This window comes from Aeribacillus sp. SP014 (assembly GCF_054055575.1).
Genome location: NZ_JBSRXI010000001.1, coordinates 874,043 through 989,385 on the forward strand (window position 1 = coordinate 874,043; position 115,343 = coordinate 989,385).

The window sequence follows — 115,343 nt, forward strand, 5'->3', positions numbered from 1 at the left end:
TATCGGATCGGTTCATGGAATATGATTTTTGCATTAGGGTACATTGGGTTCGGCATTGTGGTAGCATGTTTTGTTGAAATGTTTTTTATGTATTGACACCGTTTACAATAAAACTTATAATCTTCTTAAAAAGAGATTATTTTCAAATTTCTCAACAATAAATATTTTTTAGATCGATCTAATAGAATTTTTAGATCGATCTAAAAAGCTCGGATATTGGATCGATCTAATGGAAGAGTAAACAGAGCCAAATCGATGTGATAAGCAGGTGATTAGATGAGAAAAGCTCAGCCATTTATTAACGGATGTTGGATCAATTCGGGGCGGCCAGTAGTACAGGTGCGGAGCCCTTATTCTGGCGAAATAATCGGTGAGCAGCTGCTGTCAACAAAGGAAGATGTTGAAAATGCTTTATCCTCAGCATTTCAAGCAAAAAAAGAGATTGCAGGAATTCCAGTTTACGAGAGAGCCAATATTTTAAAAAAAGCATCTTCCTTGCTAGACAGCAGAAAAGAGACATTCGCAAAATTTATTTCCGAGGAACTCGGCAAGCCATTGAAAAACACATTGGATGAAGTATCCCGCTCGGTTGAAACATTGGAACAATCAGCGGAAGAAGCAAAACGGCTGATCGGAGAAACGATACCGGGAAGCGCTTCGCAGCGCGGAACGAAAGCATTGGCCATGACGTTTCGTGTTCCGGTTGGGGTTGTTGCAGCTATCACCCCATTTAATGCGCCGTTAAATCTCATTTGTCATAAGATCGGACCTGCATTTGCAGCCGGAAACAGTGTTGTGTTAAAGCCTGCTCCTCAGACGCCTTTAATTGCAGCGGAACTGCTGAAGCTTCTGCTTGAAGCAGGCTTTCCAAAACACGGTATTAATATGGTGCTAGGAGGAGCAGAAGTCGGTCAGCAAATTGTTCAGGATGACCGGGTCAATGTTATTTCGTTTACAGGTGGAGTTGCTGCCAGCCGTAATATATGTGACTTGGCTGGAATGAAAAAAGTGCTGTTAGAGCTAGGAGGAAATGCCGCAACCATTGTACACGAAGATGCTGATTTAAAGAGAGCGGCAGCTTTATGTGCCTTAACAGGCTACAGCAATTCCGGTCAAAGCTGCATTTCCGTTCAAAGAATTTATGTACACGAGACTGTCGTTGAGCCGTTTACAAAACTTTTCAAAGAGAAAGTGGAGCAATTAAAGGTTGGAGATCCATTATCGCCGGATACAGATATTGGCTGTTTGGTGGATGAACGAGCGGCGGAACGCGTTATGAATTGGATCAAGGAAGCAGTCCAATCCGGAGCCGAGTTGATTACCGGAGGAAAACAGCATGGGGCGACAGTTGAGCCGACTGTTCTTCTGAATCCGCCGAAGCAAAGCAAAGTTGTATGTGAAGAAGTGTTCGGCCCGATTGTCAGCATTATTCCGTATTGTACGATTGAAGAGGCAATAGCGGAAACAAATAATTCGTCCTTTGGACTTCAAGCGGGATTATTTACAAACCGCATGGATGTCATTTATCAAGCAGCTAAGGAGCTGGAAGTAGGAGGCGTTGTAATCAACGGCACTTCAAATTTCCGGCTTGACCATTGGCCTTACGGCGGTGTGAAAAATAGCGGGATTGGCCGGGAGGGGCCGCGTTATGCAATTCAGGAAATGACAGAAATGAAGATGATTGTTTTTCAAGATCCTTATTGAATGAAACAAACATGGTGGTGTACAGATTGATTGAGCTATATGTAAAAAAACCGAACGAACTAGAGCTGCGGCATAACAACTCAGTTCCAGCTCCAAAAGGCGATGAGGTAAAAATTCAATTAGTATATGGAGGGATTTGCGGTTCTGATTTAAGTGTTTATAAAGGAAAGCTCCCTTATGCAAAATATCCCGTTCGCGCCGGCCACGAACTTGTTGGGGTGATTGTGGAAAAAGGGGAACAAGCTTCATTTAAAATTGGAACAAGGTGCGTTGTTTTACCGAATACATTTTGTGGAGTATGCGATCAATGCCAAAAAGGTTTGACAAATATATGCCGGAACAAGAAATCGTTAGGCGTAAATATTGATGGAGGGTTTGCCCAAGAGTTTAACATTTCTTCCAAATATGTTTTAGCAGTGCCTGATGACTTGCCGAATAAAAAAGCAGTTCTCGTAGAGCCGCTCGCAGTTATCGTCCATGCCTTTAAAAAGGTCAATGTGGAAAAAAATATGAAGGTAGCTGTCGTCGGCTGCGGGAATGAAGGAATGCTGGCAGCGGCGCTCGCCCATTATTTAGGTGCAAAAGTGACAGCGATTGACATCAATCAGCACAAGCTTGATTTAGTTAGAGAAATCGGTGATATTTCAGTTTTCTTGCCGCATGAGATTGAATCGCTTGAAACGTTTGACGTTGTATTTGAAGCAGCCGGTACAAAGGTTTCAGTTGAAAGCGCTGTAAAATTGGCGAAGCCAGGAGGAGCTGTCGTTTTGATTGGGCTGGCGCAGGAGGCGAATTTTCCGATTGTTCATATTGTGCGCAGTGAAATCACAATATATGGTTCAATAATTTATCAATTTCCAGATGACTATTTGCAAGCGATTGAATATCTACGGGATCCTGAGTTTTCCGTCGAACAAATTGTTTCTAAAATTTTTTCCATTACCGACTACAAGGAAGCTTATGAAACGGCCGCTTCCGGAAATGCTGGAAAAGTTATTTTAAGCTTTAAGGAGGCAGAAAAATTATGAAAAAGCTGGTTTCCGATCAACTCGTTCAATATTTGGAAAACCGCGGGGTTGAACATATTTTTGGTCTTTGCGGCCACACAAACATTGCTGTTTTAGCCGCTTTAGAAAAAAGCTCCATCAAGTTTGTAAATGTAAGGCATGAGCAAATTGCTGCACATATGGCAGACGGGTATGCGAGGGCAAAAAAGGAAGCGGCAGTTGTCTTAAGCCATCTTGGACCAGGATTGACGAACGCTGCAACAGGTGTTGCAAATGCCGCTTTAGATTCCATTCCGATGGTTGTCATTGCAGGGGATGTACCGAGTCATTTCTATGGAAAGCACCCACATCAAGAAATTAACCTGCATGCAGATGCATCCCAATACGAAATATACCGCCCGTTTGTTAAACGTGCATGGCGGGTTGACCGGCCGGATCTGTTTCCGGAAATTTTAGAAAAAGCATTTCAATTAGCTGAAAGCGGAAGACCAGGACCTGTTTTAGTATCTGTGCCAATGGATATTTTCTCGAAGGAGGTCGATATTGCTTTATTTGAAAAATTGAATCATCATACGAAAAAGTTGCATAAGCCTTCTATCGATAACGAGACTGCAAAAGAAATTGTCGAGAAACTAATCAAGGCGGAAAATCCATTGATTTATGCTGGAGGAGGCATTATGCTAGCCGATGCTTCCAAAGAATTGAAGGAATTAGCTGAACATTTTGACATTCCTGTTGCCTACACATTAATGGGCAAGGGAGCCATTTCCGACGATCATCCATTAGCCTTGGGCATGACAGGCTTCTGGGGAACAAAATTTGTAAATGATATGTGTTTGCATGCAGATTTGATTTTAGCACTCGGCACAAGATTTTCAGAGGCGGATTGCAGCTCCTGGGAGCCGGAATACACCTTTAACATTCCGAAAACGAAATTGATTCATATTGATATTGATCCGAACGAGATTGGAAGAAATTATCCGACTGAAATCGGAATTGTGGCAGATTTAAAACAAGCGCTTTCCGTAATAAACCGGGTGGCGAAAGAGCTCGTTCCAAAGGGAAAAGAAAATAAAGAGCTGAAACAGAAAATTTCTCAATATAAACAAGAATTTCGTAAACAGAATGAGGAACATATTCGTAATGACTGCTATCCGATGCGTCCGGAGCGGATTTTACAAGAAGTTCGTGAAGTGCTGCCAAGAAATGCTTTTATAACAACGGATGTCGGCTGGAATAAAAATGGGGTTGGACAGCAATTTCCGGTATATGAAGCGGGCACTATTTTCACGCCTGGGGGCTATTGCACGATGGGCTTTGGTGCGCCCGCAGCATTAGGAGTAAAAATAGCACATCCAGATAAAGTGGTCGTTTCATTAGTCGGTGATGGAGGCTTCGGACAAAATCCGGCGCTTCTTGCCACCGCTGTTGAAGAAAATATTCCGGTTGTCTGGGTGATCATGAACAATCATGCTTTTGGAACCATAGCCGGACTGGAAAAAGCCCACTTCGACACAACCTACGGAACGGTATTTCGAAAAGATGGAAAGCCGTATTCACCTGATTATGCAGCCATTGCGAAGGCTTACGGTGTGGAAGGTGTAAAAGTTCAAGCTGCAGCGGAATTCAAGCCAGCATTGCAGCGGGCCATTGAAGCAAATAAACCGTTTGTGATTGATGTGGAGATGATCAATGTACCAACGCCGACAGCAGGACATTGGAATATTATGGACATCTATTCCCCGGATAGGAAAGTTCACCATGTTTCAGTGGATTAAAACATTTCCAATTAAATTATGAAGGAGGAATTGATTATGCCGAAAACGAGCGCAGGCATGAAAATTAAAGTTCTTGATCCTTTTCAAGACGCTAAAACATTATGGTTAGGGCTGGATAAGCCGGAGTTGAACCAGATTCGCAAGGTTTTCCAGCTGATTACCCCGCAAACTGTAGGATCTAAACATATTATGGCTGGAATTACGATTTTTTCCCCCGGGGAAGCAAGCTCCCTTCACAACCATCCAGAATCTGAAGAAATGGACGTAGTTATAAAAGGTTCAGGAGAAGTGGTTGATGGAAATGGAAACCGCCGTCCATTTAAAGAAGGAGACTATATGTTCATACCCGAGGGCGAATATCACCAGCATGTTAATACAGGAAATGAACCGCTTTGGTTGTTGTGGTGCTATAGCCCGCAAGGAAGCCTGCCAGAAGATTAAAGAAGCAATTTTTTGCAGGAAAACAAAAACGATCATTTTCAAAAAGATGGACTAAGAAAGGGGTTATTGACAGGGTAGAAATGAGGATAATCCATGCCATGTCAGCCCTTTTCTGCTCCCCCAAACGCCTAGTTATTAATAAAATCAAAACTATAAACCTTTCGAAAATCAAATTGATTGTAAGATAGGAGTGTGAAAAAATGAAAAAAATTTCTTTCATCTTAATATCTTGTTTGTTGCTGTTAGTCGGATGTTCAAGCGGTTCGAGTTCGGGAGAAAATAATGAATCAGGCTCAAAATCTTCAGAAACTAAAATTATGAAATTAGCAGTGGCGACTACAAAAGAACGCTCTCTCTCAAAAGGACTTTATAAATTTGGTGAAATCGTCGAAAAAGAAACAAATGGATCTATTAAAGTTGAAGTATATCCCGATGGACAGCTCGGAGGGGATTTAGAAGTATTTGAAGGATTAAAAATGGGATCTATTCAAGGATCAACCATGTCGACTGGGCCGCTCGCATCTTTCGCTCCAAGATTTAACGTATTGGACTTACCTTTTTTATTTAAAGACAGAGAAACCGCTTACAAAGTTTTGGATGGCGAAATTGGGCAAGAATTAATGAAAGATCTGGAAGGAACAGGTGTTATTGGTATAAACTACTGGGAAAACGGGTTTCGCCATTTAACGAACAACGTCAAAGAGGTTAAAAGTGTCGATGATATTAAAGGATTAAAAATTCGTACGCTTGAAAACAAGCTTCATATTGATCTGTGGAAAGAATTAGGGGCGAATCCTGTTCCAATGGCTTTTACAGAGCTGTTTACTGCACTTGAACAAGGGGTTGTCGATGGACAGGAGAATCCTGTTGGAAACGTTGCAGCTAATAAAATGTATGAGGTTCAAAAGTACATTACAAAAACCGGTCACGTGTATAATGCAAGCCCGTTTTTAATAAGCGAAAAGTTTTGGAAAACACTTTCCAGCGAAGAACAAGAGATCATAAAAAAAGCAGCTGAAGAAGCGAAAGAATATCAGCGTCAGTTAAATGCAGAAGAAGATGAAGAATTATTTAAAGAGATTGAAAAAGAGGGGATGGTTGTTACAGAGTTAACAGATGAACAAAAGCAAGCGTTTATTGACAAAGTACAGCCAATTTATAAAAAATACGGAAAAGAATTTGGTGAAGATCTAGTTGCTAAATTATTGGAGGCAGGCAAATAAATGATGACACTATTTAACTCTTAGGAGTGTGCTCACTCTTAAGAGTTATTTTCCAATTATTTGAAAGTGAGGAGGGAGTACGGTTGAAAAAGGTTGCATTTATGCTAGATAAGCTGTTGCAGATATTAATGGCGTTATGTTTAGCATCCATGGCAATTCTCGTCTTTGGCAATGTCGTATTGCGTTATGCTTTTCATTCCGGCATTACATGGTCGGAAGAAATGTCGCGTTATCTATTTGTTTGGATGGTGTTTTTAGGAGCCATCGGTGCTTTGAAAGATAACGACCATTTAGGGGTGGATGTACTCTTAAAAAAGCTGCCGCTTGGGGCAAAGCGAATTGTATTTATTTTAAGTAATGCGATTGTTCTTTATGTACTGTGCCTGCTTCTGGATGGAAGCTGGAAGATCACTATGAGCAGCTTGGAAAGCAGAGCTCCTGCCACGAATTTGCCACTCGCTTATGTTTATGGAATGGGTATTGTGGTGAGTATCGGAATGGGAATAATAGTAATATTTAATATTTATCAGGCTCTCTTTCGGCCAAATACGCTTGAAAAACTTATCCGAATGAAAGAATCGGAAGATGAAATTATGGAAGCGGTTCATGAAGAAATCGTGGAATTACATCATGGGAAAAAACAAGGGATGGCAGGAGGTGAGAGGTAGATGGCTTTTGTTGTTTTTGTCAGCTCATTAATTGGTGTCATGGCGTTGGGGATGCCTATTGCGTTTGCGCTTTTGGTGAGCGGTGTTGCTCTCATGTTTTTTCTGAATATTTTTGACACTCAAATTATGGCACAGAACCTCATTAATGGGGCGAACAGTTTTCCGATGATGGCTATTCCTTTCTTTATTCTTGCGGGAGAATTGATGAACGCAGGAGGCATTTCTAATCGAATTATTAACTTTGCCATGTCTCTTGTCGGTCATATTCGTGGAGGATTAGGATATGTAGCGATCATGGCAAGCGTCCTTTTCGCCGGTTTATCCGGTTCAGCGGTAGCGGATACGGCGGCTCTTGGCGCTATTCTGATTCCGATGATGGTCAAGGCTGGATATGACCGAAATCGGTCTGCTGGGCTCATTGCAGCCGGCGGTATTATTGCCCCGATCATCCCTCCGAGCATACCGATGATTATTTTTGGGGTAACAAGCGGCGTGTCGATTACAAAATTATTTATGGGAGGGATCATTCCAGGGCTTCTTATTGGTTTATGCTTGGTTGTCTGTTGGTGGTTAATGGTAAGAAAAGAGCAGGTAGAAGTCTTCCCCCGAAAATCTGCAAAAGAAGTATTGTCTGCTACCCGTCAGGCTATTTGGGCGCTTTTACTTCCAGCTATTATCGTTGGAGGACTTCGGGGCGGGATTTTTACTCCGACAGAGGCTGCTGTTGTAGCTGCATTTTATGCGTTATTTGTCGGGTTGTTTGTTTATCGAGAACTTAAAATACAAGATTTGTTTAAGGTGTTAGTAGCTGCTGCAAAAACAACAAGCGTTGTAATGTTTCTTGTAGCAGCAGCAATGTTGTCAGCTTGGTTGATAACAGTAGCCAATATTCCATCAATAGCTGCGGATATGCTTGGACCGTTAATCGAGAACAAATTGCTGCTTCTGCTAGCAATTAATGCGTTAGTTCTTTTAGTTGGTACGGTAATGGATTTGACGCCTACTGTTCTGATTTTAACTCCTGTTTTAATGCCTATTATTGAAAAGGCGGGAATCGATCCGGTGTACTTCGGGGTGCTGTTTATACTGACCAACTGCATTGGATTGCTCACTCCTCCAGTTGGTACTGTGTTAAATGTCGCTTGTGGGGTTGGAAAGATAGGAATGGAGGACATTATGAAAGGAATATGGCCTTTTTTACTTGCAGAAACACTTGTTCTTTTACTGCTTATTCTGTTTCCGTCCATTGTTACCGTTCCGCTTCAATGGTTTACAGATATGTAGATTTTTAAAGTGTTTACTATCTGATTTAAAGATACTTTGATTGGACTGAAGGTATTGTTAATTTGCACATTATTTCAGGAAGGATGGAGCAAATGATTGGCTCCTTTTCTGAAATAATGTGCAGTTTTTTATGATTAAATCTTTTATTTTGCGATTTTCTTCAGATACTCGTACTTGAATGAATTTTTCCCTATTCAAAAAAGCTGTCTTTCGCACATCGAGCTTCACTATCTTGGTGATATTCCACTGCCTCCAATCGCTCGATTTCTTTTTCGAACGGGGCTTTTTTCATTTGGTATCCATACAACAGGCAAAGGTGAATCACTTGGAGCCATCTATGAAACGGTTATATGGCGGCTTCCTCCCGCCAGAAGTACATATTTGATCTATGCTCTTGTCTATATATAAACCGACTTCAGCCCATTTTTTCAGGTGATTTGTGGTGCTCCCGCAGCCTGAAGGGAGGTGATTATTTATAACATTTTCAAAGCCGTAAAGCATGGAAATAAACAAATTGACAACGTTTTAAATGTAAAGGTATACTTTTCTCAACTGAATTCGTTGATTAATTGCGTTAGCAGGTGATTAGACAGATGGGACAAAAAAAACAGTCCCGCGTGACGCTGCAGGAGGTTGCAAAACACGCGGGTGTGTCGAGGGCTACAGCTTCCCTTGTTGTTCGGGGCAGCCCAAATATTTCAAAAGAAACAAGAGAAAAAGTGTTAAAATCGATAAAAGAGTTGGGGTATATATATGATCGTGTTGCAGCGAATTTACGATCCCACCAATCTTCAACAGTTGGTTTGATTATAACAGAGATCGGCAACCCCTTTTTCTCGGAATTATTGGTGGGTGTTCACGAAGCTTTAGATAAAGAAGGATATACCGTAATATTAGGAACGACGTTTGATTCCCCTGATAAACAAGATGCGCTGCTTGCGACAATGCTTGAATATCGTGTCGGCGGGGTAATTATGAGCCCTGTCCCAGGCAGTTCACCAGATATGGTAGAACGGTTAAAGCAATGGGGGATTCCTGTTATTTTAGTAGCGAGAAAAATGCTGTCAGAAGAGCCGTTTGATTATGTCGGAATCGATAATGTTGCAGGCGGACGGATAGCGGCTGAACATTTAATCGAACAAGGCCACCGCCGCATCGCTTTTTTGGGCGGTTTTTCTAATTCATCAGTATGGACAGACAGAAAAAAAGGATTTTGTGAAGCGATTGAACAAGCCGGGCTGGAAATGGATGAATCGCTGTTTGTCCAATCTCCCGCAACTAGGCAAGGGGGAATAGAGGCGATTAAGCGAGTTATGCAGCATCCTCAGCCTCCAACCGGGGTTTTTTGCTATAATGATGTTGTTGCATCTGGTGTTATGCTCGGATTAAAAGAACAAGGCATTGTTCCAGGCAAAGATGTGGCTGTGGTTGGTTTTGATAATATTCCGGAGTCAGCGGTATTCAGCCCTTCTTTAACAACCATTGCAGCTTTTCCTGATCGGCTCGGTGCAAAAGCTGCTGATCTCTTGCATCGGAGAATGAAAGGTGATGAAGAAAAGGCAAAAAAACTGATTTTACAGCCTGAGCTTGTAGTGCGGGAGTCAAGCTGACACACCATGATGAAGAAATCTAGGGAAGTGGATGCGTTATGAAGGAACATGTAGAAATCCCTCTTCGGGAAAAAAATATTGTTTTAATTGGATTTATGGGAGTCGGCAAAACGACTATTGGCCAGTTGGTCGCGAAAAAGCTGTACCGAGATTTCATTGATGTGGATCAGGAGATTGAAAAAAAGCAAAATATGCCCATCTCGTTAATATTTCAAAAATTTGGCGAAGATTATTTCCGAAAAATCGAAAAGGAGTATATTGTTGATATTTGCACGAACACACGCTTGAAGGTTGTATCTTTAGGAGGGGGAGCCTATTTACAAGAAGAGGTCCGCAATGCTTGTTTATCAAACTGCATCGTCTTTTTGCTGGATTTATCTTGGGACAGCTGGAAGGATCGAATGCCGCTTTTAGTCGAGAACCGCCCTCTTTTAAAGGAAAAATCAATGGAGGAAATTGAAAAATTGTTTATAAAACGGCAAAATGCATACTCTCTCCATAACTCAAAAGTATCGACCAATAATCTTGATCCTGAAACAGTAGCAGATGAAATTGTAAATTCGGTGAAATTAACGTGGAGCATCTATGAACCGAACCAATAATATGAGATTATCCCTTTAAATGAATAGTTTGCAAGATGAGATTTGGGAAAGGGATTTAAAAACATGAATGTAGAAAACTTATTGTCTCCTTATCTTCAACTGGCTGATGCTGTCATTGTGACAGATAAAGATCATGTTGTCGTCGCTGTTAACGATGCGTATGAACAAATAACGGGATATAAAAAGGATTTCATTGTCGGCAGAAGAGCAGGTGTCATTAAATCTCATTTGACCCCGGAGCAAACTTATGCTTCGATGAAAAAAGCATTATCGGAAAAAAAGCCTTGGTCCGGTGTTTTTGTGAATCGTAAGAAATCAGGAGAATTATGGCACTCATCTATAACGATAACTCCTATTCTAATAGAAGATGAACTGTTTTTTGTAGGAATTTTTCGGGAATTGGAGCAGCTGGACAGCGGAGCATACGTTCCGCAGGAGCAAATAGAAGAAACAAAAAAATCAATATTGGAAGTGCTGGCGATTTCTTGTGAAATTCAAGATCCAAGCATTGAGGATCATTTGATCAACGTTCGAAAACTAACTGAAAAGCTCATTTATGCTCACAACAGCTATCATAATCTTAATTTATCAGAAGAATATATGAGAAATGTTGCTTATTCCAGCATTTTGCATGATATAGGAAAAGCTGGCATACCTGAAGGAATTTTATATAAACCAGGACCACTAACAAAATATGAACGCTTAATTATGGAGACGCATCCGTTAATAGGCTTTGACATTTTGAAAAAAATAACAAGCAAACTGAAAGATAACTTTTTAAGGCAAAGCTATAAAGTGGCCGAAAATATTATTCTCTTTCACCATGAAAAATGGAATGGAACGGGATATCCGAAAAACTTGAAAGGAGCAGAAATTCCTTTAGAAGCTAGAATTGTTGCGGTTGTCGATGTGTTTGAGGCTTTAACGAGCAGCCGTCCATATAAAGTTGCATGGCCGATTGAAAAAGCGTTGAATTTTTTAGTGGAGCATCAAAATACGCATTTTGATCCAGATGTAGTGGCCTCATTTCTGACAATTAAGGATTTTTAAACAGAAGGAAATTTTAGTTGAAGATCAACTAAAGTTTCCTTCTTTTTTTGAAAATTTTTTATTGTGTTTTTTGTGTAATTGTGTATAATAAATCGTCGTGAAATAAACAATTTTCGATAAATATATTAATTTTTTTTGACAAAAAGTTTACTAGTATTAAACAAATGAGGTTGTTATGATGAAAATTGGGAGGAAAATTCGAAATTTGCGGATAAAAAAAGGTCTGACGCAAGAAGAGCTAAGCGAACGAACCGATTTGTCTAAAGGATACATTTCCCAATTGGAAAGAGATTTAAGCTCTCCCTCATTGGAAACGTTTCTGAATATATTGGATGTGCTGGGATGCAATCCAAAAGATTTTTTCGATGATGAGGATGCCGAGCAAAAAGTAGTTTACGGCAAAGAAGAACGAAAAGTATTTATTGACCAAGAGAGAGGATATAAGGTTGAATGGATTGTTCCTGAATCAAATGAAAAAGAAATGGAGCCGATTCTTTTAACGTTGTTTGAAAAAGGAGAGTTTAAAGTTTTTGAACCATCCTTATCTGAAACGTTTGCCTATGTTCTGAAAGGAACAATAAAAGTTCGGATCGGAACAAAAAAGTATGTGGCAAAGGAAGGAGAATCCATTTATTATCATGCATCCGATGAGCATCAAATTGTCAATGAGGCAGAAAGCATGTCGCAAGTAATTTTAGTGGCAACTGAATCTTATTTATAATTCTTGATGCGGTTGGAGGAAACGTCATGAACAATAAAACAATTATTCGTTTTGAACAAGTGACAAAAAAATATGATGATGATTTGCCAGTATTGGATAATGTAAGTTTTGAAATCGAACGCGGAAAATTTTACACGTTGCTTGGACCTTCAGGATGCGGAAAAACAACCATTCTCCGTCTAATTGCGGGATTTACGGAACCGACCAGCGGCACGATTTATTTTAACGGAAAAAATATTAACCATGTAACGCCGAACAAACGTCAAGTCAATACAGTGTTTCAAGATTATGCCCTTTTTCCGCATCTGAATGTGTTTGAAAATGTTGCCTTTGGCCTTAGAATTAAAAAAATGAAAAAGGATATCATCGAACAAAAAGTAAAAGATGCCCTTCGTTTTGTAAACTTATCTGGCTATGAACAACGGAACATTCAGGAGATGTCAGGAGGACAGCGGCAGCGGGTCGCCATTGCGAGAGCGATAGTCAATGAACCGGAAGTGCTTCTGTTAGACGAACCGTTGTCAGCTCTTGATTTAAAGCTGCGCACGGAAATGCAGTACGAGCTGCGGGAGCTACAGCGCCGGCTCGGCATTACATTTATTTTTGTCACACACGACCAAGAGGAAGCTCTTGCAATGTCTGATGAAATCTTTGTTTTAAATAAGGGGAAAATTCAGCAAAGTGGAACGCCGAAAGATATTTATGATGAACCTGTTAACCGCTTTGTGGCAGACTTTATCGGAGAATCGAATATTGTCGCAGGAAAAATGATTCAAGATTATCTTGTTGAATTTGTCGGAAAGCAGTTTGAATGTGTTGATAAAGGCTTTGCTCCGAACGAGGACGTAGAAGTGGTAATTCGACCGGAGGACTTGGAAATAACAACTCCTGAAAAAGGAAAGCTGAAGGTTTATGTGGATTCCCAGCTGTTTAGAGGAGTTCATTATGAAATTTGCTGTTATGATAAGGATGGCAACGAGTGGCTTGTTCATTCTACAAAAAAGGCAGAAGTCGGCGAGGAAATTGGTCTTTATTTTGAACCGGAAGCAATACACGTTATGCGTTTAGAAGAAAATTCTCGTATTGGTGTTGCCGATGAAAAGTAATATTCGCGCTTTATACTTCTTACCATATGTGTTATGGATCTTACTATTTGTTGTCGTTCCGATTCTGCTTATCATTTATTATTCGTTTTTTAACATTGAAGGAACATTTTCTTTTGAAAACTACGAGAAATTTTTCACGCCGGTCTATTTGAAAATGGCGTTAAGCTCATTTTGGTATGCGTTTTTAATTACAGCCTTTTCGCTATTGATCGCTTATCCGACAGCTCTTTTATTAACGAAAACAAAACATAAGCAGCTTTGGCTTTTGTTAATCATTTTGCCGATGTGGATCAATTTGCTGTTAAAAGCATACGCCTTTCTCGGCATTTTTGGAACCTATGGAATAGCCAATCATTTTTTGGAATTAATTGGTGTCGGTGCTAAACAAATATTGTTTACAGATTTTAGCTTTGTGTTTGTTTCTGTCTATATTTTCGTTCCATTTATGATTTTGCCGATTTTTAATGCTTTAGAAAAATTAAATCCAACGCTTGTAGATGCAGCTAAGGATCTCGGAGCATCCCCTTGGATTACGTTCCGCCGGGTCATTTTTCCGCTGACGCTGGACGGTGTTAAATCCGGATGCCAAGCAGTGTTTATTCCTGCATTATCGTTATTTATGATTACCCGCTTGATTGCAGGAAACCGGGTAATTACGCTTGGCACAGCAATAGAGCAGCATTTCCTAGTTACTCAAAACTGGGGAATGGGAGCAACCATTGCGGTCTTTTTAATTCTTGCAATGGTGATCATCATGTTTTTAACAGGAAATCGGAAGTGAGGGATGAAAAATGAACAGAAAATGGAAGGTTTCAAATATATATTTAATCATCGTATTTTTCATCTTATACGCTCCGATTTTCTACCTTATTTATTACTCGTTTAACAGCGGCGGAAAAATGCATCATTTTGAAAATTTTACGTTGGACTGGTATAAAGAAGTCCTGCAGGATGTGCGTCTGTTGATTATTGTACTGAATACGATTGTAATTGCTTTGCTTTCTGCGGCGATTTCAACGATCATCGGCGTTTTCGGTGCGCTCGCCATTTACTCCGTCAAAACAAGACGGGTGAAAAATACATTGCTTTCGTTAAATAATGTTCTATTAGTCAGTCCTGATGTCATCATCGGAGCTTCCTTTTTAATTTTGTTTACCATTGTCGGCATTCAGCTTGGTTTTATTTCTGTTTTGCTGTCTCATATCGCCTTTAGTGTGCCGATTGTCGTATTGATGGTATTGCCAAAGCTTCAGGAAATGAGCCCGACATTAATCGATGCGGCAAGAGATTTAGGGGCGAGCCAGTGGAATGTCATAACAAAAGTAGTAATTCCCTACATTACCCCTGGGATTTTTGCTGGATTTTTTATGGCTTTAACCTATTCTTTGGACGATTTCGCCGTTACATTCTTTGTTACTGGAAATGGTTTTTCCACTTTATCTGTTGAAATATATTCAATGGCTCGACAAGGCATTTCCCTTACCATTAATGCTTTGTCAACACTCATTTTCCTTTTAACGATTTTGCTTGTGATCGGCTATTATTTCATCACGCTGCGCTATAATCGTCCGGGAAGATTGGGGGGACGGAAATGAAAAAAATTGTGCAGATGTTTGCGATAGTATTTATCGCTTCGTTTGCCATCCTGTTTTTTATTGCGAGACTGAATGCATCTGAAGGCTACTCCGGTGATAATACCCTTACGATTTACAACTGGGGAGAATATATTGATCCGGAATTGATCGACCGTTTTGAAAAAGAAACAGGTATAAAAGTGATTTACCAAACATTTGATTCAAATGAAGCGATGATGACAAAAATTTCCCAAGGAGGAACAACATTTGATATTGCCGTCCCTTCTGAGTATGCCATTAGCAAAATGAAGGAAGAAGGTCTTCTTATTCCGATTGATCATTCGAAAATTCCTAATTTAAAATATATCAACCCCCGTTTTCTAAATTTATCGTTTGATCCGGGGAATAAATATTCCATTCCATATTTTTGGGGAACGGTCGGCATTTTGTATAATCCGGAAGCTCTCGGGGGAAAAAAGATCGACAGCTGGAATGATTTATGGGATAAAGATATGAAAAATCAAATACTTCTTGTCGACGGCGCCCGAGAGGTAATCGGAATGGGGTTGAACAGTCTTGGCTACTCGTTAAATGATACGAACAAAGACCATTTGCTAGAAGCGAAAAAGAAACTGGATAAACTGACTCCAAACGTGAAGGCGATCGTTGGAGATGAAATCAAAATGCTGATGGCAAACGAAGAAGCAGGCGCCGCTCTCGTCTGGTCGGGAGATGCTGCAGATATCATGTGGGAAAATGAGAAGCTAGATTACGTGGTGCCGAAAGAAGGCTCTAATCTTTGGTTTGATAATATGGTTATTCCGAAAACGGCCAAAAACATAGAAGGCGCTCATAAATTTATCAACTTTATGCTAGACCCGAAAGTGGCTGCGCAAAATGCTGAATATGTCGGCTACTCTACTCCAAATGAAAAGGCGCTTGAATACTTGCCGAAAGAGATTTCTGAAGATGAGCGGTTTTACCCGTCCCCTGAATTAACGGATAAATTGGAAGTGTATGAAAACCTAGGGAAACGAATGCTTTCCTATTATAATGATTTATTTTTAGAATTTAAAATGCACTCGAAATAAAAGGAAACCATCGCCATCCTCAATTTGGGAGGCGATGGTTTTTTAATGATTTTTGCGAAATCTGATCTTTGAAGCAAGAACGAGCTGTTGTTGGAACATATACGGCATAAGCTACCCTTATGTACTGTAAAAATGGATGCATAGTAGATCTAATGGTATTTTGAAGGGCAGCTGTTTGCAGCATAGAAAAAATGCGCATATGGGCTTTTAAAATCGAAAACAAGAATCGGCACTTTGCCGGTTTCTGCTCATCGCGCTCACCTTTAAAAGAGTGTGGTTATGAACATTTCCTTAGCTGCTGCCGCATCCTCCGCCGCAGCTGCTTCCGCAATTTGAACTGGAGCATCCTGAAGAAGAGCATCCGGAACCCCCTGAATGATCATTGGAATCGCTGAGTGCAGCCCCGCATGCATAAACAGAACCTCCGCTTGTCCCTGCATCCTTATTCAAAAGCTGCGACATTTTTTCTGTATAACTGTCCTGCTCGTACAGCGATAAAAATACCATAGCCGGCAGCAGCATCGAGTACGTATCGTCTGTTTTTATTTCCTTGCGGAGCGATTTGTTTTGTCGTTTCATTTCTTCTGCTTTTTCAATATCGTTTTTCAGCTGTTCAAGCAGCTTTGTTTGTAATGGCTTGATCGGGTCAAACGAACGAAAATATTTATCAAACAGTTTTTCGTCACTAGCTGAGCGAACTTCTTCCAAAAGTGTTTTGCTTAGCGGATTTTTTAAAAAGCCTCCCCACAGCTTCGTGCTGTTTGGATAGATTTCAAATAAGTGCAAATACATCCAATCAAAAAGGGCTCTTTCGTGAGGAATCGGTGTCCGTTCCACATTAGGGCTGTGATGCAGAAATGATCCAAAAAATTTTTTTGAAAAATTTTCGTATTCTTTCGTAAACATAATCATTTCATGCCATATTTCATCCACTTCATCGCTGAACATTGGAACTGATTTTAAAATTCCTGCCAACAAAAAATATCTTTTTAATTCAAATAGGCGCCAGTTAAAGTCCGTTTCGGTCCAACTAGGATGATTTGCTAACACTCTTTTCTTTACTTTTTCCATATATTCTGAGTTTAGAGAGTCTTCCAAACGAGAGATAATTGGCAGCCCTTCTGGAATGCGGCAGGCTAATTCTGCCGGGACAGCCTCTTGAACAAGCTTTAATGATCTTTTTTTCTTCGTTTTATTGATATTGACAACGATGAACATAATGAAAATACCAATGATCAATCCTACTAAAAGCTCAGTCATAATATCCCTCCACAACACTATATATATCTTAATTATACTATTGGAATAGGAAATTTATAGAAACGATTTTCGTGAAACTCGAATATTGTATAATTTCAAAAATATCGTAAAATGGAAAGAGCAAAAAATTCCTATTTAATCATATAGAAAGGTTTTGGCGATGAACGTTCAAAAAATAAATATAGCAGGGAAAAAAGATCATATTATTTTTTTAACAGTTATCTTTTGCTTTTGGTTTTCCATTTATATTTATGTTCCAATCTTTGGGGTTTATTTAGAACATTTGCAGTTTGACTATTCACTTGTTGGCATTATTTTTGGCAGTTACGGCATCACCCAGATTTTGATTCGTTTGCCTCTTGGAGTTTTATCAGACTATTTAGGGCAAATGAGAAAAGGAATGCTTATAGCTGGTTTTTTTATGGCGTTTGCCAGCGGAATCCTGTTTCTTTTCTTTCAATCATTTATCCCGATTTTTATTGCAAGACTTCTTTCAGGAATTACCGCGTCGATGTGGGTAATGGCTACTACATTATACGCTCAATATTTTACGGAAAGTCAATCTTCCAAAGCGATGGGAATTCTCCAGTTTATGACGGTCGTTTCCCAATTTATTAGCATGGCTATCAGCGGGAAAATTGTAGAGTGGTTCGGCTGGGAAATGCCGTTTCTCATTGGGACCGTCATGGCTTTGATTGGTCTTATTCTTTCATTTCGCATTAAAGAAATCGGCGATAAGGTGAATCTTATTGATTTCAAATATATGAGTCAATTAAAATATGTTCTCGGCATCAAGCCGCTTTGGGGCATCTCAGCTTTATCGCTTGCCGGACACGGAATTTTGTTTATGACGATTTTTGGATTTACACCGGTTTATGTCTCGAAAATCGGATTTAGTGAGTCCGTGTTTTTTTGGGTCGTCACTTCCTTTTTTATTCCGCATGCAGCTGCATCATTGCTGCTTGCCTATTTTCCTGTTCGAAAGCAAAAACAACTGCTTTTGCTTTCATTTATTTTAAGCGGATTATTTCATCTTCTGTTGCCGTTGTCAAATTCGATTCTATGGATTTGCTTCATGCATATTTTCATAGGGTTTTGGCTTGGTTTTATTTTTCCGCTGCTGCTTGCGATGGTTATTCAAAGCTGTCAAGAAGCATATCGGACGACCGCAATGGGCTTTTATCAATCATTTTATGCAATCGGCATTTTCACTGGTCCGATGTTAGCGGGCTTTATTGCAGATCACATCGGTTTTTATGAAGTGTTTCTTGCAACAGGCTTGCTTGCCTTTGCAGCTGCTTTTCTGTCTTTATTCATTCCAAGCTCCCGCATGGAAAGGAAAGCGGAGCGAATCTCTTCGTAAAGAGATAAAGTGGAATACGAACATTTTTTCATATTAGCGTTGAATCCTATATTGCTTGGGAATATGAAATGACATCTTGGCATAAATGAAAATGGCTGGCTGTTTTTGCACGGAGAGATCAACGGTCTTTTTCAACTATGTATGTAGTTTTTTCAGTTTCCATTCGATAGCTTCCATAAGAACCTCTCAATTTGTAGCGGCTGAGCTATATTTGCTCAGCCGTTTTTTTCTGCCAATTTTTTAAACAACTTGTCAAAGAAAATAAACAGAACAACATGAAAAAAATAGTGGCTAATTGATAATAAACGAGGATCATTGATTGATAGATCAGCGGTTTCAAACTCCTTTATTAAAATTATTATAATTTACTATTGATTTTTAATTAAAATATGTTATCATATAGTTGTAATGATTAGAGAAATATTATTTTAAATTATGAGGTGATCGGTAAATGGGAGATAATAAAAAGCTTACGACGAGCTGGGGTGCTCCTGTAGGGGACAATCAAAATTCGATGACAGCAGGCCATCGAGGTCCGACATTAATTCAAGACGTACATCTTCTGGAAAAACTAGCCCATTTTAATAGAGAAAGAGTTCCTGAACGAGTTGTTCACGCAAAAGGTGCCGGTGCTCACGGATACTTTGAAGTGACAAATGATATGTCAAAATATACGAAAGCGAAAGTTTTCAACGGAGTAGGCAAGCGAACACCAGTATTTGTAAGATTCTCAACTGTTGCAGGTGAGCTTGGCTCCGCTGATACGGTCCGCGATCCGCGCGGTTTTGCCGTTAAGTTTTACACAGAAGAAGGAAACTATGACATCGTAGGAAACAACACGCCGATTTTCTTCATTCGCGATGCGATTAAATTCCCTGATTTTATCCACACACAAAAACGCGATCCAAAAACACATTTGAAAAATCCTACTGCCGTATGGGATTTTTGGTCTCTATCGCCTGAATCATTGCACCAAGTAACTTATTTGATGGGAGATCGCGGAATTCCGGCAACATACCGTCATATGAATGGTTATGGAAGCCATACATTTAAATGGACAAACGAAGACGGGGAAAGCGTCTGGATCAAATATCATTTCAAAACTGACCAAGGTATAAAAAACCTTGATACGAAAACAGCTGTAAAAATTGCCGGAGAAAATCCGGATTATCATACAGAGGATTTATTCAATGCGATTGAAAACGGAGACTATCCTTCTTGGACGCTTTATGTGCAAATCATGCCGCTTGAAGATGCCAACACATACAGATGGGATCCATTTGACGTGACAAAAGTATGGTCTCACAAAGATTATCCATTAATTGAAGTAGGAAAATTAGTATTAAATAAAAACCCTGAAAACTATTTTGCAGAAGTTGAGCAAGCTGCATTCTCACCGGGAAACCTAGTTCCAGGAGTCGATGTATCGCCGGACAAAATGCTGCAAGGTCGTCTCTTTGCATATCATGATGCACATCGCTACCGCATCGGGGCAAACTATAACTCACTTCCAATCAACCGTCCGCGAGTTGAAGTGAACAACTATCAACGCGATGGATTTATGCGCTTTGACTCAAATGGCGGAGGCTCTGTATATTATGAACCAAACAGCTTCGGCGGTCCAAAAGAAACACCTGAAGCAAAACAAGCATCATACCCAGTATCAGGTGTTGCGGAAAACGTTCCTTATGACCATGATGACCATTATACTCAAGCGGGCGACTTATACCGTCTCATGAGTGAAGATGAAAGAGTACGTCTTATTGAAAATATTGTAAATTCAATGAAGCCAGTTAAGCTGGAAGAAATAAAACTCCGCCAAATCGGCCACTTCTACAAAGCAGATCCTGAATATGGAACCCGCGTTGCAGAAGGTCTTGGTTTGCAAGTGCCTGAAGAAGTAAAAAAAGGTTAATAAATATTTCATAGCTGGACGATCTCGGAAGGTTCAAACGAACTTTTCGGGGTCGTCTTAATTTTTGTCACTTTCGAAAAAATATTTGGAATTACAACCTGCTTGCTTGTGAATGCGTCAGCTTTCAAACAATAGTTGGAATTACCACATGTCCCATAAAAACATATAATTGCCTTCTTTAATAGGGAAAAGTAAAAATAGTTAAAAAATTTTATATAAAGTTGTATGATGGAAAATATAAATAGTTTCGTTCATACTTTTTGGAGGCTATGCTTATGAAAGAAGTGGCGTCTTTCTTAAAACCGTACCGCCTGGCGGTTGTTATTGCTCTTGCTCTCATGTTAACCGAGCTGACAGTGGAGCTTGTCCAGCCTTTGTTTATGGCAAAAATTGTAGATGATGGAATTTTGAAAAGGGATTTATCAGCTGTCGTCCATTGGGGGCTGGTGATGGTTGGTGTATCGGCTCTTGCCTTTGCAGCAGGCATCATTAATTCATTTTTTGCGACGCATGTCAGCCAGAGCTTTGGATTTGATATTAGAAAAGTTCTTTTTGGGAAAATTCAATCCTTTTCATTTGCGAACTATAATCAATTTTCCAATTCATCTTTCATTACAAGGATGACAAATGATGTCTCCCAAGTGCAAAACACAATTTTTATGGGACTTCGGATTATGCTGCGTGCTCCATTGTTGGTGATCGGCGGCGCGGTTATGGCTCTAGCAGTAAATTTTACCTTATCCTTCATTCTCATCGTCATTCTTCCGTGCCTGATCTTTTTTCTTTTATGGGTGATGAAAAGAGCAGGATCGATGTTTCGAATCGTGCAAGAAAAGCTGGATACGGTGAATAAAGTCATACAGGAAAACTTGACGAATATGCGCTTAATCAAAGCTTTTTTGCGAAATGACTATGAAGTTAATCGTTTTCAGAAGGCGAACAAAGATTTAAAAGACCAAACAATTTTCGTGCTCCGCTTTATGGAAATCATGCAGCCTGTCTTGCTTTTTGTAATGAATGTAAGCATTTTAATTATTTTATGGGTGGCTCATGCTGGACCAAGTGAGGTAAAAGTAGGTGAAGTCGTTGCGATCGTCAATTATTCAACGAGGATCATTTCTGTTTTATCTATGCTGTCTTTTATTGTCTCTGGTTTTTCAAGGGCAAAAGCCTCCAGCTTAAGGATTTCGGAGGTGCTTCAAACAGAAGTAAAATTGACTGATGAGCTTGCCGAATCAAGTCATCAAATAAAAGAGGGAAAAATTGAATTTCGATCGGTGTCCTTTGCATACCCGGATTCAGCCGTTAAGGTGCTTGATGATGTATCGTTTACGGTAAATGCTGGAGAAACTATGGCGGTGATGGGGGCTACCGGCTCCGGCAAATCGACTCTTTTCAATTTAATTCCGCGATTATATGACTTAGAAAAAGGAGCCGTTTATATTGACGGTTTCGATATACGTACGATCAAGCTTGAGCATTTAAGAAGGTCAATTGGGATGGTTCCGCAAGAATCGCTGTTATTCACTGGAACGGTAAAAGATAATATTTTATGGGGAAAAGAAGATGCTACTATGGAAGAAATCATTGCTGCTGCAAAGGATGCCCAAATACATGATACGATTTTAAAGCTCCCTCATGGATATGATACCCTTATCAGCCAAAAAGGCGTGAATCTTTCCGGAGGGCAAAAGCAGCGAATTTCGATTGCCAGAGCGCTTGTCCGAAAGCCAAAAATATTGCTGCTTGATGACAGCACGAGTGCTTTAGACTTAAAGACGGAAAGAAAACTGCTTCAAGCATTGATGAAATATCCATGTACGACCTTGATCATTACGCAAAAAATTGCAACAGCGATGGCGGCTGATCAAATTTTACTACTAGAAAACGGAAAGGTGCTTGCGAAAGGAAGGCATGATGAATTAATACGCAGCGTTCCACTTTACCAAAAAATCTATGAATCACAATATGGAAAGGATGGCATCCGTCATGCTCAAAAGTCTTATTGAACCTTTCCGATATGAAAAACTAAAGCTGACAAATGAGTCAAAAGTGAAGAAAAGCTCTTCAAAAGTTAAAGACTGGAAAGGAACATTAAAAAGAATTTGGGGATATATGTCAGATCAAAAGGTTTTGTTTTTTTTCGTTTTGCTCATGGTTTTTATTAGCACAGTTTTAACAATCCTTGGGCCTTTTTTAGTAGGGAAAGGGATCGACATTTATATTGTAGAAAAAAGCGGAAATCACTTTTTCTTTTTTTTCGTCGTTCTTGTTTTGATCTATGCATTGCATTCCCTTTCCATTTGGCTGCAAAACACATGGATGATCAAAGTAGCGCAAAATACTGTGTATAAAATGAGATCCGATCTATTTCGCCAGTTTCACCTTCTTCCCATTTCTTTTTTTGATCAGAAAAAAACGGGAGAGCTGATGAGCCGAATGACCAATGATGTTGAAAACGTCAGCTCGACATTAAACAGCTCAGTGATTCAAATCTCATCCAGTGTTCTTACATTAATTGGTGTTATTTCTGTTATGTTATGGATGAGCCCTTTTTTAACAATCATCACCTTAATAGTTGTTCCTTTATTGGTTGTAGGTATGAAATGGATTACCCGGCGGACTGGACAATTGTTTAAAGAGCAGCAGCGAAGTTTAGGAGAACTGAATGGATACATTGAAGAAACCATCACTGGTCAGCGAATTGTCAAAACTTTTTCACAAGAGAACCGGGTTATGCATGAGTTTTTAGAAAAAAATGAAAGGCTGCGGAGATCTTCATTTTGGGCTCAGACGATTTCCGGTTTTATCCCAAAGCTTATGCACGTATTAAACAATTTAAGTTTTACATTGATTGCAGGGTTCGGTGGAATCTTTGCTCTAAAAGGGTGGATAACCATCGGAACGATTGTTGTTTTTGCGGAGTACGCCAGGCAGTTTACACGGCCTTTAAATGATCTTGCCAATCAATTTAATACATTATTATCTGCGGTTGCCGGTGCAGAGCGGGTATTTGATTTGCTCGATGAGCAGGCAGAGGAAGCTGATTTTGGAGAATATGTACAATCCGCAAATATAAAAGGAGACATTGTGTTTGATCGAGTATCTTTTTCATACGGGGAAGAGAGCCAAACGATAAAAAATATTAGCTTTCATGTTTCTCCGGGAGAAACAGTTGCCCTTGTCGGTGCCACCGGCGCCGGAAAAACAACGATCATCAATTTACTGGCACGCTTTTATGAAGTAAATGAAGGGAGAATTTTGATAGATGGAAAGGATATTTCCAAATTAAGACGGAGTGAACTTCGTCAAGCAATGGGGTTTGTATTGCAGGATCCTTTTTTGTTTCACACGACAATTCGTGAAAATATCCGATATGGAAGATTGGATGCAACAGATGAGGAAGTGGAGGAAGCGGCAAAGCTAGCAAATGCTCATTCATTTATTAAAAACCTGCCTGATCAATATGATACAATCATTAACGAAGGTGGAACGAGCATCAGTCAAGGTCAAAAACAACTTCTTTCAATTGCGAGGGCGATTTTAAAAAATCCGTCCATTTTATTGCTGGATGAAGCGACAAGCAGCATTGACACTGTAACAGAATTAAGGATTCAAGAAGCGCTGGAGAGGCTGATGAAGGGGAGAACAAGCTTTGTGATCGCTCATCGGCTGAATACGATTAAAAAAGCAGATCAAATATTTGTTATCCAGGATGGCCGCATTGTGGAAAAAGGATCTCATGATGAATTGCTGGAAAAAGAAGGATTTTATTTTGATTTAGTCACAAACCAGCTAAAACCGCAATTAAAAACGAAAGACATGTTGTCAGAAATAAAGGATCATATATAATGAATATAATCACTTTACTTTGTTAAAAGGGGAAACAGTATGAAATTAGTAGCGATTGATTTAGACGGGACATTGCTATCTTCCAATTTATCCATATCAGAAGAAAATCTTGCAGCTATTCGGGAAGCACAAAATGAGGGAAATATCATCATGATTTGCTCCGGCAGGGCGCCTGAGAGTATTCGTGAACTGCTGGACGAATATGATTTTGCATGTCCATTTGCAGCAAGCAATGGAACAGTTGTCGTAATCGAAGGAGAAAAGCCGAAATACATTTCAATGAACAAACAAAACATGTTGGAAGCAGCCGAAATTTTGGAGAGTTATGGTGTGCCGTATAAACTTTATACAAATGATGGTATTTGGATGCCGGAAGACTGGAGCGCCAAAGTTCGCTCTGCTCTGCAGTCGAATCCGGAGCTGGCAAAATGTTTGCTTGAATCTGAGTACAAACAGTTTATTGAGCAGCCAAAAAGGACCGACAATAATCGATACTTTCGTCATATACAAGATGTTATAAACCGCGGTGATTTATCGGTCCAAAAGTTTTTTATTTTGCAATTTAATCAACATACTAGAAAAGAAATCATGGAACAATTAGAAAACATTGCTGGGATTGCGGTTACGACATCAGGTGACTACAACATTGAAATAATGGATGAAAAGGGAAATAAAGGATACGGATTAAAAGCTGTTGCCAAGCACTACAATATCCCATTGGAACAAACGATTGCGATTGGTGATAATTTCAATGACGTTCCAATGCTGGAAGCTGCAGGGCTTTCCGTTGCAATGGGGAATGCCGAGCCTGAGGTGAAAGAAATGTGCGATATCGTGACGAGGACAAACGATGAACACGGTGTCGCCTATGCTATTCGACAATTTGTGCTGTAAATGGTTTATGGATGTGAAGGGGTGTCTAATAAGTCGTTTTTACGGCTTATTGACGCCCCCTTTAATGTTTTATAAACGTTGATATATCGACGTTTATAATTTTTTGTTTACGATAGGGATTTGACTTTCTGGATAGCTCCTTTCATTTTATTTACTATTGAAAACTGCGGCGGTGCGGCTTCTTTGAGGCGGGCAATAAAAAAGTGTGATGAATTATTTTTATTGTTTCGCTAGTTCTGTCTGCCATACTTTTTTTAACATAGCTGTTTCGTCACACGATGGAAGTTTCGGACAATTGATGCAATCCTTCCACATTTTTTGCGGGAGAGATTGCTTGTCAACGATATCGAATCCTAATTTGGTAAAAAACTCGATTTGATACGTTAAGGCAATCAAATTTTCAATTTCCAACCTGTTTGTTTCATAAATGATTTGTTTTACGAGCTCTTTTCCGATGCCTTTGCCGGTATGGTCAGGGTCAACGGCCAGCGAGCGGATTTCAGCCAAATCTTTGTCTAAAATATGCAAGCTGGCAACGCCAGCCACTGCTCCGCCTTCATCTGCAACATAAAAATTTTGTAAATTCTCATAAATAGATGCGTACGTTCTGCTGAGCAGCTTTCCTTCCAATGCATAATGTTTAATTAATTGATAGATGGCATCTGTATCGCTCATAGTCGCTCTTCGAATGTGCATGTATACTCCCTCATTTAATCGAATGAATAATTATAAATAAAACAAAATATTTATTCATATATATTATCGGTATGAACATTATTTTGTCAATAAAAAACCAAACAATTTATAATTATGCAAGTTCATCAAATATTTAAACATTTTCTGTAAGTAAAATTTTGGAGGGAGAAAATATTTGATAAGAGGATTTTACTACATGGAAGCTAGCATTCAATGAAACTTATGGTAAAAAATAGATGTTTGCAAGAGAGGTTTAATCTTCTTCATCCATCAAATTGTGGACAAATTCAGACATTTTTTCTTAATTTATTGAAAATGAGTCTTATTCTTATTATAATTGATAACGAATCTCATTATTAATTTATTACGGAAAGAGTTAAAAAATGAAAAAACGATATTTGATCATTGCTCTCATTATCCTTTCAATTGCATCGATTTTTATCGGAGTAAACGATATTAAACCAACTGATATATTCAATTTGACAGATGAACAAATACAAATTTTGATCATCAGCAGAATTCCGCGCGTTATTAGCATTATTATTGCAGGAACGAGTATAAGCATTGCCGGTCTTATTATGCAGCAGCTGAGCAGAAACAAGTTCGTTTCCCCAACTACGGCAGGAACAATGGATTCCGCCAGATTGGGGATTTTAGTTGCGATCATGGTTTTTGCAGACGCTAGTCCGATTCAAAAAATGATTGTCGCTTTTGCTTTTGCACTTTTAGGAACATTTATCTTTATGAAAATATTAGAAAAAATTAAATATAAAGATACTATTTTTGTTCCTCTAGTCGGGCTGATGTTCGGCAACATCATTGGATCTATCACTACTTTTTTTGCATACAAAAATAATTTGATTCAAAATGTTTCCTCATGGCTGGAAGGAGATTTTTCGTTAATTTTAAAAGGTCAATATGAATTATTGTACGTCAGCATTCCTTTTGTATTAATTGCATACTTGTATGCGAATCAATTCACTGTCGCTGGAATGGGAGAGGAATTTTCGAAAAATTTAGGCTTGAATTATAAACAAGTTGTCAATATCGGACTTGTTATCGTAGCTTTGATCACTTCATCTGTTGTATTGACGGTTGGAACCATTCCGTTTCTAGGTCTTGTCGTTCCGAATATTGTCGCCATATACAATGGAGACCATTTGAAAAAGAATTTGATTCATACCGCTTTGCTCGGTGCTGTTTTCGTTATGTTTTGCGATATTTTAGGGCGAATCATTATATATCCGTACGAAATCTCGATCAGCTTAACCGTCGGTGTCATCGGCAGTGCCATTTTTGTTTACTTACTTATGAGGAGAAAAGCATATGGGTTATAGAGCGAAAATAACATCTCTTCTAGTGGTCGCAGTCCTTTTAATTATCACCTTTTTGTTCATCGACCTCGGCAAAAATTGGGATTATGCATTGCCGCGCCGTTCGGTGAAGATGCTGGCGGTTATTATTACAAGTGTAGCAATCGGTTTTTCAACGTTAGTATTTCAAACGATTACAAACAACAGAATTTTAACTCCGAGCATTTTAGGTTTAGATTCTTTATATATGCTTTTGCAAACCATGCTTGTCTTTTTATTTGGTTCAACACATGTTGCGATGATCGATAAAAATATTAACTTTGCGCTTTCCTTGTTCTTTATGATGCTGTTTGCACTGATCTTTTACAAATTCCTTCTTCGAGGCGAGGGTCAAGACATTTATTTTCTTCTTCTAATTGGACTGATATTCGGAACATTATTTAACAGCTTGACTTCTTTTATGCAAGTGCTGATAGATCCTAACGAATTTCTAATTGTACAGGACAGAATGTTTGCCAGCATCAATAACGTGAATACGGATTTGCTGTACTTGTCGATTGCCGTTATGCTGCTGGCGGGTCTTTATTCACTGAAATATGCCAAATATTTAGATGTGCTGGCACTTGGAAGGGAGCATGCGATTAATCTCGGCATTGATTACGATCATGTTGTCAAAAGGCTTTTAATCATTGTGGCTGTTTTCGTTTCGATTTCGACAGCTTTAACCGGTCCGATGACGTTTTTGGGTCTTCTCGTGATTAACGTGGCAAGGGAATTTTTTAAACACATATAAACATAGTGTTTTAACGATCGGGACCGTTCTTTTTTCCATCATTGCGTTGGTTGGCGGTCAGCTATTGGTCGAAAGAGTGTTTACATTTTCAACTACGTTAAGTGTTGTCATTAATTTTGTTGGAGGGGTTTATTTTATTTATCTTCTATTAAAGGAGAATCGATCATGGTAGAAGTAAAAAATGTTTCAAAACAGTACGGAAACAAATTTGTAGTAAAAGGTGTCTCGCTGAAAATTCCGAAACAAAAAATCACAGCCTTCATCGGCCCAAACGGAGCTGGAAAAAGCACACTGCTATCAATGATCAGCCGATTAATAAAAAAAGATGAAGGAGAAATATTGATTGACGGAAAAGAAATTGGCGCATGCAAAAGCAACGATTTGGCGAAAAAAATTTCGATCTTAAAGCAATCAAACCACATTAATCTTCGCTTAACAGTCAGGGAACTTGTCTCTTTCGGCAGATTTCCGTATTCAAGCGGAAGATTAACAAAAGAAGATCAAAGGCATGTGGATGAAGCGATCCGTTACATGGGGCTTGAAGAGATCGAACATAAATTTCTTGATCAGTTGAGCGGAGGCCAAAAGCAGCGGGCTTTTATCGCTATGGTGATCGCGCAGGATACCGAATATATTTTGCTTGATGAGCCATTGAACAATTTAGATATGAAGCACTCTGTGCAAATTATGAAAATGTTAAGAAAACTTGTCGATGAACTTGGAAAAACAATTGTCATTGTACTGCACGATATCAATTTTGCATCGGTGTATGCCGATTATGTAGTTGCAATGAAAGATGGAGAGCTCGTACACGTCGGGCCAACTGATCAAGTCATAGATCATTCTGTCTTAAAAGACGTATATGATATGGATATAAACATTCAGCAAATAAACAATTGCAAAATATGTGTGTACTTTTCTTAAGAAGGGTAGTATGGATGGAGGCATTTTGATAAACATCTCAGCAGAAGGAAGAGCTGTCAGCTCTTCCTTACAAAGAATTCGAAATGATAATGATTTTCTTATTCAATTGAGAGATGTTTAAAGAATTGCCGACATCATTAAAAAAATATACAGGGGGTAATTTTTATGAAAAAGTTTTTAGTTTTTCTCATTGCTTCTTTGATGGTTTTTGTTGTTGCAGCTTGCGGCTCGAACGGGTCAACTAGCGGCGAAGGTGAAAAAAATGACACGAAACAGGAGTCAGAAGAACTGACGATTAAGCATCAGCTTGGCGAAACAAAAGTGAAGAAAAATCCAGAAAAAGTCGTCGTTTTTGATTTTGGTGCTCTTGACACATTGGATAAGCTTGGCGTTGAAGTGGCAGGTGTACCGAAGGATAACCTTCCATCCTATTTAAAAGACAAATACAGTGACGATAAATATGAAAATGTCGGCGGTTTAAAAGAACCGGATTTTGAAAAAATCAGTTCGATTGAGCCTGATTTGATCATTATTTCCGGAAGACAATCAGAGGTTTATGAAGAGTTTGAGAAAATTGCACCAACCATCTTTATGGGTGTTGATACAACGAAATATTTAGAGTCATTCCATGAAAATGTGAAAACACTTGGAGAAATTTTCGGTAAAGAAGAGGAAGCTGAAAAAGAACTGGCAGCAATCGATGAATCGATTAAAAAGCTAAAAGAAAAAGCAGAAGCGTCTGGAAAAAATGCATTAGTTATTTTAGCCAATGAAGGGAAAGTCAGCGCATATGGACCGAAATCTAGATTTGGACTCATCCATGATGAATTTGGAATTAAAGCTGTAGATGAAAACATTGAGGTTTCTACACACGGACAAAGCATTTCATTTGAATATATTGTTGAAAAAAATCCTGATTACTTATTTGTGGTAGACCGCGGTGCTGTTGTAGGCGGCCAATCATCTGCAAAACAAACAGTAGAAAATGAATTAGTGAAAAAGACAAATGCCTACAAAAACGGCAATATTGTGTACTTAGATCCTAACTACTGGTATTTATCCGGCGGCGGATTGATTTCGGTTGCTGAAATGGTGAAAGAAGTGGATAATGCGATCCAATAATTTTTCAAAAGGGAGCTGAAAACAGCTCTCTTTTTTCATATGCACCCGGGCATGGGTGTAATCTCTAGGGAGAAAGTCCAGAGCTGCGAAGGCAAAAGTAGCAGTTAGCTTAACGCAAGGGTGTCCGTGGTGATGTGGAATCTGAAGGAAGCGGGCAGCAAACTTAAGGTGTCTCTCGAAACACGAACTTCATATGAGGCTAGTTGCCATTGGATGAAACAAAGTCCTTTCTGTCGAAGATGGTACAGAGTAAATGAAGCAGACAGGTGGAAGGAAAGACTGCATCCTTACCCAGAGAGGTATTGTAATGCACCCCTTTGTCAAGACACAAATTGATAATATTTAAGTTATCCATTCTCTCCTTTCGCTATGAATGTGGTGCGTGTGCGATAAAGGCTTGACATGGAGCCTCTACGGGCACGATTTTTTGCGCTGGAGCGATGGACAGATAACATCGCATGGCTAAAACAGCCTATCATGCCCGTCTCTCCATATAAAGCCTCTCATCACGTTCGATGGTTAGGATGCTTGAGCCATCTTAGGTTGCTTGTACACTGTTGCTGGCGTCAAATAGTCCAAGGATTGGTGAGGTCGGTCTGTATTATAGAACGTAACATAGCGTCGAATGCCTTTTCGCAACTCTTTAGGATTCTCGAATTCATTGAGATAGATACATTCATACTTTAAAGCTCTAAAGAATCGTTCCGTACGACTATTGTCTGTTGCTCGTCCTTTGCCATCCATTGATACCTGGATGCCATACTCTTTCAACAGCCCGAGATAGTCAGCGTTTGTAAAATGGCTGCCCTGGTCACTATTGATGATGGCCGGCTTACCATGACGCAATGCCCGCTTCAGACAGTCGATGACAAATCCTTTCTCCAGCGTACTAGATAACTCGTAATCGATCACTTTGCGGCTGAACCAGTCGATGATGGTAAACAGGTACATAAAGCCCCGTCCCATACGAAGGTAGGTGATATCCACTCCCCATACATGGTTCGGACGGGTGATCTCCCATCCACGGAGCAGGTAAGGCCGGCAGTACTTGGCATGTAGCCTCTTACTAAGGTTGGGTTTTGGGTAAATAGCTTGTATACCCATAAGGCGCATGAGACGGCGTACGCGTTTATGATTCACATCAAATCCTTTCTCACGAAGTTTCGCAGTCATGCGCCTGTAGCCAAAGTAGGGATGAGCTGTATAAAGCATATCCATTTCGTGCATGAGCATGATGTTTTCTGAGCTTTCTGTTTGCCCCTTTGATTGGCGATACACGCTAGTACGATGAATACCTAATAACTGTGCCTGACGCTTGATGCTGATCGATGGGTGATTGAATTCGACCATAGCCTTTCGTTCGTCAACAGACTTATTTGAGCCCAGATTTTTTTTTCAGCCAGTCAACTTCAACCGTTAACTGACCTACCAATTTCTCTAAATTTTCTTGTTTGGCCTCATATTCTTTACGGATTTTATCCACTTCGCTTGAGCCTTTTTCAAAGACCATCGAGGATCGTTCTAGAAATTCTGCTTTCCAACGACTGACCATGACTGGGCTTAATTCATATTTGGCGGCTATTTCATTGACGGTTTGCTCTTCACGCAACACCTCAAGAACCACCTTAGCTTTAAATTCTGCGGTATATCGGTTTCTTTTTTTCATGGTATCATTATAACTTATTTATCACGCTCATGTGTCTCACCTTATGGGAGCATTATATATGACCGACATGTCGAATTGATTAGTATGAACGTCTTAACCTTTTCGATAAAAGAAACAGACGCAAGAAACACATCCATATGCCGAAAGTCATAGACAAGGTCAACATTTGATTATGAAACTCGCAAGTTAGACACCGTGAGAAGGCATTACAAAAAGCCAATACTTTTCTACATAGTATTGGCTTTTAATCATTGATGAAAAATGAAGTGAATAGACTCTCATCTCCTTTTAACTTAAATTCTTTTTCTTTTTTGAAGTTATCAAGATTATAAATTTGTATCTTTGTGCCGTCTGATGTAATAAATTGATCTTCATGAATATATGATACATAGTTTTCAATTTCTGTAGTAAATACATCAATTTTAGAAGAATTTAAATGAAGTTTCGCAATTTTCTTTTCCGTGGGTTCTCGTTGTATATCTCCTTGTGTGATAAAGATATGATCTTTGTGTACATGCATATCACTCAAGGATTTGAACGGAAGGGTAATCTTTTCAATTTTCTTGTTCATCAAGTTTATTTTTATTAATTCATTTGACTGATTGTCTTTTCCATCTGATGTTTTTACTAGGAAAAGATCGTTGTCAACGAGCTCCATATCTGATGAATACATCATATCGTCTATTTTTATTGTTTCAATTAAAGATAAATCTTTTTTATTGATTACATTGATAATACCGTAAATATCATCTGGATTGGAGTGTATAAAGGTTAATACATATAATTTGTCTGAATGTTCAATCATATAGTTCGCCTCCCCCTTGAGCTTAGTGGATGCGACCTGTTTTCCTGTTGCTATATTTGTTTTGGCAAGCTTAGAGGAAGTAAGATCTCCTTCAGACATATAAGCAAACTCCTTATCAACAGTCCAAACTGTGGGAGCAATTTTTTCTTCGTTAGGAATTTCTTTAATCTGCAAATTACTTTTATTTAACTCTAATATAAATTCATTGGTGTTGTATTTAGATTGTGGATTAGCGTAATATACTTTATTATTCATATGAATAGGTCTTTCCATAAAAGCTCCAAGAGGCATTCCTCTGTATTTCGTTTTATGTTTTGAAAGAAACTTTCCTTTTTCATTGTACAGGTGTATAACTGCTTTCTCAAACATATCTGTATAAATCACTGCATATTTGTAATCTTCGATGTTTTTTGTTTCCGTTGAGAAGCATCCTTGTAAAAAGATCATGGAGGATAACAAACAGATAAAGATCATTTTGTATCTGTTTGTTATCGTATTAAAAAGGTTCATTTGTTAAACTCCTTTAGTATAAATGATATACGTGTGAGAAGAGTTAACTAAATCAATTGGAAATACGATTCCTCCGCCATGATTTAAGTTTAAACCTGTAGAATACTTATATGCTTCATATACTAATTGCGAACAATAAAATTTTTTTGTAGTGTTGATATTCGTAAATTCCCAATTATAAGGTTTTCCTTTGTGTGAATACGCTCTGTCTGCAGCTTTTGCATCTTGAGCGACAGTTGTTCCCTTTGTCGTTACCGCATAAACAGTTTTATATTTTTTATTCCAAGTTTTTACTCCTTTTTCTGGGAAAGATTCAACTGTTTTTGTTTGTGAGTATATGATTCCTGCATGACCTACTAGAGAACCAAATTTTCCATCTTTAGTTACTAATATAACTCCTTTTCTTTTTGGATATGATGGTGCTGCTAACGCTTGAAAATTATTAGCTTTAAAATTATAAGATGATGAATTTTTATCAGGTTGAACTAGTTCTGGGTCAGATTCGATCTCTTTCTCCACTCTTTCAAAAGTTTCTAACTGTTGTTGGACTATGTCCTCAGAAGAAGTAGAATTTGCATGAGATACAGCTGGCAAAATTACCGATAACATGCATAAGGACAAGACTGTACTCAATACTTTTCCAATTTTCCCTTTATTAAGAATTCTCCTCCTCTGTTAATAAAGTATTAGGAAAAAATTCCTTTTCATTTTCATTATATATTAAACTCAACTTTTTTCAACTTAAATTTGGTAAATTAGTAAAATATTTCTGGTAAATAGAATAATAGATGAACATAGAAAATGGTGATCCTTTTTGCAGATAAAGTTAGCCAAAAACAACACCGGCACTTATTAAGACAGAAAGCCAGGTGTGCTTTTCCTATAATCCCGTCTACCGCTAACATACAAAAGCATTGAAATTCCATAACGGCTCTAACGCTACTTCCATAAAAAAGTTGCCCACAAATACTTGACTCAAACTTTTTCATTTGAAAATAAAGGATGAACGGAGTATTTATAGTATGATAGAGAAAAAGGGGGAAGAAAGGCATGGGAAATTTACATGGGAAACGGATCGCTATCACAGGCTCTCGAAAGAGCGAGGAAATTTCCACGTTAATTCGTAAAAAAGGAGGGGAGCCTGTTATTCGAGCTATTCAAGAAACAATAAAATGCTCTCCTTCGGATTTGGAGGCTGATCTTCGAAGCATTGTTGAAAAAGGGACTGACTGGGCTGTGTTTACGACAGGAATAGGGACGAACGCTCTGTTGGAAGCGGCAGAAAAGATCGGCATTTTGGATTCATTAATAAACGTTTTAAAAGAAGCAAAAATAGCTGCCCGCGGCTATAAAACGAAAGCGGCTCTTAAACAAATCGGCATTCAGCCGGATGCTGCCGATGATGACGGAACGAATGACGGGCTGCTTCGGGCTATTGAAGGATTTTCTTTTAAAGACAAGCATGTTTTTTTACAATTGCATGGAGAACCGGTGCCAAAGCTTTCAGAATGGTTTGAAAAGCACGGAGCGATTTTGCATGAAATTTTGCCATACCGCTCCATTGTACCTAATCCTGAGACCGTTGAGCAGCTGCTGGATGAAATAATCGAGAATAAGCTGAATGCTGTTGCGTTTACAGCTGCCCCGCAAGTAAGAGTGCTTTTTAAATTGGCTGAAAAAAAAGGAGCAACATCCGACCTTATAGAGGCATTTCAACAAAATGTTTTGGCAGCAGCCGTCGGCAAAGTAACTGCTGGAGAATTGAAGGAATATGGGGTGCAGCGCATCGTGGCTCCAGAACTGGAGCGGATGGGGGCGATGATTGTCGCTTTGGATGAGTATTTTCAATGATGTTGTCGTCAAAAAATTTAATGGCTGATTGTGTGTATAAAAAACAGGTGGAGCGTGACAGCTTCGAGGATGAATCACGTCCACCTGGGTTTGAACTTTTTACCTAAAAATCAGTATGTATGAAAGCATCGATTTATTTCATGAAAAACAAATACTGTAAATTTTGTGCAATATAATTCGGGTAAATTTTGTTTTTTTCAATATCTTCTTTTCTAGAGGCTCCAGTTAATACAAGGCATGTGCGGCAATTATTTGTTTTTCCAAGCAAAATATCGGTTTCTAAACGATCGCCAATGATTAAGCACCTGTTGCTGTTTATGTTTAATTTTTCAAGAATTTTTTTGCCGTAAAAAGAGGAAGGCTTCCCGATCACCTGATCGATCGGCCGTCCTGATGCAGCTTCTATTGCTTTCGCTATTGCCAGTGTATCTGAAATATACCCTTCAGGAACTGGACAAAGCGAATCCGGATTGGCTGCAATTAATTTGGCTCCATTACGAACCGCGTTCATTGCCAAATTGAGTTTTTCGTAAGTGAAGCAGCGATCAAGCCCGACAAGTACGTGGGTCGCGTCCATAGGATTGTCGGTCATTTTTAGTGAAAATTTGTGGAATTCTTCCGAAATCGCTTTTTCGCCTACAATATAGACTAAAGAGTCCGGAGATTTCTCTAAAAAATATACAGCTGACAAATAAGAAGCTGTTATGATTTCGTCCAGTTTCGCTTGAATTCCTAAATGATGAAGCCGCTTTCTGCATTCTTCTCTTGTTTGTGTCGATGTATTTGTGATAAAAAGAATTTTTTTGTTATGGCGCCTTAATCGGTCGATCGTTTCTTTTACACCGGGCAAAAGTTTATTGCCAATATATATAGTTCCATCTAAATCAAAACAATATGCATCAAAATCGTCAATGTGTAACAATACAATACTCCACCTTTATTCTGTTGAAAGTTCTTTTAGTAGAATTTCTTTGCCTTCGCGTAACTTTTCTAACGGTGTTCCGGGGGCATATTCTAGGATGAGCTGACAATCGATTGATTGTTCATGAATCGTTTTAAAGATTTCTTGCCATGGGACGGTTCCTTCACCGATTGGCAAGTGATCGTCTCCTGTTCCGTTATTATCATGAACATGGAGGGCAATCAGTCGATCCTTTGTCTGTTTCATTATTTGCGGAATATCCCAACCGTTTAAATTTGCGTGGCCAATATCAAGTAAATATCCTGCCGTGTCATGAATATTTTCTAAAAAGCTTATAAACTCATCTTGCGTAAAAATCGAACTGCCGTTGTATCCGACGTTTTCGATTGCCAGCTTGACGTTCAAAGGTTTAGCAAATTCACATAATTGATGGATATAATCTTCAGCTCGCTGCTTTGCTAAACGTTTGTCAAAAACCGGAGAAAAACAGAACCCAGGATGGATCACAACATGCGAAGCCTGAATCATGCCGGCAAACTCAATCGCTTTTTTGTATTCAAAAAATGAAGCTTCCCGAATCGCTTTATTTTCACTTGTTAAGTTAATATCCCATGCTGGCGGATGAATGGTGTAGCCGATGGGCAATTCTTTTAGTTTGGAAGACAATTTTTTGAATGATTTTTCCATGTCATCCCATTTTTCGCCATCCATTAATAGTTCAACTTTATCAGCTCCATATTCAATTAAGTCATGGACATTTTTTAAAGGATCTTTTGATATAAGCGGCAAATCAGAATAACAGATTTTTCTTTTCATAAACAACCACCTCATGAAAGATATGTTTCCACATTGATTTTGTGATTCATCGGACTGCTTTCATTCAGATCCAGCTCTTGCGGATAGCCTATTGATTGTGTGGATTCTTGATCAAAAATATGAATACGATCCATTTTTGGTTTTAGATAGACCATTTCCCCCGGATGCCAATTCTTTTTTTCACTCATCGCAATCACTTCATGACCTTCTAAATTTATATAAATACTGTAGCTGCTTCCTTGGTTTTCCACGTATTTCACTGTGCCTTTTATTGTGTTTTCTTGGGGAGTTTTATAAATTTCTAGATGTTCAGGACGAATTCCAAAAACAAACGTTTTGGCATTGCATTCATTTATTTGTCGGATCCACATCGGATGCAATAAAAATGATTGTTTCCCGATCACAACCTTACCATCATAATAATCCATATCGACAATATTCGTTGGAGGCGAGCCGATAAATTTTGCCGTAAAGATGTTTGCAGGGCGGTTATATACATTTTCCGGCGTATCTACCATTTGTAATTGCCCTTGATTCATTAACGCAATACGATCCCCTATAGTCATTGCTTCAATTTGATCATGTGTAACATAAACGATAGTTTGCTTATACATTTCATGGATTTTCACTAGTTCCTTGCGCGCAGATACTCTTAGCTGCGCATCTAAATTTGATAATGGTTCATCAAGCAGAAAGAAATCAGATTTTTTTACAACAGCTCTTGCTAAAGCGACACGCTGCCTTTGACCGCCGGATAAATCTTTCGGCAATCTGTTTTCATATCCTTTCAGCTGGAGCATTTCTAACACAGCATTTAATCTTTTTTGAATTTCGTCTTTATGAACCTTCTGAACTTTTAAACCGTACGTAATATTTTCAACGACATTCATATGAGGATATAATGCATAATTTTGAAATACCATCGCTACATTTCTTTTTCCGCTTGGAATGTCATTCGCCTTTACGCCATTCAAATATAAGTCGCCCGAAGTAATTTCTTCAAGGCCTGCAATCATGCGTAAAGTTGTCGATTTGCCGCATCCGGACGGACCTAGAAGAACTAAACGTTCTCCAGGATGAATGGTAAGATTGAGACCTTTTACAACATGTGTTTTTCCATAGGATTTCCAAACGTTTTCAAATCTTATTTCCTTCATTGTGCCATCCTCCGTTATTTAATTCCAGAAGAAGTAAATGTTCCTATAATATACTTCTGGAAAATTAAATATAAAGTTAAAGGTATTATCATTGTGATGACTGATACGGCCATGGCGACAGTAAAATTCGTGCCGCCTTCTGAGCTGATGTACATCTGTAAAGCAAGAGGCAATGTATAATTTTCCTTGCTTTTTAAAATGAGCACCGGCCATACGTATTCGTTCCAGGTAGTAATGAAAAACCAGATACCTGTTGATGTGACAGCCGGCCTAACTAATGGGAGAACGATATCTTTCATAATCCGGGCGTGTCCAATATGATCTAATTTGGCTGCTTCAATTAACGAGATGGGGATTGTTTTCATCGACTGCCTCATTAAAAAGATACCAAGCGCATTGGCAAGCTGCGGCAAAATAACACCCCAAACGCTGTTGACTAAACCGATACCCGATATGATCAAATAGTTTGGAATCATTGTTACGGTAAAAGGGATAAAAATTGTACTAATTAACATAAAATATAAAATGTTTTTCCCTTTAAACTGCAAAAATACGAAAGCATACGCTGCTAAAAATGAAGTAATCAGTTTGAAAATTGTTGCAACAGAGGCAATAATGAACGTATTCATCGTAATTTTGAAAGCAGGTAAACTATTAAAGAATGTGATATAGTTTTCGAATGTCGGATTTAACGGAACTATGTTCAAAACATTGTTGTAGGCATCTTCCAACGTTTTAAACGATGAACCTAATGCAAAAACGATCGGATATAATAGAATAATGATTGTGATGATAAAAATAATGTGCCAAGGTATCGCAACAGATCGTTTAATTTTCATAATAGATACCTCTTTCAACAAACTTAAATTCAAGAGCTAATAATATGAAAAAGATTAACATCGTCATAATTGATAAAGCTGCAGAATGTCCTGTTCTGTAAAGTACGAAGGCTTCGTGATAGGCGTGATAGATCGCATTGGAGCTGGCGTAATTTGGACCGCCTTGTGTTATCACTTTTATAGGCGTGAATACATACTGCAGTCCTTGGACGATTGTAATAATAAACACATAAATGCCAGTAGCGCTGCTCATAGGCAAGACAATATGAAAGAATATTTTCCATAAAGGAACATTATCCAAACGGGCTGCTTCTATTATTTCGCGTGAAATACCGTTGATAGAAGCATAAAGGACGATAAAGTTATAGCCAAATACTTTCCAAGATGTAATCAAACTTAAAACCAATATGACCCAGCCGTCTAATTTGCTCCAAATCGGCATTTCAATACCGAACCATCCTAAAATAATGGCAACAGGTCCGGAAACTGGATTTAAAATCCACGTAAACAATATCGAACCGACGACCAATGAGATGAATGCCGGCAGAAACAAGGCGCTTTTATAAAAACCATTAAATCGTATTAAAATTAAATCTAAAACGAAAGCAAAAAGATACGGTATGATACAGTTTATAACTAATAAGAAAGCAATATATATAAATGTATTTCCCAAAATTTTATATGTATTTCGATCAGATAAAACATCAATGTAGTTTTTCAATCCTACAAATTCTTTTGTCGGAGTAATCATGTTCCAGTCAAAAAAGCTTAAATAAATTGTGTATAAAAATGGCCAGAACATGAATATCGAAAATATAATTAACGTTGGAATCAATAAGCAATACGCTTTCCAACTCTCTTTATTTTTTAAAACCGTCCCATCACTCATATTTTTATTACCCTCCGTACTGATACCGAAAATAAAAGTTAAAAGGAGGGTGACTAAAGGAAGTTTTTTTGAAAAATTGTTATAAATGTTAGTCACCCTTTGTAGACATTTCCTTTTACTTTAACAATTCATTGATGGATTTTTCCGTTGATTTTAAACCTTCTTCTACTGATACTTTTCCTGTAAGAATTTCGTCGCGTACATCTATTAATAATTGCTCTGCCTGTAAACCGGCGTCTCCAGGGAATGATGCCCAAGGAACAATCTTGTCCATTTGTTCTATGGCAGGCTTCATCATTTCATTTTCTTCTAAAAATGATTTAAGTCCATTTTCTGCTTCTGCAACATCTTTACGTGGAGGCACATAACCTGTTCCTTCTGTCCATTTGGCCATTGATTCAACGCTATAAAGAAATTTCATGAATTCCCATGCTGCTTTTTGCTGGTCTTCATCTTTTGCTGTAATAGCCAGCATTGCGCCACCTGCCGGCAGTCTTACTTCTTTTCCTTCCCATGCTGGCGATTTGATTGCCGCTACGTCAAATTTGGCATTCGCTTGGATATGCGAACGTTGGGCAATCGTTGTATAGACCATGGCGACATTGCCATCGATAAAGCTTTGTACACCTTGATCCCAAGGCAAATGCAAGGCTGTTTTATCTTTTAACACCATATCAGCCCATAGTTGATACGCTTCAATTCCTTCTTTTGAAGCAAATGTTGCTTTTCCGTCCGTAATCATTTTGGCTCCGTTGCTTTCTAATAAAGCTTGTGTAGCCCAGTTATCTGCCGGCTCCTGCAAATAAAACCCATATTTTCCTGTTTTCTCTTTTATTATTTTGGAAAATTCTCTTACCTCTTCCCACGTTTTTGGCCCATTTTCATCTAGTCCAGCTTTTCGTAAAAGGTCTCGATTAATATAGAGGACTGGATTGCTTAACGAATATGGAATCCCGACTTGTTCACCATCCGAATTTTTCGCTAAATCCAAAACATTTTTTAAGAAATGATCTTTTAAAAATGTTTTATCTTCTGGAAAATATTTATCTATTATTTCTTGCGGCGGCACATAATGAAAATTATTTGAGAAGTAGTCTAAAAATGCCCATCCTACTTGTACAACTGCTGGTGAATTGCCCGCAGCTACTTCAGCCTGTAAATTTTGCATCAACCCTTTATACATGTCCGGGTTGTATTTGGCTACGACTTCTACAGTATCACTTTGTGCATTAAATTCCTTCACTAACTCTTCTACTGTTTTTCCGCCTTGAGTTTCAGCATTTACGTGCCAGTATTCGATAACCGTTTTTTTGTTGCCGTCCTCTGATTTAGAAGGAGAGTCATTGGCTGCCTGCTTGCTCGTGTTGTTACAAGCTGCTAACATAAATACTAATGTAAATGCGCAAATCAATTTTACAAATGATTTCATTATATTCCTCCTCACCAAATTGTTTGACCGTAATTAATGAAAGGATCTTCAAAATGTCGTGACATTTCGTCTATTTAGAAAATTCTTTACATGAATCAGTTAACAAATCGTGTTGCCTTTGACTGGCTATCACCGTCCGTGTTCGAGCAAGCGGCTTCTACAAGCTGTCTTCAATTTCAGATAAAGCTATTTTTCATCGTTATGCCAATGACAGGTTGGCAGATCGTTTGCATTAATATTTTAGGTGTAAATGCTTTTTATCTCCCGACCTGACAAATCTATTAAATGATGTCGAAATCACCTCCAATTGCTTGCATAACAAAAAAAGAGACTCCAAATATAATGTATATATCTATTCCATATACATTAAATTTGAGGTCTCTCTATTTGCACCAGTAATTATTCACTTGTTACTTATAATATAGATGAGAATTGTTAATCTAGTATAAATCATATGTAAATTCTCTTTTAAAATTTATTTAAATTTATTTCCCACAATTTTGAGTTGGACGTCGTTACAGCGAGTGCGCCATTATTTATCGCTTCCTTCGCATGTTCAGGCAAAGTCAACAGCCCTCCTGTTATAACGGGAACTTGCGAAACCTTTGTGAATTTCTTTAAAAAATCCGGCGCACGGCACGGCATAATTTCTATTATATCTGAGCGGATTTGATCCGCATCCTTCACTAAATTATGATAAACTTCCGTGTCAATTAAAAAGATTCGCTGAATAACAAATAAACCGCTTGATTTTGCCTTTTTTATTATGCCGTTCCTCGTTGTAACGATCGCCGTTGGCTGGACATTCTTTTTTACAAAGTCAATTCCATCGCCATCCATTTCCAGACCGCCTATTTTTTCAACATGCAATATGACGGGGAGCCCTTCAGACTGGATGAAATCAACATATCTTTTTACCGTTAAAATGGTTCCTGTCATTAGTAAGACAGCACTTAAATGTTCTTTATTCTTGATCGCTTTCTCAATATATTTCGGTTCTTTAATAGCTGCTACCATTTTATGTTTTTTTAATCTTTCCAACAAAATTGTTCCTGCATTGCTTTTTGCCACAGCTAAATTTCCTTTCTTTTAAAATTCCGAATCTGCTCTCAAGATTTAACAAAGTATTTTGTTATAAAAGCAATTCGATTGGCAAACGTTTGTTATATTTTGGATTGCGCGAAACATCTTGTTGGGCAGAATATGCTTGCTCTTTGGATGGGGGCAGAGGATCAAAAGCTTTTAAAAGAAATATAAAAAACAAATATTAAGCAAATATTGTGCGAAAGCTAATTCATTGTAAATTTTGCTTTACAAAAGATTTACATCTAGCATGATTTTGCATGAAAGATTATTTTTAATAGCCGAATTATTTTTGCCGTTTTCTAAAGTCGCTGGAGAGACTGGTTCCAAATAAGAAAGATGTGTATAAAAAAGAGGATGTATGCTCTTATCATGAACATACTATCCTCTGAAAAATTAATATAGGCAATTAGATGATTAGTTGGAAAAGCACTTTCAACTTGTAGGGCTGAGATATCCCTTGAAACAGGAAAGTTTGCCTTGCACAGCGATTATGCTCTTCCCCAAATACGATTAATCCAGTTTTCAATAAGTCCGACCGCTTTATCGAGAAGCAGCCCGGATACGCCGATAAATAGTATAGCAGCCATGACTAAATCAAGCCTCATGGAATTTCTGGCGTCGACAACTAAATAACCAAGTCCTGACTGCGTTCCAACCATCTCTCCTGCTACAAGAAAAATCCAAGCTGTACCTACAGCTATATGAAGCCCGTTCGCAATATAAGGGAATGTGGCAGGAAAAATGATTTTGCGCAATAGCTCGAATTTTTTAATCTCGAAATTTTGCGCCACTTTCAAATAAGTTTTATCAACGTTCTTTACAGCAGATACTGTCGATAGCAAAACAGGAAAGAAGGCAGCAATAAAAATAATTACTATTGCCGGCATATTGCCAATCCCAAACCAAAGTACAATAAACGGCGACCATGCGATTGGCGAAACAGGCCGCAATACTTGGATAATTGGGTCAATCACTCCCCATAATAGTGGAATTCTGCCAAAAATAAGTCCTAAAATGATCGCTAATACAACGGCAGAAAGATATCCAGCCAAAAATCGCATGATACTCACTTGGAAATGTTCGAACAGTGTACCATCTTTAATAAGCGAAAGTATTCCATCCCATACTTGAATGGGTGAAGGGAAAAGTGCTGAATCATATTTTCCAATGAAAATAATTAACTGCCACAAGGTAATCAAGATAGCAAAACCAATGATGACATTTATGAAATTCTTATATTTAATCATCCTATCACTTCTCTTTTTTCTCAAATTAATTGGTGAATTTATGCATCATCAACCATGCGGAACTGTCATTCCAGTATCCTTCCATCATTAGGGCTTCTGTTGTTCAACATGCCTAGTACCTGCTTAACCATAAATTCGCGTCCATCTTTCGGTTTGCTCAAAATGAGTGAGAGGAATAGGAATCCCCCTTATGGAAGCTTTGCATTGTCTATTAGCGAATGATCTACAAATTCTTCATAAGATGGCGGATTTTTTTGTAAGCCCATCTCAATCAAGTTTTTCGTTAATTCTTTATAGTCTTTTTCATGAATGATTAAATCGTCATAAGCAATCCATTTAAAAGATAAATCCATTACTTCTTTGTCCGCTTTCATATATTTGGAGGACATTTCAATTGTTTGCTCATCCTTGTGCTCTGCTACCTCACCAGCTTTTAAGTAATAATTAACAAAATCCTGAGCAATCTCTTTTTCCTTTTCGATAAATTCACCGCGCAGTACTAGTGCACAGTCAATGGAATTCTGCCAAATTTCATTATCTTGAAATAGTACCTTGCCCTTTCCGATCGATACGGAAGCTGCACCAAAAGGTTCTGCAACGACATATCCAGCAATTCTGCCCTCAGATAAAGCTGCCGGCATTTCTGCTGGAGGCATCTCGACAGCCTTTACATCATCGTACTTTAATCCGTTTTGTTTTAACATTTGATAAAGCAAAATATTGTGAGTGGAGAATTTGTGTGGAATAGCAAAATTTTTCCCCTTTAAGTCTTTAACACTATTAATATCATTTGCTACGACAAGTACGTTCCCATCTCGATGTCCTAATGCGACAGCTTTTAAATCAATGCCTTGTTCTTTTGCCTTCATAGCCAAAGTAACTAGCATGGAAGCTCCGTCAATATTGCCTGTGTTTAAGGCGTCTACAAGCTCAGGCCACGAACCAAATTTCACGAGTTCCAGATTGAATTTTTCATATTTTTCTAATTCCTTCTCGATAAACAGAGGTACTGCATGAGTAATCGGCAAATACCCGATCTTGATTGTTCTTTTTCCATCTTTGCCGCTTTCGGAAGTATTATCGCTTCCGTTTGCCCCACAAGCAGCCATTGTCAATAACAATACTGATATAACTAATAGAATCAGTCCAGATTGAATAATCCTTTTCATCTAATTTCCCCTTTTCCTATTTTTATTTTTTTATATACAATGTGAGCTTGCTTTGAAAAATTAGATATAATACTCCGTTGTTACATTAGGATGGTTAAAGTGGAATTCTTCAAAAATGATTTTTCGATAATACTGAAAATCAGAATGGCTTCGGTCTCGAGGCTTCGAGAGAGCGATCTTGATCTCCCTGTGAATATGACCGGGATTTGGATGCATAATGAGAATCCGGTCTGATAAATAGATTGCTTCATCAATATCGTGGGTAACTAAAATAATAGTTGTTTTTTCCTTTTGCTGGATGCGAAGCAGTTCATCCTGCAAATAATAACGATTAAACGTGTCCAAAGCTGCAAACGGTTCATCCATTAAAATTAATTCTGGCTTCAGTGCAAGTGCTCTGGCAATTCCTGCTCTTTGCTGCATTCCTCCAGAAAGTTCATGAGGAAACAAATCTTCTTTTCCTTTTAGACCAACCAAGGCCAAGTAATGTAACGCTCTTTCCTTTCGTTCTGCAGGATGAAGCTTGAGACCTTCCAGCCCCAATTCTACATTTTTAAGCACTGTTCGCCATGGGAGCAGTCCATAGTCTTGAAACAGCATTATGCATTTCCGATTCGGCTGATTCACCACATTCCCATCAAGCAAAACTTGACCGCTATCCGCCTTTTCAAAGCCGCCGATAATATTTAAAAAAGTGCTTTTCCCGCAGCCGCTTTCTCCTAATATGGAGATGATTTCACCTTGCTTTATTTCTAGTGAAATCTTGTCTAGAACGTGTATTTTTTTATTTTTATTTGTGAAGCTCTTGCTCAAATTTTCAACTTTAATAATTGTAGACTGCTGAGAATCCATTCATTACACCGCCTCTTAGTCGTCGGATTTTCATTAATCTTCGGTTAATTCATTAACAAAATAATTCTTATAAGAATAGTGAGTTTTAATATTTGTAGATCATTTTATTATACTTTGTTAGTTTTTTCAACTATATATAGAAAATATTTTTTAGTGTCAATGAGTTTAATTTTTGAGAATGAATCGTGTTATTTTGATTGTGAGCGGTTTGCACCGATGTATCTGGACGTTTTGTAGAAGAAGTGATGGGAGTTCAATGAGGATAAGCTTAGTCATTGCGTTTTTATAGATTTTTATTATGATGGACGTTTGCGGATGGCATTTTTGAAGCCGGAGGCAGGAAAACATTTAAAGCTGTAAGCGGGATTTTTAAAGTGATGCTTTAAGAATAGGTAGGTGATCAAGCATACTGGATTTTACGGAAGGTGTTGAAAAAGGAGAACAACGGAATGATGATAACCTGGAATAGGGGATTTATAATATGGACTTCGTATTCGTTAGACAAAGGGAAATGAATTTATGTGAAAATTGGTATCTAAGAGGCTAGACGCGTGGAAAACTCCTCCTGAAAGGCAATTGCCGGAGCTTCCAGCACGCCTATCCTTAAACTAGTCTTAGAGGACCTGACAGCATTTTTATTTAATATTTTGAAGCTCACTTTCAATAGAAATAACTTCAACATTTTGGGCAAGTTCGCCTGTTTTTTTTGGAATAATAGGCAATGTCCACCTCATCACCTGTAGCCGGGTCAATCAGTTTTTTATAACATTTTTTTAAATGTTTGCTTCCCCAAATAATTAGTGCATTGAAAACATGCTCTAAATCTTTTCCGCTTTGTGTTAATACATAGCGGTATCGAGGTGGATGCTGTGAATAAAGCTCTGATTGAACGAGGCCTTCTTCTTCTAAATATCTGAGACGTTCCGAAAGCAAATTGGAAGAAATTCCCGGTAAAGCTTTTTTAATTTCATTAAAAAGTGCATTTCCGTTTAAAATTTCATGAATAATTAACAGTGTCCAACGATCTCCAATGATATTAAGTGATTGCGCGATGTTGCAAGGGATATCATATCTTATTTTCATAAACTAATCTCCTCCATTTGTTACAATCCATTTTAACATAAAATAATTTAAAAGTGATTAAGTTGATTTTTTGAACTAAGTATATTAAAATGACTTTATGATAATAAAAAAGTGGGGGATAAAAATATGGCGCTATACTTAATTGAATCATCCTTAAATGGTATTGTATCAGCAAAAGAGGAATTAGATCAAAAAGTTTCAGAGCTTCAAGGAAAATTAAACGAAAATCAGGCATCATTAATTGAACTTCAAGTATCAAAGGATTTCTCACGCGCATTCTTTATTGTTGAAGCAGAAAATCAAAAAGCTGCCACTGAAACGTTAAAAGATATTCAGATACCTATTCATCTAGTAAAACAAGTTCGTCTTGTTGGAAAAGAACTCGAAGATGTAAAGAAAAATAATGAAGTTGTCAATTATTTGGTTGAATGGAATTTACCAGAAGATTTGACAATGGAACAATATTTGGAGAGAAAGAAGAAAAACTCTGTACATTATCAAGAAGTTCCTGAAGTAACATTTTCGAGAACTTATGTTTGTGAAGATATGACAAAATGCCTTTGCTTCTACGATGCACCAGATGAAGAGGCTGTTAAGCGTGCCCGCAACGCAGTAAAAACACCAATTGACTCCATTACGGAAATATTGGCAGATAAATAATCAATTTTAATAACCTTTTTTTAAGAGGCGGGGCTGTCCGATAAGTCCCTAAAATGAAGCAAGTGGAGAAAAACAATGCGTTTCTCTCCACTTGCTTTTATATTTTTTCGATTTTTATCTGAAAGTAGCTGGCGGATGCCGGCTACTTTCAGGAAGTTGTAATAAACCAAGCATTGGTTTATTGTCTTTTTTTTTGCAAAGCTCTTTTGAAATACATATACAGGTTCATCTTTATCAAAAAAATAGGAGAGGCGGCAAAATAAAGATTGATTTTTTGAACCTAATATAATAAAATAACTTTAAACCGACTAAACACGTAGGAATTATTTATTTAATAATAATTGGAATGCCTGATTTCGGACATTATGAACGCGGGTGATGATTGAAATGAATAGTTTGGACGAAAAAGTTGAAACGTTGGAGCAGTTAATTGAAAAAGAATTGAAACCATATGTAAAAAAAATTGATGCGGAAGGTTTTTATCAGGAGCAATATTTGCGGGAGCTAGGGAAAGCTGGATTTTTCTCTACGAATCATAAGTCGCAAAAGGAATATATTTTACAAGAAATGAAAGTAGTAGAAGAAACAGCAAAATGGTGTATGACGACTGCATTTTGCCTATGGTGCCATCTGGCCGCTTTAACTTATGTGCGAAATTCCAATAATCTTTCATTAAAAAATAAATTGCTCCCTTTGTTGGAGAGTGGAAAAATTTTAGGTGCAACAGGCTTATCGAATCCGATGAAATATTATGCAGGACTTGAAAAATTGCACTTAAAGGCAAAACCTAAAGAAGATGGTTATATACTTTCAGGTGTTTTGCCGAATGTATCCAATCTAGGTGACAATCATTGGTTCGGTGTGATTGCTGAGGTGGATGAACACAAACGAATCATGTGCTTCATTCCGAGCAATGCAGAAGGATTAATATTAAAGGAAAAAAATGATTTTCTAGGTTTAAATGGAAGCGCAACATATTCTTGTACTTTTCAAGATGTTTTTGTCCCGAATGAGTGGGTTTTATCTGACGATGCGGATCTTTTTGTGGAGAAAATCCGCCCGGTTTTCATTTTATATCAAATACCTCTTGGTTTAGGTGTTATACGATCTTCCATCGCCTCCATTGAAAAGGTTATTAATAAACAAAATGGCTGCAACAGCTTTTTGAAAATACAGCCGGGTCAATTGAAAACACAAGAGCGCAAAATTCAAGATGACATTCATGCATTGTTCAGCGGTCAAAGACTCGATTGGAAAGAAATTGCAAAGATACGTTTGGAAGCTGCTTATTTAACCCTTGAAGCTGTACAGGCAAACATGCTTCATCACGGAAGTGCCGGATATCTCATGCATAGTGCACCTTCCCGCAGACTCCGCGAAGCGTATTTCTTTGCTAATTTAACACCAACAGTGAAACATTTAGAAAAAGTTCTTCACTCATAAAAAATCCCTCATGGTTATCCATAAGGGATTTTTTGTATGTGCTGGGCATCTGTACATTCGCCAAGCTTTAAAGCAGCAGTATTTTGTTTAAGACAAGGGTGTCTAGGGCGCCAAGATCTGAAGGAAGTCAGCAGCCAATTTTCGACTTGCGGAAAAGATGATCGATGTTTTATTCTTTCTCCTTTTTTTTCTTTAACCTTCCTTCGCGTCGAGCAGCGTCCCGCAATAAAAATTCAATATGGGAATTGACGCTGCGGAATTCCTCTTGCGCCCAACGTTCAATAACGGCATACAATTCAGGATCGATTCTTAAAGGGAAATTTTTCTTTTTTGCCATGATGCGACACAACCATTAATATAGACTTCCGGTATTTATGACCGGCTGGGTGCCGCGATCGGAGATGATCGCAACCATTAAATTATTCACCATGTTAACCTTTCTTTCTTCATCAAGCTCAATCGTTCCGTTGCTAGCCAGCTGCTCGACAGCCATTTGGGCCATGCTGACGGCTCCTTCGACAATCTTTTTTCTCGCAGATAAAACGGCGGCTGCCTGCTGGCGCTGAAGCATGGCGCTGGCAATTTCAGTCGAGTAAGCTAAATGAGTCAGTCTAGCTTCTATTACTTCAACTCCAGCGACGTTCAACCTTTCTTGCAATTCATCTGCCAGCTCTTTTGAAACAACATCGGCGTTGCCTCTTAATGTAATATTGTGGTCATCAAACGTATCGTAAGGATATTTCGTTGCTACATGACGAATGGCAGCCTCGCTTTGGATTTCCACGAATTCTTCATAATCATCCACATCAAAAGTTGCTTTTGCGGAATCGATTACTTTGAAGACGATGACCGAGGCAATTTCAATCGGATTCCCTTCCACATCGTTTACTTTTAGCTTTTTGCTGTTAAAATTTCGAACGCGAAGGGACACCTTTTGTCTAATAGTTAATGGAACCGTTAAAGCAAGGCCACTTTTCCGAATGCTTCCTAAATAACGTCCGAAGAAAATGACAACGTTTGCTTGATTCGGCTGTACAATGGTAAGGCCGCTTCCAAGCAGTGCGGCAAGAACAACCAATACAATTGCAGGAACAATAAACTCCTGGATAAATGTAAAAGCTGCTCCGAGCAAAAGTGCAACGATTAATACAATTCCAATAAACCCGTCAATAAACCATGCCTTTTTTTCTTTCAACTTTCATTGCCCCTCTCATATTATTATTATATTAAAATGATATCACTTTTTGAAATAAATGTAAATTATTATTGTCAAAAAATTTTGGCGAAAAACGTTTTTGGAGCTATGAAAATTCAATGAAAGCCAAAATAAAAAACCTCAACTAACAACCATGCTAAACGTCATTTCGTTAGCAAGGGCTAGTCGAGGATTTCGGTTTAAATATATTTAGTTCATTATTGTTTGCATAGATTCATTTCTTTAGCATTAAAACAGAAAAATAAGACATACAATGAGGATGACAATAAACAATAAGGTATAAATCCATGTCAACGAGCGAACATTGCGAAAGGAGCTTGTTTCATATTCCCTTGACCTTGCGAGTTCATCATGGGGACTGTTCCCGATCGCTTTATATGTTTCTATTTTGTTCCCTACTTCTTTTCCGATAAACGCAGTTAAAATGAGTGCAAGTACACAAATAATAATGCCTACGGTCAATAACATACTATACATAAAACCATCTCCCTGTCTCTTTACATTGTGGTAGAGAATTGATTCGTTAATGTCCTTGCTTGATAAAATAGAAATTTATTTATGCTGAATATTATAAAATGCATCAGCAAATCTTTTTATTCCTTCATTTATATTTTCTTCATTTTCTCTTGCGAAGGTAAAACGGACATATTTTGTACTTGATCCAAGCGTTGAGCCCGGAACATAAATAACCCCGCGCTTGATCGACTCTTCTAGCAGCTGGATCTCATTAAAGTCTTTCTTTATTTTGCACCATAAATGAATGCCTCCTTGTGGGATATAAAAATCAACATCGTCTTTTAAGTAGAATCGAAGGCTTTTGACAATTTGATCCCTTCTGTTTTCGAGCCGTTTGACTAAGCAGTTGATATGGGCATCGAAGTCGTCAGATTCCAGAAAATCATTGGCAATCCATTGAGTAAAGCTGGCATGACCGAAATCCACTTGCTGTTTGGCATCAGACAATCTTTCAATCACAGGCTTTGGTCCAATAACCCAACCAATTCGCAAACCAGAAGCAACAATTTTTGACAATGAGCTGATATATAAGACATTTCCATGCTCATCCATTGATTTTAGCGGGTAGGTCTCTTCCCCATTAAAGGACGTTAAACTGTAAGGATCGTCTTCAACAATCGGTATTCCATACTCAGACGATATTTCCAATATTTTTTCCCGCCGGTTTTTATGAAGGAAAGCGCCTGATGGATTTTGGAAAGCAGGATTTAAAAAGATCATCCTGATTCGATGTTTTTTATGCAATAGAAGCAAATCATCCGGGTTTATACCGTCTTTGTCAACTGGTAAATAGAAAGGTCTAATTCCGGTTGATTTAAAGACCGGGAGACTGTAATAATACGAAGGCTCTTCTAATGCTATCGCATCACCCGGCTTTAATAAGCATTGGACGATTAAATATAAAGCTTGCTGCGCTCCTGATGTGATGAGAATGGAAGACGGATTTGTCTCAATTCTCCGATATCGTTTCACATGCTTTGTGATAGTTTTTCTTAATATCTCATTCCCTTGAGGATGATCATATCCTAGGCTTCCGATAAATGACCTTGTCGAAATGATTTCTCGCAAGGAGTCGATTGGAAAAAGATCTTCCGACAATTCACCGCTAGCTAAATTGATTAGTTTATGCTCTTCCATCTCTTTGCGTATTCTCTGGGTCACAGGTAAATTCGGCAAGAACGATCCTGCCTCAATATACCGATTCCAGCTTGGTACACGCTTCTTTGTCATGCCCCATATATCTTTGCTGATTGTTGTTCCGCTTCCTCTCTTTCTCTCGATAAGTCCGTTTGATTCTAATTCGTCATATGCAGCCACAACTGTGCTTCTGTTTATTTGCAGCTTATTGGCCAAAAACCGTTCAGAAGGCAGCGGTTTATCAGGGGGAAATGTGCCATCCGCAATTCCATTTTCAATATATTCGGCCAGCTGTTTATATATAGGCTTTTTTGCATTTCGATCCGGTTTCCAGTCCATATGCTTCACCCTTTAGATTTGCTTGGCACTTCCTGCTATATGGCAAGTTAACCAGGTTCTTTGTTATTTATCTATAGAATGTTCCTATTGAACATAATCGAAAATGTTGTTATATCCATCAAAATTTGAACCTGTTCAAACATTAATTATAACGCTAGATGAAAGAATAATGCCCATCCAATTCAGTAACATTTTACCCATCCACTTTTATTTTAACTTGGAGTTTTTAGCACATGATTTGAACGCTGCTGAAAAATCATTATCTTTTGTAACATGGACGCAATGCTTAAAGCTGTCCTGCCCGATTTTTTCTTTACTTGAAGTTGAAAACCCTTAAAATAGATGTGCGATTTTCGGCAAATTTATTTCACTTTATGGTTCGTCTTGGATAAATGGCTGTTGCAGTATTGAAATTGGATGATTGACAAAATCTTTGATTGGATGGTCCAAAAATTTTTGAACATTTTTATTATGAATAATATACTCCAATTCAAACCGTTTCTCATATTTTACGCTTAATGCTTCTATAGAATTAAGTGTTGATAGTTAGTTCGACACTCAGCCACAGCTGTATTGTACAAAGGAGCATGCTAAGAAATTACCATTAAATTACTTCAGATGAGATATCACATGAAAAGCTCTCATGGAAAAACATAATCCAATTATTTTGAACTCTAATACATGGGCCGGCCCTTCTATGCTTAAAAAGAGGATTATTCAAAGTGTTTTCCTTCCTGTGCAGATTTTTTTATGGAAGATGAATAGGGGGCAACTTCCGAAGGTTATTGACTTTGAAGGTTCATGAGCTTCGGCATTTAAGATGGCTTTAGATTTTTCAATTTGGTGGAGGGGAAGAATATGTCGAACAGAGCACAAAAGGTTAAAGTTGCTGTTATACAAGCCTCATCTGTTATTATGGACCGGGACGCCACGACAAAAAAGGCGGTTAGCCTCATACATCAAGCTGCTGAAAAAGGAGCAAAGATTGTTGTATTTCCTGAAGCTTTTATTCCCGCTTATCCTAGAGGCTTATCTTTCGGTACAACGATTGGGAGCCGTTCGGCTGAAGGGAGGAAGGATTGGTATAGATACTGGAGCAATTCTGTAGCTGTTCCGGACGAAACGACGGAACAACTGGGCGAAGCGGCTCGAAAAGCAGGTGTCTACCTTGTGATAGGCGTTACAGAAAGGGATAATGAATTTAGCGGCGGGACTCTTTACTGTTCTGTTTTATTTTTCGATTCTGACGGACAGTTGTTAGGAAAACACCGCAAATTAAAACCGACTGCAGCAGAACGGATTGTTTGGGGGGAAGGGGATGGAAGCACATTACCAGTGTTTGACACCCCTTATGGAAGAATAGGGGCGCTAATCTGCTGGGAAAATTATATGCCGTTAGCAAGGGCTGCGATGTATGCACAAGGAATTCAAATTTATATTGCCCCAACGGCTGATGCAAGGGAAACTTGGCAGTCAACAATCCGCCACATTGCTTTGGAGGGGAGATGCTTTGTTTTGTCTGCCAATCAATATGTGACAAAAGATATGTATCCGAAAGATTTGGCTTGTTATGATGAACTTGCTTCTTCACCTGAAGTAATGAGCAGAGGTGGTAGCGCGATTGTTGGACCGTTGGGCGAATATGTGGCAGAGCCCGTATTTGGCAAGGAAGACATCATCATTGCAGAACTGGATATGAAACAAATCGCCTATAGCCAGTTTGATTTTGATCCTGTTGGGCATTATGCAAGACCTGATGTTTTTAAATTGCTAGTCAACAAAGAGAAGAAGACAACTATTGAGTGGAAAAATTAATCTCATGATGAGACTCGTTTCTACGATTGATCTCATTATTTATTTGAGATTTTGCAGTTCAATAAACAATAAGGGAAATAAAGAAATCCCTTGCTCCTTTACATTAAGAAAGCGTTTATTTTATAATTAGTGTAAAACAAACGTTCGAGTGGATTCGCTATTTTAAGAAATATTTTCCGGGAAATATCGAGCCCTCTGGCGAATGGCAATGATTTTGTCGAACTTAGCTGAGAGCTTGTTTAAAAAAGGAGATGCTCTTAATTGATAAAAATTAAGAAAATTGTTTTGCATATATTACAGATGCGTTTGAAAGCCCCATTTTCTACTAGCTATGGAGACATTCACGATCGCGAATTGTTGATCGTAGAAGTAAAGGATGATGATGGTGCAGCCGGTTTTGGAGAAGGGGTTGCTTTTTCCATTCCATGGTATACAGAAGAAACCGTGAAAACAACTGTGCACATGATCGAAGATTTCCTCATTCCGATTTTATCAAAGACGTCGTTTCATCATCCTCGTGAGTTGGTTGAATCGTTTCGTTTTATTCGCAGAAATTATATGGCAAAAGCGGCTTTGGAAGGTGCCGTGTGGGATCTATATGCAAAACAGCAAAATATACCTCTTTCACAAGCTCTCGGGGGAATGAAAAAAGAAGTTGAAGCTGGGGTGAGCATCGGTATTCAGCCAACAATAAAAGATTTAATCAGTCTTATTGAACAATATCAGGAGGAAGGATACAAGAGAGTAAAAATAAAGATTAAACCAGGTTGGGATATTGAAGTAGTTAAGGAAATACGGAAGCATTTTCCGAACTTGGATTTAATGGCTGATGCGAACAGTGCCTATACATTAAAAGATATAAATCATCTAAAACAATTGGATGAGTTTCAATTAATGATGATTGAGCAGCCTCTTGCGCACGATGATATTGTGGATCATAGCAAACTTCAAAAAGAATTGGAAACACCGATCTGTTTAGATGAAAGTATTTGTTCCTTAGAAGATGCTCGAAAGGCTGTTGAACTTCGAAGCTGCAAAATTATGAATATAAAAATCGGCCGTGTTGGCGGTTTGACAGAAGCAAAAAAAATCCATGATTTTTGCAAAGAGCAAAATGTTCCAGTTTGGTGCGGAGGGATGCTTGAATCAGGGATTGGACGGGCCCATAATATATCCCTAGCGACACTTGAACAATTCACACTGCCAGGAGATATATCCAGTTCATCTAAGTATTGGGAAGAAGATATTATTGAACCGGAAATATCGGTTTATAATGGGAAAATTGCCTTGCCTGATAGCCCGGGGATCGGTTTTCATGTAAGCCGTGAAAAATTAAAAAAATACACTGTTGAAACGAAAGTATTTACCCTATAAACAAAATAATCCTCTGCATGTTTTGCAGAGGACTATTTTGTTTATTTTACAACCAATCTTGGCGCCGCCATAATGAGAATAACAGTAACGACAGCGCATAATACAAAGGCTCCTATCATCGTAATGCCGTTTACGATCAAAGAATAAACGACCGCTGACATTCCTTCTGGTGCATATTCTCCGAAGAAAAAGACACCGCTGATAAAATGCCAAAAATAACGTGCAAAAGCTCCGATGAAGATGCCAAAGATGATGAAAAAAAGAGCAGAGCTTTTCTTTCCATCTTTCAGCTTATTTTGGATAGTTTTACTGAAAAGACCGGCTAAACCGATAAAGGAAAAAGCTAGGAAATAGTCGATGAAACCTTGAACAGGCGTCAGGATGTATGCATCACCTAATACAATTTGCAATAATCCCCATAAAAGGCCGGAAATGAAGCCAATCTTTGCACCGGATCGAAACGATAATATGAGTACAGGCACCATGGCAATTGATATAGAAATGGCTGATGATAATTGAATGGAAGGGAGAAGATCAAGTATAACTGCCAATGCTGCAAAGATTGCTGCTTCTATTAATAGTAATAAACGATTTTTTTCCAAAAATAAAACCCCCTGTATATTATTTGCTATCAACAAATATCCATAAGGGGGAAAAAGGCTGTATCATGGATCAGTTACTTCCACATCCCTACGCTAGCATTAACTAACAGGTTCAAAGGGTCTGGACGAAATACCCGTCCACTCTCAGCATATAGCTCCCCTTGTGGATCTGTTGATATTCGAATCTTATGTCTATCATAATAGACTATAAGAAAATTGTCATTCTTTTTTCGCTATATTCAAATATTTAAACACGATAAAGCTGAAATGCAGCCTTTGGACAAAAAATAATGAAAAAAGGGCGTTTATAATAAGAACTTTTTTCAGAATGGGGGTTTTGATTTGAATCTTAATCGTGAGCGTTATGAAGTAGTGGATGTGGTGCGGGGGGCTGCGATATTTGGAATTTTACTTGTGAATATGGCGCATTTCAGCTATCCAGATGTATATTTATACCAAATAGGCAGCGAAAATTTTTTTACTGAAACATGGAGAACATGGGATTTTCTAACGAGAAATATTTTGGAAATATTTGTGCAAATGAAGTTTATTACAATGTTCTCATTATTGTTCGGATTTGGAATCATCATCATGGAGGAACGGGCTTTAGGAAACGGCAGGAACTTTGTTTCTATATATATACGCAGACTGGTGGTGCTTTTTGTATTTGGACTAATTCATTCATTTTTCATCTGGGATGGAGACATTTTAATGGATTATGCTGTGCTGGGGTTTCTTCTCCTTTTTTTCCGGAAGTGTTCCTGGAAAACCCTTTTGGTATGGACTGTATGTTTATTTAGTTCATATTTGCTCCTTATTGGTTTGATGACGGCTGTATCCAATGGTGAGGATGCTTTAGTCCAAAAAAGAGAGCAGGCTTCGTTACTGGAAGAGGAGGCAAGAAACGCAATCCATTCATATCAAAACGGAAGTTTTTCCGATATTTTCCATCAGCGTATTCATGATCGGTTTTTTTACATGTCTATGTCTGGCATGTGGCCTTTTCAACCGCTTGTCTATATAATAAACATGCTCCCATATATCAGCATGTTTTTAGTTGGCATGATATTTGCGAAACAAAAGCTTTTTCAAGAACCGGAGAAGCATCGAAGGTTATTAATAGCCATCTGGTTTTTCGGGCTTATCATTGGGCTTCCGTTAAATATTTTTGCGGTCAAAGCTGAAAATAGTTTTTACATGGTGTTCGGTGCACCATTTCTCATGTTGTTTTATGTGACCTCTCTCATATTTTTATATTATCACCCAATCTGTCGGCAAATTGTTAAGAAGATTGCACCTGTTGGACGCATGTCATTGACAAATTACATCATGCAATCTGTTATTTGTACATATATTTTTTATCATTACGGATTGGGATTGTACGGTAAAGTATACCCCTTCGCCGGTTTTTGGCTTGCACTCGCAATTTTTGCCGTGCAGCTTATCATCAGCCATATTTGGTTTAAATATTTTCAATTAGGTCCGTTGGAGTGGGTATGGAGAACAGCGATGTATTTCAAGCGCCAGCCTATTCGCATGAAAAAGGAAGTTTTGAAGCATAATAACAGATCAAGATGAATTGTAAAAATGTAGTTTCAAATCTCAGATTTTGAGTTTATGATAGCTCTTTCTTTTCGAAAATAATTTATAGTATGATGGAACAAAGGAGTGTCTAGGCAACATGTTTCTACAAGCAATTTTTATTTTTTTGCTGCAATTATTGTATGTACCAGTATTGACGATCCGAACTATTTTGTTAGTGAAAAATCAAACAAAGGCTGCTGCTGGTATAGGTTTGCTAGAAGCAGCGATTTATATTGTCGCTTTAGGAATAGTTTTTCAAGATTTATCTAATATTTACAATATTAGTGCATATATTATCGGTTTTGGTGCAGGACTGTTGTTGGGCGGTGAACTGGAGAAAAAGCTGGCTTTTGGATATGTAACATACAATGTGAATTTAATGGATAAAAATTCCGAATTAGTAAAAAAATTGAGGGAGGCTGGTTTTGGGGTTACGGTCTTTCAAGGAGAAGGAATGAATTCGATCAGGTATCGTTTGGAAGTTGTTGCTCAACGCTCTCGGGAGGAAGAATTTTTAAACCTTGTCAATGAAATAGAACCAAAAGCGTTTTTAAGCTCGTATGAAATTCGTTCTTTTAAAGGTGGATATTTAACAAAAGCGATGAAAAAGCGGGTAAAGCGTTTAGAAAAAGGACGAACATAACGGTCGAAGGGAGGGTGAAGCGTGGATATATTTGCAAAAATTGCTGAGGATCGGATCAAAAAGGCATATGAAGAGGGGGAGTTTAAAGAACTTCCCGGGATGGGGAAGCCTCTCCCGCATGACGATTTGTCTGATATTCCGGAAGAACTCCGAATGGCTTATCGTCTTTTGAGAAACGCCGGAATGGTCGATCAAGAAAATGACTTGAAAAAGGAACTATTAACTATTCAAGATTTACTAAAATGCTGTGAAGATGAAGCCGAAAGGAAAAAATTACAACAAAAGCTGTCGGAAAAACAATTAGCATTGGAACGAATCGTGAAGAAAAGGAATATATTCAACACACCTGCATCTCAATTTTATAAAGATAAAGTTTATAAAAAGCTTATTTGACGTTTTCGAAAAAGAATGGTGCCTTTATTTTCGCCATTCTTTTAAATTTGCTGTTTTTTCAAGGCTTCTCTATGGAAGACATAATATAAAGCAAGATTGAAAAAACCTAAGAAAATGACTATCACCGAAAGCGGCAGCTCCTTTGCAAAACCGACCAAAATTCCAGACAATAAACAGAAGAGAGCAACGAATAAATAAAAATATTTCATAAGTGTCACGACCATTTTTTTGACCCCCAAATAAAGAAAACGTTTTCTTTTATTATAAATCATTTGTCACAAAAATGAAACAAAAAATTCACATTTTGTCCAAAAAATAGACACCGTTTTGACAAAAAGTTATTATACAAAAAGCAGCTTATACTGAATTTATAAAGCTGCTTTAAAGTAAAAACGATTTCTTCTGAATTCTGGCATCTAAACAACAAGGAGGTCTATCTTTATTTTTCTCCTGCAAAAGAAAAAAGAGAATGATGAAAATGGAACGCGAACACGATTCACTTGCTTTAGAATCCAAGCTAAACCTCTGATGGATGGCAGATTGGGCGGTTCCTAATGTGACTCGAACATCGTTTTGAGAAGCGTATAGAACCACATATAACAAATCAACTGAAGCAAGCTGATGAGGACAGCAGCTGCGAGTTTTCACAACACTTCAACATCGCTAAGTTAAACACTTATTGCCGTCATTTGCACAAGCCCATTCGCAACGAGCAGCAGAAAGCTCAATTCACTTAAAGAGTGCTCTTTCGTAGGTTCCCCAATTCCTCTGCAATTGCTTGCATTTCGCTGGGGCTGAAAGTATTTTTTTTCATTACATGGTCATAAATTTCTTTTAGGTCTTCATACATATTTACATTAAAATGTGTTGGTTGAACTGCACTGATGTTGATCATATTCAATTTTTCTGTAATTTTTTTAATCATGTATTCCATATTTTCTGCTGATTTTTCACATAAATTCAATTGATTTCATCCTCTCGTTTTTTTATTTGTTTCATTGTATCATGTATTATGAAAGATTGAATATTATGATCAAAAAAATTGATCTTTCCAAACTATTCTTTGCAGCTTATGAAAAAACGATTGAAGCAATGGTTTCAGGAGGTTTCAGCAATGATAAAAGTACTTTTTGTTTGTTTAGGAAATATATGCCGTTCGCCAATGGCTGAGGCGGTTTTTCGTGATTTAGTTAAACGGGAAGGTCTGGAAGATAAAATTTTTGTCGATTCAGCGGGAACGGGAGGCTGGCATGTAGGAAGCCCGCCGCATAGAGGGACTCGAGAAATATTAGACCGTTACCAAATTTCTTATGAAGGTTTAAAAGCACGTCAAATTCATAAGAATGATTTATCAGATTTTGATTATATTATTGCCATGGATGGAGAAAACTTAGGAAATTTGCGCCGGATGGCAGGATATAACAATACGGGTGAAATCAGTCGTTTAATGGATTTCGTACCAGATGCTGATATTTTGGACGTCCCTGATCCGTATTATACTGGGAACTTTGAAGAGGTTTATGACATGGTTGTCAAAGGCTGCAAAGGGCTGCTCCAGAAGATCAAAGAAGAACACCATCTTTCGTAGAAGAGGTGAAAGTCAAATGAAATCGCAAAATAAATTGTTAAAAGGGCTGTTCATCGGAGCGATCGCAGGCGCAGCGCTTTCTTTATTGGATAAAAAAACAAGGGACGATGTAATCAGCAAAAGCAGATCAGCTTTTAGCAAAATCAAGCAGTGCGCAGAAAATCCGATGGAGATTGCTGATAAAACAAAGGAAAAAATGAACTCTGTCAAAAGAACAATCGAGCAAACAATCGAAGATATTGAATTTGTTTCTGAAAAAGTGAAAGAATTAAAAGAAACGACACCGAAAGTAATGGAAATAATGAAAGAAGCAAAAGAGAAATGGAAGGAGCGCCTTTGACAGAAACTAGTTTGAAATGAGGTGCCAAGATGGATGACCACATCAACCTTCTTCAAATCGCTAAAGAGCTTTTTAAACGGTTTAAAGAAGATGAAATATCAAGTTTAGCTGCGGAGTTAGCCTACTTCTTTCTTTTGTCTCTTTTTCCATTCCTTATTTTTTTAATGAATCTCCTTGCATATTTGCCCCTCTCTTCAGATGTTGTTCTTGATTTTGTCGCACAATATGCACCGGGAAATACAATGAAATTGATCGAAAACAATGTGAGGCATATTATTGAAACTCAAAATGTGACCCTTTTGTCGTTCGGAGTCATTGGAACAATTTGGTCCGCCTCAAATGGGATTAATGCGATTGTCAGAGCTTTTAATAAAGCATATCAAGTGGAAGAAAACCGTCATTTCCTTGTAGCTCGCTTGATGTCTATTTTGTTGACTTTTGCCATGATTTTAGTCATTTTAGTTGCACTGCTGCTTCCGGTGTTTGGCAGAGAGATAGGCTTGTTTATATTTCGGGCGTTCGGATTTACAGAAGTGTTTTTAACGATATGGAATACGATAAGATGGTTATTAAGTGCTGTTATTTTGTGCATCGTTTTTACAGGACTGTATTTTATTGCGCCAAATAAACGGATGAAAATTTCTGAAGCATATCCAGGCGCTTTATTTGCTACCGTTGGCTGGATTGTTGTTTCTCTTCTTTTTTCTTACTATGTCGGAAATTTTGGGAATTTCAGCGTGACATATGGAAGCCTCGGCGGGGTGATCATTCTTCTAATTTGGTTTTATCTTTCCGCGGTTATTATTATATTAGGCGGGGAGATCAATGCAATTTTATCAAAAGATTCCAATAATTAATAAAGGCCGCCATTATTTCGAAGACTTTTTTTCATTTCACATGGTCATATTAAAAATGAGGCTGAAAAAATTGACGTAAACAGGAGGACATACAAGTGGCAAAGCAATCAAAAAAAGGCGGTCAACACAACAAGCAAAACTCAAAATCCAAGCCGAAGCATAAAACAAGCGGAAGTGCGAACGGTCAAAACGGCTACCATTAAAAGAGATATTATCAAGCGCATTCCCCGGGCTGTCGACTTTTTCGACAGCCCAGGTTTTTTTGTATTCAGCAAGAATTTAGCTATGTTTGCCATGAGTTCAGAGCTTTAATTTTATATTAAATAAAGTTCGGCAAGAGGTGAGTGTCTGCGCGTTGAAGCTTCTTTTTTTGCGGGAATGTTCGCATCGGACCTCCGGCGGCGGAAGGCTTCTTATGCTTTTTCTACTCAGCCATTTCTAAATATCGATCATAAATAGAAGCATAAATGTGTTCAATGTCCGCATCCGTCATGTACATAAGCGTTTCCCGATCAATATTTCCTATTTTTTCAATAAAATCAATCATATTTTTTCTTTCCTGCCGTTTCATCATTTTTCCCCTCTCCTCTATAATGTTATGATACAGTTTTTTTATTTTGAAACTATTATATAACAGATGAAGTAGATGTTCAACTTATTTTTTAATTTTTTTCCCGCAATCTGTATTAATTGCAAATAAAAAAATTAATCAATTACAATAAAATTGTAGATATTAATGGAGGAGATGATACAGCATGGAATTTCAAATGAAGGAAATTGGATATAAAACAACTTTTGAATACGGAGAACTGCATGTAGCAGGTGATGTTACATACGGATTCCGTCCATTTCAATTGATGGTTTCCGCCATTGCGGGCTGCAGCGGAAGTGTTTTCAGAAAAATTTTAGATAAAAAAAGAATCGTTTATGACGATATTACGATTCAAGCTGAAGTTGAACGGAACGAAGAAAAAGCGAACAGAATTGAAAAAATTCATCTTCATTTCATCATTTCAAGTTCCAGCGAGGATTTGGACCGTGAGCAAATTCAAAAATGCTTGGAGCTGGCGCACAAAAATTGTCCGATGGTTCAATCAGTAGAAGGCAGCATCAACATTACGGAAACATTTGAACTAAAATAAAAGCTTTTATGAGCAAAAAAATTGTTTTTAGAAAAAAATGTAATACAATAAATATGTACAATTCCGATCTGATTTCTAGGAGGTAATGTGATGACACAAACGAAGCTTGCCCGCCAGGCCGAATATGAAATTGATTCTATTTATTTAAAACGCTGGTCTCCTCGTTCGTTTTTAACTAAAGAGGTTCCGGAGGATGTGTTACTAAGCCTTTTTGAAGCAGCACGCTGGGCGCCTTCTGCTTTCAATTTCCAGCCGTGGCGTTTTATTATCGCTCGCACAGAGGAAGACCGCAAAAGATTTATGTCATTCATTGGCGAGTTTAATCAAATTTGGTGCAAAAACGTCCCGGTTTTTGCCTTGATTATTTCTAAAAAGACTAGCGAGCGGGGGGAAATCGGCTCCCACGCCTTTGATGCAGGTGCAGCTTGGGGCTATTTATCATTAGAAGCAACAAGAAAAGGCTTGATTACGCATCCGATGACAGGCATAGACTTTGAAAAAGCACGTCAAGTTTTAAACATCCCTGAAGAGTATGCAATCAATGCGCTCATTGCAATTGGCTATCAAGGGGAAAAAGAAGCTCTGCCGGAAAGCTTGCAGGAAAGAGAGGCACCAACCCCTCGTCGTCCTATAAAAGAATCCATTTTTGAAGGCCTTTTTGGCGAATCGCTGAATGAATAAAAGTTTCAACTAAAAAATAGAAGCAGATGATAGAGATCTGCTTCTATTTCATTTTTATGAAGAGGAATTGTGGCATTGCCGATTTACCACATTTAGTTCTGAAAAATTTCCTTTCAGTTATTACGCTAGAGTCGAAGGTGTAAAAGTTCGTCCGGCAAATTCAAAAACAAAAAGTTATACGGCCTCGCTAAAACGGCGTTTATGTTGGATTGTAAAGTAGGTGATCGTTGCGAGAACAAACACGATCATAAAAGTGAGCAAAATAAATGCATTTTGCCACATAAACGCATAATCGCCGCTCGAAATGACTGAACGGAAGCCGGCTACGGAATATGTCATTGGCAGCCAGTTGTGGAGCGGCTGCAACGCTGTTGGGATTAACTCTAACGGGAAGGTACCGGCGCTTGTAGTTAATTGTAAGATTAAGATAATGATTGCTAAAAATCTTCCCGGATCACTTAACGTTGTGACAAGCAGCTGAATTAACGTCATGAACGTTAAGCTTGTGATGATCGTAAATACGATAAATCTCGCAATACTTTGCACTTCAATGCCTACTCCTGCTAGTAAAATTGTATCGGCAATCAACGATTGCATGACGCTGATCATAACGAGAACACCAAACTTGCTAAAAAACCAACTCATTCCCGTTTTAGGTGTAGTTGCTGGTTCACGAAGAGGGTACACAATTGTTACGAGCAAGGCGCCGACAAACAATCCCAGCGATAAGAAGTACGGAGCAATCCCCGTTCCATAGTTAGGAACTTCGTTTAATTTTTCGTTTTTAATTTTTAATAGGTTTTGCAAACATATCGTATATTTCTTTGTCCGCTTTGACGTTGCTGGCATCTTTGGCTCCATCGTGCAATTTTTCTGCCAATTCATTAGAACCTTTATCCAGCGTCGTCATTCCTTCCGTCAATTGACCAGACCCGTTAGAGAGCTGCTCGATTCCGTGTGAAAAGTTTCCTAACCCATTTGTAAGTTTTTCCATTCCGTTTGCTAATTCGCCGGAACCAGCAGCAAGCTGATTAGTGCCATCTTGCAGTTGATCAGAACCGGAAGCGAGATCATGCAAGCCGGCTGATAATTGTCCGCTTCCTTCCATCAGCTGGGTTATTCCGCTTTTCGCTTCATTCATTTTTTCACCGAATGTCGATAATCCTTGGGAGAGCTCCTTCTGTCCGCCAGCTAATGATTCGGCACCTGCGGTGAGCTGCTCCTGCCCTGCTACTAGTCGTTTGAGACCGTCGCTTAAAGCGACTGTTCCGCTATGCAATTGCGCTGATCCAGAAGAAAGCTGATCAGCTCCATCTTTCAATGCTGCAGCATTTTCGGAAAGCTGGCTGATACCGCTTGTTACTTGTTTGCTTCCATCCGCCAGCTGCCCTACACTTGCACGCAGTTCTTTGAGTGCCGTTTTTTGCTGCGGATCAGACGTTTGAGCGATCATAGCATCAAGCCGGGCTGTCAGTTGTTCCAGTCCGGCACTCACCTGTGCCGCTCCCGTTTTCGTTTGTTCTGCTCCCTTAGCCCATTGTCCGAGTGATGACGACAGATTGCTGGCTCCGCTTCGTACTTTCTCGGCTCCGTTTGCGAGCTGAGGAGCTTTTTCATTTATTTGTTTCATTCCATGAAGTGATTGCTTTAATCCATCCGCCAGCTGCTGAGAACCATTTCTTGCCTTTTCTGCACCATCGAGCAATTTCTCTTGGCCTGCAATCAATTGTTCAAGACCGGAATTAAAACGGTTCATTCCGCTGTTCAGACGCTCGGCTCCGGAACTAGCGGATTGCAGCCCATTTTTAAATATCAATGATTTTTCAGCCATCGTTTTTAAATGTCCATATATTTCTTGAACTCCTTGTTCCGCAGAGAGCGCGCCGTTGTACAGCTCTTGTGAACCATCTTTGGCCGAATCAACCCCGTCCTTCAGCTTTATTGCTCCTTGTTTTGCTGAATCAATGCCGTCATGCAGTTTCTTTGCTCCTTCGCTTGCCGATTCGAGCCCTTCTGCCAGCTTCTTAATATTTTGGAACATTGTTTCGGCATATGTTTCCGTTAATGTATCACCAACTTCTTCTTTCAGTTTTTCAATGGTTTTATCCCCGATTTGTGCTGCGAAAAAGTTCATGCTCTCATTCGGCATATAAATGAGCTCCATTTTTTGAGGGTGTTCGTCCTTTATCGTAGTTGCATGCTTTGAAAAGTTTTCTGGAATTTTGATAACTAGATAATATTTCCGGTTTTTTAATCCGTTTTCCGCTTCTTTCTCGTCAACAAATTCCCAAGAAAGCTGCTTTTTCTTTTTTAGATTTTCCACTAGATCGTCGCCGATCTTTAACTTTTCCCCATTCAATGTTGCCCCTTTGTCTTGATTGACTACAGCGACCGGCAATCTCTCTAAGTGGCCATACGGATCTCCAAATCCCCATATAAACATTCCGCTATACATAATGGGGATAAATAAAATAGCGATAACAGGAATCAAAATTTTCCGATTCGCTACAATCATTTTTAGCTCATGTAAAAATAATGAGATTCCACGCAACGGTTATCTCCTTCCTTTTTCGTACTTTTGACCATTTTGCTCATTTAGTCATTTTATGATAAAAGAAGAAGGACTATCTATTTCGACAATCCTTTTAAAAAATACAGCTCAAATAATTCTGCGATTTTCTCCTTTGGCAGCGGCTCATGTTCCTTTTCCCAATCAAAGTTTAGGGCGATATACATTTTTAACATTAAAAAGGCGGTGATTTCGGAATCACAGTTGCGAATTTCTCCTTTTTTTATGGCGTTGTCAATTTTTTCGCGGATAAAGGCGATAATCGCCCGATCCAATCTTTTCATCACTTCTTGAACGGCCGGAGTCCCGATATCCCGAATTTCTTGGAGAAGCTTAATTGTTAGTGGATGTTGCTTTCGAAACTCTGCAATGCGATATAAAGCGCGATGGGCGTTTTCAAGAAATGGACGATCGGGGTCCATTGCATGCTCTGCCGTTTCTTTTATTTCTACAATAACTGAGGAAATAATTTCGTCTAACAAATCCTCTTTGCTTTTAAAAAACGTATAAATTGTTCCTTTGCCTACATTCGCGAGTTTCGCCACTTGTTCTATCGTCGTTGCCTTATACCCGAATAAGGAAAAAGATTTTGTCGCCGCATCAATAATATTTTGTTTTCGATCGATAGCCATGCTCCTCATCCTCTTGATTGACTAAATGGACATTTTGGTCATTTCGTTAAAATTATCATACTATATTGCCTGATTAAAATAAAGGGGTTTTTTTACAAAATGATCGACAGGCTTTACACATGCGGCTGTCCTCATTTTTAAAAAGGGAAGAAGGTCCAAGCACGGTAACGTTGTGAAATGTTTGCAAAAACCACCACGTTATAGTATACCGTCAATCATCCGAAGCTGTAATCGGCAAAAGGCTTCTGCTTCAGACATCATTTTTTTCTTGTTGTTGTATTTTTTAGATTTGTCAAATATATTGCTTATGTCAGAATAAAAATAATTTTTACGGACAAATTTTTTCCATAATTGTAAACGGCCTTTTTTAAAAGGAAGTGTTTATTTTAAACAACTTTTGTTAAAATAAGTAAGCAAAGTTTTCGGGAAAATTATTGCTAAATATGGGTGGTGAGCTTTATGTTCAATCGTATATTATCGATCTTGGTTGTTGTTGGATTGCCGTTGTCCGTTATTGGCAGTTTGATGCATTGGAATGCACTGCTTCTATTTGCAATTTATTGTTTAACGATTATCGGACTTGCCAGTTTTATGGGAAGAGCGACAGAAAGCTTGGCGATTGTGGCAGGTCCACGAATTGGCGGACTGTTGAATGCGACTTTTGGGAACGCTGTTGAGCTCATTATTTCAATCTTTGCGTTAAAAGCAGGTTTAATTTCAGTTGTTTTAGCATCTCTCACAGGTTCTGTAATCGGCAACTTGCTGCTTGTTGCAGGTTTATCGTTTTTTGTCGGTGGATTAAAGTACAAGCGGCAGAAGTTTAATGAATACGACGCAAGACATAATTCTGGATTGTTAATGTTTGCGGTCATTGTTGCCTTTGTCATTCCAGAAGTGTTTGCACAAACAATGAATGATACGGACACATTGACGTTAAGCATTGGCATTTCCATCATTATGATCGGGCTCTATTTAGCCGCGTTGTTTTTTAAATTGGTAACCCATCGGGGAGTTTATCAGAAAAAAGAGGAGCAGATCGAAGAACACGAAAGCCCGGAATGGTCTGGCAAGATCGCAACCATCATTTTGTTTTTGGCAACAATTGCGGTTGCATATGTTTCGGAAAATCTTGTACATACGTTTGAAACGGTCGCACATGAACTTGGCTGGAGTGAATTATTTATTGGGGTAATTGTCGTTGCCATTGTTGGAAATGCAGCGGAGCATGCGTCTGCGATTATTATGGCTTACAAAAATAAAATGGATGTAGCGGTTGAAATCGCCATCGGATCAACCTTGCAGATCGCCATGTTTGTTGCGCCTTTGCTTGTATTAATTTCGCTTCTGTTTTCAGAAAAAATGCCGCTCGTCTTTACGCTTCCTGAGTTGATTGCCATGGCGACAGGAGTACTGCTCATGATTGTAATTTCCAATGACGGCGATACGAACTGGTTTGAAGGGGCTACTTTGCTTGCTGCTTATGTCATCATGGGGATAGGCTTCTATCTATTATAGGAAGATATTTTGCGGATAAAATACAAATAGCTTGAAAAAACTACAAGCAAAGGCTACTTGAAAGGAGATAACCACATGAAACAGCTAATGACGTTATTTATTTCAGTCATGCTTGCATCGGTTTTTTCAAGCTTAAGCTTCGCTGAAGCACCAACTATCCCCAAATCGGTGATGGATATTTCAAAAGAAAATACGTATCCAAATCCGAGTCAAAATCTTCCTTATTTACAGCCAAGTGAATTAACAAAAGAGTTAATCAAAACATCCAACGTCCCGATTGAAAATCCTGTTTTAATTAAAATGTTAAATGAGTCTTCCATTACACCTTCTCCAACCGCCATAGGATATAGAGCCGCCATTTACTTGGGACGGTGGGCATTGAATTATGAATCTGAGGAAACAACAGTCAATTGGGAGTATCAAAAAATCAATACAAACTTTTTTGACAATCGAGGCGGTAAGTCGCCCGTTCAAATTAGCTATAAACAGGAGGCACAAAAACGGGTAAAAGGAGGATTAACCGCTAGAATTTCTGATCATAAAGATGTCAAAAAATTGATGCTGATGAAGGCGGCAAAGAAATCGAAAATGCCGCTAGCATTTGAAACAATTGTCGGCTTCGGGACGAAAAAAAATCAAGTATATAATATCCCGCCGAAAAAAATGGGGTATTTATACGCATACGTTCCCGCTGTCAACGAAAAAGGAAAAGTCACTTACGGAGAAGTGTATTTAATGTTAAGGGGAAGCAAGAAGCAAATTGTTGTCAAAAATGTTACGCAACAAGGCATTGGAGCATGGATTCCTGTGCAGGATCGGGCATCCTTCCACTTTCTTATTACCAATCAGCCTAGATAATAGAAAAGGGCGGGCGAAAGGCAAATATATTGCCGAAAGAAGCCCAAGCCCTTTTATTATATGCGCGCTTTTCTTTTTGTAAAATCTAAGTCTCGGTAATAACTATTTTTCACTAAAAGATTCGGTCCAAGACACGCTACGTTTGGACAATGGCAATTCAGCTGTTGGGCAATCGGGGATTGCATCCATTTTTCATAGGCTGATAAAAGAGTATCTTTTTTGATGTTTCCAAGCGGCGGTACATCGCCGAAATCTGTCACAATAATGTCCCCTGTAAAAATATTGACATTGAGACGGGATCTGCCGTCAGGGTCATTTCGAACAGTCACGTTTTTGCTTTCTCTCAATCGCTTCAGCAATGCTAAATCTTCCTCATTGTCGCTGCAAGCGTAAAACGGGAGTGTTCCAAACAGCATCCACACTGATTCGTCGCGGATATCCAAGAGCTTATGAATTGCTTCGCGTATCTCATCCAAGCTGAGCGTTTCAAGATTGCTAGCGAAATCACTTGGATACATTGGATGCACCTCATGGCGTTGACATTTCATTTCGTCTACAATTTGTCTATGGATTTTTTCAAGATGAGGAACCGTCCGTTTATTCAGCATCGTCTCCGCTGAAACAATTACTCCCGCTTCAGCCAGAGCTCTAGAGTTTTCAATGATTCGTTCAAAATATTTTGCGCGTTCTTTATATGGAGGCTTCTTTTTCATCATTGCAAATCCGGCTTCAACAAAATCATCGACTGTTCCCCAGTTATGGGAAATATGCAAAACATCTAAATACGGGATAATTTTTTCATAGCGTTTCAAGTCCAATGTTAAATTGGAATTGATTTGGGTTCGTATCCCGCGTTCATGTGCGTATTTTAAAATGGGAACGACATAATTTTCCACAGATTTTATCGAAAGCATCGGCTCCCCGCCGGTAATCGAAAGGGATCGCAATGTCGGCACTTCGTCTAGCCTTTTTAAAAGTAAATCGAGCGGCAGCCCTTCAGGATCTTTCGGAGATAAAGTGTATCCTACAGCGCAATGCTCACATCGCATATTGCAGATTGTAGTGGTGGTAAATTCTATATTTGATAATGTTAATTCACCGTATTCCTTCATATCTAAATAAGCTTCCCAAGGGTCATAGGAAGGAGTAATCTTTTTGAGGGTTGTATAAGTTTCCATAAAAATCATTTCTCCTTTAATTAAACTGCACCATTAAATAATTGTAGCATGCCATCAGAAAAATGTAAGCGAATTTGAATCGAATATGATGTAAAAAAGTGTTGACAGAGGGGAAGGATAGTGGCATAATCCAAGTAACCGAATAAGAATTATAAAGTTAATAATAAAACTCTTATCAAGAGCAGGTGGAGGGATGAGCCCAATGAAGCCCGGCAACCGACTCATATGATGAGCACGGTGCTAATTCTCCCAACAGAGATGTTGAAAGATAAGAAGTTGTTTTGACAAAAAACCTCTTCTTATTGAAGAGGTTTTATTTATATAAAAAAATCTGAATGAAGAGGATTGAAAAAATGGGTCACGTAACAGCAGTATACCAAATCATTGCGAAACGAGAAGATTTAGAAAAAAAAGCAGAAGGCATTGCTCTTGGATTAACGGTAGGTTCGTGGACTGACCTTCCTCTTTTAGTGCAAGAGCAGTTAAAAAAGCATAAAGGACAAGTGGTTGAGATAAAAGAAACAGGCGAGGATCCATCCTCCGGCAAAACGATTGCACAGCTTCACATTCGCTTTCCGGGAGAAAACTTTTCTAAAGACATTCCTGCCATCTTAACGACAACTTTTGGAAAATTATCACTAGATGGAGAAATAAAATTACTAGATTTGCAGTTTGACGATGAGATCTTTCGGTATTTTCCAGGTCCTCGATTTGGAATTCAGGGGTTACGAGAAAAACTTGGCGTTTACGACAGACCGTTAGTGATGAGCATCTTTAAAGGTGTAATTGGACGTGATATGGATTACCTTCTTGCCCAATTGCGGGAGCAGGCTCTCGGGGGCGTCGACTTAGTAAAGGATGACGAAATACTTTTTGAAAATTCGCTCACATCATTTGAAACAAGAATAAAGGAAGGCAAAAAAGTTCTTGATAACGTGTATCAAGAAAAAGGGCACCGAACTTTGTATGCGGTCAATTTGACGGGAAAAACATTTGAATTGAAAGATAAGGCAAGAAAAGCAAAAGAATTAGGTGCCGATATTTTGCTATTTAATGTTTTTACATATGGCCTCGATGTGCTGCAAGCATTAAGGGAAGATGATGAAATCGCCCTCCCAATTATGGCTCATCCGGCGTTTAGCGGATCGTTTACTTCATCCGAAAAATATGGGCTCTCTCATTCCTTATTGCTTGGAAAATTGATAAGAATTGCTGGAGCAGATTTTTCGTTGTTCCCTTCACCATATGGCAGCGTTGCATTGGAGCGTGACAAAGTTTTAAAAGTGAAAGAAGAATTGGTGAAGGAATCAGTTTTAAAACCAGTTTTTCCTGTTCCATCTGCTGGCATTCACCCGGGTCTTGTTCCCATTTTAATTCATGATTTTGGAAAAGATTGTGTCATTAATGCAGGAGGCGGTGTTCACGGTCACCCGCAAGGTGCTCAGGGTGGAGGAAAAGCTTTCCGTCAGGCAGTTGACGCTGTTTCCCGGGGTGTTCCCCTTAATGAAGCAGCTGAAGACATAGAATTACAAGAAGCAATTCGGCTCTGGGGATGGAAGGAGGCACCGTCCAATTGAAGCCAGTAATATTTTGTGATTTTGATGGAACGGTGACAAAAAAAGATAACATCGTTAGCATCATGAAGCGTTTCGCTCCAAAAGAGTGGGAGCAATTGAAGGATGGCGTCCTTTCCCAGTCGATTAGTATTCAGGAAGGAGTCGGCAAGATGTTTGCACTTCTTCCATCTTCTTTAAAGGGTGACATCATTCACTATATTTTAGAAACTGCAGAAATAAGGGAAGGATTTCGCGACTTTGTTCATTATGCGAAAAACATGAACATTCCTTTATACATTGTCAGCGGCGGAATCGATTTTTTTATTAAACCGCTGTTGCAGCCTTTTGATTCTATTACCGCACTGTTTTGCAATAAAGCGGATTTTAGCGGAGAAACGATCACCATTCATTGGCCTTATACGTGTGATGAAAAGTGTCCCAACCAAAATTGTGGGTGCTGCAAACCGACAATTATTCGGCAAATTGCAAATGCTGACACTCATTCCATCATCATCGGGGATTCCGTCACAGATTTAGAAGCCGCGAAGATTGCAGATACAGTTATTGCACGTGATTATTTATCAAAAAAATGTCAAGAATTTTCTATTCCTTATCAATCTTTCGAAACATTTTACGACTGTATTGACATTTTAGAGAAGACAATAAACAAAACAAATTTCATAGAAGAAAAAGGTGGCGCAAAATGAGTGTCGTTTTAACTCGTGTTCATGAGCTTGCGGAGATTAAAGAGGAGCTTGCTGCGAGGGATTGGTTTATGGGGACAAGCGGCAATTTAGCCATAAAAGTTCAAGATTCCCCGCTTCAGTTTCTTGTGACCGCAAGCGGTAAAGACAAACGAAAAAAAACGAAGGAAGATTTTTTGCTTGTAGATGGAGAAGGAAATCCTGTAGGCGCAACACAGCTGAAGCCTTCGGCAGAAACGCTGTTGCATTGCGAAATATATAAAAGAAGCAAAGCCGGCTGCAGCCTGCATGTACATACGGTTGCAAATAATGTCATCTCCGAACTTTATGGTGACGCTGGGAAAATTGTATTTCAAGGACAAGAACTGATAAAAGCGTTTGACCGCTGGGAGGAAGATGCAGAATTACAGATTCCGATTATTTATAATTATGCCCATATTCCTACATTAGCAAGCACTTTGGGCGATTTCGTGAAGGAGGATAAAGGGGCAGTTCTTATTCGCAACCACGGAATTACTGTATGGGGAAAAGATGGCTTTGAAGCGAAGAAAATTTTAGAAGCTTGTGAATTTTTATTTCAGTATCAGCTTGCTCTTATTCAAGCAAAAGCCGGTCTCCTTGCGAGTACAGGAGCTTTAAATAATTAAACATTTTAAGGAGGTATTTTACATGACAACGATTAAAATTCAAGGAACAAACGAAGTTATCAGCAATCAAGAGGAAGTGATTTCATTTTTAAATCAACAAGGTGTTATTTACGAGCAATGGGATATTGCCAAATTACCAGAGCATTTAAAAGAGAAATATCTTTTAAATGATGAGGAAAAACAAACGATTTTACAATCTTTTGAAAATGAAATTAAAGATATTTCAGCAAGACGCGGCTACAAAGCTTGGGATGTCATTTCTTTAGCAGATCATACGCCAAACCTTGAAGAGCTGCTGAAAAATTTTCAGCGTGAACATCATCATACAGATGATGAAGTGCGCTTTATTGTAAGCGGCCATGGAATTTTTGTTATTCAAGGACAGGACGGGAAATTTTTTGAAGTGCATCTTAATCCGGGAGACCTTATTTCTGTTCCAGAGGGCAGACGCCACTATTTCACATTAGCTGATGACCGAAAAGTTGTTGCGATCCGCATCTTTGTGACAGAAGAAGGCTGGGTGCCAGTTTACGAAAAAGAAGAAGTAAATTAAGTTTACAAAAAATTTATGAAAAAGCGGCTTTAAACATTCACAGCTGCAAGCTTAACATCATCTTTTTCATATAACTGGCTGCTCTTCGGATACACAATTCATCCAGCTCAGTGAACAATGTTCCTGAATGCAAAGAAACTATGAAAATACCACAGCGGCTGCTGACCCGGTTTTAATAGGTTTACACATTTTTGCGAAGAAGCTTGCAGCTAAAAGAGCACCACAAAAATAGGCTTGTCTTATGTTACAAGAGGATATAGTTTCACTTGAAAACCAAGTAAACACAGATAATTTATCAAGTATTATGGCGGGATGGGGAAAATCAAGAATAAATGATGCAGATTTATATTTTTAGGAAGGGGCTGTCTTAGAAAGACAAAATCCACTGAAAACGAAACATCATAAGCATTGATATATCAACGTTTCTAAAACATTAAAGGGGCGTCTATAAGCCGGAAAATCGACTTATAGACAGCCCCCTCTATTTAATGGATGCGGCGGCTGCTTTGGATCTAGAAATCCGAATCCATTTGGAGCATTTGCCGAAATCGGCTTTTACAAGCAGGTGACGAAGTGGTCTTGTAATAATGTCGTCCCCATATTGTGAATGGATATTATGAAAGACTCTTTTTTCACTTTATGACAAACAAAGATAGAGGAGGGAATTTTTTTGAAGGATTTTACAACATATTTTACGATGACTGAGCAAGATGTCATCGAATATGTACAGAAAAAACTCGATATTTTTGAACAAAACGCAGAATTGGAATGTCGAGAGATTGGCGATGGCAACTTAAATTATGTATTTCGTGTCGTTGATCAAAATAGCGGCCAGTCTGTCATTATTAAACAAGCTGGTCCGGTTGCGCGTATTTCAGACGCCTTTAAAGTTTCGCCAGATCGCAATCGGATTGAAAGCGAAGCATTGAAGCTGCAAGGGGAATTAGCGCCTGGATTTGTACCTAAGGTTTATTCGTATGATCCGATTATGAATTGTTGTGTGATGGATGATCTATCTGACCATGAAATTATGAGGACAGCTCTTTTAAAACATAAAAAATTTCCTTTGTTTGCCGACCATATTACAACGTTTCTTGTCAACACCTTATTGCTTACTTCAGATGCCGTTATCGATCATAAAGAGAAGAAAGCATTGGTGCAAAAATTTACAAACCCAGAATTATGTGAAATAACAGAAGATCTCGTGTATACAGAACCTTTTTACGATTGTGAGCAAAATGATGTATTTCCAGAAACGAGAGAATTCATCCGTGAAGAAATTTGGAATGATTCAAAGCTTGCATTGGAAACAGCTAAACTGAAGTTTGATTTTATGACAAAAGCACAGTCCCTCCTCCACGGCGACCTTCATACCGGTTCCATTTTTATAAAGGAAGATTCAACAAAAATAATCGATCCTGAGTTTGCTTTTTATGGACCTGCTGGGTTCGATATTGGGAATGTGATTGCAAACCTTATTTTCGCCTATGTAAATGCAAGCTTTACAATTGAAGATCAAGAAACAAAGGAAGACTACTTGCAATATATTCAACAAACAATCTCAGACGTAATAGAGCTGTTTACAAAAAAATTTTTACATGCTTGGGATGAGAATATAAAAGAAAGAACTGCAAGTGCACCTAGTTTTAAAGAATGGTATTTAAATTCCATCCTTGAGGATGCCTCAGCCGCTGCTGGACTTGAATTATGCAGAAGAATTATTGGGATCGCCCATGTAAAAGACATCACGTCAATTGAAAATAAAGAATCCCGAGCTTTGGCTGAAAAAATTTGTTTAACAGCTGGTAAAACCTTTATTCTTGAACGGGCAAACATTCGTACAGGCGACGACTTTGTGAATGTTTTATTACAAAGTGTCCGCAAATTTATTGAAGGGGAAAAGTTTTATGACAGCAGTAAAAGCCATTCAATCCGTACAACTGGATGATGAAAACAATACGGTGATCATACTCGACCAAACGCTATTGCCGAATGAGAAAGTATTTCTGCATCTTTCTACTCCAGAAGAAATATGGGAGGCCATTTACCATCTGAAGGTTAGAGGAGCGCCTGCGATCGGAATTGCTGCTGCATTCGGTGTTTATTTAGGCACGAAGCAATCAAAAGCGTCGACTTATGAACAGCTTTTGGATGATTTTCAAAAAATCAAACAGTATTTGGCTTCATCGCGGCCGACAGCAGTGAATTTATTTTGGGCTTTAGATCGCATGGAGGATAGACTCAAAGTAGAAAAAGACAAAAGCATCGAGGAAATTAAAAACGCACTGAAGGAAGAAGCAGAACATATCCGTAATGAGGATGAGCAAGTCTGTTATTCGATCGGGGAGCATGCCCTGTCATTATTAAAACCCGGCTGGGGTCTTCTGACCCATTGCAATGCAGGAACAATTGCGACGGCGAGATATGGGACTGCGTTAGCTCCCATCTACTTAGGCCAAGAAAGAGGCTACCATTTCAAAGTTTTTGCAGATGAAACAAGACCGCTTCTTCAAGGTGCACGTCTAACTGCATGGGAATTGCAGGAAGCTGGTGTGGATGTAACGTTAATTTGTGACAACATGGCATCCATTGTGATGAAGGAGGGAAAAGTACAAGCGGTTTTAGTCGGGTGTGATCGAGTTGCCGCAAACGGAGATACTGCCAATAAAATTGGAACTTCCGGAGTGGCAATCTTAGCAAAATATTATGGAATCCCGTTTTATGTTTGTGCTCCGCTTTCAACAATCGATTTAGATTGTTCGACAGGGGAACAAATACCGATCGAAGTGAGAAAAGCAGAGGAGATCACGTCAAAATGGTATGAAAAACCGATGGCGCCGGAAAATGTGCAAACATATAATCCGGCATTCGACGTGACCGATCATGAACTCATTACGGCAATTATTACAGAAAAAGGGATTGCCTATCCACCCTTTACCAAAAGTTTAAAACACATGAAAAGCGTTTAATTGCCTTTTCATACAAAAACCCCTTAAAAGGGAATGCTTTCACATTCTTTTAAGGGGTGTAAAATTTTATTCGAAATATAATTCCGGACGTCTGTCTTGAAAAATAGGAATGGTTTTTCTTACACGGTCAATTTCTTGAAGATCCAGTTGGGCGTAAAAAATTCCTGCATCTGTTTGATCATGAACAAGAAGCTCGCCCCAAGGGGCAATGACCATTGAGTGTCCATTAAATTCATTATTTTGATCCGCTCCGACCCGGTTTACTGCTACAACAAACATTTGATTTTCAATTGCCCGTGCTTGGAGAAGCAATTGCCAATGGTCAATTCGCTTTTTCGGCCATTCGGCAGGAATGAACATAATGTTTGCACCTTTTAATGCATGGGTGCGAATCCATTCCGGAAAACGCAAATCATAACAAATAACACCACCGCAAGTGATGCCGTCCAGCTCAAATATATTTACTTTTTGACCGGCACTCATAAATTTATGCTCATCCATCAATTTAAACAGATGGGCTTTGTCGTATTCAGCGGTGATATTTCCGAATCGGTCGACAACGTACATGGTATTAAAAAATTGTCCGTTTTTTTTCGTTGCAACTGAACCGCCGACAATATTGACATGATATGTTTTAGCAAGGGATGTCAGCAGCTCAATTGTTTTTTCTCCATTTTTGTCTGCAAGCTCATCAAGCTGATCAAGGGCGTATCCTGTATTCCACATTTCAGGCAAAACAATTGTATCCGCTTGATGGTTTGCTGCTTCTATTATATTTTTTTGAGCGATTTCATAGTTTTGGTCCGGTTCGCCTAAAATGATATTCATTTGTATACAAGCAACTTTCATGATTTTCAGCCCCTAGACATTTTTATATAAAGACTATAGAATTTTTATGATAATTTCAACTATTTTTATAAAAAAAGGTGGATTAGAGTGGAGATTTCAGAACGTTTAAAAAAGCTTCCAACACAATTTTTCTCTGCCCTTGTGAAAAAAGTGAATAACGCTGTAGCCGAAGGAAGAGATATTATTAATTTAGGACAAGGAAATCCTGACCAGCCGACTCCCCCGCATATCGTCAAAGCGCTGCAAACCGCAGCAGAAGACCCGAAAACACATAAATATTCACCATTTTCAGGTCTGATCGAGTTAAAACATGCGGCTAGTGAATATTATAAGAAACAATACGGTGTCGATATAGATCCGGAAAAAGAAGTGGCGATTTTATTCGGTACGAAAACTGGACTTGTTGAATTGCCGATGTGCCTATTAAATGAAGGAGATCTAATGCTATTGCCCGACCCGGGTTATCCAGACTATTTATCAGGCGTTGTTTTAGCCGGGGCTCAATTTAAAACGTTCCCGCTGTTGGCAGAAAATCGGTTTTTACCTGATTACAACGCCATTCCGTTGGAGGATAAAGAAGCGGCAAAATTGATGTATTTAAACTACCCGAACAATCCGACAGGAGCAACGGCCGATCTTAAGTTTTTTGAGGAAACGGTTACGTTTGCAAAGAAGCATCGAATTTCCGTTGTCCATGATTTTGCGTACGGTGCGATCGGCTTTGACGGCAAAAAACCGACCAGCCTTCTTGAAGTGGAAGGAGCTAAGGACATCGGCATTGAAATGTACACATTGTCGAAAACCTACAATATGGCCGGCTGGCGTGTTGGATTTGCTGTAGGGAACCAGAATATCATTGAAAGTATTAATCTTATTCAAGATCACTTATATTGCAGCCTTTTTCCAGCAATACAATTAGCAGCAGCTGCCGCATTAACAGGCGATCAGTCGTGTGTAGAGGAGCTTGTCTCCCTTTATGAAAACCGCCGAAATACGTTTATCAATGCTATTCGGCAAATTGGCTGGAACGCTCAAGCTCCGAAAGGATCATTTTTTGCCTGGCTCCCTGTTCCGAAAGGATTTACTAGCGAAGAGTTTGCCGATTATTTGCTTGAAAAAGCAGATGTCGCCGTTGCGCCAGGAAACGGCTTCGGACAATATGGAGAAGGATACATACGCGTTGGTTTATTAGTTGATGAGAGCAGGCTTTTAGAAGCGGTTGATAGAATTCGCAAACTGAACCTTTTTTAACTGCTGCAATGAATGTTGAAACCCTCTCCTTATCCCCCTAAAAAAATGATCAGCACGTGAATGCCTTTCCAATCAAAATTAAAAGAAGTATAATAAAAATTGTGTTAAGTGGGAGTTTTTTGACTGAATGTAAGGGGGATAAGCGGGATGGAAAAATTATATGAGAGTATGTATCAATTAATTGTGGAAACGTCTACAAAATTGCCGAAGGATGTCCGCCGCGCTATTTTGAAGGCGAAGCAGCGTGAAAATGCTGGTACAAGAGCTGCGATGTCGCTTGCCACGATAACCGAAAATATTAAAATGGCAGATGAAAATGTATCGCCGATCTGCCAAGATACCGGATTGCCGACATTTAAAATTAAAGTGCCAGTCGGTATCAATCAAATTCAAATAAAGGAAACAATAAAAAAAGCGATCGCTCAAGCGACGAAGGACGGGAAGCTTCGCCCGAACTCGGTTGATTCGCTCACTGGAGAAAATTCCGGCGATAACTTGGGCGAAGGGCTTCCAGTCGTAAAATTTGAACAATGGGAAAAAGATTATATCGATGTTCGCTTAATATTAAAAGGCGGCGGCTGCGAAAACAAAAATATTCAATACAGCCTGCCGTGCGAACTAGAAGGATTGGGAAGAGCCGGCAGAGATTTGGATGGAATCCGCAAATGTATTTTGCATGCGGTATATCAAGCACAAGGCCAAGGATGCAGCGCAGGATTCATTGGAGTTGGAATCGGCGGAGACCGTTCAGCGGGGTACGATTTAGCGAAAGAACAATTATTCCGCGAAGTCGATGACGTAAATCCGAACGAAGAATTGCGGCAATTGGAAGAATATATTATGGAAAATGCAAACAAGCTTGGCATCGGAACGATGGGATTTGGCGGGGAAACCACTTTATTAGGCTGCAAAGTCGGCGCAATGCACAGAATTCCTGCAAGCTTTTTTGTTTCTGTCGCATACAACTGCTGGGCATTCCGCCGTTTAGGTGTGCATATCGATCCAAATACGGGTGAAATCATAAAATGGCTTTATCAAGATGGAGAAGATGTTGATTTTCAGGAAAATGCTGCACAAGAAGAACATGCAGCATCAACGGACTCTGAAAGACGTGTCATCACGCTGCAAGCGCCAATTACAGAAGAACAAATCCGCGAGCTGAAAGTCGGCGACGTTGTTCGCATCAACGGAATCATTTACACAGGAAGGGATGCCATCCATAAATATTTAATGGATCATGATGCGCCGGTTGATTTAAACGGTCAAATTATTTACCACTGCGGACCTGTCATGTTAAAAGATGAAAACGGCAATTGGGAAGTGAAAGCGGCCGGGCCGACCACTTCCATTCGCGAAGAGCCTTATCAAGGGGAAATTATGAAAAAATTTGGCATCCGTGCGGTAATGGGCAAAGGCGGCATGGGGCAAAAAACGCTGCAAGCTTTAAAAGAGCATGGCGGAGTATACTTGAATGCGATTGGCGGTGCTGCTCAATATTATGCGGATTGCATCGAAGCGGTTGAAGGTGTTGACTTGCTGGAGTTTGGAATTCCAGAAGCTATGTGGCATTTGCGCGTAAAAGACTTCACGGCCGTTGTCACAATGGATTCACACGGCAACAGCCTGCATGAAGACATTGAAAAATCGTCATTAGAAAAGCTTTCTCAATTTAAAGAGCCGGTATTTAGCTAAATATTAAACTCAATGCCATAGCCAGATGATTGGCTATGGTATTTTTTTGAAATCAAGATGGAGCATAATTCCTAAAAACGGATAAAGACTAATAGTAAAAATAATGGAAAGGAGATTCACAGCTTGAATTATTTCCGGATTTTATATTGCTCTGTCTTGTTATTTTTTTCTTTTTTTAGCTGCGCCTCTGCTGCTGTCAGCAATCACCCGATTCATTGGGGTTTTCAAAAAAACAATAATCATCAGCCTCCTGATGCCGGGAAAGAATGGAATGAACTTTTAAATAAATATGGAGCGTTTTATTTAGGAGATCCCAGCAAAAAAGAGATTTATTTAACGTTTGATAATGGCTATGAAAACGGCTATACATCGAAAATTTTGGACGTACTGAAAAAGCACGATGTACATGCGACGTTTTTTGTAACAGGCCATTATTTAAAAACAGCCCCTGATCTTGTAAAGAGAATGGTGAAAGAAGGGCATATTGTCGGCAATCATTCATGGAGCCACCCTGATATGACGACAATAAGTGCTGATAAAATAAAGAAGGAGCTTGATGCCGTCAGCGACAAAGTAAAGGAGCTTACAGGCCAAGAAGGAACAGTATATGTGAGACCGCCAAGGGGCATTTTTAGCGAACGCACACTTGCATTGTCCGAAAAATACGGTTATCGCAATATTTTTTGGTCGCTTGCATTTGTCGACTGGAAGGTGAATGAACAAAAAGGCTGGCGATATGCATACGACAACATTATCAATCAAATTCATCCGGGCGCGATCATTTTGCTGCACACCGTATCAAAAGACAACGCTGATGCGCTTGATGAAGCGATTAAAACTTTAAAACAGCAAGGCTATACTTTTAAAAGCTTAGACGATCTAGTGATGGAGAAAATGTTTGAAAGTCCATTTCTTTATTAATAGAAGCGGATTATGTGATATAATAGCTCCGAAAAAATACGATAAAGGTCGGTAAAAACATGTGGAATGTGACGATAAAAGCGGCGCCGCCGTATGACTTCGACCGCGTGTTAGAGCGCCTTTCACTTGATCCGTTGAACAAGGTGGACGTGCACAAGCGAACCGTCCTTGTTCCTCTTTATAGTGAAAAAGAAGAACCTTTTGTTGCCGCTGTAAAAGCAATCGGATCGAAGGAAAACCCAGTATTTGAAATATCAGGGGAACAGGATGAACAAAAAGAACGAGCCATCCATGAGCTGACACGCATATTTCAATGGAAGAATTCGCTTAAAACCATTCAAGATCATTTCCTGCAATCCAACCTTGCTCCGCTTTTTCAAGAGCATGAAGGGACGCCGCTCGTGTTAGATTTTCATCCGTATGCTTGTTTAATGAAATGCATCATTCATCAGCAATTAAATTTATCATTTGCCTATCAATTGACGACCGCTTTTGTGCAAACTTTTGGTTTTCAAGTAGATAATGTATGGTTTTATCCCAAACCGGAAACAGTATCCAAATTGAACTATGAAGATTTGCGGGCGCTGAAATTCAGCATGAGAAAAGCGGAATATGTTATTGATACCTCCAGATTGATTGCAGAAGGAGCACTGCCGCTTCAGGCCTTCCATGAATGGAGCGATGATGACATTATGAAAAAATTGGTTCAAGTGCGCGGCATCGGCCCGTGGACGGTGCAAAATTTTCTTTTATTTGGGCTGGGCAGGCCGAATCTGTTTCCTGCTGCTGATATCGGCTTGCAAAATGCGATCAAGCATTATTTTCAACTGGAAAAGAAACCGACAAAAGAAGAAATGGAAAACTACAGCCGCGAGTGGGTTCCTTATTTAAGCTATGCAGCTTTTTATTTATGGCGAAGCATCGAAAAGAGACGGGGAGAAGCGAAATGAAGATAAAAAATAGACCGGCATCTGTGACGATTCAAAAGGGACAGCAATTTCCGCTGACCATTAAGCGGCTTGGCATTAACGGAGAAGGTGTCGGGTATTTTAAGAAACAAGTTGTCTTTGTCCCGGGAGCTTTGCCCGGGGAAGAAGTGGTCGTTCAAGCAGAGAATATTCAACCAAATTATGCAGAAGCCGTTATTAAAAAAATACGGAAAAAATCCCCTCATCGTGTGAAACCGCCCTGCATCTATTATGACCGATGCGGAGGCTGCCAATTGCAGCATTTGCAATATGAACAGCAGCTTGCTGCCAAACGGGACATTGTCATTCAAGCGCTTGAGCGCCATACGAACCTAGAGGTTGACGCCCTCGACATCCGTCCGACAATCGGTATGGACGACCCTTGGCATTACCGCAATAAAAGTCAATTTCAGCTCGGAAATGAAAAACAGCAAGTGATAGCAGGCCTGTATGGTGCGAATTCACACAAGCTTGTTCCAATTCACTCTTGCATGGTCCAGCACCCGCTGACAGATAAAATTACCCAAACGGTAAAACAAGTACTGGAGGATTTTCACATCCCGATTTACCATGAGCGAAAACGGACGGGCATCGTTCGCACAATCGTCGTACGCGCCGGAGTTCAGACGAACCATGTGCAAGTCGTCCTCATTACAAAAGCGGAAGAATTGCCGCGAAAAGAACTGATTGCAGCGGAGATCATGAAGCGCGCGCCGGAAGTAAAATCAGTCATGCAAAATATAAATGGAAGCAAAACATCGTTGATTTTCGGCGACAAAACGGTTTTGTTAAAAGGTGAAGAAGTCATCCAAGAAACATTGGGCGACCTTTCCTTTGAACTATCCGCCCGCGCTTTTTTCCAGCTTAACCCGGTGCAAACGGTCAAACTTTATGACGAAGTCAAAAAAGCAGCAGGTTTAACAGGAAGCGAAAAAATCGTAGATGCCTATTGCGGCGTCGGCACGATCGGCTTGTGGCTGGCAAAGGATGCAGCAGAAATCAGAGGAATGGATGTCATTGAAGAATCCATCCGCGACGCGAAAAAAAACGCCGAAAAACACGGGATCAAAAATGCAACATATGTCACAGGCAAAGCAGAAACATGGATGCCAAAATGGGCAAAAGAAGGCTGGCGCCCAGATGTTGTCGTCGTCGACCCTCCCCGCACCGGCTGCGACCGAGCGTTTCTCAAAACAATCAAAAAAGTGAAGCCAAAACGATTCGTTTACGTCTCATGCAATCCGTCCACCCTGGCAAAAGACATTCAATTTCTTTCCAGCTTGTACAAAGTCGAATACATCCAGCCCGTCGACATGTTTCCGCACACGGCGCATGTGGAGTGCTGCGCGTTGCTAGGGATTGGGATACGCTAAAGGCTGCGGAATCTAAAGGTGAATATGAAATATAAGTGCATCAGTGTCAGTCATTTCTAGAAAAATTATAGGAGTGACTGACATTTTTCTTTTTTATGTCCAAATACAATAGTTAAAATAAAACTTCTCAATTTAGAAGTAATAACCCAAGAAAGTGTTTTCCATTAAAGGGGTGTGACCATTAGTTAGTATCTAATAAATATTATGTACAGAATTAAAAAAATATTTACTGAAGATTTCGATGAGAATTATTAACTATTAAAATATAAGGAAAGGAGATTATTAATGGCATTAGCAAAGGCAGATTTTTATTATGGGGCTTTATTATCACAATTAGTAAATAGTGGGTTTGCACCAACAATTATTGAGCGTGGAGATACACGAAGAATTTATTCTTTATCAAACGATTTTAGTGATTTTAAAGTTTATGCAAAGTACTTACCATGTAAATATATTGACTTAATACAAGTAATATCCACTAATTGAGGGGAAGAAGCTATTATGTGTTAGCGAAATTTAAAGAAAACATGAGAATTCTAAAGAAAATTAAAGTTTATAGAGGGAGGTATTTTTTTGAAACTACATAGTATTAAGATTGAAGGATTTAGAAGACATTTTCAAACGGAAATATTATGTTCAGATGCAACTTTTTTAATTGGTCCTAACAACGTTGGAAAAAGCTCGATATTAAAGGCCATAGAATACTTATTAAGCGATACTCAAAAAATGCCAGATGAAGATTTCTTTTCAATACTTGGAGAAGATAATAACAATAAAATTTTATGCGATAAAGTTGTAATAACTTCAGAGTTTAGAGATATTCCACCAAATGCATACAAATGGAAGGGTTTTAACAAACAACGAATGTTTAAGTATGAAAGTCATGATGAGGATGAGAGTGGATATAGGATATTTTATAGGAAAACTTACTTCCTTGGGAATAACAAATGTAAAATTGAGATGTTGCAGTATAACAGCTTTTTAAAGGAAAAATTTAAAGAATGTAATTCTATACAGGATTATATAAATTATGGACTTAGTGAGGAAGTTGTTAAGGAATTATTCCCTGATAAAAAATATAATCAAAAAATGACAGAAAATATGTTAAAAGTTCTTGAAGACAATGGTGTTGAGGAAGTTTTTGAAATTGATGAGAATAAAACCAAATGGTTTGAAAATCCCGGGGGAATTGCAGGAAATGTATTACATAAACTTCCGAGATTTCTTCTTATATCGGATAAGCCAAATAATGATGAATTGTCAGGAAAAAATGGAGCGTTGATAAAAACCTTAACACAACTATTTGAAGATGTTAGAGATAAATCAGAAAATTTTAAAAAGGTACAGTATTATCTAGAAGAACTTGCAAAGGAGTTAGATCCAAATGATGAAAGTAGTGATTTCGCACAGCTGTTATCAGGGTTGAATAAAGTATTAGGTGAAGTGTTCCCTAACACTACGTTTCTTGCAAGAGCAAATTTATCTAATGCAGGTGACGTAATAAAGCCTAATTTTGATGTTGAACTTGGAAGTAATATTCACACTTCAATTAACTATCAAGGAGCAGGTGTGATAAGATCTGCTATTTTTGCAATGTTAAGGTACAGAAGTATGCGTGAAAATAAATTAACAAGGGAAGAATATATTAGACCTTTATTAATAGCGTTTGAAGAACCTGAAATTTATTTGCACCCACAAGCTGCAAAACAAATGAGAGATATAATATATGAATTAGCTATGGATAAAAATAATCAAATAATTTGTACAACACATTCACCTTACATGATTGATTTGAGTAAGAATACTCATCAAGTATTAAATTCTCTTTACTTAGATTATGATAGAGTTGAACTAAATGATTCAAAAAGAAATTTAGAAGTTGTACATTCTAATCCTTTTAATGTCAGTGAAGCATATAAAAGCCTTATAGAAGATGAAAAAACTTATATTAAGATGTTATTAAAGATTGATGATAGTATAACAAAGGTCTTCTTTACAAAAAAAGTTTTGATAGTAGAAGGCGATACAGAAGAAGTTGTAATAAGAGAAACAGTTGCAAGGATGCCTGAAGATATGTATAAGGATTTCTCATATAATTGGGAAGTTGTAAAGGCAAGAGGAAAGGCTGCAATTATTCCATTAGTGAAATATTTTAACGCTTTAGGTATTTATCCATATGTTATACATGATAGAGATGGTGGTATAGAAAAAGCCTTTAATTTTAACAAGTTAATTTTAGATGCGGTAGGAGATCCAAATCGAGTTTTTCCTATTAAAGAGTGTATGGAAGACCTGTTAGGGTATAAATCTTCAAGTTCCGATAAACCATATAAAGCTTACCATTTTATAAATTCCAACTGGGGGAAGAAATGGGAAGATATTAATCCAGAGTGGAGAGGAATAATTGAACAGATTATATACGGTAAAAAGGAAAATAATACTTCATATATTGAAGTAGCGGCAACGAAAGATGAAAATTAATACTTCGCTTTATCTTATGGAAATCATTTTTATGATACATTTTATGGTATAATCATTTTCAAATTCAAAAAAGGGTTTGATAAAAAATGGATTTAAATTCGGCTGATCGGGAGCAGATACTGTCGTTTTTGAAAAAAATAATTGTTGAAACATTGCATGATCAATCAGTAAAAGTCTATCTGTTTGGTTCGTGGGCTCGTAAAGAGGAAAAGAGGACATCCGATATTGACATCGCTCTTTCTGCAGATTCAGCTATTCCGATTTCTAAGTGGGTGGAACTTCGTGAACGAATAGAGGAATCGCCATTACCGTACAGAGTAGATCTTGTCGATTTATCTAAAGCCGATCAGGCTATGAAAGAAAAAGTGAAAAAGGAAGGAATTTTATGGAACGGTTAAAGGAACGTATTCAACTTGCTTTAAAAGCTCTTCGTGCTTTCCAAGAGGTTTTGCTCCTAGAGAATCCAACGGAAGTTGAACGGGATGCAGCTATTCAGCGATTTGAGTTTAGTTTTGAAGCTTGTTGGAAAGCAGTAAAACAATTTTTATATGATAAAGAAGGAATTGATGTCGGTTCACCTAAAGGAGTAATTCGTTCAAGCAGGGAAATTGGAATTTTATCTGATGAGGAAACGATCATTGCATTAAAAATGGTAGATGATCGGAATTTGACAGTTCATACATACAATGAAGAGCTAGCTGTTGAAATTTTTGGCAATCTCCATAAATACTATCAACTTCTCTATAACTGGATTATACGTATAGAGAAGAGAGAATATTAAATATAGTTGGAAGAGTAAAATTCCGTTAACGATGTATCGTTATTTTTTAAGATTGGCATTTGCAGTTCGCCCACTCAATTTTCTACGCCTGGGAAGAATTATGAACATCGTTTTATATTGAACAGATTTTCCCTATCTTTTCTCAAACAATCGATTGTTTATCGTCAATACCGAATACATGCATTCGGTATTGACTTGTGTAAATGAAATTTGCTTCATCGGTACCGGCAGTATTCGGGAGAAAAGCGGAAAAACGGCTCTACCGGTCGGGTCTGAAGGATCGGCTGACAATAAGTATCCGGTTTTTGCTTTATTTTGTTTTTTGATTAAGCCAATTCCCGATTTCAACCGTCGGTTCCACATTCACTTTATCATCCCCGGGGGCGCTTTAATAAAAAAATAACTGTGCCGGGTTGTGACCGTTGAGCATATTTAATGCCTGGGGGAGTTACATAGAAATCGCCTTTTTGAAAGGTGTACAGTTCTCCTGTTTCCACATCTAAATATTCCGTTTTTCCGCTGATAATGTATTGATATTCATAAGCTTGCGTGTGGTAATGCGGCAATTCACCCATAAAATCACCGTATGAAGTGATTCCGATTTCCAGTTTGTCGCCTTCTATATATGGAAGTGTTGTCGTCTTTTCGGGCGATTTCTTAATTTGTTCGCTTATTTCCTTCACGAATTGATAAAGTTTTCGCCCCTCGTTTTTGATAGTTCTAATGTTTCTTTTGTTTTTGGCGCCTGTTTCTCAGTTTAAACTTCTTTCTTCGAATATGAAAAAAGGGACGAATGCAAAAATCTCGTCCCGTAGGGAGTTGCTCTGATACATTTAATACTATCTTCAAAAAGCAAACAAAGATCCCCTTATGCCACTCGTAACTGGTTTTTAATGGAATCTAGTGGCATTCCTCGTTGGGCTTCGTAATAAATAAACTCAATGAGATTGTGAATTTTTCTCGATCTCACACTCGCAAGACCGGTTGAAAAATCACTTGAATGTTCTGTCATGCAATAGATATACGTAAATTGTACGATGGCCCAAAATCGTTTAATGGCTCGCTCATGTCGGATTCGATATCGATCGAAACCTAATGTTTCTTTCGTTTGCCGAAAGTAGCTTTCGATCGACCAGCGTTTCGCATAGTATCCAAGAATAGCCTAATCGCTCAGTTTTTGTGTCTGTACTTAAAAAACAACGCAAATGCTCGCTCGTCATCGGTTGATCGGTTTTCCAATAAAACAATACCACCGCATTTGGAATGTCGTTCAATGCCCCTTCGTAGCGATACATTCGATACGTTTCGCCTCCCACGGTCACGAGGTGGGTATCGGAAATGACTCAACGTCGTTCGGTGTTTCGGATGGTAACTCACTGATGGAGATCCGTCAGAGTACCAGAACATCCTTTTGTGAGCATTCCATCTATGAGGTGGACGAGATGGTTCATCACAGACTTGGAATAATAAAGTTTTAATCCGAGAGAAGATCATGTATTGTAAATTTCTTGATGATGTGCTAATCGTATCCATACGAGAGACATGAACCTCTTGTTTAGGTAGTTTGATAGCACATCTATTCTAACCAAGGAATCGGTTCATGTCTCTTTTTATGTTTATTTGTAAATTTATGTTAGTAAATTTGCTCAAGTACAGTATATGAGATGGATGAGAAAGAATTAATATTTATGAAGAATATTAGGGATTCTGTGCCGAAAGTTAATCAAGATACTCTTTTACAAAAAACGTTTCCAGCTAGTGATATCGAAAAATACCTCAATGGAGAATATAAAGAAATTGGTGGTTATTTTGCAAAAGCAGAAGATGTAAGTCATATAAAAGATTACGCACATGTTGTCGAGTCCTTAAGACTAGATTATAGTTATGTTAATGATGATAGGGTAGTACGACCTTTTCCAGAAAACAGAAATTCCTATGGAAAAATCTTATTTAAGACTGAACACATTGGGAGTATTGAAATTCCTTATGGAAAAAGAATGGGAGGTACAGTCTTTGACGAACCACCATGTACACAGAATGGATTTACAGCTTCAAGAAACGGAGAAATAGTTCCTGAATGGAAATTTAAAGGTTACTTTGCTCCAAAAGATGGGGCTGAATTGTATGAAGTAATCAATGGAGAAGAATTTTTACGCGCTATATATGACGAAGACGTTGGTAGATTTGTTCCGATAAAATAATTACTGGAGGGATTATTTTGAAAAAAGGATTATATGCCAAATATAAAGGTGAGGACTATAAGGCTAGATTAATAAAGAATAAAGTTAGGTTAATTAGCTATAATGCAACAGATTTAGATAAGGGGTTTAAAGAAAAAAAATATCCAGATAATTATGACATTAGTAATCTCCCTAGAGTGTATATTAATGAAGTTGAACAGAATGAGATAGAAGATATTTATGAAATAGAACTTATTGGAGTGATTGATGGACTAGAGGTGCAAATATTAAATGAAAATGTTAATGAATATCTTGTTGCTACATCTGATGTTGCAATAGGAGTTGAGTTAGATCTAGACAGAAAAGATCGAGATACATTTATGGATTGGGTGCCAAAAAGTAGGGTTAAAACTATAACACATAAGAAATCAATCATACTCTGATTTTCACAAGGTGGGAATTTACTAAACATCGAGTAGGAGGCTAATGAATTAGAAGTGCCTCAGCATTTGAAAATCGGCGCAGCAAACGGTGCGTTGCAAGTCGGCCGATTCGTAGACAACACCATAACAAATCTGAAAAATGCGATCCCTGACCGGCAGATGGGATTCGCCATGGAAGGGGTTGGGGATGTTAAGGTTCCGGCGGAAAATACGCATGCGGTGGAAAACAAAATCCGGGCATACTTGAGCAAGGTCGATGGGGTGAATTTGGAGGACATAAAAGAAATTAAAGATAATTCAAAAGGTTTAAGTCCAGGTGATAAAGCGAAAATTGAAAAATGGATGTATCCACCCAGTGAGGAAAAGTACCTTAAATATAAAGATGTATATGATAATCCAAAATATTATAATCAAGAAACTGGAGAAGTAATATGGCCTCCAAATGATGGATTCGCAGAAGAACCGGTTGACACAATCCTGAAAGAAGGAATGTTAATAGATAGATATGGAGAACCAACTGGAGGCTTCTTTTCTCCAAAGGGTGTTCCGTATGAAGAGAGAGCGCTCGCATTGCATAGTGACGAAGCAAACTATTACGTTTATAGAGTATTGGAAGACTTTAGTGTTAAATCTGGTAAAGCTGCGCCTTGGTTTGGTAGACCAGGCGGGGGGAACACAATTTGTAAAATACCATGAAAATGGGAAACCTTATACAATTAATGAATTAATTGAAGAAGATTTAATTGAACTTGTTTCTGTAAGGAAGTGGAGTCCATGATGAATGTGCTTGAACTCTTAAAGAAGGATCCTAATCTTTTTATCGTTGAAAATGATAACCAATCGTTAAAAGAAGTTTCTGTCTATCAAAAAAATTATGATAAAGACAATGTGTATTTCGATATGTCTATAAGATGTAAAACTGATATTGTCAACAAAAAAATGAGATTATATGAAGTCCAAAGAAATAAAGAATTTTTGATTGGACAATATGCCGATTCGGAATTTGGCCAATTGGCATTTTATATAGTTGTGTATAGTTACTTTAATCAAGATAAACCAAGTAATAGCGTAAGAAAAATGCTGCGAAATATAGGAGAAGATGTAAATAAAGCAAATAAAATCCTTGAAGATCATATAGGGAAAAATTATTTTTCTTTGTATAGAAAAGAAATTGGAAAAATAAATATTGATAAAATAAATGACGATCGTTGTGATGTTTTTTACTTGTCTCTTGAGAATAATATAATCCCAATTGTCCTAAACAAAAGATTGCCAAGTGCATTTGTGATAATTTACAATTATGGCTTTTATTTAAAGCAATTTGACTCCTTAATGAAAAAGATCATTTCACATTACAATTTAAAATTAAAGAAAGAAGAAACAGAAGAATTAAAGAGATTGTATTTAAAAAAATAATTACAGCGGTGATAGTTACGAAACTGATTTAATTTATCATAAACACTAAAATATGAAGTCTTAATTCATAGAACCTCAGCTTTTTCTTTATTATCGCGGTATCTCGACATGGGCCGGTCCCAATCGGTCTAAGGGTTGATGACGGAATGAGCAACGAAAGACTTTGAAAAATAGCACTTCTTTGTAAAAAATGTTGGGGGGAATAAAGTTAACAACGATGGCTTCGAATATAACATTAAGGATACGGGAACAGGCGAAAGTACTATAGATCCTAAATTAGAAAAATATGTTTGTGAATCATTTGAAGGTATAGGGAAAGAGGCACAAAATAATTTCAATAAATATCTCAGAGATAATGTTTGGTGTGATGAAACGTTATCTAATGCTGAAAAGATTGAAATTATGAAAGCTAACTTTAATAAGTTAACACCGGAACAAAAAATAAATTTTAATGTTTTAAATGATGTTAGAGTGATAAAAAATGCTGATTGTTCTAATTGGGGAGAATGGCCAGATATTGACTGGCCAAGTTTTCCAGGTTTGAATAAAGATACTGTAATTGGTGTATTTAATAAAGAAACTGGAGAAATATTAATTCCAAGTGAATGAGATAGAATTGGAAGTCCTTTTGGCAACAATTTAGGTGTGGTAGAAAATAGTTATCATAGTACACAAAGTGAACGTTCTATTTGTTATATTGAAATGAGTATGCGAGGAACACCTATTATTTTGATAAAACGTACTATAAAGATGCAATAGATGCTATTAAAAATTTTAGTATTGACCATCCAGAATATTCTGTTAACAAAATCAATTCTATTATTGATAAATTAAATATAAAGATTGGAAAAAATAATCCTCATATTACTGAAAATGTTATTGCCAATTGGTATTCTCAATATAAAGCTTTTCAATCAAATCCTGAATTGGTAGCTTTGTGTAAAGAAAAAGAAATAGACTCAATATATGGTGTTATGGGGGAAGCAGCTCCATGGGAAAATAACTACGGGTGGTGCGAAACAAATTAACACTCCAATAAATGTGAAAGCTTTAGAGGATATCGGTATATTACAAAATAAAGGAGGTTGGTAAAAAATGACACGAACTGAATATGAAAATAAAATAAAAGAGTTAGGCATAGATTTGGAAGAATTGAATATTGTTATTGGTAGAAAAACCAATGTACCATTTTCAACAGGTTGCTACTTTGAAGGTGATAATTGGATCTTATATAATGTGGATGAAAGACAAAATTTTTCAATTATCGAGAGGGGAAATGAGAATCAAATTTTCAAATTTTTATATATGATAACGATGGGAAAAATAGGTAGATAGAAAATAAACATTTTAATTTGACCGCACTTCTTATCCAAAGCTTCTAAGCTATTCCATGTCGATGAAATAAAATTAATAGTTAATGGAAATTAAATTTGACCGTAATAAATGGTTCAGAGAAGAGGGGTTTTTGAATCCTTTTTATGTTATCCATGATAATAAAGATCCAATATTGTAACAGGTTCGGAAGTAATATTTAATAATGAAAGTGATGCCCTTGATAACTTTATAAAAAGGCTTAGAACAGAAAAGCTGTTATTTTAGGATATATAATATTAGCTAAGAACAATAAGGTATTTAAGTAATAGAAACATAAAATTGATGTTAGTCTAAAAATTAGACACGGAGAACAGGGAGATTATAATAAACTTAATTACAATAGGTTTGTTTTTTGAAAATAAAAGTGCAGAGAATTGCAAAATCCTTATGCAGTGATATGCAAAGGAGCTTTACATGGAGGAGGAGCCATGATAACCTTTTTTGGTTTTGCCAAAACTGTTGAAGCTGGCGCTTGGCTAAAGAATCATGGCTACAGAGGATCCATGTCAAGCCCTTGATGGATAGATCACATATATGTATATTTATACAAAATTTTGATAAAGATATACTGCAACACTCTGAATTTTCTTCTTGTAGAAAATAACTTGCATCATTTTACAGAAATATATTTGGAAAATGCACAAATGCTTGGTAAGAATGTGCATCATCTAGGGGATTCGCAAAATTTTTCGCGGTATTTCGGATGTTAGAATGAAATTGCCCTAATTTACAACATAGCATTTCAATATATACTCTCCCCTTTGTATTTCACCAGCTTCCCGCACAACTATTTTCTCAGTCTTTTCAGCGCTATTTGTAATAATAATTGGCGTTACGATTTCTTTATTATTTTTTTCAATAAATTCTATATCAACATTCATTATGGGATCTCCAATTTTTACTTTTTGCCCTTCACTCACAGTTACTTCATAACCTTCACCATTTAATTCAACCGTATCTAGTCCAACGTGAATTAATATTTCTAACCCATGTTTTGTTCGAATACCTATTGCGTGCTTAGTAGGAAATACTTGAATAATTTGTCCTTTTACAGGGGACACCACCTTTCCGTCTTTAGGAATAACCGCTATCCCATCCCCCATCATCTTTTGGGCAAACACGGGATCCGGTACTTCTGATAATGAAATTACTTCGCCATACATAGGTGAAAAAATTTCTTCTATAATAGTTTTGGGATTTTTCGCAAATATTTTTTTTAACATACTAATTCCTTCTTTCTATCTATAATAATTTTATGAAAATTGTATTTTAATAATAAAGACAAGACAAAGAACAGACAGCAATCCAACAATAATGGTACTGCCGACAAATCTTAAATTTGCTCCTTTTTCCTTCCGGTTCAACGTACTATTTTTTATTAATTCTTTATGTGCTTTCCGGTATTTGCTAATAGCTAAAAGAAGCAACATACTGCCAAATATATTTCAACCAGCAATAATGAAATCGCCAACCTTCCTATTTCTAACTGGATCTGTTTTATAAATCTGACAACACCATTCTTGTCAATACACCAAAAAAAGATTTAACATGGCAAACACAAACAAATTTTAATGAAAGGATCCTCTTTTACTTGAGCAAAAAAAGGTTGGTTTGCCTGCAGCGACATTATATATAAATAATTAAGAAAGAGAAATGGGACGTATAAAAAAGATGACCGATATTTTAAAAATGCGCAAACTTTGTAATATGGAAGGGGAATCATTCGAATGTTTTTGTTGGCACGTTGTATTATGCGTCTTCATCTTTTCCCGCCCTTTCAATTGTTTCTTTTTTCTCTTTCAGGTAGTCAACATAATGGCTAAAAATAGCTTCTCCAATAATAAAAAAAGGGGCAAATGTTTTCAATTTTGTTCCGTTATGGCTTGCGAGATTTGAACTTCTGGCATATAAATTATACGGAGTCATTCTAGCCAAACGATTATTTACTAAATTTGTTATAGAGATAAAAGGAATTCCTTTGGCAACTAAATTTTGCACTGCAGGAAAAATTGTTGGTGTATCTCCTGATAAAGAAAAAATGATCACAACATCGTTTTTCTGCAAATCCTTTACAATTATTTCAAACTCCAATTGGGAGTGGATAACATTCAAATACTTTTGAAGCGGCAGAAACATTCTTTGCAACTCTAATGCACAATGTAATTGTGCAGTGCCCGTCCCAAAAACAAATACTTGATTGGCATTATATATCAATTCACAAACATCCGAAAAATCTTTGGTTTGAATATATTTGATTGTTTCATGAAGATCTTCCTGCAAAATTTCTACACCGCTTTTTTCTTCTACCGGATCCTCTCGACCTTGCCATTTTAAGAACACTCGGAATTCACTATATCCACTAAATTCCAATTTCTGTGCCAACCGCAATATTGAAGAGCGGGAAACATTGCATTTTTCAGCTAGATTATTAATCCCTAACGAATAACAAGTATTTTTATTATTCATAATGTACTTTAAGATGTGTAAATCTGTCTCATTTAATTTTTTATAATGTTTATTAATAAGTTCTTCTAATCTCAAGCCATATCCCCTCCTTCAATAAATAATTTATGTTTGCTCTTGTCATCTCCAATCGCCGTGCCGTTAACTGCGAATAAATTCGCTGGAAGAACTATATGGAACTGTACTGGATTATTATCCTTTACATTCCTTCGGAAGCAGCCAAATGTAATGCCAGAACACTACAATACTTAGTTTAAAGGAAAAAAAGGTGTAAGTCTGCTGCTTGGAAAAAAATAATTATTCATTAACAGAAGGAGGAGTGAAACAAAAAAGTACAAAAGATTGTTACCCTTTTGTACTTTTTGTTTGATAAAATCGATCATCTTAAAAAGATTCGCTCACTACCACATCATCTTTATGAAGTTCAGGCCAGAAATCTTTATTTGCTTCAATTAAATCATCCAATATTTCTTTAGCAACTTTTGCACTTGGTACTGTTTTGGATAATGTTATTGCTTGCCATAATTTTTGGTAAGAACGGGTAACCCACGCCTCAACAACCAATTTTTCAACTGATACTTGTTGTTCCATTAATCCTTTTTGGAATTGTGGAATTTCTCCTATCGATAATGGCTCTGGACCATTACTTCCAACAATACAAGGAATTTCCACCATTGCAGTTGGATCAAGATTAATAATTGATCCTTTATTTTCGACAATTAATAACATTCTTTCATGAGTGTTATATGCAATGGCACGTGCTAAATCTACAATATATGCTGCATGTTCATCTATATGAAGTTTACTGCCTTCTGTGGATTGATTTTCAATTATTTTTCTACATTCGCCGAAAACAAATTTTTCACGGCCTTCCATTACCTCATTGGCTCTTGTATATTCAGGATTAGAATGCTCCACAACATAATCTGGGAAGAAGTAGTATTTCAAATACGTATTCGGCAATGTATTTGGATCTAATGCATATACATCACGCGCCTTTAAGAATGTTTCATTCCAACTTTGATCTACATGCTGGTTATCTGCGCTATTTGGTACATTATATCCATGTTTAGCTACATGTTCTTTTAGTTTTGGCATTAAATCATTTCCATCTTTATCACGGATTTCTGTCCACCAGCCAAAATGGTTTAATCCAAAATAACGGACATTCATTTCTTTACGATCATTTAAACCTAAAATTTGTGCCATGCGCATTTCAATTCCAATAGGCATGTCGCAAATGTTTAATATTTTGGAATTTGGCCGCAACCGACGGGTAGCTTCAGCAACAATAGCTGCTGGATTGGAATAGTTTAACATCCATGCATCTGGAGAGTATTTTTCCATATAATCAATTAATTCTAATACTCCTCCAATAGAACGCATTCCATATGCAATTCCGCCTGGCCCGCATGTTTCTTGACCAACTACACCATGTTTCAAAGGTATTTTTTCATCTAATTCACGCATTGCATATTTTCCTACACGAATATGCGCCATGACAAAATCAACATCTGTAAAGGCTTCTTCAGGATTTGTTGTTGCCAAAAATTCTATTTCCGGAGCTCTTTCTTTGAGAATTATTTCGCAAGCCCCTGCAATTGTTGCTTGACGTTCCTCATCATTATCATAAAGTTTTAATTTCCGAATTGGAAACTTATTTAAATGATCTAATAACATCAAAACAATCCCTGGAGTAAAAGTACTTCCCCCGCCTGCAATTAATACCGAGAATTTTTTCATTTTTAGCTTTCCTCCTTTAATGCAATATCCTCTTTCATCCAAGTTATAACAATTCATTTGTATGAAAACAATATTCCTTAACCATTCTGGTCGCTATCTCAAGTTCAGTTCTATTTCCCACAAGAAGGGAATTTTCCCGCTTGTCAAATAAACAACATTTTAGAATTTGCAAGTAAATGTGAAGCCTTTCAGTTTTCTTTATATTGTTTTTTTGCTAGAATCACTCAATAAATTCTCAAATTGTTCCCTTACTTGTGGAACCGATAAACCGACTATCACTTGAATTGCTTTCCCATTCTTAACAATTCCGTGGGCTCCAGCTGATCTAAATCGGCTATCAGGCGCTATTTTTGATTCATCTACTACTGTTACGCGGAGTCTTGTAGCACAGTTTGTTACATCGGCAATATTAGAAGATCCGCCTAGAGCTTCTAAAAATTCACTAGCTTGAACAAAATAAGCATTTTCTTTATTTGCACTATTTTTATTTTCTGCTTGCTTTTTAGCTTTGTAGTCTGCTTTTGTATACAGTTTTACTTCTTTTTGGTCATCTGCTTCACGACCTGGGGTAGCTACATTTAGTTTTACAATTAAATAACGAAACATGAAAAAATAGATAACCGTAAATGCCAATCCAATTATCCACTGAGTGATATAAGTGGAAGTATGGTATTTGAATAACGGAATCCAGTTGGAACTAGCAATTTCTAACAATCCGCCACCCATATTACCAACTGCACCAAACGCATACATCACCGCAGCCATAGAAGCTGCTAAAAATGCATGTACAGCAAATAGAAGAGGAGCAACAAATAAAAATGTGAACTCTATCGGTTCTGTGATCCCAGCTACAACAGATGTTAAAGTTGCTGCAATCAACATACCTGATACGATTTTCTTTTTCTCAGGTTTTGCTGTTACGTATATCGCTAATGCAATGCCAGGGATTCCAAAAATTTTGGACATACCATGCAAAGCAAAACCGCCTTCCGGGAACATTTCTTTTAATGAATGAGCACTTGTTGCATATTCTGATAAATGCTCCATCCAATATTTTGCAATTCCGCCATCAACAACTGCCGGGCCGTAGATAAAAGGACCGTATATAAAATGGTGCAGCCCCGTTGGAATTAAGATTCTTTCAAGGAATGTATACAACCAAACCCCTAATACATCAGAGGAAGCCAAAAACCCTTGTAAAGAAGCAATTCCGTTCTGAATTATCGGCCATCCCCACGAGGTAAGCAAGGCAAGAGGCAATATAGCAAAAAAACAAACAATGACAACAAAGGATGTTCCTTGGAAGATACCTAGGAAATCTGGTAGTTTTTTGTCAAAATAATGATTGTGGATTAAAACAACAATGGAAGAAATAACAATCGCACCGATAATATTTGTATCTAAAGTTTTAATACCGGCAATTTCCGTTAACCCGCTCACTCCTCCAACTTCTTCGCTAAAATCGACACCAAAATTTTCCCCCCAAATCGTTAAAATAGCGTTTACAAAATAATTGAAAGTTAAATAGGTTACGAGTGCTGCTAAAACAGCTCTCGCGTGTGCTTTTTTCGCTAATCCAATAGGGATGCCGGCAACAAAAAGCAACGGGATTTGATTAAATACTGTCCATCCACCTTCCTCTATTACCGTCCAGAATTTATACCATGCTCCATCTGGATCAGCCAAAGAACCCATAATATCCCCGTTTTTAAATAAAATTGTGAGACCTACAAGTATCCCCGCAAATGGGAATAATAATACTGGCACAAACATCGCCCCACCGAACCGTTGGAATTTTTGCATCATCCTTGATCCACTCCTTTTCTAGCAATTAAATAACAATACTTAAGAAGTAATTTGTGGGATCTGTTATTTCATGCAAAAGATGATTGCCACAGCAAAAATGTCAAGGTGCTTATAGTTGCAACTATAAATTGTCAGCGCTTACAATTAAGTTATATTAAAATCTAATTTTTAACAATAACTTGGCAAGATGTCGGGACTTATCCTTTCCATTTGAACATTTTCCCACAGTTTGAAAAATTTCACGAACTTTTCAAACTGGAAAAACATATAAAATTTCTTTCTCACGGTTATTCACTATGTAGCTTTAGCTTCCCTAAACATCGAGTAGGAGGCTAATGAATTAGAAATACTGCAGCATTTGAAAACCGGCGCAGCAAACGGTGCGCCTAAAGTCGGCCGATTCGTAGACAACGCCATAGCAAATCTGAAAAATGCGAACCCTGACCGGCAAATAGGATTCGCCATGGAAGGGGTTGGGGATGTTAAGGTTCCGGCGGAATTGAGGGGAATTTTGGTTACTCCATAATTAGTGGGGAAAGTAAAGAGCCTCAAGAAGTTATTAATACTGTATATGAAACGGTTTCTAGATTTAAAAGGGATCCGATAAAAAGAGATAATGCACAACGTGTAATAAATAAGGAAATTGGTTGCTTTTTAAGGTCTATTAATTCGCCTCAATTTATTGCAAATCAATTCACACGTTATCATTTCAATGGGACGAATTTATTTGACGTAATACAAATATTAGAAAAATTAACCGAAAAGGACCTAGAAGAAGTACTACACTTACATTTTTCTGATGAATCGAGTTCGACACTAATCATTAAGTAAATGATACTTGTTATTTTTCTATAAATTTTTTTTATTTAATGTAGTGTTAAGGTAGTATCCATCTATTAATTTAACATCAATCAATGGAAAAATACTATTTATTCTCTCCTATATTATTTTCATAACCTTGGATGTACAAACAAAAATAAGTAAAAACATAGGCTCTTAGACCTAATAAAAAAACAAAACGATTCAAAAGCCCCTTTTAAAATGTATTATTCTACATTATTATTCTGAATAGAAAGATAATTTTTGAAAAAATAAATGATTTAACGGGTGTAAGTAGAATACATATATATACTAAGATAATATGTTGGAGTGAGAAAATGTCGTACTTATTAGATGTTCAAAATATTACAAAGCGATATGGCAATAAAGTTGTTTTAAAAAATGTTACATTCAATGTTCCGTCAGGATCAATAGTTGGCTTTATTGGTGATAATGGTGCAGGTAAATCTACTACATTTAAAACAATACTAGGTCTAGTTTCTCAGGATTCAGGTAGAATTAAAATCTTTGGCAAAGAAAATATACATAAACAGCCTAAGATGAAGGAAAAAATTGGAGTTGTGTTCGATGCTATGAATTTACCGGCGCACCTAACAATCAAACAACTAAATAAAGTTTTTTTGAGAATATTTAATACTTGGAATCAAGATGATTTTTTCCGATTGGTTAATTCTTTTTCTCTCCCCGAAGATAAACAAATATATAAATTTTCTCGTGGGATGTCAATGAAACTTTCTATAGCTGTTGCACTGTCACATAATGCAAAACTACTATTACTAGATGAGGCAACAGGAGGGCTTGATCCCTCATCAAGAGAACAAGTCTTAGGTGAGTTAAAAAGCTTTGTGAGAGAGAGTAGTGGTGGGATATTACTTTCTTCTCATATTATGAGTGATATTGAGAAAATTGCTAGTCATATTGTTTTTATCAAAAATGGTGAAATTTTATTAAATGAGAGAAAGGACAAGATTCTTGAAAAATTTGCAATTGTTGATATCAAAAAGGAACGATTATCTTTACTAAATAGAAATATAGTTGTTGCAAAAAGGGACTATGGTTCTTATTCTAGAATACTTGTATCAAATAAAATGGAATTGCCAAAGGACCTTAGCTCTAAAAAGATTTCAATGGAAGAACTTAGTCTCTTACTAACTAACAGGGAGTGAAATTTAAGTGAAAGGTCTATTATTGACAAACTATTACCTAGTTTATCGAAGTATTTTTGCATATGTAGGTCTCGCATTATTGATTTCTGGTGTACTTTTATTTTTTTCAGGGCCTATGGTAAGTGGTGTGGCCGCTATGTTAATTATATTATTAATGACTTTGCCTTCACTTGAAGTTATAAAAATAGAGAGTAAGTCTGGTTATGATAAATATGTACTTACCTTACCGGTTAGTAGGTCTAATATTGTCCGAAGTCACTATATTTTTTACTTATCGGTTGTGATTATCGGAGCATTTCTTTCATATATTGTTATTTATACATATGATCTAATTTTTGAAACACAAATAAATGGCATAATTAATATTATTTCTTCTGGAATTTTCGTAGTTCTTTTAGCAGGTGCGCTTATATACCCGTTCCTCTATATCTTTGGTGCAGACAAATCTGATGCATTTGTACTTGGAGGAGGATTTGTAGGTCTATTTGTTTATTATGGAATCAAATTCTTAGTAGAAGATTTAATAGACAAATTACCGTTATCCATAGATTCGTCTTTATTAGTTCCGATTTTATTTATAGTACTTGGTATTACTGTATTTACTCTCTCATATTTAATTGCTGTAATTATTTATCGAAAGAAAGAATTTTAGACTATGTGATTAGTACATCAAGTAGGCGCAAAAAATCGTGCCCGTAGAGGCTCCATGTCAAGCCTTTTTTGCACACGCACCACATTCATAGCGAAAGGAGAGAATGGATAACTTAAATATTATCAATTTGTGTCTTGACAAAGGGGTGCATTACAAAGTTTCTGTCTATCAAAAAAATTATGATAAAGACAATGTGTATTTCGATATGTCTATAAGATGTAAAACTGATATTGTCAACAAAAAAATGAGATTATATGAAGTCCAAAGAAATAAAGAATTTTTGATTGGACAATATGCCGATTCGGAATTTGGCCAATTGGCATTTTATATTGTTGTGTATAGTTACTTTAATCAAGATAAACCAAGTAATAGCGTAAGAAAAATGCTGCGAAATATAGGAGAAGATGTTAATAAAGCAAATAAAATCCTTGAAGATCATATAGGGAAAAATTATTTTTCTTTGTATAGGAAAGAAATTGGAAAAATAAATATTGATAAAATAAATGAAGATCGTTGTGATGTTTTTTACTTGTCTCTTGAGAATAATATAATCCCAATTGTCCGAAACAAAAGATTGCCAAGTGCATTTGTGATAATTTACAATTATGGCTTTTATTTAAAGCAATTTGACTCCTTAATGAAAAAGATCATTTCACATTACAATTTAAAATTAAAGAAAGAAGAAACAAAAGAATTAAAGAGATTGTATTTAAAAAAATAATTACAGCGGTGATAGTTACGAAACTGATTTAATTTATCATAAACACTAAAATATGAAGTCTTAATTCATAGAACCTCAGCTTTTTCTTTATTATCGCGGTATCCCCCTATGCCACTCGTAACTCGTTTTTAATGGAATCAAAAAGATTAGTTTTTTAAACTAATCTCAGTTTGTCGACTTTGTCGATAAGCTGAAAGCACGTTTCTGGAAATCATGAAACGTGCTTTTCCTATATCTTTTATTCTTTTAAAACATCATTTTTGAAATGATAATAAATCTTTGGTGAAACATCTTCTTTTATTTCGATTCGATCAACCAAACGGTGAAGCATCTCAGAAGTTAGTTCATTGAAATGTCTATTAAATCAATTTGTAGTCTTTCCTCATATTTCTTTCGTTCACGTTTGGATTGATAGTAGATTTTCCAGCTTAAGCTTCAGTTTATTCGAAAGCAGATTATTGATTTCTTCAGTTATTAAACGGTAATTTTCATTGCAAGCAATTTTCTGTTGGTTGAGCTTTTTCCATATTTTGCTCAACTTTTGTTAAAAAGTGCAAAAACTTCCCCCTATCTTTTAACACGGATCAAATGAACAATTTATTTTTCTTGCAATAACATACGCCAGTAATTCTCAATTCGATTGAATGTGTCATCGGCACGCTGTGCAACAAAATCTCTTGCCAATTGGTAATCTATATCCCTTGGTGAGATGCCTTTCGTAGCAAATGAAAGCAGTTGTTCTTTTGCTTTTGCAAGCACTCCAGACAAATCTTCTTCATTTTGAATGCTCTCAAACATTTCTTGATAATTTTTGATGACTGATTCAATTTCTGCTTGTGTATATACCGTTTTCCCAAGTTTATTCGTCATGGACAGCTCACGGCTTTGTTGGTATGTTAAAGGAGCATTTAGTGACCTGATTTTGGCTCGTGCTGCGATGAATCGCTCCTCTACCGATTGGTGATTTATGGCTATTTTCGTATTGTGGCGGACATAATCTTGAATCAGTTGATCAAATCCTTTTTTTACATCACCGCTTAAAAACGTATCACTGAAGTATTGAAGTGCAGCTGTTGAAGAAGCCAATTCAAGATGGGCTTCATAAGAATGCTGTTGTTCTTTACTAATTCCAAAAAGGCTAATCCCTAGATATGGCGACAAACTATCTACTCCGTCCGTTATGTGTTGTAAGATGGATTCTACTTTTTTTACTTCTTCATTACTTAGCGAATCGAAGTATTTGGATTCATATAAATATTGGCTGAACACAAGCCATTGATCCTTTGGCCGATAAGAGAAAATATCAGAAGGGTCAACGTTTTCTACGTGAAAAAACTTTTCCATCGGTATGGCCATCAAGCCTTGAACTTGTTTGATTTCATCCGAAATCGTAAGTTTATAGGCTTGTCCGTTTCGGTTGACTTCCACTTGTTGTCCGGCCAATGGATTTTTGATTTCGTGTACGGGTGGCATTTTGGCTCTATTTCGAGCGACTATTGCTCCGATATATCCAAGATCAATTTTCACGGTTATTCCCTCCTATCTAAATAATTAATGGAAGGCAATGGTTCCACTTTGCTTCCATAGTAAAAATTCAACGCACTAAAGAAATCGATTGATTTACCTGTTTTTAAATCGACGATTAAAATGTGATTGCCATAGTTAAAATCGCCAGTTTCCAGTCTGCGTTGTGTTGTTTTTTTAAAGTATCAACAAACGAACTATAGTAGTACGGGTTTGGACCAGATTAATATTGTGATTCGTGCTATGTAAAAAGCGTACCTACTTCCAGATATCCCGTAATTGCAAAAATCGGAACTTGCAGAGTTCATGTTTGGTTGGTCTTCCGCAAAGCTTTTCTGCACACAATAGTCATCAAAGTGATAATTAAATTGAAAACCAAACAATTTCATTATTTATAATCGGCTTTTTAAATAAATAGTTAAATGATTATAAGGAAAAATTTAAATAATCTACCTAAAACTTTCTATTTTAAGTAAAATATCCTAGGATTTGAGGCGCGTCAGCCAGAAATTGGATGGAATAAGTAGTCAATGAGGGATTGTTTGTTGCAAAGGGTAAAAAAGTTAAAAATATCATAAGTATATCGCCTGATTTTAAACATGTATTATCAGTTAAAGAAAATGCGGAGAGTGGGGATGCCGTTTACTTGAGGTCTTATTACGGAATTCTGTCTCGTCCAAAAAAAGCTTCCCTATAAAACAGATGGGGAATTTAAAGTGGAATGGTTAGCGAATGATATTGCCGCCGTTACATATAAAACCGTTGATCATACGATTCAACAATTTATCGGGACTTATGGTGATCGCGGTAACGGAAGGTCCTATTATTATGTCGGGGCTGAAATCCATGGTCGATGGCAAGGAAATAACGTTGAGGTTGTGAGCAATTCAGAAGGAATTTCTGTTACTCATAATGGTAAAAAGGAATTATTTTACTGGGATCATATTACTCAGTTTAGCTCTCTTGCTGTTGTTTTAATGAGCCATATCGAAGAGATTTGGACTATATCATTAAATGAAAATTTTGTGGCTGATTCCGCAGACTCCGAACATACAACTGGTGAAATTAGTTTATATAAAGCAACAATGAAAAAAAATAAGCCTATCATCCTGCATTATAAAGCTTCGCAATAACATCTGCAGCCGGTTGGTATACGAGAAAGTAGTCGATTGCCTAGGCGAAAATGACCTGGCAACCACAACCTTATGATTGAGGATTTGGTAAATTAATCCTAGACTAGGCAAGTTAAAACATTCAACCTATACAGAGTTCGTTTTCCAACTAAAACGCCATCCCAAAGTTGCAATCTTTCCTGTCTTTTTTCTGTTCAGGGAAGATTTTTTAAAATGTAACCGATATCCTAAATTCTGGTCAAAATCGGTGTTTTTGAAGGAAGTAAACTACAGAAAAACCTTTATTATATGAAAAGGTACCATCTTCATGTTTTTTCTTATCTTCTAAATCCCTTTTCTTTTTTATACCCTATTAAAATAAACTCCAACCCCGATCTCGGAAAATAAACATTTCTGATTTCGGGGTATTTTTCTGTCAAAATACTTACCGCATCTTAATCCTATCCTAAAAAAAAGAAATTTGTTGATATCGGACCTGCAAAAGGACGGCGTGCTCAACGGAGTTTACGAAGGCAAAAGGTATTCGATGAGGGAAAACTGCGATCAATTTTGTTGTTTCCATACAGTGATGCCTCATGTACTATCTTCCTATATTTGTAACGGTGGTCAGTACTTATCAGCTAAACGAAAGAAATAGAATCAGATATTCATTGGGGCCTATGAATTATTTTTCGGGAAAAGCTTTGACAAAGTTTTTTTTCTTTTTCATAATGAAAAATACGATGATAATGAAAATCATTATCATTTTTAGTAGAACAAATTTCCATTTAAGATTTGTTTGCAATATTGGAAAGGGCGGGATCAGATGGATGAATGGAAGATAAAAGGGAAAATTTCTCTTGTTACTGGAGCTGCCCAAGGAATTGGAGAAGCGGTGATCAGCCTGCTGGCAGAACATGGTGCAAAGATAGCGGCAGTTGATCGGAATGCTGAGAAATTGGACAGAACCGTTTCGAAATTAACAAGGCGCGGATATGACGTCAAAGCATTTCCAGCGGATGTGACTGATCGTGATGAAGTGGATCGTATCGTCAACGAGATAAAAGAAAAGATGGGGCCCATCCACATCTTGGTGAATGTAGCTGGCATTTTTCGGATGGGGGCCGTGGAAACCTTTTCTGATAAAGATTGGGAAGAGGTGTTTAAAGTGAACACTTTAGGAGTGTTCCATGTTTCGTGTTCCGTCAGCCGCCGGATGATTCCCCGCAGGACAGGTGTCATTGTGACGGTAAGTTCCAATGCGGGAACGGTGCCGAGAATGTACATGTCGGCTTATGCGGCTTCAAAAGCGGCGGCAACGATGTTTACCAAATGTTTAGGGCTTGAGTTGGCGCCGTATCAGATTCGATGTAATGTAGTTTCACCGGGATCAACGGAAACGGACATGCAGCGGTTCATGTGGGCCGATGAAAACGGTGCGGAAAAAGTAATCACCGGTTCCTTAACGGAGTTCCGTCTTGGCATTCCATTGAAAAGGCTCGCACAGCCGCAGGATATTGCCGATGCCGTGTTATTTCTTGTTTCGGAACGATCGCGCCATATTACGATGCACGATTTAAGGGTGGACGGCGGAGCGACACTGGGTTGTTAACCATTCTTGGGAGGGATGACAAATGAAAATGAATACCATGCATTTCGCATCAGCAGAACAGATTCTTTCGGAATATCAGGAAGGGACATCCTTTTTCATGGCCTCCCCGACTAGAACGCTGTTAACGAAAGGCATTGTTCAAACAGTGCCGACGACGGGGTATAGGCATCATCCAAAACAGCTGCTTGGACAAATTCAAACCTTGCTGCAGGATGCAAAAGAAAAAGGAGGTACCCATCCCATGGTGGCAGGGGCCATTCCCTTCGATGATATGTATCCGGCCAGGCTGATGGTGCCTTTAGAGGTTAAATGGTCAGGTCCTCTTTCCTTTGATCATATGCTGACAAAGGAGGAACAGCCGGCGGTCCGGCATTATCATGTGACCCCAGTTCCGACGTCCCATGGGTATAAAAAAGCTGTGGAACAAGGATTACAAAAAATAAAGGACGGTGAACTGCAGAAAATTGTGCTATCGAGATCGGTCCATTTGACATCAACGGAAAAGCCAGATGTGTCGAAGCTTCTCTACAAATTGGCCATCCGTAATCCAAATGGTTATACTTTTGCGGCACCGTTGCTAAAGGGAGACGGGTCCGATCGAACATTCCCCGCAACATTAGCTCAACAGGGGGTGGGGACGCTGTTGGGGGCGAGCCCGGAACTGCTCGTGTCAACATCAGGCAGTCAAGTCATTGTCAATCCGTTGGCAGGATCAACGCCCCGAAGGGATGATCCGCAAGAGGACCGGAGGAGAGCAGATGCTTTACTTATTTCGGAGAAAAACCGCCATGAACATGCGATAGTGATTGAGGCAGTGACCAAAGCTCTGAAACCTTTCTGCAAAACATTGCATGTACCAAAGGAACCGTCCCTTCTCTGCACGGAAACGATGTGGCATCTTTCCACAGTCATCAGCGGGGAACTGTTATCACCGTCCATTTCGTCCCTTGAGCTTGCTTTAGCGTTGCATCCGACACCAGCGGTTTGCGGCACACCGACTTTATTGGCAAAACAGGCGATACAGGACATCGAGCCATTTGAACGGGGATTTTTTACTGGTACAGTAGGCTGGTGTGACATCGATGGAGATGGAGAATGGATTGTCACCATCCGCTGTGCAGAAGTGGAAGAACAAAACCTCCGCCTTTTTGCTGGAGCCGGCATTGTGGAAGGATCGGTGCCGGAGGAGGAATTGTCGGAAACATCGGCAAAACTGTGCACCATGATGAGAGCGCTGGGGCTTGACGATGACATTTTGGCATAAAAGCAGAGCACTTCCATGGTAAGGAAGATGTCAAAGCCTGACGATGACATTTAGCATAAAGCAAAGTACTTCAATGGTAGGAAAGAGGTCGCCACTAGCATAAACCAGACCGCAGTTGACTAGTATCTGGTTGGACAAAACATGGCATCTTCTATCTTAGTTCCGTATTGAAAAGATGTCGAAAAGTGAAACAGACAGCTACCTCAGTTCAGTCGGCATTAAAAAGATATTGAAAAGCAAAATAGACAGCTTCATGGCATCTTCTGTCTTAGCTCCGTATTGAAAAGATGTCGAAAAGTAAAATAGACGGCTTTCTGAGTTCCGTTGGCATTGAAAAGATGCTGAAAAGTAAAACAGAAGAGCCTCATGGCGTCTTCAGCCGAATGGAATCGCAACAAAACGTTTGATGAAAAATTTGAATTCCTTTACATGGCTGGATATTTATATGCATGGAATCATAAATAAAAGAAATTGGAGGGTGACAGATGTTAGAAGGATATACAAAATGGCCGGAGGAGCTGGCTGCATTTTACCGGAAAGAGGGCTGCTGGGCAGGACAAACCTTTGGCGATTTGCTGCGGGAACGTGCTTTGAATTATGGAGACCGGGTTGCGGTGTCCTTTGATGGGAGCGAACTGACCTATCGGGAACTTGATCAAAGGGCTACTGAGCTTGCTTCCGGGTTGCAGCGGATCGGCATTCAAAAGGAAGATCGTGTTGTGATCCAATTGCCAAATCGAATTGAGTTTTTTGAGGCCATTTTTGCCCTGTTTTATTTAGGAGCATTGCCAGTTTTTACTTTACCTTCCCATCGCTACAACGAAATCCGGCATTTTTGCGAATTCAGCGAGGCGAAGGCCTATATCATTCCAGATGAATACAGAGGATTTGATTACCGCTCCCTTGCTAGACAAGTGAAGAATGAAGTCCCTACATTGAAACACGTGATTGTAATTGGAGAAGCTGAGGAATTTGAATCCTATGAAAACGTGTTTACCGAACCGGCAGAATTGCCAACTGTACAGTCAAGTGATGTGGCATTTCTCCAGCTGTCCGGAGGAAGCACAGGATTGCCGAAGTTGATTCCCCGCACCCATGATGAATATATTTATACCCTCCGGCTGAGTGCAGATATTTGCCGGCTTCATCCAGACAGCATTTATCTTGGGGTTCTGCCCATTGCCCATAACTATCCTTTAAGCTCGCCGGGGGTGTTGGGAACACTTTACGCCGGAGGAAAAGTGGTGCTGGCGGACAGTCCCAGCCCGGACGAGGCCTTTGCCTTGATTGAGAAAGAAAGAGTGACCATTACGTCATTGGTTCCCCCTCTTGTTTGGATTTGGCTGGATGCCTATTCAGATTGCCAATATGATTTATCGAGCTTGGAAGTCCTGCAAGTGGGCGGAGGAAATTTCAGCCCTGAAGTTGCCAAACAGGTACAGCCCGTGCTTGGCTGCAAACTGCAGCAAGTCTACGGGATGGCAGAGGGGTTGGTCAATTATACAAGACTGGATGATCCCGACGAAATTGTTATCAATACTCAAGGAAGACCGATGAGCCCATACGATGAAATTAAAATCGTGGACGAAGAGGAAAACGAAGTGGGGCCCGGCAAGGTCGGTGAGCTGTTGACAAGGGGGCCTTACACGATTCGCGGCTATTATAAAGCGGAGGCACAAAATGCCAAATCTTTTACTGCGGATGGATTTTACCGAACCGGTGATTTGGTGAAACTGACACCGTCAGGCTACCTTGTGGTGGAAGGTCGGGTTAAAGATCAAATTAACCGGGGGGGTGAAAAAATTGCGGCGGAGGAAATGGAAAATCATCTTTTGGAGCATCCGTCCGTTCGAGATGCGGCTGTTGTGGCAATCCCTGACAAATTTCTGGGTGAACGGTCCTGTGCCTTCGTCATCCCTAGTGATTCCGCATTGGAAGCAGCTGAACTAAAGTTATTTTTGGAAAAACGAGGTGTGGCCTCCTTTAAGATTCCAGACCGGATTGAATTCGTGGATTCCTTTCCAAAAACCCCGGTAGGAAAAATTGATAAACGGGCATTAAGGAAAATTGTTGCAGAAAAGCTGTCACCACTGGTACAACCTAGTGAATTTGTTGAAAGGAAGTGATGAAATGGCAATCCCTCATATTCCGTCTTATTCAATACCTGAACTTTCGGAATTAATCGAAAACAGAGTATCCTGGACACTGGATCCGAAGCGTTCAGCCCTTTTGATTCATGATATGCAAAATTATTTTCTAGACAAATTTACCCCAAATGCTTCCCCGATCAAAGAATTAGTCGAGAATATTCAGCGGCTGAAAAAGGTGTGCCAAGAGCGGGGCATACCGGTGATTTACTCCGCTCAGCCCGGGGGCCAAACAATAGAACAGAGGGGTCTTCTCCAAGATTTTTGGGGAGACGGGATCGGACAAGATCTTGATCAAATGGCTATCCGTCAAGAAATTGCCCCAGGGGATCAAGATATTTTGCTGACTAAATGGAGATACAGCGCATTTAAACGAACTAATTTGTTAGAAATTTTACAAAAGCATGAAAGGGATCAGCTCATCATTTGTGGTGTGTATGCCCATATTGGATGCTTATTAACCGCTGCGGATGCCTATATGCAGGACATACAGCCGTTTTTTGTAGCCGATGCGGTGGCCGATTTTTCCCTTGAGGAGCATAAAATGGCCGTACGATATGCGGCGAGCCGCTGCGCGTACACGCTGACTACCGAGCATGCATTGGACCTGCTTCAAAAAGAACAGTCAGCCCCTCGGCATTCGTTGCCAATGAGTTTAGGAGAGATGCGGAAACAAGTAGCGGAATTGATACAGGAAGAACCGGAAAATATCTCCGTTGATGAAAACTTGTTCCACAGAGGATTGGATTCCGTCCGCATGATGGTGTTAGTAGAGAAATGGAGAAGAGCAGGGGCGGAGATCACCTTTGCGCGCCTTGCCGTCCGTCCGTTTCTGTCAGAATGGTGGGAATTATTGTCCAAAGCGAGTATGATCGAATCCATTCAAGATTCGTAATAAAGGAGGCATATCCATGTCACATTGTCAAGATCAATACATGCCTTTATCCAAAGCTCAAGCAGGTATTTGGTTTGCCCAGCAGCTGGATCCTGGCAACCCTATCTTTAACACCGGTGAATATATCGAAATCAAAGGTCCGGTGGATCCTGTTCTGTTTGAAAAAGCACTGGAAAAGGTCCTTTCGGAAGTGGAATCTTTGCATGTCCGGTTTAGTGAAAATGAGAACGGACCGTTTCAAATAATTTCCCCGTCGAAGGAGATTCCTTTCCAATATGTTGATGTGAGCAATAGAGCAAATCCTCATGAAGAAGCAATAAAGTGGATGAAACAAGATTTATCGACGCCTGTTGATTTGACAAACGATCCTCTGTATACCGAAGCGTTATTCAAAATTTCCGAGGAGCACTATTATTGGTATCAGCGCATTCACCATATTGCCATTGACGCATTTGGTTTTTCGCTGATTGCCCAAAGAGTCGCTCAAGTTTACACGGCTTTTGTAAACGGACGATCCATTCGAGGGGAAGCATTCGGCTCCATCCAGAAGATATTGGAGGAAGAAAAAGAGTATGAAGCGTCCACGCAGTATGAAGCGGATCGATTCTATTGGATGGATCGGTTTCAAGATGAACCCGATGTGGTCAGCCTATGCCAGAAAACGGCACGGACTTCGGATACGTTTCTTCGGAGAACGTTCCATTTATCGTCGTCCGATACAGAGCGTTTCAAACAATCTGCTCAACGGCTGAACGCGGGATGGCATGAAATGTTCATTGCGGCGGCAGCCCTATACATTCATAGGTTTACGGGGACAACGGACGTGATCCTCGGGCTGCCTATGATGAACCGGTTAGGATCTGTGGCCTTGAATGTGCCCGCCATGGTGATGAACATTGTGCCTCTCCGTTTGCAGTTCGATCCGGATGATTTACTGTCTGATCTTCTTCGTCAAGTCAGAAAGGAAATGGCTGAAGCGAAAAAACATGAAAAATACCGGCATGAACAACTGCGGCGGGATTTGAAGCTTTTAGGGGAACATCAGCGGCTGTTCGGCCCTCAAGTGAATCTCATGCCTTTTGACTATTACCTAAGCTTCGACGGCCATATCGGTATTCCCCGTAATTTAGCTGCAGGACCGGTGGATGATTTGGTCATTCAAGTATATGATCGAGCGGATGGAAACGGGCTGCGCATCGATTTTGATGCAAATCCGAAACTGTATCGGATCGATGAGCTGGAGGCCCATCAAACCCGTTTTGTGCATTTGCTGGAAACAGTGGCATCACTGAAAGAGGATATGTGCATCGGAAAGATTAAGCTTCTTTCTGAAAAGGAACGGCATCAAGTACTGACTGCATGGAACGATACTTGGCGTTCCATGCCGGATGAGCATTTTCTGCAGCTTTTTGAAAAACAGGCAGCCGATCATCCGGATGCTACGGCCATTATTTGTGGAAATGAGGTGCTATCCTATCAAGAATTAAATCAAAGGGCGAACAAACTGGCCCGATTGCTCATGAAAGAAGGCGCCAAACCGGAATCATTCATTGCGCTGGCCCTCCCCCGATCCGCATCTTTGGTGGCGGCGATGCTGGCCGTATTGAAAACCGGAGCGGCTTATTTGCCGCTGGATCTTGATTTTCCAAAAGACCGTATCGAATATATGCTGGAACATACGAACCCTGTCCGCATTGTGGCAACCTCTGCTGCTAAAGAAAAACTTGGCCATGCTCCGGCTCATTCTATGATCCTGCTGGATGATCCGGAAACGGAAAAAACGTTGCGGGATCAGCCTGATCACAATGTAGACATAAGCCGTTCAGCCAATCATCCCGCTTATGTTTTATATACATCAGGCTCTACCGGAAAACCAAAAGGGGTGGTAGTGCCCTTTCAGAGCCTCAACAACTTTTTGTTTGCCATGCAGGAGACGGTGCGGATAGGGAAACAGGACCGGTTCCTTACTATTACGACGGTTTCCTTTGATATTTCGGCATTGGAATTGTATCTGCCATTGATTTGCGGCGCCGCATTAATCATGGCGGAGAAAGAAACGGCAAAGGATCCGAAGGCCTTGGCGGAGATGATAATAAAGGAAAACATCACGATAATGCAGGCAACACCAATCCATTGGCATATGCTGGTATCACATAATCCGGAATGCATATCGAACCTTCGGGTTTTAACAGGAGGCGAGGCGCTCCCGAGCGGGCTGGCCAAGGAGCTAAATCATCTTTCTGCAGAGGTCATCAATTTATACGGTCCGACGGAAACGACGATCTGGTCCACCTATTCGTATCTTCATGCAGATGACAACGCAGTGCCTTCCATCGGCCGTCCTATCTGGAATACTCAAGTGTATGTACTGGATGACCGGCTTCAGCCGGTACCGACCGGAGCCGCTGGTGAATTATATATTGCCGGTGACGGGCTGGCAAGGGGATATTTAGGTCGTCCGGATTTAACCGCCGAGCGTTTCATAGCCAATCCCTACGGTACGCCGGGAAGCCGCATGTACCGAACAGGGGATGTGGTCCGATGGAGGAAGGATGGGGCGTTGGAATATATCGGCAGGACCGACCATCAAATTAAGCTTCGGGGGTTCCGAATCGAAATCGGCGAAATCGAAACGGTGCTATCGGCATTTAAAGGTGTGGACCGCGCCGTTGTAACGGTTTATGAAGATTATCAAGGGAATCAGCGGCTAGCCGCCTACATTATTCCTCATGAAAGATGGAAAGACAGCTTTGATGTTACGGCACTCCGCCGATTTGTCAGTAAAAAACTGCCGGATTATATGGTGCCATCCGCTTTTATGGTACTAGATGAATTTCCGTTGACTCACAATGGAAAAATTGACCGAAAAAGGCTGCCGGCGCCCGAGACCGGCATCACAGCAAAAGGGCGCAAGCCAAGAACGCCCCAGGAGGAAATCTTATGTGAGTTATTTGGAGAAGTTTTGGAGCTGTCTTCCGTTGGGATTGATGATCATTTCTTTGAATTGGGCGGACATTCACTATTGGCCGCCCGTCTGTTAAGCCGTATTCGGGATGTGTTCGGTGCAGACATTCCGATCGGCAAATTGTTTGAATCACCGACGGTCGCAGAACTTGTGAAACATGTGGAAGAGGCAGAACAAACAAAGCCGCCTATTTTACCGCAAGTTCATGATGGGGAAATTCCCCTATCCTTTGCCCAGCGCAGGCAATGGTTTTTATATCATTTGGAAGGTCCAAGCCCTACATATAACATACCGGTGGTCGTCTCTTTAACGGGTGATCTCAATGAAAATGCGCTGAAAAGAGCACTATATGATGTCATTGAGCGGCACGAACCGTTGCGGACGATTTTCCCAGACGATGCCGGAGCATCCAAACAAGTGATTTTACAACCCCATCAAGTTGGGCCTTTATGGATGAAGAAAGACATTAGTGAAAGTCAGCTTGCCGACGAATTGCAGGCAGCGGTCCGATACAGTTTTCATTTGGCCAATGAACCGGGAATCAGAGTCCAATTGTATCGACTCGGATCTCGCAAGCATGTACTTTTAATCTTGCTGCATCATATCATTGCTGACGGCTGGTCGCTGACCCCTTTAACCCGTGACTTGGCTAAAGCTTATCAGGCACACTGCCGGAATGAAAAAATATCCTGGAACCCGTTGCCGGTCACCTATGCGGATTATGCCCTTTGGCAGCAACAGCTGCTGGGGGATGAAAGCAATCCAGAAAGTCTCATTGCCACACAGCTTGATTACTGGAAAAAAACATTAGCGAATTTACCGGAAGAACTAGAACTGCCGACGGATTATACGCGTCCGCAAGAGTCCAGCTATAAAGGCGGTATCGTAAAATTTTCAATCGATTCAGATCTTCATCAGTGTCTATTAGAACTGGCAAGGGAAAACAAAGCAAGCCTTTTTATGGTTCTTCAGGCAGCTTTTGCGGTTTTCCTTACACGGCTGGGGGCAGGAACGGATCTTCCGATTGGCAGCCCCATTGCCGGTAGAAATGACGATTCGCTTGAGGATCTTGTCGGATTGTTTATCAATACGCTCGTTCTCCGCATGGACACATCAGGAAATCCAAGCTTCCGGGAACTGTTGGAACGGGTGAGACAGGTTAATCTATCCGCCTATGAACACCAGGATCTGCCCTTTGAACGGCTGGTAGAAGTGTTGAATCCGGCAAGATCAAAATCGAAGCATCCGTTATTCCAGGTTATGTTCGTCTTCCAAAATACGCCGGAACCGAAGCTGGAATTGGAGGGTCTTGAAAGCAAATTGGAGATTCAAAATGTCGGTTCGGCGAAATTTGATTTAACGCTGGAGCTTCAGGAACAAAGGACCAAAAACGGTTCTCCGGACGGGCTGACCGGTCTGTTTGAGTACAGCTGTGATTTATTTCGTCATACAAGCGTGGAAGGTTTTGCGAAACGATTTTTGCTGCTTCTTGCGGCCATTTCGGAAAATCCGGACCGGCCCATCAGTGATTTCAATTTGCTTCTGCCGGAAGAACGCACGCTCTTTTTGGAAAAAAGTCGTCAGTCTGTTGCAATGTCTTCAGACTGTCTTGCAGCATTGTTTGAAAACCAAGCGGAAAAAAATCCCGATTCCATTGCCGCAGTTTATGACGGTGCTGTACTGAGCTACAGGGAATTAAACGAACAGGCCAACCGGCTTGCCCATTACCTGATTGAAAAAGGTGTCGGTCCTGAAAAAACGGTGGCACTGGCATTACCCCGATCCTTCGACATGATCATCGGAATCCTTGCCGTGCTGAAAGCTGGGGGCACATATCTCCCGCTAGATCCGGATTATCCGAAAAAACGGCTGGAATATATGATGGAGGATGCTCGGCCGATGTACGTGATCACTAGAAGCGATGCCGCATCAAAACTGCCGGAAGGGAATGAAATTCCTCGGCTGATACTTGATGAAGAACGGACCAAGCATCTTTTAGCCGTCTATCCGGATATTAATCCGGATGATTCATTGCGCACAGAACCATTGTCGCCGCTTCATACAGCCTATATCATCTACACGTCTGGTTCAACGGGAAAGCCGAAAGGGGTGCTCATCCCGCATCAAAATGTCATTCGTCTGTTTCAATCAACGGACCATTGGTTCCATTTTACGGCAGCGGATGTTTGGACCTTATTTCACTCCTATGCCTTTGATTTTTCGATTTGGGAGATGTGGGGAGCGTTCTTATACGGAGGTCGTCTTGTCATCGTGCCCCATCAAATCAGCCGTTCGCCGAAGGAATTTTTGCAGCTGCTTGTGGAACAACAGGTAACAGTGCTGAATCAAACCCCTTCCGCCTTTTATCAGCTGATGCAGGCGGACAAGGAATATCCGAATCGATCCAAACAGCTGGCCTTGCGCTACGTCATTTTCGGCGGAGAAGCGCTGGAGCTCAGTCGGCTGGAAGATTGGTATGAACGGCACGGTGATCAACAGCCAACTCTGATTAATATGTACGGCATAACAGAAACAACTGTTCATGTCAGTTATCTTGCACTGAACCGAAGCCATCTCTCCATGGAAGGAAATAGCTTCATCGGCGCGGGTATTCCTGATTTAAACGTGTATGTGTTAGATGAATATCTCCAGCCGGTGCCGCCGGGCGTTGTCGGTGAAATGTATGTGGCCGGTGCGGGCTTGGCGCGAGGATATTTAGGAAAGCCCGGATTGACAGCAGAACGGTTTGTGGCAAATCCTTTCGGCCCGCCGGGAAGCCGCATGTATCGGACTGGGGATTTAGCGAAATGGAGTGAAGACGGCTCCTTGGATTATATTGGAAGATCCGACCATCAAGTGAAAATCCGCGGATACCGGATTG

Annotated in this window: 107 protein-coding genes, 3 pseudogenes and 2 riboswitches (2 of these 112 running past the window's edge); of the genes and pseudogenes, 70 read left to right on the forward strand and 40 right to left on the reverse strand. The window is 38.7% G+C overall.

Translation table 11 applies throughout. The annotated features are described in order from the left end of the window. From ACVIJU_RS04325 to ACVIJU_RS04400, 16 genes are all read left to right on the forward strand, one after another. Nucleotides 1-96, forward strand: partial view of a hypothetical protein gene (locus ACVIJU_RS04325; RefSeq protein WP_456687307.1) — the end only. It extends 1,260 nt beyond the left edge of the window; only the last 96 of its 1,356 coding nucleotides appear in the window; its start codon lies beyond the left edge, outside the window; it ends in the stop codon at nucleotides 94-96. A 180-nt stretch (nucleotides 97-276) separates the two neighbouring features. After that, the gene (locus tag ACVIJU_RS04330) at nucleotides 277-1,704 is read left to right on the forward strand and encodes an aldehyde dehydrogenase family protein (protein ID WP_066250042.1); all 1,428 of its coding nucleotides are present in this window, start codon (nucleotides 277-279) and stop codon (nucleotides 1,702-1,704) included. Nucleotides 1,705-1,730: 26 nt separating this feature from the next. Then, a complete protein-coding gene (locus ACVIJU_RS04335; RefSeq protein ID WP_066250038.1) occupies nucleotides 1,731-2,732 on the forward strand; it encodes a zinc-dependent alcohol dehydrogenase in 1,002 nt (333 codons plus the stop codon). Continuing rightward, nucleotides 2,729-4,489 carry a thiamine pyrophosphate-binding protein gene (locus ACVIJU_RS04340; protein WP_311066535.1) on the forward strand — a complete coding sequence of 587 codons (1,761 nt, stop codon included), beginning with the start codon at nucleotides 2,729-2,731 and terminating at the stop codon, nucleotides 4,487-4,489. Before ACVIJU_RS04335 ends, ACVIJU_RS04340 begins: the two co-directional genes overlap by 4 nt. A gap of 36 nt (nucleotides 4,490-4,525) precedes the next feature. Continuing rightward, nucleotides 4,526-4,930, forward strand: coding sequence for a cupin domain-containing protein (locus ACVIJU_RS04345; protein WP_242009354.1), 405 nt, complete (start codon nucleotides 4,526-4,528; stop codon nucleotides 4,928-4,930). Nucleotides 4,931-5,130: 200 nt separating this feature from the next. Continuing rightward, nucleotides 5,131-6,153, forward strand: coding sequence for a TRAP transporter substrate-binding protein (locus tag ACVIJU_RS04350; RefSeq protein ID WP_456687308.1), 1,023 nt, complete (start codon nucleotides 5,131-5,133; stop codon nucleotides 6,151-6,153). Between the two features lie 101 nt (nucleotides 6,154-6,254). Continuing rightward, nucleotides 6,255-6,821 (forward strand): TRAP transporter small permease, encoded by a 567-nt coding sequence (locus ACVIJU_RS04355; protein ID WP_456687917.1) that lies wholly within the window; start codon nucleotides 6,255-6,257, stop codon nucleotides 6,819-6,821. Continuing rightward, complete coding sequence (locus tag ACVIJU_RS04360) at nucleotides 6,822-8,105, forward strand: TRAP transporter large permease subunit (RefSeq protein ID WP_456687309.1); 1,284 nt, start codon at nucleotides 6,822-6,824, stop codon at nucleotides 8,103-8,105. It begins immediately after the preceding gene. A 593-nt stretch (nucleotides 8,106-8,698) separates the two neighbouring features. Next, complete coding sequence (locus ACVIJU_RS04365) at nucleotides 8,699-9,715, forward strand: LacI family DNA-binding transcriptional regulator (protein ID WP_456687310.1); 1,017 nt, start codon at nucleotides 8,699-8,701, stop codon at nucleotides 9,713-9,715. A 38-nt stretch (nucleotides 9,716-9,753) separates the two neighbouring features. Beyond that, nucleotides 9,754-10,317, forward strand: coding sequence for a shikimate kinase (locus ACVIJU_RS04370; RefSeq protein WP_063386814.1), 564 nt, complete (start codon nucleotides 9,754-9,756; stop codon nucleotides 10,315-10,317). A gap of 63 nt (nucleotides 10,318-10,380) precedes the next feature. After that, on the forward strand, nucleotides 10,381-11,367 hold the full coding sequence (locus ACVIJU_RS04375) for an HD domain-containing phosphohydrolase (RefSeq protein ID WP_063386813.1): 987 nt from the start codon (nucleotides 10,381-10,383) through the stop codon (nucleotides 11,365-11,367). A gap of 178 nt (nucleotides 11,368-11,545) precedes the next feature. Further along, nucleotides 11,546-12,088, forward strand: coding sequence for a helix-turn-helix domain-containing protein (locus tag ACVIJU_RS04380; protein WP_066250024.1), 543 nt, complete (start codon nucleotides 11,546-11,548; stop codon nucleotides 12,086-12,088). A gap of 26 nt (nucleotides 12,089-12,114) precedes the next feature. Then, nucleotides 12,115-13,194 (forward strand): ABC transporter ATP-binding protein, encoded by a 1,080-nt coding sequence (locus ACVIJU_RS04385; protein ID WP_066250021.1) that lies wholly within the window; start codon nucleotides 12,115-12,117, stop codon nucleotides 13,192-13,194. Continuing rightward, a complete protein-coding gene (locus ACVIJU_RS04390) occupies nucleotides 13,184-13,975 on the forward strand; it encodes an ABC transporter permease (RefSeq protein WP_063386810.1) in 792 nt (263 codons plus the stop codon). The genes ACVIJU_RS04385 and ACVIJU_RS04390 overlap by 11 nt, the downstream gene beginning before the upstream one ends. Before the next feature lie 10 nt (nucleotides 13,976-13,985). After that, nucleotides 13,986-14,789, forward strand: coding sequence for an ABC transporter permease (locus tag ACVIJU_RS04395; protein WP_130157449.1), 804 nt, complete (start codon nucleotides 13,986-13,988; stop codon nucleotides 14,787-14,789). 14 nt (nucleotides 14,790-14,803) lie between these two features. Beyond that, a complete protein-coding gene (locus ACVIJU_RS04400) occupies nucleotides 14,804-15,859 on the forward strand; it encodes an ABC transporter substrate-binding protein (protein ID WP_395994391.1) in 1,056 nt (351 codons plus the stop codon). Between the two features lie 291 nt (nucleotides 15,860-16,150). On the opposite strand, the gene ACVIJU_RS04405 is transcribed toward ACVIJU_RS04400, so the two are convergent. Beyond that, a complete protein-coding gene (locus ACVIJU_RS04405) occupies nucleotides 16,151-17,119 on the reverse strand; it encodes a glycine-rich domain-containing protein (protein ID WP_094244440.1) in 969 nt (322 codons plus the stop codon). Nucleotides 17,120-17,279: 160 nt separating this feature from the next. Between ACVIJU_RS04405 and ACVIJU_RS04410 the strand changes: the two genes are divergently transcribed. The 5 genes from ACVIJU_RS04410 to ACVIJU_RS04430 all read left to right on the forward strand — a co-directional run bounded on the left by ACVIJU_RS04410 (nucleotide 17,280) and on the right by ACVIJU_RS04430 (nucleotide 25,143). Then, nucleotides 17,280-18,482 (forward strand): MFS transporter, encoded by a 1,203-nt coding sequence (locus tag ACVIJU_RS04410; protein WP_063386806.1) that lies wholly within the window; start codon nucleotides 17,280-17,282, stop codon nucleotides 18,480-18,482. A gap of 451 nt (nucleotides 18,483-18,933) precedes the next feature. After that, a complete protein-coding gene (katA, locus tag ACVIJU_RS04415) occupies nucleotides 18,934-20,397 on the forward strand; it encodes a catalase KatA (RefSeq protein ID WP_327848564.1) in 1,464 nt (487 codons plus the stop codon). A 275-nt stretch (nucleotides 20,398-20,672) separates the two neighbouring features. After that, nucleotides 20,673-22,406, forward strand: a complete 1,734-nt coding sequence (locus ACVIJU_RS04420; protein WP_456687311.1) for an ABC transporter ATP-binding protein — start codon at nucleotides 20,673-20,675, stop codon at nucleotides 22,404-22,406. Next, nucleotides 22,387-24,249 carry an ABC transporter ATP-binding protein gene (locus ACVIJU_RS04425; protein ID WP_456687312.1) on the forward strand — a complete coding sequence of 621 codons (1,863 nt, stop codon included), beginning with the start codon at nucleotides 22,387-22,389 and terminating at the stop codon, nucleotides 24,247-24,249. Before ACVIJU_RS04420 ends, ACVIJU_RS04425 begins: the two co-directional genes overlap by 20 nt. A 39-nt stretch (nucleotides 24,250-24,288) precedes the next feature. After that, nucleotides 24,289-25,143 (forward strand): Cof-type HAD-IIB family hydrolase, encoded by an 855-nt coding sequence (locus tag ACVIJU_RS04430; protein ID WP_456687313.1) that lies wholly within the window; start codon nucleotides 24,289-24,291, stop codon nucleotides 25,141-25,143. A 219-nt stretch (nucleotides 25,144-25,362) separates the two neighbouring features. Here ACVIJU_RS04430 and ACVIJU_RS04435 read toward each other — a convergent pair whose 3' ends face one another. Next, entirely contained in the window at nucleotides 25,363-25,839 is a 477-nt protein-coding gene (locus tag ACVIJU_RS04435; protein ID WP_063386801.1) for an N-acetyltransferase, read from the reverse strand. Between the two features lie 383 nt (nucleotides 25,840-26,222). On the opposite strand from ACVIJU_RS04435, the gene ACVIJU_RS04440 reads away from it, so the two are divergent. From ACVIJU_RS04440 to ACVIJU_RS04455, 4 genes and pseudogenes are all read left to right on the forward strand, one after another. Further along, nucleotides 26,223-27,176 (forward strand): ABC transporter permease, encoded by a 954-nt coding sequence (locus tag ACVIJU_RS04440; protein ID WP_063386800.1) that lies wholly within the window; start codon nucleotides 26,223-26,225, stop codon nucleotides 27,174-27,176. Then, nucleotides 27,166-28,117 (forward strand): annotated as a pseudogene (locus ACVIJU_RS04445) (iron chelate uptake ABC transporter family permease subunit). The gene ACVIJU_RS04440 and the pseudogene ACVIJU_RS04445 overlap by 11 nt, the downstream one beginning before the upstream one ends. Next, a complete protein-coding gene (locus tag ACVIJU_RS04450; protein WP_094244445.1) occupies nucleotides 28,111-28,869 on the forward strand; it encodes an iron ABC transporter ATP-binding protein in 759 nt (252 codons plus the stop codon). The pseudogene ACVIJU_RS04445 and the gene ACVIJU_RS04450 overlap by 7 nt, the downstream one beginning before the upstream one ends. 165 nt (nucleotides 28,870-29,034) lie before the next feature. Continuing rightward, nucleotides 29,035-29,991 (forward strand): siderophore ABC transporter substrate-binding protein, encoded by a 957-nt coding sequence (locus ACVIJU_RS04455; RefSeq protein WP_327863076.1) that lies wholly within the window; start codon nucleotides 29,035-29,037, stop codon nucleotides 29,989-29,991. Between the two features lie 519 nt (nucleotides 29,992-30,510). Here the strand turns inward: ACVIJU_RS04455 and ACVIJU_RS04460 are convergent. The 3 genes from ACVIJU_RS04460 to ACVIJU_RS04470 all read right to left on the reverse strand — a co-directional run bounded on the left by ACVIJU_RS04460 (nucleotide 30,511) and on the right by ACVIJU_RS04470 (nucleotide 33,605). Continuing rightward, nucleotides 30,511-31,657 (reverse strand): IS3 family transposase gene (locus ACVIJU_RS04460; RefSeq protein WP_445206650.1). Its coding sequence is split into 2 segments (ribosomal slippage): nucleotides 30,511-31,387 and nucleotides 31,386-31,657, totalling 1,149 coding nucleotides; the frame shifts between segments, so codons are not numbered across the junction. 244 nt (nucleotides 31,658-31,901) lie between these two features. Then, entirely contained in the window at nucleotides 31,902-32,831 is a 930-nt protein-coding gene (locus tag ACVIJU_RS04465; protein WP_456687314.1) for a hypothetical protein, read from the reverse strand. 144 nt (nucleotides 32,832-32,975) lie between these two features. Next, nucleotides 32,976-33,605 carry a YiiX/YebB-like N1pC/P60 family cysteine hydrolase gene (locus ACVIJU_RS04470; protein WP_456687315.1) on the reverse strand — a complete coding sequence of 210 codons (630 nt, stop codon included), beginning with the start codon at nucleotides 33,603-33,605 and terminating at the stop codon, nucleotides 32,976-32,978. Between the two features lie 417 nt (nucleotides 33,606-34,022). Here ACVIJU_RS04470 and ACVIJU_RS04475 point away from each other — a divergent pair, with 417 nt between their 5' ends. Then, complete coding sequence (locus ACVIJU_RS04475) at nucleotides 34,023-34,823, forward strand: uroporphyrinogen-III synthase (protein ID WP_063386795.1); 801 nt, start codon at nucleotides 34,023-34,025, stop codon at nucleotides 34,821-34,823. 133 nt (nucleotides 34,824-34,956) lie between these two features. On the opposite strand, the gene ACVIJU_RS04480 is transcribed toward ACVIJU_RS04475, so the two are convergent. The 11 genes from ACVIJU_RS04480 to ACVIJU_RS04530 all read right to left on the reverse strand — a co-directional run bounded on the left by ACVIJU_RS04480 (nucleotide 34,957) and on the right by ACVIJU_RS04530 (nucleotide 46,312). Continuing rightward, nucleotides 34,957-35,745 carry an HAD-IIA family hydrolase gene (locus ACVIJU_RS04480; RefSeq protein WP_063386794.1) on the reverse strand — a complete coding sequence of 263 codons (789 nt, stop codon included), beginning with the start codon at nucleotides 35,743-35,745 and terminating at the stop codon, nucleotides 34,957-34,959. Nucleotides 35,746-35,760: 15 nt separating this feature from the next. Further along, entirely contained in the window at nucleotides 35,761-36,561 is an 801-nt protein-coding gene (locus tag ACVIJU_RS04485; protein ID WP_456687316.1) for a sugar phosphate isomerase/epimerase family protein, read from the reverse strand. Between the two features lie 11 nt (nucleotides 36,562-36,572). Then, the gene (locus tag ACVIJU_RS04490) at nucleotides 36,573-37,718 is read right to left on the reverse strand and encodes an ABC transporter ATP-binding protein (protein WP_456687317.1); all 1,146 of its coding nucleotides are present in this window, start codon (nucleotides 37,716-37,718) and stop codon (nucleotides 36,573-36,575) included. Between the two features lie 14 nt (nucleotides 37,719-37,732). Next, a complete protein-coding gene (locus ACVIJU_RS04495) occupies nucleotides 37,733-38,557 on the reverse strand; it encodes a carbohydrate ABC transporter permease (RefSeq protein ID WP_003252244.1) in 825 nt (274 codons plus the stop codon). After that, on the reverse strand, nucleotides 38,547-39,446 hold the full coding sequence (locus ACVIJU_RS04500) for a carbohydrate ABC transporter permease (protein ID WP_456687318.1): 900 nt from the start codon (nucleotides 39,444-39,446) through the stop codon (nucleotides 38,547-38,549). The genes ACVIJU_RS04495 and ACVIJU_RS04500 overlap by 11 nt, the downstream gene beginning before the upstream one ends. A gap of 115 nt (nucleotides 39,447-39,561) precedes the next feature. Further along, complete coding sequence (locus ACVIJU_RS04505; RefSeq protein WP_066247712.1) at nucleotides 39,562-40,875, reverse strand: ABC transporter substrate-binding protein; 1,314 nt, start codon at nucleotides 40,873-40,875, stop codon at nucleotides 39,562-39,564. A gap of 468 nt (nucleotides 40,876-41,343) precedes the next feature. Continuing rightward, the gene (locus ACVIJU_RS04510; protein ID WP_456687319.1) at nucleotides 41,344-41,946 is read right to left on the reverse strand and encodes a glycerol-3-phosphate responsive antiterminator; all 603 of its coding nucleotides are present in this window, start codon (nucleotides 41,944-41,946) and stop codon (nucleotides 41,344-41,346) included. Between the two features lie 503 nt (nucleotides 41,947-42,449). Continuing rightward, nucleotides 42,450-43,208, reverse strand: a complete 759-nt coding sequence (locus ACVIJU_RS04515) for an ABC transporter permease (RefSeq protein ID WP_063386789.1) — start codon at nucleotides 43,206-43,208, stop codon at nucleotides 42,450-42,452. A gap of 188 nt (nucleotides 43,209-43,396) precedes the next feature. Beyond that, nucleotides 43,397-44,377, reverse strand: coding sequence for an ABC transporter substrate-binding protein (locus ACVIJU_RS04520; protein ID WP_063386788.1), 981 nt, complete (start codon nucleotides 44,375-44,377; stop codon nucleotides 43,397-43,399). A 60-nt stretch (nucleotides 44,378-44,437) separates the two neighbouring features. Beyond that, a complete protein-coding gene (locus tag ACVIJU_RS04525) occupies nucleotides 44,438-45,229 on the reverse strand; it encodes an ABC transporter ATP-binding protein (protein WP_063386787.1) in 792 nt (263 codons plus the stop codon). A gap of 675 nt (nucleotides 45,230-45,904) precedes the next feature. Continuing rightward, nucleotides 45,905-46,312, reverse strand: a complete 408-nt coding sequence (locus ACVIJU_RS04530) for a winged helix-turn-helix transcriptional regulator (RefSeq protein ID WP_456687320.1) — start codon at nucleotides 46,310-46,312, stop codon at nucleotides 45,905-45,907. 126 nt (nucleotides 46,313-46,438) lie between these two features. On the opposite strand from ACVIJU_RS04530, the gene ACVIJU_RS04535 reads away from it, so the two are divergent. Further along, nucleotides 46,439-46,972 (forward strand): DUF4242 domain-containing protein, encoded by a 534-nt coding sequence (locus tag ACVIJU_RS04535; protein ID WP_063386785.1) that lies wholly within the window; start codon nucleotides 46,439-46,441, stop codon nucleotides 46,970-46,972. 387 nt (nucleotides 46,973-47,359) lie between these two features. Next, a complete protein-coding gene (locus tag ACVIJU_RS04540; protein ID WP_117017079.1) occupies nucleotides 47,360-48,415 on the forward strand; it encodes an acyl-CoA dehydrogenase family protein in 1,056 nt (351 codons plus the stop codon). Nucleotides 48,416-48,584: 169 nt separating this feature from the next. Here the strand turns inward: ACVIJU_RS04540 and ACVIJU_RS04545 are convergent, their stop codons facing one another. From ACVIJU_RS04545 to pdxR, 4 genes are all read right to left on the reverse strand, one after another. Beyond that, a complete protein-coding gene (locus ACVIJU_RS04545) occupies nucleotides 48,585-48,752 on the reverse strand; it encodes an Arc family DNA-binding protein (protein WP_065095528.1) in 168 nt (55 codons plus the stop codon). A 15-nt stretch (nucleotides 48,753-48,767) separates the two neighbouring features. Further along, nucleotides 48,768-49,610 (reverse strand): SPFH domain-containing protein, encoded by an 843-nt coding sequence (locus ACVIJU_RS04550; RefSeq protein ID WP_063386783.1) that lies wholly within the window; start codon nucleotides 49,608-49,610, stop codon nucleotides 48,768-48,770. Nucleotides 49,611-49,859: 249 nt separating this feature from the next. Beyond that, nucleotides 49,860-50,108, reverse strand: a complete 249-nt coding sequence (locus ACVIJU_RS04555; protein ID WP_063386782.1) for a hypothetical protein — start codon at nucleotides 50,106-50,108, stop codon at nucleotides 49,860-49,862. A 75-nt stretch (nucleotides 50,109-50,183) separates the two neighbouring features. Then, the gene (pdxR, locus tag ACVIJU_RS04560) at nucleotides 50,184-51,623 is read right to left on the reverse strand and encodes a MocR-like pyridoxine biosynthesis transcription factor PdxR (RefSeq protein WP_063386781.1); all 1,440 of its coding nucleotides are present in this window, start codon (nucleotides 51,621-51,623) and stop codon (nucleotides 50,184-50,186) included. An 858-nt stretch (nucleotides 51,624-52,481) separates the two neighbouring features. Between pdxR and ACVIJU_RS04565 the strand changes: the two genes are divergently transcribed. Both ACVIJU_RS04565 and menC read left to right on the forward strand, forming a co-directional pair. After that, on the forward strand, nucleotides 52,482-53,438 hold the full coding sequence (locus ACVIJU_RS04565) for a carbon-nitrogen hydrolase family protein (protein ID WP_063386780.1): 957 nt from the start codon (nucleotides 52,482-52,484) through the stop codon (nucleotides 53,436-53,438). Between the two features lie 264 nt (nucleotides 53,439-53,702). Beyond that, complete coding sequence (gene menC, locus ACVIJU_RS04570; RefSeq protein WP_063386838.1) at nucleotides 53,703-54,812, forward strand: o-succinylbenzoate synthase; 1,110 nt, start codon at nucleotides 53,703-53,705, stop codon at nucleotides 54,810-54,812. Between the two features lie 41 nt (nucleotides 54,813-54,853). Here menC and thiT read toward each other — a convergent pair whose 3' ends face one another. Further along, nucleotides 54,854-55,414 carry an energy-coupled thiamine transporter ThiT gene (gene thiT, locus ACVIJU_RS04575; protein ID WP_063386779.1) on the reverse strand — a complete coding sequence of 187 codons (561 nt, stop codon included), beginning with the start codon at nucleotides 55,412-55,414 and terminating at the stop codon, nucleotides 54,854-54,856. Between the two features lie 68 nt (nucleotides 55,415-55,482). Continuing rightward, nucleotides 55,483-55,586, reverse strand: a riboswitch (TPP riboswitch). Between the two features lie 170 nt (nucleotides 55,587-55,756). Here thiT and ACVIJU_RS04580 point away from each other — a divergent pair. From ACVIJU_RS04580 to ACVIJU_RS04590, 3 genes are all read left to right on the forward strand, one after another. After that, a complete protein-coding gene (locus ACVIJU_RS04580) occupies nucleotides 55,757-56,992 on the forward strand; it encodes a DUF418 domain-containing protein (protein ID WP_456687321.1) in 1,236 nt (411 codons plus the stop codon). Nucleotides 56,993-57,095: 103 nt separating this feature from the next. Further along, entirely contained in the window at nucleotides 57,096-57,641 is a 546-nt protein-coding gene (locus tag ACVIJU_RS04585; RefSeq protein WP_340857583.1) for a DUF2179 domain-containing protein, read from the forward strand. Nucleotides 57,642-57,662: 21 nt separating this feature from the next. Continuing rightward, a complete protein-coding gene (locus tag ACVIJU_RS04590) occupies nucleotides 57,663-58,034 on the forward strand; it encodes a DnaJ family domain-containing protein (protein WP_339193364.1) in 372 nt (123 codons plus the stop codon). Nucleotides 58,035-58,075: 41 nt separating this feature from the next. On the opposite strand, the gene ACVIJU_RS04595 is transcribed toward ACVIJU_RS04590, so the two are convergent. Together ACVIJU_RS04595 and ACVIJU_RS04600 are read right to left on the reverse strand one after the other, a co-directional pair. Further along, nucleotides 58,076-58,258: a hypothetical protein gene (locus ACVIJU_RS04595; RefSeq protein WP_063386775.1), complete on the reverse strand. Its 183-nt coding sequence runs from the start codon at nucleotides 58,256-58,258 to the stop codon at nucleotides 58,076-58,078. 509 nt (nucleotides 58,259-58,767) lie between these two features. After that, nucleotides 58,768-58,998, reverse strand: coding sequence for a DUF1128 domain-containing protein (locus ACVIJU_RS04600; protein WP_063386774.1), 231 nt, complete (start codon nucleotides 58,996-58,998; stop codon nucleotides 58,768-58,770). Nucleotides 58,999-59,148: 150 nt separating this feature from the next. Here ACVIJU_RS04600 and ACVIJU_RS04605 point away from each other — a divergent pair, with 150 nt between their 5' ends. From ACVIJU_RS04605 to ACVIJU_RS04615, 3 genes are read left to right on the forward strand one after another with little or no spacing between them, the layout of a single operon-like run. Next, complete coding sequence (locus tag ACVIJU_RS04605; RefSeq protein WP_130156865.1) at nucleotides 59,149-59,622, forward strand: low molecular weight protein-tyrosine-phosphatase; 474 nt, start codon at nucleotides 59,149-59,151, stop codon at nucleotides 59,620-59,622. 16 nt (nucleotides 59,623-59,638) lie between these two features. Next, on the forward strand, nucleotides 59,639-59,962 hold the full coding sequence (locus ACVIJU_RS04610; RefSeq protein WP_063386772.1) for a YtxH domain-containing protein: 324 nt from the start codon (nucleotides 59,639-59,641) through the stop codon (nucleotides 59,960-59,962). Between the two features lie 29 nt (nucleotides 59,963-59,991). Continuing rightward, a complete protein-coding gene (locus tag ACVIJU_RS04615) occupies nucleotides 59,992-60,819 on the forward strand; it encodes a YihY/virulence factor BrkB family protein (protein WP_144598399.1) in 828 nt (275 codons plus the stop codon). 424 nt (nucleotides 60,820-61,243) lie between these two features. Here ACVIJU_RS04615 and ACVIJU_RS04620 read toward each other — a convergent pair whose 3' ends face one another. After that, on the reverse strand, nucleotides 61,244-61,393 hold the full coding sequence (locus tag ACVIJU_RS04620; protein WP_375338764.1) for a BH0509 family protein: 150 nt from the start codon (nucleotides 61,391-61,393) through the stop codon (nucleotides 61,244-61,246). A 181-nt stretch (nucleotides 61,394-61,574) separates the two neighbouring features. Here ACVIJU_RS04620 and ACVIJU_RS04625 point away from each other — a divergent pair, with 181 nt between their 5' ends. Both ACVIJU_RS04625 and ACVIJU_RS04630 read left to right on the forward strand, forming a co-directional pair. Continuing rightward, nucleotides 61,575-61,961 (forward strand): OsmC family protein, encoded by a 387-nt coding sequence (locus ACVIJU_RS04625; protein WP_063386769.1) that lies wholly within the window; start codon nucleotides 61,575-61,577, stop codon nucleotides 61,959-61,961. Between the two features lie 90 nt (nucleotides 61,962-62,051). Next, a complete protein-coding gene (locus tag ACVIJU_RS04630) occupies nucleotides 62,052-62,642 on the forward strand; it encodes a nitroreductase family protein (RefSeq protein WP_063386768.1) in 591 nt (196 codons plus the stop codon). Nucleotides 62,643-62,816: 174 nt separating this feature from the next. Here the strand turns inward: ACVIJU_RS04630 and ACVIJU_RS04635 are convergent, their stop codons facing one another. The 3 genes from ACVIJU_RS04635 to ACVIJU_RS04645 form a co-directional block, all read right to left on the reverse strand. After that, nucleotides 62,817-63,491 (reverse strand): YhgE/Pip family protein, encoded by a 675-nt coding sequence (locus ACVIJU_RS04635; RefSeq protein WP_456687322.1) that lies wholly within the window; start codon nucleotides 63,489-63,491, stop codon nucleotides 62,817-62,819. Then, nucleotides 63,427-65,193 carry a YhgE/Pip family protein gene (locus ACVIJU_RS04640; RefSeq protein WP_456687323.1) on the reverse strand — a complete coding sequence of 589 codons (1,767 nt, stop codon included), beginning with the start codon at nucleotides 65,191-65,193 and terminating at the stop codon, nucleotides 63,427-63,429. The genes ACVIJU_RS04635 and ACVIJU_RS04640 overlap by 65 nt, the downstream gene beginning before the upstream one ends. Nucleotides 65,194-65,270: 77 nt before the next feature. Further along, a complete protein-coding gene (locus ACVIJU_RS04645; protein WP_066247743.1) occupies nucleotides 65,271-65,843 on the reverse strand; it encodes a TetR/AcrR family transcriptional regulator in 573 nt (190 codons plus the stop codon). Nucleotides 65,844-66,302: 459 nt separating this feature from the next. Here ACVIJU_RS04645 and cax point away from each other — a divergent pair, with 459 nt between their 5' ends. Both cax and ACVIJU_RS04655 read left to right on the forward strand, forming a co-directional pair. After that, entirely contained in the window at nucleotides 66,303-67,358 is a 1,056-nt protein-coding gene (gene cax, locus ACVIJU_RS04650) for a calcium/proton exchanger (protein WP_130156871.1), read from the forward strand. A 75-nt stretch (nucleotides 67,359-67,433) separates the two neighbouring features. Continuing rightward, the gene (locus tag ACVIJU_RS04655) at nucleotides 67,434-68,216 is read left to right on the forward strand and encodes a YfkD famly protein (RefSeq protein ID WP_327863739.1); all 783 of its coding nucleotides are present in this window, start codon (nucleotides 67,434-67,436) and stop codon (nucleotides 68,214-68,216) included. A 56-nt stretch (nucleotides 68,217-68,272) separates the two neighbouring features. Here the strand turns inward: ACVIJU_RS04655 and yfkAB are convergent, their stop codons facing one another. Next, a complete protein-coding gene (yfkAB, locus tag ACVIJU_RS04660; protein ID WP_063386763.1) occupies nucleotides 68,273-69,394 on the reverse strand; it encodes a radical SAM/CxCxxxxC motif protein YfkAB in 1,122 nt (373 codons plus the stop codon). A gap of 169 nt (nucleotides 69,395-69,563) precedes the next feature. Further along, a riboswitch (SAM riboswitch) is annotated at nucleotides 69,564-69,669 on the forward strand. A 78-nt stretch (nucleotides 69,670-69,747) separates the two neighbouring features. On the opposite strand from yfkAB, the gene ACVIJU_RS04665 reads away from it, so the two are divergent. The 6 genes from ACVIJU_RS04665 (at nucleotide 69,748) to mtnA (ending at nucleotide 75,823) form a co-directional block, all read left to right on the forward strand. Then, complete coding sequence (locus tag ACVIJU_RS04665) at nucleotides 69,748-70,971, forward strand: 2,3-diketo-5-methylthiopentyl-1-phosphate enolase (RefSeq protein WP_144598483.1); 1,224 nt, start codon at nucleotides 69,748-69,750, stop codon at nucleotides 70,969-70,971. Beyond that, a complete protein-coding gene (locus tag ACVIJU_RS04670; protein ID WP_186439276.1) occupies nucleotides 70,968-71,657 on the forward strand; it encodes a 2-hydroxy-3-keto-5-methylthiopentenyl-1-phosphate phosphatase in 690 nt (229 codons plus the stop codon). The genes ACVIJU_RS04665 and ACVIJU_RS04670 overlap by 4 nt, the downstream gene beginning before the upstream one ends. Further along, nucleotides 71,654-72,301: a methylthioribulose 1-phosphate dehydratase gene (locus ACVIJU_RS04675; protein ID WP_063386760.1), complete on the forward strand. Its 648-nt coding sequence runs from the start codon at nucleotides 71,654-71,656 to the stop codon at nucleotides 72,299-72,301. The genes ACVIJU_RS04670 and ACVIJU_RS04675 overlap by 4 nt, the downstream gene beginning before the upstream one ends. A 22-nt stretch (nucleotides 72,302-72,323) precedes the next feature. Beyond that, nucleotides 72,324-72,854, forward strand: coding sequence for a 1,2-dihydroxy-3-keto-5-methylthiopentene dioxygenase (locus tag ACVIJU_RS04680; protein WP_063386759.1), 531 nt, complete (start codon nucleotides 72,324-72,326; stop codon nucleotides 72,852-72,854). A gap of 670 nt (nucleotides 72,855-73,524) precedes the next feature. Further along, nucleotides 73,525-74,802 (forward strand): S-methyl-5-thioribose kinase, encoded by a 1,278-nt coding sequence (mtnK, locus tag ACVIJU_RS04685; protein ID WP_144598482.1) that lies wholly within the window; start codon nucleotides 73,525-73,527, stop codon nucleotides 74,800-74,802. Further along, a complete protein-coding gene (gene mtnA / locus ACVIJU_RS04690) occupies nucleotides 74,762-75,823 on the forward strand; it encodes an S-methyl-5-thioribose-1-phosphate isomerase (RefSeq protein ID WP_144598481.1) in 1,062 nt (353 codons plus the stop codon). Before mtnK ends, mtnA begins: the two co-directional genes overlap by 41 nt. A gap of 66 nt (nucleotides 75,824-75,889) precedes the next feature. On the opposite strand, the gene ACVIJU_RS04695 is transcribed toward mtnA, so the two are convergent. Beyond that, entirely contained in the window at nucleotides 75,890-76,672 is a 783-nt protein-coding gene (locus ACVIJU_RS04695; RefSeq protein ID WP_456687324.1) for a carbon-nitrogen family hydrolase, read from the reverse strand. An 87-nt stretch (nucleotides 76,673-76,759) separates the two neighbouring features. On the opposite strand from ACVIJU_RS04695, the gene ACVIJU_RS04700 reads away from it, so the two are divergent. The 9 genes from ACVIJU_RS04700 (at nucleotide 76,760) to ACVIJU_RS04740 (ending at nucleotide 86,139) form a co-directional block, all read left to right on the forward strand. Then, entirely contained in the window at nucleotides 76,760-77,923 is a 1,164-nt protein-coding gene (locus ACVIJU_RS04700; protein ID WP_456687325.1) for an aminotransferase class I/II-fold pyridoxal phosphate-dependent enzyme, read from the forward strand. A 147-nt stretch (nucleotides 77,924-78,070) separates the two neighbouring features. Further along, nucleotides 78,071-79,615, forward strand: coding sequence for a fumarate hydratase (locus tag ACVIJU_RS04705; protein ID WP_456687326.1), 1,545 nt, complete (start codon nucleotides 78,071-78,073; stop codon nucleotides 79,613-79,615). A gap of 123 nt (nucleotides 79,616-79,738) precedes the next feature. Further along, nucleotides 79,739-80,536 carry a delta-lactam-biosynthetic de-N-acetylase gene (pdaA, locus tag ACVIJU_RS04710; protein ID WP_327856984.1) on the forward strand — a complete coding sequence of 266 codons (798 nt, stop codon included), beginning with the start codon at nucleotides 79,739-79,741 and terminating at the stop codon, nucleotides 80,534-80,536. A 59-nt stretch (nucleotides 80,537-80,595) separates the two neighbouring features. Continuing rightward, the gene (locus ACVIJU_RS04715) at nucleotides 80,596-81,486 is read left to right on the forward strand and encodes a DNA-3-methyladenine glycosylase family protein (protein WP_339230087.1); all 891 of its coding nucleotides are present in this window, start codon (nucleotides 80,596-80,598) and stop codon (nucleotides 81,484-81,486) included. After that, a complete protein-coding gene (rlmD, locus tag ACVIJU_RS04720) occupies nucleotides 81,483-82,877 on the forward strand; it encodes a 23S rRNA (uracil(1939)-C(5))-methyltransferase RlmD (protein ID WP_456687327.1) in 1,395 nt (464 codons plus the stop codon). The genes ACVIJU_RS04715 and rlmD overlap by 4 nt, the downstream gene beginning before the upstream one ends. 285 nt (nucleotides 82,878-83,162) lie before the next feature. Next, on the forward strand, nucleotides 83,163-83,363 hold the full coding sequence (locus ACVIJU_RS04725) for a hypothetical protein (RefSeq protein WP_327873271.1): 201 nt from the start codon (nucleotides 83,163-83,165) through the stop codon (nucleotides 83,361-83,363). An 87-nt stretch (nucleotides 83,364-83,450) separates the two neighbouring features. Then, nucleotides 83,451-85,358 (forward strand): AAA family ATPase, encoded by a 1,908-nt coding sequence (locus ACVIJU_RS04730; RefSeq protein WP_456687328.1) that lies wholly within the window; start codon nucleotides 83,451-83,453, stop codon nucleotides 85,356-85,358. An 86-nt stretch (nucleotides 85,359-85,444) separates the two neighbouring features. Next, complete coding sequence (locus tag ACVIJU_RS04735) at nucleotides 85,445-85,756, forward strand: nucleotidyltransferase family protein (RefSeq protein ID WP_130158900.1); 312 nt, start codon at nucleotides 85,445-85,447, stop codon at nucleotides 85,754-85,756. Beyond that, nucleotides 85,744-86,139: an HI0074 family nucleotidyltransferase substrate-binding subunit gene (locus ACVIJU_RS04740; RefSeq protein WP_063389150.1), complete on the forward strand. Its 396-nt coding sequence runs from the start codon at nucleotides 85,744-85,746 to the stop codon at nucleotides 86,137-86,139. The genes ACVIJU_RS04735 and ACVIJU_RS04740 overlap by 13 nt, the downstream gene beginning before the upstream one ends. Before the next feature lie 132 nt (nucleotides 86,140-86,271). Here ACVIJU_RS04740 and ACVIJU_RS04745 read toward each other — a convergent pair whose 3' ends face one another. The 4 genes from ACVIJU_RS04745 to ACVIJU_RS04760 form a co-directional block, all read right to left on the reverse strand. Beyond that, complete coding sequence (locus ACVIJU_RS04745; protein ID WP_130158898.1) at nucleotides 86,272-86,502, reverse strand: hypothetical protein; 231 nt, start codon at nucleotides 86,500-86,502, stop codon at nucleotides 86,272-86,274. A gap of 8 nt (nucleotides 86,503-86,510) precedes the next feature. Continuing rightward, a complete protein-coding gene (locus tag ACVIJU_RS04750) occupies nucleotides 86,511-86,822 on the reverse strand; it encodes a cupin domain-containing protein (protein WP_456687329.1) in 312 nt (103 codons plus the stop codon). A gap of 185 nt (nucleotides 86,823-87,007) precedes the next feature. After that, nucleotides 87,008-87,298 carry a transposase gene (locus tag ACVIJU_RS04755; RefSeq protein ID WP_456687918.1) on the reverse strand — a complete coding sequence of 97 codons (291 nt, stop codon included), beginning with the start codon at nucleotides 87,296-87,298 and terminating at the stop codon, nucleotides 87,008-87,010. Beyond that, nucleotides 87,204-87,434, reverse strand: coding sequence for a hypothetical protein (locus ACVIJU_RS04760; protein WP_327863752.1), 231 nt, complete (start codon nucleotides 87,432-87,434; stop codon nucleotides 87,204-87,206). Before ACVIJU_RS04760 ends, ACVIJU_RS04755 begins: the two co-directional genes overlap by 95 nt. 369 nt (nucleotides 87,435-87,803) lie before the next feature. Between ACVIJU_RS04760 and ACVIJU_RS04765 the strand changes: the two genes are divergently transcribed. The 6 genes from ACVIJU_RS04765 (at nucleotide 87,804) to ACVIJU_RS04790 (ending at nucleotide 91,513) form a co-directional block, all read left to right on the forward strand. Continuing rightward, the gene (locus ACVIJU_RS04765) at nucleotides 87,804-88,340 is read left to right on the forward strand and encodes a hypothetical protein (RefSeq protein ID WP_456687330.1); all 537 of its coding nucleotides are present in this window, start codon (nucleotides 87,804-87,806) and stop codon (nucleotides 88,338-88,340) included. A gap of 17 nt (nucleotides 88,341-88,357) precedes the next feature. Continuing rightward, on the forward strand, nucleotides 88,358-88,762 hold the full coding sequence (locus ACVIJU_RS04770) for a hypothetical protein (protein WP_456687331.1): 405 nt from the start codon (nucleotides 88,358-88,360) through the stop codon (nucleotides 88,760-88,762). Between the two features lie 54 nt (nucleotides 88,763-88,816). Further along, on the forward strand, nucleotides 88,817-89,458 hold the full coding sequence (locus tag ACVIJU_RS04775) for a TNT domain-containing protein (RefSeq protein ID WP_456687332.1): 642 nt from the start codon (nucleotides 88,817-88,819) through the stop codon (nucleotides 89,456-89,458). Between the two features lie 78 nt (nucleotides 89,459-89,536). Continuing rightward, nucleotides 89,537-90,178 carry a hypothetical protein gene (locus ACVIJU_RS04780; protein WP_456687333.1) on the forward strand — a complete coding sequence of 214 codons (642 nt, stop codon included), beginning with the start codon at nucleotides 89,537-89,539 and terminating at the stop codon, nucleotides 90,176-90,178. A gap of 402 nt (nucleotides 90,179-90,580) precedes the next feature. Beyond that, a complete protein-coding gene (locus tag ACVIJU_RS04785; protein WP_456687334.1) occupies nucleotides 90,581-90,787 on the forward strand; it encodes a hypothetical protein in 207 nt (68 codons plus the stop codon). 486 nt (nucleotides 90,788-91,273) lie between these two features. After that, the gene (locus ACVIJU_RS04790; protein WP_130157206.1) at nucleotides 91,274-91,513 is read left to right on the forward strand and encodes a hypothetical protein; all 240 of its coding nucleotides are present in this window, start codon (nucleotides 91,274-91,276) and stop codon (nucleotides 91,511-91,513) included. Between the two features lie 761 nt (nucleotides 91,514-92,274). Here the strand turns inward: ACVIJU_RS04790 and ACVIJU_RS04795 are convergent. The 4 genes from ACVIJU_RS04795 to ACVIJU_RS04810 form a co-directional block, all read right to left on the reverse strand. Then, nucleotides 92,275-92,775, reverse strand: coding sequence for a PTS sugar transporter subunit IIA (locus ACVIJU_RS04795; RefSeq protein WP_144598524.1), 501 nt, complete (start codon nucleotides 92,773-92,775; stop codon nucleotides 92,275-92,277). Nucleotides 92,776-93,301: 526 nt separating this feature from the next. Further along, the gene (locus tag ACVIJU_RS04800) at nucleotides 93,302-94,093 is read right to left on the reverse strand and encodes a MurR/RpiR family transcriptional regulator (RefSeq protein WP_094244504.1); all 792 of its coding nucleotides are present in this window, start codon (nucleotides 94,091-94,093) and stop codon (nucleotides 93,302-93,304) included. A 306-nt stretch (nucleotides 94,094-94,399) separates the two neighbouring features. Beyond that, nucleotides 94,400-95,758, reverse strand: a complete 1,359-nt coding sequence (locus ACVIJU_RS04805; protein ID WP_063388944.1) for a 6-phospho-alpha-glucosidase — start codon at nucleotides 95,756-95,758, stop codon at nucleotides 94,400-94,402. 198 nt (nucleotides 95,759-95,956) lie between these two features. Further along, the gene (locus tag ACVIJU_RS04810) at nucleotides 95,957-97,564 is read right to left on the reverse strand and encodes an alpha-glucoside-specific PTS transporter subunit IIBC (protein ID WP_063388945.1); all 1,608 of its coding nucleotides are present in this window, start codon (nucleotides 97,562-97,564) and stop codon (nucleotides 95,957-95,959) included. A 1,157-nt stretch (nucleotides 97,565-98,721) separates the two neighbouring features. On the opposite strand from ACVIJU_RS04810, the gene ACVIJU_RS04815 reads away from it, so the two are divergent. The 3 genes from ACVIJU_RS04815 (at nucleotide 98,722) to ACVIJU_RS04825 (ending at nucleotide 100,943) form a co-directional block, all read left to right on the forward strand. Beyond that, on the forward strand, nucleotides 98,722-99,570 hold the full coding sequence (locus ACVIJU_RS04815; RefSeq protein ID WP_066248045.1) for an ABC transporter ATP-binding protein: 849 nt from the start codon (nucleotides 98,722-98,724) through the stop codon (nucleotides 99,568-99,570). A gap of 7 nt (nucleotides 99,571-99,577) precedes the next feature. Further along, nucleotides 99,578-100,222 carry an ABC-2 transporter permease gene (locus ACVIJU_RS04820; protein ID WP_063388946.1) on the forward strand — a complete coding sequence of 215 codons (645 nt, stop codon included), beginning with the start codon at nucleotides 99,578-99,580 and terminating at the stop codon, nucleotides 100,220-100,222. A 103-nt stretch (nucleotides 100,223-100,325) separates the two neighbouring features. Then, a complete protein-coding gene (locus ACVIJU_RS04825) occupies nucleotides 100,326-100,943 on the forward strand; it encodes a hypothetical protein (RefSeq protein WP_456687335.1) in 618 nt (205 codons plus the stop codon). 238 nt (nucleotides 100,944-101,181) lie between these two features. Here ACVIJU_RS04825 and ACVIJU_RS04830 read toward each other — a convergent pair. From ACVIJU_RS04830 to ACVIJU_RS04840, 3 genes and pseudogenes are all read right to left on the reverse strand, one after another. Then, nucleotides 101,182-101,295, reverse strand: a pseudogene (locus ACVIJU_RS04830) (hypothetical protein); the annotation flags it as partial. 245 nt (nucleotides 101,296-101,540) lie between these two features. Beyond that, nucleotides 101,541-102,470, reverse strand: a complete 930-nt coding sequence (locus tag ACVIJU_RS04835) for a hypothetical protein (RefSeq protein ID WP_144598183.1) — start codon at nucleotides 102,468-102,470, stop codon at nucleotides 101,541-101,543. A 2-nt stretch (nucleotides 102,471-102,472) separates the two neighbouring features. Next, nucleotides 102,473-102,750 (reverse strand): annotated as a pseudogene (locus ACVIJU_RS04840) (hypothetical protein); the annotation flags it as partial. A gap of 433 nt (nucleotides 102,751-103,183) precedes the next feature. Here ACVIJU_RS04840 and ACVIJU_RS04845 point away from each other — a divergent pair. The 6 genes from ACVIJU_RS04845 to ACVIJU_RS04870 all read left to right on the forward strand — a co-directional run. Then, nucleotides 103,184-103,600, forward strand: a complete 417-nt coding sequence (locus ACVIJU_RS04845; protein WP_456687336.1) for a hypothetical protein — start codon at nucleotides 103,184-103,186, stop codon at nucleotides 103,598-103,600. Between the two features lie 805 nt (nucleotides 103,601-104,405). Continuing rightward, nucleotides 104,406-105,191 carry a 2,3-dihydro-2,3-dihydroxybenzoate dehydrogenase gene (locus ACVIJU_RS04850; protein WP_456687337.1) on the forward strand — a complete coding sequence of 262 codons (786 nt, stop codon included), beginning with the start codon at nucleotides 104,406-104,408 and terminating at the stop codon, nucleotides 105,189-105,191. A gap of 22 nt (nucleotides 105,192-105,213) precedes the next feature. Then, the gene (gene dhbC, locus ACVIJU_RS04855) at nucleotides 105,214-106,455 is read left to right on the forward strand and encodes an isochorismate synthase DhbC (RefSeq protein ID WP_456687338.1); all 1,242 of its coding nucleotides are present in this window, start codon (nucleotides 105,214-105,216) and stop codon (nucleotides 106,453-106,455) included. Nucleotides 106,456-106,940: 485 nt separating this feature from the next. Further along, complete coding sequence (locus ACVIJU_RS04860; RefSeq protein ID WP_456687339.1) at nucleotides 106,941-108,581, forward strand: (2,3-dihydroxybenzoyl)adenylate synthase; 1,641 nt, start codon at nucleotides 106,941-106,943, stop codon at nucleotides 108,579-108,581. A 4-nt stretch (nucleotides 108,582-108,585) separates the two neighbouring features. After that, entirely contained in the window at nucleotides 108,586-109,497 is a 912-nt protein-coding gene (locus ACVIJU_RS04865; RefSeq protein ID WP_456687340.1) for an isochorismatase family protein, read from the forward strand. Between the two features lie 16 nt (nucleotides 109,498-109,513). Then, nucleotides 109,514-115,343, forward strand: partial view of an amino acid adenylation domain-containing protein gene (locus tag ACVIJU_RS04870; protein WP_456687341.1) — the 5' portion only. The gene runs 1,361 nt beyond the window's last position; 5,830 of the gene's 7,191 nt are visible here — the first part of the coding sequence; its start codon is at nucleotides 109,514-109,516; the stop codon falls past the right edge of the window.

What these genes read in the sequence shown, in the direction of transcription:
- pdxR (WP_063386781.1), bottom strand. Translation starts at nt 51,623, where the DNA reads ATGGACTGGAAACCGGATCGAAATGCAAAAAAGCCTATATATAAACAG.
- ACVIJU_RS04615 (WP_144598399.1), top strand. Translation starts at nt 59,992, where the DNA reads ATGGATGACCACATCAACCTTCTTCAAATCGCTAAAGAGCTTTTTAAA.
- ACVIJU_RS04395 (WP_130157449.1), top strand. Translation starts at nt 13,986, where the DNA reads ATGAACAGAAAATGGAAGGTTTCAAATATATATTTAATCATCGTATTT.
- ACVIJU_RS04735 (WP_130158900.1), top strand. Translation starts at nt 85,445, where the DNA reads ATGGATTTAAATTCGGCTGATCGGGAGCAGATACTGTCGTTTTTGAAA.
- ACVIJU_RS04535 (WP_063386785.1), top strand. Translation starts at nt 46,439, where the DNA reads ATGGCGCTATACTTAATTGAATCATCCTTAAATGGTATTGTATCAGCA.
- ACVIJU_RS04790 (WP_130157206.1), top strand. Translation starts at nt 91,274, where the DNA reads ATGACACGAACTGAATATGAAAATAAAATAAAAGAGTTAGGCATAGAT.
- yfkAB (WP_063386763.1), bottom strand. Translation starts at nt 69,394, where the DNA reads ATGGAAACTTATACAACCCTCAAAAAGATTACTCCTTCCTATGACCCT.
- ACVIJU_RS04675 (WP_063386760.1), top strand. Translation starts at nt 71,654, where the DNA reads ATGAGTGTCGTTTTAACTCGTGTTCATGAGCTTGCGGAGATTAAAGAG.
- ACVIJU_RS04435 (WP_063386801.1), bottom strand. Translation starts at nt 25,839, where the DNA reads ATGCACATTCGAAGAGCGACTATGAGCGATACAGATGCCATCTATCAA.
- ACVIJU_RS04795 (WP_144598524.1), bottom strand. Translation starts at nt 92,775, where the DNA reads ATGTTAAAAAAAATATTTGCGAAAAATCCCAAAACTATTATAGAAGAA.
- ACVIJU_RS04495 (WP_003252244.1), bottom strand. Translation starts at nt 38,557, where the DNA reads ATGAAAATTAAACGATCTGTTGCGATACCTTGGCACATTATTTTTATC.
- ACVIJU_RS04635 (WP_456687322.1), bottom strand. Translation starts at nt 63,491, where the DNA reads ATGCCAGCAACGTCAAAGCGGACAAAGAAATATACGATATGTTTGCAA.
- ACVIJU_RS04520 (WP_063386788.1), bottom strand. Translation starts at nt 44,377, where the DNA reads ATGAAAAGGATTATTCAATCTGGACTGATTCTATTAGTTATATCAGTA.
- katA (WP_327848564.1), top strand. Translation starts at nt 18,934, where the DNA reads ATGGGAGATAATAAAAAGCTTACGACGAGCTGGGGTGCTCCTGTAGGG.
- ACVIJU_RS04695 (WP_456687324.1), bottom strand. Translation starts at nt 76,672, where the DNA reads ATGAAAGTTGCTTGTATACAAATGAATATCATTTTAGGCGAACCGGAC.
- ACVIJU_RS04540 (WP_117017079.1), top strand. Translation starts at nt 47,360, where the DNA reads ATGAATAGTTTGGACGAAAAAGTTGAAACGTTGGAGCAGTTAATTGAA.
- ACVIJU_RS04405 (WP_094244440.1), bottom strand. Translation starts at nt 17,119, where the DNA reads ATGACTGAGCTTTTAGTAGGATTGATCATTGGTATTTTCATTATGTTC.
- ACVIJU_RS04645 (WP_066247743.1), bottom strand. Translation starts at nt 65,843, where the DNA reads ATGGCTATCGATCGAAAACAAAATATTATTGATGCGGCGACAAAATCT.
- ACVIJU_RS04860 (WP_456687339.1), top strand. Translation starts at nt 106,941, where the DNA reads ATGTTAGAAGGATATACAAAATGGCCGGAGGAGCTGGCTGCATTTTAC.
- ACVIJU_RS04655 (WP_327863739.1), top strand. Translation starts at nt 67,434, where the DNA reads ATGAAACAGCTAATGACGTTATTTATTTCAGTCATGCTTGCATCGGTT.
- ACVIJU_RS04345 (WP_242009354.1), top strand. Translation starts at nt 4,526, where the DNA reads ATGCCGAAAACGAGCGCAGGCATGAAAATTAAAGTTCTTGATCCTTTT.
- ACVIJU_RS04625 (WP_063386769.1), top strand. Translation starts at nt 61,575, where the DNA reads ATGGAATTTCAAATGAAGGAAATTGGATATAAAACAACTTTTGAATAC.
- dhbC (WP_456687338.1), top strand. Translation starts at nt 105,214, where the DNA reads ATGAAAATGAATACCATGCATTTCGCATCAGCAGAACAGATTCTTTCG.
- ACVIJU_RS04425 (WP_456687312.1), top strand. Translation starts at nt 22,387, where the DNA reads ATGCTCAAAAGTCTTATTGAACCTTTCCGATATGAAAAACTAAAGCTG.
- ACVIJU_RS04825 (WP_456687335.1), top strand. Translation starts at nt 100,326, where the DNA reads ATGGATAACTTAAATATTATCAATTTGTGTCTTGACAAAGGGGTGCAT.
- ACVIJU_RS04390 (WP_063386810.1), top strand. Translation starts at nt 13,184, where the DNA reads ATGAAAAGTAATATTCGCGCTTTATACTTCTTACCATATGTGTTATGG.
- ACVIJU_RS04380 (WP_066250024.1), top strand. Translation starts at nt 11,546, where the DNA reads ATGAAAATTGGGAGGAAAATTCGAAATTTGCGGATAAAAAAAGGTCTG.
- ACVIJU_RS04630 (WP_063386768.1), top strand. Translation starts at nt 62,052, where the DNA reads ATGACACAAACGAAGCTTGCCCGCCAGGCCGAATATGAAATTGATTCT.
- ACVIJU_RS04525 (WP_063386787.1), bottom strand. Translation starts at nt 45,229, where the DNA reads ATGGATTCTCAGCAGTCTACAATTATTAAAGTTGAAAATTTGAGCAAG.
- ACVIJU_RS04420 (WP_456687311.1), top strand. Translation starts at nt 20,673, where the DNA reads ATGAAAGAAGTGGCGTCTTTCTTAAAACCGTACCGCCTGGCGGTTGTT.
- mtnA (WP_144598481.1), top strand. Translation starts at nt 74,762, where the DNA reads ATGACAGCAGTAAAAGCCATTCAATCCGTACAACTGGATGATGAAAAC.
- ACVIJU_RS04555 (WP_063386782.1), bottom strand. Translation starts at nt 50,108, where the DNA reads ATGTATAGTATGTTATTGACCGTAGGCATTATTATTTGTGTACTTGCA.
- ACVIJU_RS04365 (WP_456687310.1), top strand. Translation starts at nt 8,699, where the DNA reads ATGGGACAAAAAAAACAGTCCCGCGTGACGCTGCAGGAGGTTGCAAAA.
- ACVIJU_RS04410 (WP_063386806.1), top strand. Translation starts at nt 17,280, where the DNA reads ATGAACGTTCAAAAAATAAATATAGCAGGGAAAAAAGATCATATTATT.
- ACVIJU_RS04530 (WP_456687320.1), bottom strand. Translation starts at nt 46,312, where the DNA reads ATGAAAATAAGATATGATATCCCTTGCAACATCGCGCAATCACTTAAT.
- ACVIJU_RS04680 (WP_063386759.1), top strand. Translation starts at nt 72,324, where the DNA reads ATGACAACGATTAAAATTCAAGGAACAAACGAAGTTATCAGCAATCAA.
- rlmD (WP_456687327.1), top strand. Translation starts at nt 81,483, where the DNA reads ATGAAGATAAAAAATAGACCGGCATCTGTGACGATTCAAAAGGGACAG.
- ACVIJU_RS04505 (WP_066247712.1), bottom strand. Translation starts at nt 40,875, where the DNA reads ATGAAATCATTTGTAAAATTGATTTGCGCATTTACATTAGTATTTATG.
- ACVIJU_RS04450 (WP_094244445.1), top strand. Translation starts at nt 28,111, where the DNA reads ATGGTAGAAGTAAAAAATGTTTCAAAACAGTACGGAAACAAATTTGTA.
- ACVIJU_RS04785 (WP_456687334.1), top strand. Translation starts at nt 90,581, where the DNA reads ATGAAAGCTAACTTTAATAAGTTAACACCGGAACAAAAAATAAATTTT.
- ACVIJU_RS04500 (WP_456687318.1), bottom strand. Translation starts at nt 39,446, where the DNA reads ATGAGTGATGGGACGGTTTTAAAAAATAAAGAGAGTTGGAAAGCGTAT.
- ACVIJU_RS04740 (WP_063389150.1), top strand. Translation starts at nt 85,744, where the DNA reads ATGGAACGGTTAAAGGAACGTATTCAACTTGCTTTAAAAGCTCTTCGT.
- ACVIJU_RS04850 (WP_456687337.1), top strand. Translation starts at nt 104,406, where the DNA reads ATGGATGAATGGAAGATAAAAGGGAAAATTTCTCTTGTTACTGGAGCT.
- ACVIJU_RS04360 (WP_456687309.1), top strand. Translation starts at nt 6,822, where the DNA reads ATGGCTTTTGTTGTTTTTGTCAGCTCATTAATTGGTGTCATGGCGTTG.
- ACVIJU_RS04810 (WP_063388945.1), bottom strand. Translation starts at nt 97,564, where the DNA reads ATGATGCAAAAATTCCAACGGTTCGGTGGGGCGATGTTTGTGCCAGTA.
- ACVIJU_RS04490 (WP_456687317.1), bottom strand. Translation starts at nt 37,718, where the DNA reads ATGAAGGAAATAAGATTTGAAAACGTTTGGAAATCCTATGGAAAAACA.
- ACVIJU_RS04745 (WP_130158898.1), bottom strand. Translation starts at nt 86,502, where the DNA reads ATGTGGAACCGACGGTTGAAATCGGGAATTGGCTTAATCAAAAAACAA.
- ACVIJU_RS04440 (WP_063386800.1), top strand. Translation starts at nt 26,223, where the DNA reads ATGAAAAAACGATATTTGATCATTGCTCTCATTATCCTTTCAATTGCA.
- ACVIJU_RS04430 (WP_456687313.1), top strand. Translation starts at nt 24,289, where the DNA reads ATGAAATTAGTAGCGATTGATTTAGACGGGACATTGCTATCTTCCAAT.
- ACVIJU_RS04350 (WP_456687308.1), top strand. Translation starts at nt 5,131, where the DNA reads ATGAAAAAAATTTCTTTCATCTTAATATCTTGTTTGTTGCTGTTAGTC.
- ACVIJU_RS04585 (WP_340857583.1), top strand. Translation starts at nt 57,096, where the DNA reads ATGTTTCTACAAGCAATTTTTATTTTTTTGCTGCAATTATTGTATGTA.
- ACVIJU_RS04370 (WP_063386814.1), top strand. Translation starts at nt 9,754, where the DNA reads ATGAAGGAACATGTAGAAATCCCTCTTCGGGAAAAAAATATTGTTTTA.
- ACVIJU_RS04400 (WP_395994391.1), top strand. Translation starts at nt 14,804, where the DNA reads ATGTTTGCGATAGTATTTATCGCTTCGTTTGCCATCCTGTTTTTTATT.
- ACVIJU_RS04715 (WP_339230087.1), top strand. Translation starts at nt 80,596, where the DNA reads ATGTGGAATGTGACGATAAAAGCGGCGCCGCCGTATGACTTCGACCGC.
- ACVIJU_RS04815 (WP_066248045.1), top strand. Translation starts at nt 98,722, where the DNA reads ATGTCGTACTTATTAGATGTTCAAAATATTACAAAGCGATATGGCAAT.
- ACVIJU_RS04375 (WP_063386813.1), top strand. Translation starts at nt 10,381, where the DNA reads ATGAATGTAGAAAACTTATTGTCTCCTTATCTTCAACTGGCTGATGCT.
- ACVIJU_RS04705 (WP_456687326.1), top strand. Translation starts at nt 78,071, where the DNA reads ATGGAAAAATTATATGAGAGTATGTATCAATTAATTGTGGAAACGTCT.
- ACVIJU_RS04765 (WP_456687330.1), top strand. Translation starts at nt 87,804, where the DNA reads ATGGATGAGAAAGAATTAATATTTATGAAGAATATTAGGGATTCTGTG.
- ACVIJU_RS04515 (WP_063386789.1), bottom strand. Translation starts at nt 43,208, where the DNA reads ATGATTAAATATAAGAATTTCATAAATGTCATCATTGGTTTTGCTATC.
- ACVIJU_RS04355 (WP_456687917.1), top strand. Translation starts at nt 6,255, where the DNA reads ATGCTAGATAAGCTGTTGCAGATATTAATGGCGTTATGTTTAGCATCC.
- ACVIJU_RS04665 (WP_144598483.1), top strand. Translation starts at nt 69,748, where the DNA reads ATGGGTCACGTAACAGCAGTATACCAAATCATTGCGAAACGAGAAGAT.
- ACVIJU_RS04465 (WP_456687314.1), bottom strand. Translation starts at nt 32,831, where the DNA reads ATGTTTGAGAAAGCAGTTATACACCTGTACAATGAAAAAGGAAAGTTT.
- ACVIJU_RS04595 (WP_063386775.1), bottom strand. Translation starts at nt 58,258, where the DNA reads ATGGTCGTGACACTTATGAAATATTTTTATTTATTCGTTGCTCTCTTC.
- ACVIJU_RS04455 (WP_327863076.1), top strand. Translation starts at nt 29,035, where the DNA reads ATGAAAAAGTTTTTAGTTTTTCTCATTGCTTCTTTGATGGTTTTTGTT.
- ACVIJU_RS04620 (WP_375338764.1), bottom strand. Translation starts at nt 61,393, where the DNA reads ATGATGAAACGGCAGGAAAGAAAAAATATGATTGATTTTATTGAAAAA.
- ACVIJU_RS04725 (WP_327873271.1), top strand. Translation starts at nt 83,163, where the DNA reads ATGGCATTAGCAAAGGCAGATTTTTATTATGGGGCTTTATTATCACAA.
- ACVIJU_RS04545 (WP_065095528.1), bottom strand. Translation starts at nt 48,752, where the DNA reads ATGGCAAAAAAGAAAAATTTCCCTTTAAGAATCGATCCTGAATTGTAT.
- ACVIJU_RS04565 (WP_063386780.1), top strand. Translation starts at nt 52,482, where the DNA reads ATGTCGAACAGAGCACAAAAGGTTAAAGTTGCTGTTATACAAGCCTCA.
- ACVIJU_RS04780 (WP_456687333.1), top strand. Translation starts at nt 89,537, where the DNA reads ATGATGAATGTGCTTGAACTCTTAAAGAAGGATCCTAATCTTTTTATC.
- ACVIJU_RS04340 (WP_311066535.1), top strand. Translation starts at nt 2,729, where the DNA reads ATGAAAAAGCTGGTTTCCGATCAACTCGTTCAATATTTGGAAAACCGC.
- ACVIJU_RS04485 (WP_456687316.1), bottom strand. Translation starts at nt 36,561, where the DNA reads ATGAAAAGAAAAATCTGTTATTCTGATTTGCCGCTTATATCAAAAGAT.
- ACVIJU_RS04475 (WP_063386795.1), top strand. Translation starts at nt 34,023, where the DNA reads ATGGGAAATTTACATGGGAAACGGATCGCTATCACAGGCTCTCGAAAG.
- ACVIJU_RS04385 (WP_066250021.1), top strand. Translation starts at nt 12,115, where the DNA reads ATGAACAATAAAACAATTATTCGTTTTGAACAAGTGACAAAAAAATAT.
- cax (WP_130156871.1), top strand. Translation starts at nt 66,303, where the DNA reads ATGTTCAATCGTATATTATCGATCTTGGTTGTTGTTGGATTGCCGTTG.
- ACVIJU_RS04605 (WP_130156865.1), top strand. Translation starts at nt 59,149, where the DNA reads ATGATAAAAGTACTTTTTGTTTGTTTAGGAAATATATGCCGTTCGCCA.
- ACVIJU_RS04610 (WP_063386772.1), top strand. Translation starts at nt 59,639, where the DNA reads ATGAAATCGCAAAATAAATTGTTAAAAGGGCTGTTCATCGGAGCGATC.
- ACVIJU_RS04865 (WP_456687340.1), top strand. Translation starts at nt 108,586, where the DNA reads ATGGCAATCCCTCATATTCCGTCTTATTCAATACCTGAACTTTCGGAA.
- ACVIJU_RS04805 (WP_063388944.1), bottom strand. Translation starts at nt 95,758, where the DNA reads ATGAAAAAATTCTCGGTATTAATTGCAGGCGGGGGAAGTACTTTTACT.
- ACVIJU_RS04760 (WP_327863752.1), bottom strand. Translation starts at nt 87,434, where the DNA reads ATGTATCGCTACGAAGGGGCATTGAACGACATTCCAAATGCGGTGGTA.
- ACVIJU_RS04330 (WP_066250042.1), top strand. Translation starts at nt 277, where the DNA reads ATGAGAAAAGCTCAGCCATTTATTAACGGATGTTGGATCAATTCGGGG.